85 protein-coding genes, 2 tRNA genes and 2 pseudogenes (1 of these 89 only partly in view) are annotated in these 97,536 nt (G+C 61.1%); 42 read left to right on the forward strand and 47 right to left on the reverse strand.

The window, feature by feature from the left end; all coding sequences use genetic code 11:
• Positions 1 to 185 precede the first annotated feature (185 nt).
• Positions 186 to 395: a hypothetical protein gene (locus AC07T0_RS15080; protein WP_495001940.1), complete on the forward strand. Its 210-nt coding sequence runs from the start codon at positions 186 to 188 to the stop codon at positions 393 to 395.
• A 12-nt stretch (positions 396 to 407) separates the two neighbouring features.
• Here the strand turns inward: AC07T0_RS15080 and AC07T0_RS15085 are convergent, their stop codons facing one another.
• Complete coding sequence (locus AC07T0_RS15085; RefSeq protein ID WP_495001941.1) at positions 408 to 1,592, reverse strand: sugar transporter; 1,185 nt, start codon at positions 1,590 to 1,592, stop codon at positions 408 to 410.
• Between the two features lie 320 nt (positions 1,593 to 1,912).
• Positions 1,913 to 3,433 carry an acetaldehyde dehydrogenase ExaC gene (gene exaC / locus AC07T0_RS15090; protein ID WP_495001942.1) on the reverse strand — a complete coding sequence of 507 codons (1,521 nt, stop codon included), beginning with the start codon at positions 3,431 to 3,433 and terminating at the stop codon, positions 1,913 to 1,915.
• 338 nt (positions 3,434 to 3,771) lie between these two features.
• Here exaC and AC07T0_RS15095 point away from each other — a divergent pair, with 338 nt between their 5' ends.
• Positions 3,772 to 4,437 (forward strand): response regulator, encoded by a 666-nt coding sequence (locus AC07T0_RS15095; protein ID WP_495001943.1) that lies wholly within the window; start codon positions 3,772 to 3,774, stop codon positions 4,435 to 4,437.
• A 17-nt stretch (positions 4,438 to 4,454) separates the two neighbouring features.
• Here the strand turns inward: AC07T0_RS15095 and nahK are convergent, their stop codons facing one another.
• Together nahK and nosP are read right to left on the reverse strand one after the other, a co-directional pair.
• Complete coding sequence (gene nahK, locus AC07T0_RS15100) at positions 4,455 to 7,085, reverse strand: hybrid sensor histidine kinase/response regulator NahK/ErcS' (protein WP_495001944.1); 2,631 nt, start codon at positions 7,083 to 7,085, stop codon at positions 4,455 to 4,457.
• Positions 7,015 to 8,178, reverse strand: a complete 1,164-nt coding sequence (gene nosP, locus AC07T0_RS15105) for a nitric oxide-sensing protein NosP (protein ID WP_495001945.1) — start codon at positions 8,176 to 8,178, stop codon at positions 7,015 to 7,017. The genes nahK and nosP overlap by 71 nt, the downstream gene beginning before the upstream one ends.
• Before the next feature lie 247 nt (positions 8,179 to 8,425).
• Between nosP and yiaY the strand changes: the two genes are divergently transcribed.
• The gene (yiaY, locus tag AC07T0_RS15110) at positions 8,426 to 9,574 is read left to right on the forward strand and encodes an L-threonine dehydrogenase (protein ID WP_495001946.1); all 1,149 of its coding nucleotides are present in this window, start codon (positions 8,426 to 8,428) and stop codon (positions 9,572 to 9,574) included.
• Between the two features lie 134 nt (positions 9,575 to 9,708).
• Here the strand turns inward: yiaY and AC07T0_RS15115 are convergent, their stop codons facing one another.
• From AC07T0_RS15115 to AC07T0_RS15135, 5 genes are all read right to left on the reverse strand, one after another.
• A complete protein-coding gene (locus AC07T0_RS15115) occupies positions 9,709 to 12,645 on the reverse strand; it encodes a sensor domain-containing phosphodiesterase (RefSeq protein ID WP_495001947.1) in 2,937 nt (978 codons plus the stop codon).
• A gap of 155 nt (positions 12,646 to 12,800) precedes the next feature.
• Positions 12,801 to 12,977, reverse strand: a complete 177-nt coding sequence (locus tag AC07T0_RS15120; RefSeq protein WP_495001948.1) for a DUF2474 domain-containing protein — start codon at positions 12,975 to 12,977, stop codon at positions 12,801 to 12,803.
• Positions 12,964 to 13,980, reverse strand: coding sequence for a cytochrome d ubiquinol oxidase subunit II (cydB, locus tag AC07T0_RS15125; protein ID WP_495001949.1), 1,017 nt, complete (start codon positions 13,978 to 13,980; stop codon positions 12,964 to 12,966). Before cydB ends, AC07T0_RS15120 begins: the two co-directional genes overlap by 14 nt.
• Before the next feature lie 15 nt (positions 13,981 to 13,995).
• A complete protein-coding gene (locus AC07T0_RS15130; protein ID WP_495001950.1) occupies positions 13,996 to 15,417 on the reverse strand; it encodes a cytochrome ubiquinol oxidase subunit I in 1,422 nt (473 codons plus the stop codon).
• A gap of 93 nt (positions 15,418 to 15,510) precedes the next feature.
• Positions 15,511 to 17,835 (reverse strand): FdhF/YdeP family oxidoreductase, encoded by a 2,325-nt coding sequence (locus AC07T0_RS15135; RefSeq protein WP_495001951.1) that lies wholly within the window; start codon positions 17,833 to 17,835, stop codon positions 15,511 to 15,513.
• A 414-nt stretch (positions 17,836 to 18,249) separates the two neighbouring features.
• Between AC07T0_RS15135 and moaA the strand changes: the two genes are divergently transcribed.
• The 3 genes and pseudogenes from moaA to AC07T0_RS15150 all read left to right on the forward strand — a co-directional run.
• Positions 18,250 to 19,248: a GTP 3',8-cyclase MoaA gene (moaA, locus tag AC07T0_RS15140; RefSeq protein ID WP_495001952.1), complete on the forward strand. Its 999-nt coding sequence runs from the start codon at positions 18,250 to 18,252 to the stop codon at positions 19,246 to 19,248.
• Positions 19,249 to 19,286: 38 nt separating this feature from the next.
• A complete protein-coding gene (locus AC07T0_RS15145; RefSeq protein WP_495001953.1) occupies positions 19,287 to 20,186 on the forward strand; it encodes a bestrophin family protein in 900 nt (299 codons plus the stop codon).
• Between the two features lie 110 nt (positions 20,187 to 20,296).
• Positions 20,297 to 20,371: pseudogene (locus tag AC07T0_RS15150) on the forward strand (cyclic pyranopterin monophosphate synthase MoaC); the annotation flags it as partial.
• Here the strand turns inward: AC07T0_RS15150 and moaB are convergent.
• Positions 20,365 to 20,898: pseudogene (moaB, locus tag AC07T0_RS15155) on the reverse strand (molybdenum cofactor biosynthesis protein B); the annotation flags it as partial. The pseudogenes AC07T0_RS15150 and moaB overlap by 7 nt on opposite strands.
• Positions 20,899 to 21,323: 425 nt before the next feature.
• On the opposite strand from moaB, the gene AC07T0_RS15160 reads away from it, so the two are divergent.
• The 10 genes from AC07T0_RS15160 to AC07T0_RS15205 all read left to right on the forward strand — a co-directional run bounded on the left by AC07T0_RS15160 (position 21,324) and on the right by AC07T0_RS15205 (position 34,106).
• Positions 21,324 to 22,220 (forward strand): LysR family transcriptional regulator, encoded by an 897-nt coding sequence (locus AC07T0_RS15160; RefSeq protein WP_495001954.1) that lies wholly within the window; start codon positions 21,324 to 21,326, stop codon positions 22,218 to 22,220.
• A gap of 430 nt (positions 22,221 to 22,650) precedes the next feature.
• Entirely contained in the window at positions 22,651 to 24,129 is a 1,479-nt protein-coding gene (locus AC07T0_RS15165; RefSeq protein WP_495001955.1) for a 3-dehydroquinate synthase, read from the forward strand.
• Positions 24,126 to 25,016 carry a UbiA family prenyltransferase gene (locus AC07T0_RS15170; protein WP_495001956.1) on the forward strand — a complete coding sequence of 297 codons (891 nt, stop codon included), beginning with the start codon at positions 24,126 to 24,128 and terminating at the stop codon, positions 25,014 to 25,016. The genes AC07T0_RS15165 and AC07T0_RS15170 overlap by 4 nt, the downstream gene beginning before the upstream one ends.
• Positions 25,013 to 25,795: an EboA domain-containing protein gene (locus AC07T0_RS15175; protein ID WP_495001957.1), complete on the forward strand. Its 783-nt coding sequence runs from the start codon at positions 25,013 to 25,015 to the stop codon at positions 25,793 to 25,795. Before AC07T0_RS15170 ends, AC07T0_RS15175 begins: the two co-directional genes overlap by 4 nt.
• A 38-nt stretch (positions 25,796 to 25,833) precedes the next feature.
• Complete coding sequence (locus tag AC07T0_RS15180) at positions 25,834 to 26,718, forward strand: TatD family hydrolase (RefSeq protein ID WP_495001958.1); 885 nt, start codon at positions 25,834 to 25,836, stop codon at positions 26,716 to 26,718.
• Entirely contained in the window at positions 26,715 to 27,947 is a 1,233-nt protein-coding gene (gene eboE / locus AC07T0_RS15185; protein WP_495001959.1) for a metabolite traffic protein EboE, read from the forward strand. Before AC07T0_RS15180 ends, eboE begins: the two co-directional genes overlap by 4 nt.
• Positions 27,937 to 29,382: an alkaline phosphatase family protein gene (locus AC07T0_RS15190; protein WP_495001960.1), complete on the forward strand. Its 1,446-nt coding sequence runs from the start codon at positions 27,937 to 27,939 to the stop codon at positions 29,380 to 29,382. The genes eboE and AC07T0_RS15190 overlap by 11 nt, the downstream gene beginning before the upstream one ends.
• Complete coding sequence (locus tag AC07T0_RS15195; protein ID WP_495001961.1) at positions 29,361 to 30,497, forward strand: hypothetical protein; 1,137 nt, start codon at positions 29,361 to 29,363, stop codon at positions 30,495 to 30,497. Before AC07T0_RS15190 ends, AC07T0_RS15195 begins: the two co-directional genes overlap by 22 nt.
• A 10-nt stretch (positions 30,498 to 30,507) precedes the next feature.
• Complete coding sequence (locus tag AC07T0_RS15200; protein ID WP_495001962.1) at positions 30,508 to 32,880, forward strand: hypothetical protein; 2,373 nt, start codon at positions 30,508 to 30,510, stop codon at positions 32,878 to 32,880.
• 152 nt (positions 32,881 to 33,032) lie between these two features.
• The gene (locus tag AC07T0_RS15205) at positions 33,033 to 34,106 is read left to right on the forward strand and encodes a hypothetical protein (RefSeq protein WP_495001963.1); all 1,074 of its coding nucleotides are present in this window, start codon (positions 33,033 to 33,035) and stop codon (positions 34,104 to 34,106) included.
• 46 nt (positions 34,107 to 34,152) lie between these two features.
• Here AC07T0_RS15205 and AC07T0_RS15210 read toward each other — a convergent pair whose 3' ends face one another.
• A complete protein-coding gene (locus AC07T0_RS15210; RefSeq protein WP_495001964.1) occupies positions 34,153 to 34,902 on the reverse strand; it encodes a substrate-binding periplasmic protein in 750 nt (249 codons plus the stop codon).
• A 214-nt stretch (positions 34,903 to 35,116) separates the two neighbouring features.
• Here AC07T0_RS15210 and AC07T0_RS15215 point away from each other — a divergent pair, with 214 nt between their 5' ends.
• Positions 35,117 to 36,739: an alkaline phosphatase family protein gene (locus tag AC07T0_RS15215; RefSeq protein ID WP_495001965.1), complete on the forward strand. Its 1,623-nt coding sequence runs from the start codon at positions 35,117 to 35,119 to the stop codon at positions 36,737 to 36,739.
• 64 nt (positions 36,740 to 36,803) lie between these two features.
• Here the strand turns inward: AC07T0_RS15215 and AC07T0_RS15220 are convergent, their stop codons facing one another.
• Positions 36,804 to 37,502 carry a pirin family protein gene (locus AC07T0_RS15220; RefSeq protein ID WP_495001966.1) on the reverse strand — a complete coding sequence of 233 codons (699 nt, stop codon included), beginning with the start codon at positions 37,500 to 37,502 and terminating at the stop codon, positions 36,804 to 36,806.
• Positions 37,503 to 37,631: 129 nt separating this feature from the next.
• On the opposite strand from AC07T0_RS15220, the gene AC07T0_RS15225 reads away from it, so the two are divergent.
• A complete protein-coding gene (locus AC07T0_RS15225) occupies positions 37,632 to 38,528 on the forward strand; it encodes a LysR substrate-binding domain-containing protein (RefSeq protein ID WP_495001967.1) in 897 nt (298 codons plus the stop codon).
• Between the two features lie 3 nt (positions 38,529 to 38,531).
• Here the strand turns inward: AC07T0_RS15225 and AC07T0_RS15230 are convergent, their stop codons facing one another.
• The 5 genes from AC07T0_RS15230 to AC07T0_RS15250 form a co-directional block, all read right to left on the reverse strand.
• Positions 38,532 to 39,317, reverse strand: coding sequence for a sulfite exporter TauE/SafE family protein (locus AC07T0_RS15230; RefSeq protein WP_495001968.1), 786 nt, complete (start codon positions 39,315 to 39,317; stop codon positions 38,532 to 38,534).
• Between the two features lie 160 nt (positions 39,318 to 39,477).
• Entirely contained in the window at positions 39,478 to 39,873 is a 396-nt protein-coding gene (locus tag AC07T0_RS15235) for a GFA family protein (RefSeq protein ID WP_495001969.1), read from the reverse strand.
• A 71-nt stretch (positions 39,874 to 39,944) separates the two neighbouring features.
• The gene (locus AC07T0_RS15240) at positions 39,945 to 40,715 is read right to left on the reverse strand and encodes a class I SAM-dependent methyltransferase (protein ID WP_495001970.1); all 771 of its coding nucleotides are present in this window, start codon (positions 40,713 to 40,715) and stop codon (positions 39,945 to 39,947) included.
• Between the two features lie 44 nt (positions 40,716 to 40,759).
• On the reverse strand, positions 40,760 to 41,311 hold the full coding sequence (locus tag AC07T0_RS15245; protein ID WP_495001971.1) for a DUF4174 domain-containing protein: 552 nt from the start codon (positions 41,309 to 41,311) through the stop codon (positions 40,760 to 40,762).
• A 69-nt stretch (positions 41,312 to 41,380) separates the two neighbouring features.
• Positions 41,381 to 42,283 (reverse strand): LysR family transcriptional regulator, encoded by a 903-nt coding sequence (locus AC07T0_RS15250; protein ID WP_495001972.1) that lies wholly within the window; start codon positions 42,281 to 42,283, stop codon positions 41,381 to 41,383.
• Positions 42,284 to 42,424: 141 nt separating this feature from the next.
• Here AC07T0_RS15250 and AC07T0_RS15255 point away from each other — a divergent pair, with 141 nt between their 5' ends.
• The 4 genes from AC07T0_RS15255 (at position 42,425) to AC07T0_RS15270 (ending at position 46,159) form a co-directional block, all read left to right on the forward strand.
• Complete coding sequence (locus AC07T0_RS15255; protein ID WP_121139145.1) at positions 42,425 to 43,123, forward strand: CoA transferase subunit A; 699 nt, start codon at positions 42,425 to 42,427, stop codon at positions 43,121 to 43,123.
• A gap of 37 nt (positions 43,124 to 43,160) precedes the next feature.
• Complete coding sequence (locus AC07T0_RS15260) at positions 43,161 to 43,820, forward strand: CoA transferase subunit B (protein WP_100943506.1); 660 nt, start codon at positions 43,161 to 43,163, stop codon at positions 43,818 to 43,820.
• 14 nt (positions 43,821 to 43,834) lie between these two features.
• Complete coding sequence (locus AC07T0_RS15265) at positions 43,835 to 45,013, forward strand: acetyl-CoA C-acetyltransferase (RefSeq protein WP_495001973.1); 1,179 nt, start codon at positions 43,835 to 43,837, stop codon at positions 45,011 to 45,013.
• Between the two features lie 387 nt (positions 45,014 to 45,400).
• Entirely contained in the window at positions 45,401 to 46,159 is a 759-nt protein-coding gene (locus AC07T0_RS15270; RefSeq protein ID WP_495001974.1) for a DJ-1/PfpI family protein, read from the forward strand.
• 338 nt (positions 46,160 to 46,497) lie between these two features.
• Here the strand turns inward: AC07T0_RS15270 and AC07T0_RS15275 are convergent, their stop codons facing one another.
• Positions 46,498 to 47,532: an ABC transporter substrate-binding protein gene (locus AC07T0_RS15275; protein WP_495001975.1), complete on the reverse strand. Its 1,035-nt coding sequence runs from the start codon at positions 47,530 to 47,532 to the stop codon at positions 46,498 to 46,500.
• 138 nt (positions 47,533 to 47,670) lie between these two features.
• On the reverse strand, positions 47,671 to 48,444 hold the full coding sequence (locus tag AC07T0_RS15280) for a class II aldolase/adducin family protein (protein WP_495001976.1): 774 nt from the start codon (positions 48,442 to 48,444) through the stop codon (positions 47,671 to 47,673).
• A gap of 174 nt (positions 48,445 to 48,618) precedes the next feature.
• Here AC07T0_RS15280 and AC07T0_RS15285 point away from each other — a divergent pair, with 174 nt between their 5' ends.
• Entirely contained in the window at positions 48,619 to 50,034 is a 1,416-nt protein-coding gene (locus tag AC07T0_RS15285; protein ID WP_495001977.1) for an aminotransferase-like domain-containing protein, read from the forward strand.
• 102 nt (positions 50,035 to 50,136) lie between these two features.
• On the opposite strand, the gene AC07T0_RS15290 is transcribed toward AC07T0_RS15285, so the two are convergent.
• The gene (locus tag AC07T0_RS15290; RefSeq protein ID WP_495001978.1) at positions 50,137 to 50,535 is read right to left on the reverse strand and encodes a carboxymuconolactone decarboxylase family protein; all 399 of its coding nucleotides are present in this window, start codon (positions 50,533 to 50,535) and stop codon (positions 50,137 to 50,139) included.
• Positions 50,536 to 50,606: 71 nt separating this feature from the next.
• A complete protein-coding gene (locus AC07T0_RS15295; protein ID WP_495001979.1) occupies positions 50,607 to 51,617 on the reverse strand; it encodes an AraC family transcriptional regulator in 1,011 nt (336 codons plus the stop codon).
• 160 nt (positions 51,618 to 51,777) lie between these two features.
• On the opposite strand from AC07T0_RS15295, the gene AC07T0_RS15300 reads away from it, so the two are divergent.
• From AC07T0_RS15300 to AC07T0_RS15310, 3 genes are read left to right on the forward strand one after another with little or no spacing between them, the layout of a single operon-like run.
• Positions 51,778 to 52,959 carry an acetyl-CoA C-acyltransferase family protein gene (locus AC07T0_RS15300; RefSeq protein ID WP_495001980.1) on the forward strand — a complete coding sequence of 394 codons (1,182 nt, stop codon included), beginning with the start codon at positions 51,778 to 51,780 and terminating at the stop codon, positions 52,957 to 52,959.
• Positions 52,960 to 52,971: 12 nt separating this feature from the next.
• Complete coding sequence (locus AC07T0_RS15305; protein ID WP_495001981.1) at positions 52,972 to 53,826, forward strand: 3-hydroxybutyryl-CoA dehydrogenase; 855 nt, start codon at positions 52,972 to 52,974, stop codon at positions 53,824 to 53,826.
• 5 nt (positions 53,827 to 53,831) lie between these two features.
• Positions 53,832 to 54,458 (forward strand): TetR/AcrR family transcriptional regulator, encoded by a 627-nt coding sequence (locus AC07T0_RS15310; RefSeq protein ID WP_495001982.1) that lies wholly within the window; start codon positions 53,832 to 53,834, stop codon positions 54,456 to 54,458.
• 108 nt (positions 54,459 to 54,566) lie between these two features.
• Here the strand turns inward: AC07T0_RS15310 and AC07T0_RS15315 are convergent, their stop codons facing one another.
• The 6 genes from AC07T0_RS15315 to AC07T0_RS15340 form a co-directional block, all read right to left on the reverse strand.
• Positions 54,567 to 54,917 carry a hypothetical protein gene (locus tag AC07T0_RS15315; protein ID WP_495001983.1) on the reverse strand — a complete coding sequence of 117 codons (351 nt, stop codon included), beginning with the start codon at positions 54,915 to 54,917 and terminating at the stop codon, positions 54,567 to 54,569.
• Positions 54,918 to 54,998: 81 nt separating this feature from the next.
• Entirely contained in the window at positions 54,999 to 56,609 is a 1,611-nt protein-coding gene (locus AC07T0_RS15320) for a GMC family oxidoreductase (protein WP_495001984.1), read from the reverse strand.
• 56 nt (positions 56,610 to 56,665) lie between these two features.
• Positions 56,666 to 57,883, reverse strand: coding sequence for a mandelate racemase/muconate lactonizing enzyme family protein (locus AC07T0_RS15325; RefSeq protein ID WP_495001985.1), 1,218 nt, complete (start codon positions 57,881 to 57,883; stop codon positions 56,666 to 56,668).
• Between the two features lies 1 nt (position 57,884).
• Positions 57,885 to 59,183, reverse strand: a complete 1,299-nt coding sequence (locus AC07T0_RS15330; RefSeq protein ID WP_495001986.1) for an MFS transporter — start codon at positions 59,181 to 59,183, stop codon at positions 57,885 to 57,887.
• An 89-nt stretch (positions 59,184 to 59,272) separates the two neighbouring features.
• A complete protein-coding gene (gene aldA / locus AC07T0_RS15335; protein ID WP_495001987.1) occupies positions 59,273 to 60,697 on the reverse strand; it encodes an aldehyde dehydrogenase in 1,425 nt (474 codons plus the stop codon).
• A gap of 232 nt (positions 60,698 to 60,929) precedes the next feature.
• Positions 60,930 to 61,877 carry a LysR substrate-binding domain-containing protein gene (locus AC07T0_RS15340; RefSeq protein WP_495001988.1) on the reverse strand — a complete coding sequence of 316 codons (948 nt, stop codon included), beginning with the start codon at positions 61,875 to 61,877 and terminating at the stop codon, positions 60,930 to 60,932.
• Between the two features lie 447 nt (positions 61,878 to 62,324).
• Between AC07T0_RS15340 and AC07T0_RS15345 the strand changes: the two genes are divergently transcribed.
• Positions 62,325 to 63,560: an MFS transporter gene (locus AC07T0_RS15345; protein ID WP_495001989.1), complete on the forward strand. Its 1,236-nt coding sequence runs from the start codon at positions 62,325 to 62,327 to the stop codon at positions 63,558 to 63,560.
• Here AC07T0_RS15345 and AC07T0_RS15350 read toward each other — a convergent pair.
• A complete protein-coding gene (locus AC07T0_RS15350; protein WP_495001990.1) occupies positions 63,501 to 64,412 on the reverse strand; it encodes a LysR substrate-binding domain-containing protein in 912 nt (303 codons plus the stop codon). The two genes, AC07T0_RS15345 and AC07T0_RS15350, sit on opposite strands and share 60 nt — an antisense overlap.
• A gap of 139 nt (positions 64,413 to 64,551) precedes the next feature.
• On the opposite strand from AC07T0_RS15350, the gene AC07T0_RS15355 reads away from it, so the two are divergent.
• The 8 genes from AC07T0_RS15355 (at position 64,552) to AC07T0_RS15390 (ending at position 74,997) form a co-directional block, all read left to right on the forward strand.
• The gene (locus AC07T0_RS15355; RefSeq protein ID WP_495001991.1) at positions 64,552 to 65,433 is read left to right on the forward strand and encodes a HalD/BesD family halogenase; all 882 of its coding nucleotides are present in this window, start codon (positions 64,552 to 64,554) and stop codon (positions 65,431 to 65,433) included.
• 182 nt (positions 65,434 to 65,615) lie between these two features.
• Positions 65,616 to 66,842 (forward strand): M24 family metallopeptidase, encoded by a 1,227-nt coding sequence (locus tag AC07T0_RS15360; RefSeq protein WP_495001992.1) that lies wholly within the window; start codon positions 65,616 to 65,618, stop codon positions 66,840 to 66,842.
• 471 nt (positions 66,843 to 67,313) lie between these two features.
• Positions 67,314 to 68,948 (forward strand): ABC transporter substrate-binding protein, encoded by a 1,635-nt coding sequence (locus AC07T0_RS15365; RefSeq protein ID WP_495001993.1) that lies wholly within the window; start codon positions 67,314 to 67,316, stop codon positions 68,946 to 68,948.
• 74 nt (positions 68,949 to 69,022) lie between these two features.
• On the forward strand, positions 69,023 to 69,976 hold the full coding sequence (locus AC07T0_RS15370; RefSeq protein WP_495001994.1) for an ABC transporter permease: 954 nt from the start codon (positions 69,023 to 69,025) through the stop codon (positions 69,974 to 69,976).
• A complete protein-coding gene (locus AC07T0_RS15375) occupies positions 69,973 to 70,809 on the forward strand; it encodes an ABC transporter permease (protein WP_152737538.1) in 837 nt (278 codons plus the stop codon). Before AC07T0_RS15370 ends, AC07T0_RS15375 begins: the two co-directional genes overlap by 4 nt.
• A gap of 2 nt (positions 70,810 to 70,811) precedes the next feature.
• Entirely contained in the window at positions 70,812 to 72,452 is a 1,641-nt protein-coding gene (locus AC07T0_RS15380) for a dipeptide ABC transporter ATP-binding protein (protein ID WP_495001995.1), read from the forward strand.
• A 139-nt stretch (positions 72,453 to 72,591) separates the two neighbouring features.
• Positions 72,592 to 73,773 (forward strand): porin family protein, encoded by a 1,182-nt coding sequence (locus AC07T0_RS15385; protein WP_495001996.1) that lies wholly within the window; start codon positions 72,592 to 72,594, stop codon positions 73,771 to 73,773.
• Between the two features lie 348 nt (positions 73,774 to 74,121).
• Positions 74,122 to 74,997 carry a LysR substrate-binding domain-containing protein gene (locus AC07T0_RS15390; RefSeq protein WP_495001997.1) on the forward strand — a complete coding sequence of 292 codons (876 nt, stop codon included), beginning with the start codon at positions 74,122 to 74,124 and terminating at the stop codon, positions 74,995 to 74,997.
• Positions 74,998 to 75,138: 141 nt separating this feature from the next.
• Here AC07T0_RS15390 and AC07T0_RS15395 read toward each other — a convergent pair whose 3' ends face one another.
• The 3 genes from AC07T0_RS15395 to fae are packed head-to-tail and all read right to left on the reverse strand — an operon-like array spanning position 75,139 to position 78,126.
• Positions 75,139 to 76,572, reverse strand: coding sequence for an NAD-dependent succinate-semialdehyde dehydrogenase (locus AC07T0_RS15395; protein WP_495001998.1), 1,434 nt, complete (start codon positions 76,570 to 76,572; stop codon positions 75,139 to 75,141).
• Positions 76,569 to 77,603 carry an aldo/keto reductase gene (locus tag AC07T0_RS15400; RefSeq protein ID WP_495001999.1) on the reverse strand — a complete coding sequence of 345 codons (1,035 nt, stop codon included), beginning with the start codon at positions 77,601 to 77,603 and terminating at the stop codon, positions 76,569 to 76,571. The genes AC07T0_RS15395 and AC07T0_RS15400 overlap by 4 nt, the downstream gene beginning before the upstream one ends.
• Positions 77,604 to 77,613: 10 nt before the next feature.
• Positions 77,614 to 78,126, reverse strand: a complete 513-nt coding sequence (gene fae, locus AC07T0_RS15405) for a formaldehyde-activating enzyme (RefSeq protein WP_495002000.1) — start codon at positions 78,124 to 78,126, stop codon at positions 77,614 to 77,616.
• Between the two features lie 408 nt (positions 78,127 to 78,534).
• Between fae and AC07T0_RS15410 the strand changes: the two genes are divergently transcribed.
• From AC07T0_RS15410 to AC07T0_RS15435, 6 genes are all read left to right on the forward strand, one after another.
• Positions 78,535 to 78,753, forward strand: a complete 219-nt coding sequence (locus tag AC07T0_RS15410) for a hypothetical protein (protein ID WP_495002001.1) — start codon at positions 78,535 to 78,537, stop codon at positions 78,751 to 78,753.
• A gap of 415 nt (positions 78,754 to 79,168) precedes the next feature.
• Positions 79,169 to 79,516, forward strand: coding sequence for a hypothetical protein (locus AC07T0_RS15415; protein ID WP_040069550.1), 348 nt, complete (start codon positions 79,169 to 79,171; stop codon positions 79,514 to 79,516).
• Between the two features lie 298 nt (positions 79,517 to 79,814).
• Complete coding sequence (locus AC07T0_RS15420; protein ID WP_495002002.1) at positions 79,815 to 80,096, forward strand: DUF2790 domain-containing protein; 282 nt, start codon at positions 79,815 to 79,817, stop codon at positions 80,094 to 80,096.
• A gap of 276 nt (positions 80,097 to 80,372) precedes the next feature.
• Entirely contained in the window at positions 80,373 to 80,906 is a 534-nt protein-coding gene (locus AC07T0_RS15425; RefSeq protein ID WP_495002003.1) for a winged helix-turn-helix transcriptional regulator, read from the forward strand.
• Positions 80,907 to 80,913: 7 nt separating this feature from the next.
• Complete coding sequence (locus AC07T0_RS15430; protein ID WP_495002004.1) at positions 80,914 to 82,062, forward strand: HlyD family secretion protein; 1,149 nt, start codon at positions 80,914 to 80,916, stop codon at positions 82,060 to 82,062.
• Entirely contained in the window at positions 82,059 to 83,651 is a 1,593-nt protein-coding gene (locus AC07T0_RS15435) for a DHA2 family efflux MFS transporter permease subunit (protein WP_495002005.1), read from the forward strand. Before AC07T0_RS15430 ends, AC07T0_RS15435 begins: the two co-directional genes overlap by 4 nt.
• A gap of 162 nt (positions 83,652 to 83,813) precedes the next feature.
• Here AC07T0_RS15435 and AC07T0_RS15440 read toward each other — a convergent pair whose 3' ends face one another.
• The 4 genes from AC07T0_RS15440 to AC07T0_RS15455 form a co-directional block, all read right to left on the reverse strand.
• The gene (locus AC07T0_RS15440) at positions 83,814 to 85,652 is read right to left on the reverse strand and encodes an amidohydrolase (protein ID WP_495002101.1); all 1,839 of its coding nucleotides are present in this window, start codon (positions 85,650 to 85,652) and stop codon (positions 83,814 to 83,816) included.
• 50 nt (positions 85,653 to 85,702) lie between these two features.
• The gene (locus tag AC07T0_RS15445) at positions 85,703 to 86,278 is read right to left on the reverse strand and encodes an antibiotic biosynthesis monooxygenase (RefSeq protein WP_495002006.1); all 576 of its coding nucleotides are present in this window, start codon (positions 86,276 to 86,278) and stop codon (positions 85,703 to 85,705) included.
• Positions 86,275 to 86,709 (reverse strand): DoxX family protein, encoded by a 435-nt coding sequence (locus AC07T0_RS15450; RefSeq protein WP_495002007.1) that lies wholly within the window; start codon positions 86,707 to 86,709, stop codon positions 86,275 to 86,277. Before AC07T0_RS15450 ends, AC07T0_RS15445 begins: the two co-directional genes overlap by 4 nt.
• Positions 86,710 to 86,778: 69 nt before the next feature.
• The gene (locus AC07T0_RS15455) at positions 86,779 to 87,423 is read right to left on the reverse strand and encodes a hydrolase (RefSeq protein WP_495002008.1); all 645 of its coding nucleotides are present in this window, start codon (positions 87,421 to 87,423) and stop codon (positions 86,779 to 86,781) included.
• Positions 87,424 to 87,734: 311 nt separating this feature from the next.
• Here AC07T0_RS15455 and AC07T0_RS15460 point away from each other — a divergent pair, with 311 nt between their 5' ends.
• Positions 87,735 to 89,681, forward strand: coding sequence for a DNA topoisomerase III (locus tag AC07T0_RS15460; RefSeq protein ID WP_495002009.1), 1,947 nt, complete (start codon positions 87,735 to 87,737; stop codon positions 89,679 to 89,681).
• Positions 89,682 to 89,700: 19 nt separating this feature from the next.
• On the opposite strand, the gene AC07T0_RS15465 is transcribed toward AC07T0_RS15460, so the two are convergent.
• The 12 genes from AC07T0_RS15465 to AC07T0_RS15520 all read right to left on the reverse strand — a co-directional run.
• Positions 89,701 to 90,594 (reverse strand): agmatinase family protein, encoded by an 894-nt coding sequence (locus AC07T0_RS15465; protein WP_495002010.1) that lies wholly within the window; start codon positions 90,592 to 90,594, stop codon positions 89,701 to 89,703.
• Positions 90,595 to 90,637: 43 nt separating this feature from the next.
• Entirely contained in the window at positions 90,638 to 91,330 is a 693-nt protein-coding gene (locus AC07T0_RS15470; RefSeq protein ID WP_495002011.1) for an ABC transporter permease, read from the reverse strand.
• The gene (locus tag AC07T0_RS15475; RefSeq protein ID WP_495002012.1) at positions 91,327 to 92,016 is read right to left on the reverse strand and encodes an ABC transporter permease; all 690 of its coding nucleotides are present in this window, start codon (positions 92,014 to 92,016) and stop codon (positions 91,327 to 91,329) included. The genes AC07T0_RS15470 and AC07T0_RS15475 overlap by 4 nt, the downstream gene beginning before the upstream one ends.
• A 5-nt stretch (positions 92,017 to 92,021) precedes the next feature.
• Entirely contained in the window at positions 92,022 to 92,783 is a 762-nt protein-coding gene (locus AC07T0_RS15480) for a transporter substrate-binding domain-containing protein (RefSeq protein ID WP_495002013.1), read from the reverse strand.
• A 202-nt stretch (positions 92,784 to 92,985) separates the two neighbouring features.
• Positions 92,986 to 93,489, reverse strand: coding sequence for an Lrp/AsnC family transcriptional regulator (locus AC07T0_RS15485; protein ID WP_495002014.1), 504 nt, complete (start codon positions 93,487 to 93,489; stop codon positions 92,986 to 92,988).
• Between the two features lie 9 nt (positions 93,490 to 93,498).
• Positions 93,499 to 94,269: an ABC transporter ATP-binding protein gene (locus tag AC07T0_RS15490; RefSeq protein ID WP_495002015.1), complete on the reverse strand. Its 771-nt coding sequence runs from the start codon at positions 94,267 to 94,269 to the stop codon at positions 93,499 to 93,501.
• Positions 94,270 to 94,311: 42 nt separating this feature from the next.
• On the reverse strand, positions 94,312 to 94,920 hold the full coding sequence (locus tag AC07T0_RS15495; protein WP_495002016.1) for a helix-turn-helix domain-containing protein: 609 nt from the start codon (positions 94,918 to 94,920) through the stop codon (positions 94,312 to 94,314).
• A 502-nt stretch (positions 94,921 to 95,422) separates the two neighbouring features.
• Entirely contained in the window at positions 95,423 to 95,875 is a 453-nt protein-coding gene (locus tag AC07T0_RS15500) for an SRPBCC family protein (protein ID WP_495002017.1), read from the reverse strand.
• Positions 95,876 to 96,070: 195 nt separating this feature from the next.
• Positions 96,071 to 96,670: an NADPH-dependent FMN reductase gene (locus AC07T0_RS15505; protein ID WP_495002018.1), complete on the reverse strand. Its 600-nt coding sequence runs from the start codon at positions 96,668 to 96,670 to the stop codon at positions 96,071 to 96,073.
• Between the two features lie 69 nt (positions 96,671 to 96,739).
• Positions 96,740 to 97,006: a hypothetical protein gene (locus AC07T0_RS15510; protein ID WP_495002019.1), complete on the reverse strand. Its 267-nt coding sequence runs from the start codon at positions 97,004 to 97,006 to the stop codon at positions 96,740 to 96,742.
• A 240-nt stretch (positions 97,007 to 97,246) separates the two neighbouring features.
• Positions 97,247 to 97,323, reverse strand: a tRNA-Val gene (locus AC07T0_RS15515).
• A gap of 160 nt (positions 97,324 to 97,483) precedes the next feature.
• Positions 97,484 to 97,536 (reverse strand) — tRNA-Val (locus AC07T0_RS15520) (it continues 124 nt past the right edge of the window).

Here is a 97,536-nt window from a genome sequence, read left to right on the forward strand (position 1 = left end):
GTACACAAAAATCAGGTACGACTCAACCCCCCCTTGTGGGAGCGGAGCTTGCCCGCGAAGAGGCCCTCAAGATCGCCAACAGCTCCATGTACTAGCCAAGGCCCCCTTTTCCCTGAAAATAAATCCCCCCCCCTTCTCCCTGTCGTGATAAATAAACTCAACCCCTGACAGTTGAAGCTCTGAAAATGCCAAAGATCAAACCGGCGGCTACCGCGACAACAACCGCCGCGGATATCGAAAGATCGATCCAGGCCCTGAACAAAATGGCTGAACGCCTTTGGGGGGATGGCAGGGAAGCCGAGGCAAAAGCACTCCTCGATGCCCTCGACGCGTTAAACCGGGCGCTGGACAGAATCCGGATCGGCGAGGGTCGCAGGGTTGTGACGCTCCATTAAAGCAGCCAGGAATCAGCTCCCCGCCCCGACCCGGCCAGCGCGATAAACCGAGAGGCCGTAGAAGGCCAACGCCAGGCCCGCCAACACGCCTCCCACCACGCCGACATAGGCAAACCCGAGTTGCCGCCCCACCCAACTGCCCACCAGTGCCCCACCCCCGATACCGATGTTGTAGATCCCCGAGAACAGCGCCATCGCCACATCGGTTGCGTCCGGTGCCAGCACCAGCACCTTCGACTGCAGCGACAGTCCGAAGCACATGATCGCCATGCCCCAGAACACGCTGAGCGCCCCCAGCGTCGAAACCTCGCCGCTCAACGGCAACAGCAAAGCCAGGCACACCACCAGCAACGACGTGGCAACCAGCAGAAAGCGCTGTGGGTATTGCCGATTGAATCGACTGAACAGCAGCGAGCCGAAAATCCCCGCGCCACCGAACAACAGCAGGATAAGGGTCACCACCTCGCCGCTCATGCCGGCCACGGTTTTGATAAACGGCTCGATATAGCTATAGGCCGTGAACTGAGCCGTGATCACCGCAGCTGTCAGGCCGTAGACCGCCACCAGCGCGGGGCGCTTGAACAGCACCGGCAGGCTTCTCAGGGAGCCCGAGTTCTGGCTCGGCAGCAGTGGCAGGGTTCTGCCAAGCCAAAGCAGCAGCGCGCTCGCCATCAAGGCAATCACCAGAAAGGTAATGCGCCAGCCCATGGCTTCGCCGAGCAATCGGCCCAGCGGAATCCCCAGCACCAAGGCCATGGACGTCCCGGTCGCCAGCAGGCCCAACGCCTGCACCTGCTTGCCCACCGGCGCCACCCGCACCGCGAGGGATGCGGTGATGGACCAGAACAGCGCATGGGACAAGGCGATGCCGATCCGGCTCACCAGCAGGACACCAAAGCTTGCGGCCAGACTGGACAACACATGGCTGACAATGAACAGGCCGAACAGCACCATCAACAGCTTGCGGCGCTCGATGTTTCGGGTGAGCAGCATCACCGGCAGCGACGTCAGGGATACCACCCAGGCATAGATCGTCAACATCAACCCGACCTGTGCGCTCGACAGGTCGAAGCTGTCGCCGATGGCGCTCAACAGGCCGACCGGCACGAACTCAGTGGTATTGAAGACAAAAGCGGCCAACGCCAGCGCAATGACCGGTTGCCAGTTGTCGGTGTTTTCAGTTGCCGGGGTACTCATTTAACAATCCGTTATGCGCTATCAAAGACTAACTGGCTGGTGATTCTGGGCCAGACAGCCGGAAGAAAAGCTGGGCGAGGTGAAATGGATGCTGAAGTTGATCCAATATCAGACAAGCACATCTTACTATTCCAGAAGCAAAACCGGGCGCGGCTCGATTGCGGTCTCCAGCACCTCCAGCAAAGGCGGGGACGGGAACGAAGCACAAGGTCAGGGCTAAAACGCGACGAATTGAGTGAATGGAAAAAACGAACGGTAGGAACGAGCGGGATGCCCGGTTCCTACCGTTTCAAACGTTTGCCGGTGAAGCGCTCACAGTATCAAAAGAAACCCAGCGGATTGATGTCGTAGCTGACCAGCAGGTTTTTGGTCTGCTGGTAGTGGTCGAGCATCATCTTGTGGTTTTCACGGCCGACACCGGACTTTTTGTAGCCACCGAACGCGGCATGCGCCGGGTACAGGTGATAGCAGTTGGTCCACACACGACCGGCCTTGATCGCCCGCCCCATGCGGTAGGCACGGTTGATGTCCCGGGTCCAGAGACCCGCGCCCAGGCCAAACTCGCTGTCGTTGGCAATCGCCAGGGCTTCAGCTTCGTCCTTGAAGGTGGTCACGCCCACGACCGGACCGAAGATCTCCTCCTGGAACACGCGCATTTTGTTGTTGCCTTTGAGCAGCGTCGGCTGAATGTAGTAGCCGCTGGACAGGTCGCCTTCCAGGCGCTCCGCCGCGCCGCCGGTCAACAGCACCGCCCCCTCCGCCTGCGCAATCTTCAGGTACGAAAGAATCTTGTCGTATTGCTGCTCCGAGGCCTGGGCACCGACCATGGTCTCTGTGTCCAGAGGATCGCCACGCTTGATCTGGCTGATCTTCTGCATCACGACCGCCATGAACGCGTCGTAGATCGATTCCTGGATCAAGGCACGCGATGGGCAGGTGCAGACTTCGCCCTGGTTGAAAAACGCCAGCACCAGGCCCTCAGCGGCCTTTTCAATAAACTGTGGCTCGGCCTGCATGATGTCTTCGAAGAAGATATTCGGCGACTTGCCACCCAGCTCCACCGTACTTGGAATGATGTTCTCGGCCGCGCATTTCATGATGTGCGCGCCCACCGGAGTGGAGCCGGTAAAAGCGATCTTGGCGATACGCTTACTGGTGGCCAGGGCCTCACCGGCTTCACGGCCAAAGCCCTGCACAATATTCAAAACCCCCGGCGGCAGCAGGTCGTTGATCAGCTCTGCGAAGATCATGATCGACAGCGGCGTTTGCTCGGCCGGCTTGAGCACCACGCAGTTGCCCGCGGCCAGCGCAGGCGCCAGTTTCCAGGCCGCCATCAGCAGCGGGAAGTTCCACGGGATGATCTGCCCCACCACGCCCAGCGGTTCATGAAAATGGTAAGCCGTGGTCAGCTCGTTGATCTCCGCGGCGCCGCCTTCCTGGGCACGGATGCAACCGGCGAAATAACGGAAATGGTCGGCCGCCAGCGGAACGTCGGCATTCAGGGTTTCGCGCACGGCCTTGCCGTTGTCCCAGGTCTCGGTAACGGCCAGCACTTCAAGATTCTGTTCAATGCGATCGGCAATGTTCAACAGGACCCGCGAACGATCCTGTGCCGAGGTCTTGCCCCAGGCATCAGCCGCCCCATGCGCGGCGTCCAGTGCGAGTTCGATATCAGCGGCAGTGGAACGAGGGAACTGGGCAATTACGTCACCGTTGATCGGTGAGGTATTGGTGAAGTATTCGCCATAGACCGGCGCGATGAACTCACCGCCGATGTAATTGCCGTAGCGCGACTTGAAAGAAACGACAGCGCCTGGGGTTCCGGGGGGTGCGTAAATCATGATTGAGGCCTCTTTTCGGGTCGTTGTCTGTGGGTCGCACACGCGATGAACAGATGTTAGAGAGCCTGCGCCGCCAAACGAATGCGCCCTTGGCAGGGGTCACCTTGTCATTTAGTCGTAATTTGGACCCGCCTGAAAAACCGCAACCGCACAGCGCCTCGTACTTTGGTACGGGTTTACCTGACTATCGTCGCATTCACAAAGCCTGGGCAGTGGCATGTAATGCCGTCATGACAAGAAAGGAAGCGCCCCTGATGCGGCATACCCTGCCGCCTGTCCCTGGACAACAGATACGCCACGCCGCCACACCGCAATCAAAAATAAATAGGTGAAAGGCCATGTACAAAATTCTAATTGCCGATGATCACCCGCTGTTTCGTGAAGCCATCGCCAATGTGATCAGCGACGGTTTTCCGGGCAGCGAAGTGATGGAAACAGCTGACCTGGAGAGCGCGCTGGCGCTGACTCAGAGCCATGACGACCTCGACCTGATTCTGCTCGATCTGAATATGCCTGGCATGCACGGCCTCAATGGCCTGATCAATCTGCGCAACGAGGCGCCCACTATCCCGGTGGTGATTGTCTCCGCCGAACAGGACAAACAGATTGTGCTGCAAGCCATTATGTATGGTGCGGTGGGCTTTATTACCAAGTCTTCGCCACGGGCGCAGATGACCGAAGCCATTGAGCAGATCCTTAACGGCAATGTCTATCTGCCTTCGGACATCATCCACGCACAAAAGACCGCTACCCGGCGCAGCATGAACAGCGCGCCGAGCTTTGCGCCTGAGTTACTGCAGGCCCTGACCCGCAAGCAATTGCTGGTCCTGGAACGGATGACCAAGGGCGACTCGAACAAGCAGATCGCCTACACCCTGGAAATCGCCGAAACCACCGTCAAGGCTCATGTCTCGGCCATCCTGCGTAAACTCAACGTGCATAACCGGGTCCAGGCCATTCTCAGCGCCGGGGATATCGATTTCACCGCCTACCTGCGGCGCTGATTTGCTCAACCTGCCGACTATTTACCCAGCAGATGGCTGATCGCGGTTTTGAGTTTCATCGGCCGCACCGGTTTGTGCATCAGGGTGTGGCCCAGCTCACGCATTTGCAGCTTCAGTTCATTGCTGTAGTTGGCCGTGATCATCAGCGCTGGCAAGGGTAAGCCTCGTCGGGCGTTGATCGCCGCCACGGCATCGACACCGTTCTGCTCATGGTCCAGGTGATAATCGGCAATCAACAGGTCGGCGTCGCAATGATAGTTCTCCACCTGTCGCGCCAAGTCCTGCTCAGACAGCGCGGTGACAACCTGACACCCCCAGCTTTCCAGCAGCGTGCGCATCCCCGCGCAAATCGTTGCATCATTGTCCAGCACCCAGATCCGTGCCCCACGCAACCGTTCGAGCATTGGCTCAGTCATGGGTAACTGGATCTGCGGTTTGGGCGCGCTGAGGGTCAGCGGCACTTCGACAGCGAACATCGAGCCTTTGCCGAGGGTCGAGCGGACCCTGATCTTATGCCCAAGTATTCCGGCGATTTTTTCGACAATTGCCAACCCGAGACCCAACCCGCGATCCTGATGCGGCCGTTGCACGTCGCCACGTTTGAACTCCTGAAAAATTTCCTCCAGCTTGTTTTCGGCAATCCCGATGCCGGTATCCCAGACCTCGATCGACAGGCGCTGGCGATGCCGACGACAACCCAGTACCACGCGGCCAGTGGTGGTGTATCGGATGGCGTTGCTCAGCAGATTGCGCAGAATCCGCGCGAGCAACTGGATATCGCTACGGACCAGCGCCGAGCACGGCACGAACGCCAGGCGCAAGCCCTCGCTGGTGGCCGCTTGCGTGAACTCGACCGCCAGGTTTTCCAGCAGTTCGCTCAGGGCAAACGGCGCGATATCAGCCTTGATCACCCCGGCATCAAGCTTGGAGATGTCGACCAGTGTCCCGAGCAAATTCTCCACGTCTTCCAGCGAGTTACTGACATTACGCACCAGGATTGCGTTGGCCTCCGGTTCGCGACGCTCCAACAAGGCACTGGTAAACAGGCGTGCGGCGTTGAGCGGCTGAAGCAGATCATGGCTCACGGCGGCCAGAAACTTGGTTTTCGACAGGTTGGCCTGCTCGGCTTCGAGCTTGGCTTCACGCAGACGCGACTCTACCCGACTGCGCTCGTCGATCTCGCGCAGCAGTTGGCTGTTCAGGGTGGTCAGCTCGGTGGTGCGTTCACGGACTCGCTGTTCAAGGTTCTGATAAGCCTGGTGCAGCGCTTCAGCGGTACGGCGCCGCTCGGTGATATCGCGGATCAACACAAAAATACCGATCACTTCACCATTGGCCAGGCGATTGGGCACATAGGAGCGCAGCATGTAGCACTGCTGATTGTTGATATTGATTTCGGGGCATTCGAAGGTCACGCTTTCCCCCGCCAGGGCGCGTTCGACATAGCTTTCCAGCCGCTGGTAGTGCTCTTCGCTATGGACCTCGCGCAGACTCTGTCCGAGCATCACGCCACGTGGCCAGCAGTACCACTGTTCGTAGACCTTGTTGGTGAACTCATAGACCAGATCAGCGTTCAGGTAAGCAATCAGCGCTGGGACATGGTCGGTGATCAAGCGAATCCAGCGCTCGCTCTCGCTGAGGGCTTCAGCATGCTGGTAGCGTTCGGTGATGTCCGTGAAGGTGTTGACAAAGCCGCCGGTGGGTAATGGATGCGTGCGAATTTCCAGCACCCGACCGTCGTATAGCCGCTGCTCCCGCTCATGGATCACTCGGCCGTTGGCGTCGCGGCTGGCCGGCGTCAACAGAGCCAATTCGCTGTCAGCGATCACCTCTGAAAAAAGCCTGTGCGCGGCAACCGGAGCCAACCCGCTCAGTTCCAGAAACCGACGATTCCACAGCTCCAGGATACCTTCGGCGTTGACCATCGCGACCCCCTGGGACAGGTTGTCGACGGCCCGTTGCAGCAGGTGCGACTTCTGCGCAACGGCCTGCTCGCGGCGCATGGTTTCGCTGAGTTTGACTTCGGTGATGTCGGTAAACAGGATCACCCGGCCACCCTCGCGAGTCGGCCGCTCGCTGACCTGCAACCAGCGGCCATCATTCAGACGATACAGCAGGTGTTCGTCGGCGCTGTGACGTGGCTCTTCAATAAACAGCCCGGTACTGACCATCAACCGCTTGACCTCCTTCAAGCGCATGCCGCCGATGATCCTTACCCGGCTGTTGGCCCAAAACGCTTTGAAACGGCTGTTGAACAGCACGATGCGCTGGTCCTCATCGAACAGCACGAAGGCATCGGAAATGCTTTCAATGGCATCGACCAGATGTTGATGGGCCGTTTCCGCCCGCAGGCGTGCATCGCTGAGCAGATTATTGCTGGCCTTGAGCTCAGCCATGGCCTGGTTCAACGCATCGGTACGCTCCCTGACCTGCTCGGCCAGGACCACCGAGTGCTGAAAGGCCGCATAGGAGTCATTGCCACACGCGCTACCGGACTCGACCCGCTCAATCAGCGCCGTATTGATCCGCCGCAGCTTTTGATTATCCCGCTGCAGTTGTTCGATCTGCTCAAGCAGCTCAGTGGGAGATGGCGGCACGATTCCGTCCAATGGCGACGCCGGTGAAGGTCTGGTTGATGTGCATGCCATTGAACTGTTCTCCGTAGGTGTTGAAACCTATCACCCGATGCTCGCGCAGGAAGCTGCCGATCTGCTGGACACTGCCATCGTCTTCCAGCTCCAGGCGCCGCAGGAAACAGTCGCAGCCGATAGTCAGCAACAACGAACCCAAGCGCTCCTGCAAGCCGTCGAACAGCGTCTGCAGGTTGGGCAGCAAGGGGCCAGGCGTCATGGCCGTGAGGACGATGCCGTTCTCCACCGCACAGTAAAAGCTCAAGCTCAAGTCAGGATTGACCTGTTGAATGGCTCTGACGTAGTACTGGTCGTTGATACGGACAGCTAACGGGTGGGCGGCAAAAACCTGGTGATTGAGCTCCGCCACGGGTACCCCGATGATCTGCGCGTACTCCGCGGCCGCGGGCTCGGCATTGAGTTCGTAAACCCGGCGCATGCCACTGTCGACACGAGTGACCACCAGCTTTTCCGCACGCGGCAAAATGTGGTGCGTGGTGAACACTTCGAAGTCCAGCCAGGTATTGATCAACAGCACCACGGCCGCGCCGCTGTGGAATTCGCCGCCGAAGTACACATGGGTATGGGTCAGGTAGTTATCGTCTCCGGCAGAACCGCCAAAGTGCGGGATATCGCCCAAGGCTGCGCTCAGCGCCCCCAGGACCATTTCCTCGCGGCTGGACAGGCCGTCGAGTAGCGTCAGGGCGAAACTGTTGCCCTTGATCGGCGCCAGGGTGTTGCTGCGACAACCGCCGACCAGTCGCTCGACCATTTGCTGGGCGTCGATCAGGCTGAAACGCTCCAATTCGTCGATCAGCTCGGCGGCAATGGAGAAATGCCGATGATCAAAACCCACGGCGGTCACGCAGCCCCGGCCATAGCCCTCAGGGGTGATTTCCCCGGCGCTGGTACAGCCCACCACGCGAATTCCGCCAAAGCTCTGCTGCAATGCCGAGCCCAAGGCTCGCAAATCGTATTCGACCGAACAAAAGAACAGCACAAAACCCAAGTGCGGGTGCAATAGCTGCCGCGCCAGCTCCTGTGCCACCTCTTGCGCCTCGGTTGCCATCGACATCGCGCTGACTACGCCATCGGTTTGGGTGTGTTGCATGGCCGCCTCCCGCAAAGTGCGCTGTCTGATTGCTCAGTCTACGAAGACTGGACCCGGGTCCGTATGCTACTTGGGTAGGGGGTAACCGCGCCGATAGGATGAAACCGTGTGCCACTACGACTAAAGACCCCCATCGCGCGGACTAAAGGACCATTTAACCGTCACGCCCTCGCTCCTAGGATGAGTCCATCTTGATGAGTGCACCACCGGCCGTTCGGGCCAATAATCACAATAACGAGGGCTAGTCATGAGCAGCACGTTCTTCATTCCGTCCGTAAACATGATGGGCATCGGCAGTCTCGATGAAGCCATGGTCGCCATTCGCAAATATGGCTTGCGTCACGCCCTTATCGTGACCGACGCCGGGCTGGCAAAGGCCGGAGTCGCCGACAAGGTCGCCCAGCTGCTGGCGGCGCAGGACATCCAGGCGACAGTATTCGATGGGGCCAAGCCGAATCCGACCGTGAGCAACGTCGAAAACGGTCTGGAGCAACTCAAGCTCAGCGGTGCCGATTTCATCATCTCCCTCGGCGGCGGCTCGCCCCATGACTGCGCCAAGGGCATTGCCTTGTGTGCCACCAATGGCGGGCATATCAGTGACTACGAAGGCGTCGATCAGTCCGCCAAGCCACAAATGCCGCTGATTGCCATCAATACCACGGCGGGCACCGCCAGCGAGATGACCCGTTTCTGCATCATCACCGACGAAACCCGCCACGTAAAAATGGCCATCGTCGACCGTAACGTGACGCCACTGCTGTCGGTCAACGATCCCTCATTGATGGCCGCCATGCCCAAAGGCCTGACCGCCGCCACCGGCATGGACGCTTTGACCCACGCCATCGAAGCCTACGTTTCAACCGCGGCCACGCCGATCACCGATGCCTGCGCGCTCAAGGCCGTGGAATTGATCTCCGCCAACCTGCGCAACGCGGTCGCCAACGGCGGCGACATGCCGGCGCGGGAAAATATGGCCTATGCACAGTTCCTCGCCGGGATGGCGTTCAACAACGCCTCCCTGGGCTACGTGCACGCCATGGCCCACCAACTGGGTGGTTTCTATGACCTGCCACACGGTGTCTGCAACGCGATACTGCTGCCGCACGTCGAGAGCTTCAACGCCAGCGTCTGCCCGGCTCGCCTGAGCGACATCGCCAGGGCGATGGGCCTGGATACCCAACATCTTGACCCCGAACAAGGCGCGGCGGCGGCCATTGCCGGCATCCGTAAATTGTCTTTGGATGTCGGTATTCCAGGCGGTCTGGCCGAATTGGCGGTCAAGGTAGAGGACATTCCAACACTGGCAGCCAACGCCATGAAAGATGCCTGCGGCTTCACCAACCCCCGGACTGCGGAACAGGCGCAAATCGAAGAGATTTTCCACGCCGCAATGTGATTGCAAGGCGATGAACGCCAGGCGCCCGAACGGGTTCCTGGCGTTCGAGTTCGACTCCGAGTTCTTTCGAAGACAAGCGTTGGCACCTGGCCGCTGCAAGCCTGTCCTTGTAAAACATGCCAAACATCGACGCGCTAGCGAACGGGTGTAGCCCCCCTGCCCCAGCCAGGAACCGACCCGTCGCCAGAGAAACACCCCATCAACGCCTCCAACCCCATCGGCCTGGCAAAATAATACCCCTGGGCCTGCCCCGCGCCCATTTCGCGCAGCAACTCAAGCGTCGCGGCGTCCTCGACCCCTTCGGCCACCACGCTCAGGTCCAGGGACTCGGCCATCCGCACAATCGCCCGGACAATCGCGCGGCTGCGGGCACTGCTGGTCAGTTCGAGGATGAACGACTTGTCGATCTTCAAGCCGCTGAAACGGTATTGATGCACGTAGCTCAGGGATGAAAACCCCGCACCGAAGTCATCGAGCACCACCGACATGCCGTTGTCGGCCAGTTGCTGCATGGTTCGTCGAGCCATCGCCGGCTCAGCCACCAGGGCACCTTCGGTCAGTTCCAGGCAGATCCGCGACGGCGAGACCTGGTGCCGCGCCAGCAATGCAAGCACATCGCTGGCGAAGTCCGGGCGCGTCATGCTGTAGCTGGAGCAATTGACGTGCACCGGCGGCCAGTTGGCGTGCTGCGGTTGGGCCAGGATCACGGCAATGCTGGTCAGCATGTACAGGTCCAGTCGACCGATCAGGCGCAAGCCCTCGAAGTCCGGCAGGAACTCGCCCGGCGCGATCACCCGGCCGCCCGGCTGATGCCAGCGGACCAGCGCTTCCAGGGCCAGCAGTTCGCCGCTTTCGACGCTGACAATCGGCTGGAAATACGGTAGCAGTTCGTCGCTGCGCTTGAGGGCGTTGCGCAAGGCCCCTTCACGCTCGACCTGGTCCGAAACTTCGCGGCGCACTTCCTGGTTGAACACCGCGTAGCTGTCGCGCCCGGCGCTCTTGACCCGGTACATCGCCGCATCGGCATCGCGCAGCAGGTCGGCCGGCTCGTGATGGAACTGGCTGTCGGCGCTGACAATACCGATGCTGCAGGACGAAAAAACTTCATGGCCATTGATGAAGAACGGCAGGTCAAACGCCACCAGGATCCGCTCGGCAATGTCGATCACCACGTCCGGTGGTGCCTCGGGAGCGAGCACCGAAAACTCATCGCCGCCCAGACGCGCCAGCATGTCGGTGTCGCGCAGGCAACCGCGCAAACGGTCGGCGGCCTGCATCAGCAGCAGGTCGCCAAAATGATGGCCGAGGCTGTCATTGACCATCTTGAAGCGGTCGAGGTCGATGAACATCACCGCCAGGTGCCCGCTTTCGCTCTCGAATCGCGACCAGGCCTGGTTGAGGCGCTGTTGCAGGCAGGTACGGTTCGCTAGCCCGGTCAGCGTATCGTGGGAGTTTTCGTGTTGCAGCTTGGCATTGGCATGATCGAGTTCGCGGGTGCGGTTCTGCACCCGGGCTTCCAGCATAAGGTTGGCGGCGTGGATCGCTTCGGCGGCCGTGCGGCGCGACAGCGCTGTGTCGATGTGCCGCGACACGAACGTCAGCAGTTCCTGGTCACGCAGGGTGTAGCACACCTGCGAGGTGTAGCTTTGCACGGCAAGCACGCCCCGCACCACATCGCCATCGAACAAGGGAATGCCCAGCCAGGAATAGCATCGGACAGACTCATGGGCCCCTTCGGTTTCGCCGCTCGCCGACAATCGCTCGGACTCAGTGCCGTCGATCAGGCACGCTCGACGCTGGCGGATAACGTACTCGGTCAAGCCCCGGCGCCCGCGCCGTGCCGTCGGGCAGGTGGTCTGTCGCTCATCGACATAGTACGGAAAGGTCACTTCGCCGCTGGCATCGTCAAACAGCGCAATGTAGAAGTTCCGCGCGAACAACAGTTCGCCGACGATGCCATGCAGGGTTTGAAACAACTCGGCCATGTCGCCAGGCTGGCTCGACAGTTCGGCAATCTGGAACAACGCGCTCTGCAGATGTTCGGCACGCTCCCGGTCGAGCACCTCCTGCCTCAAGGCATCGTTGAGTGCCGAAAGCTCCAGGGTACGACGCAGCACCGTCTCTTCCAGGCCCGCCCGGTGCAGGATCCGGTCCAACGCCATGGCCACGTGGCGGGCCACCACCAGAAACAGCGCACGGTCTTCAGCGCTGTAGATACGGGCAACGTCGTAGACCTGCATCGCCAGCATGCCAAACACCTCATCCGAGGCATTTTTCAACGGGGCGCCCATCCAGAACTCGGGACGCTCACCCACGCAGTGGAAACTGCCCCAGGCCTGGGCCGCGAGAATGCCGGCGGCGTCGATCAGCAGCGGCTGGCCGGAGGTCAACACCTGGCCGGTCAAGGATAGGTGCGCGGGGTCGAGGTATTCGTAGTTCTCGGCCTCGAGGGCATCCACGTCGATAATGTCGACGTAGTACGGGTAGTCGATCTTGCCACTGAGCGGGTCATACAGCGCGAGGTAGAAGTTCTCGGCGTCGATCAGACTGGCCAGCAGCTGGTGAACCCCCACCAGAAACACCGAGCGGTCGCGGGTCGAACTGGCCAGGTAGGTAATCTCATACAGCACACGCTGAGTGATCTGCGCACGGGCCAGGGTATTGGTCTGTACCTCAATGCCCAGGCACTGGGCAAACTCGGCGAGCGCCGGTTCCTCGGCATCCTTGACGGGCGCGAGCAGCCAACCCAGCACGCTTTCGCCTTTGCCGGTCGGCCAGCGATGCAATTGGTGGGTCAGGCAAAAGGCGTCAAACGCCTCATGGGCAACGCTTGCGGGCCACTGCAGCAACGGGTCGCCCTGCCCGACCCGATGCATCTGTTCTCCGGCGCGGTAAACCACCCAGGCGCGGGTATGGGCCCAGTTGCGCGCTGAGTCCAGCAAGTGTTCGATCCTGTCCTCGTTGCCAACGTAGGCCATGCCAACCGTATCCGCTGTCCCTTGCAGTTGAGAGACGGCAACATCGCAATCGTTCGATTGCCGCGGGGAGTCGCTCAATGGACGAACACTCATCAGCGCTCCCTGGGCCAGAAATTGAAGATACTCAATGACTGATTACTAGCAATGTGCCTCCTAAGTAAAGCCTATAACGTTTTTTTCAAACATTTATTCGGCTTTACGTCATCCAACGGATTTTCCATCCTCCCGTTGCCGGCGTACCAAGCCAATCAATGATTGGTCATTCCGGCCAGGTGCATCATGAATCGGAACAGGCTGGCCACCACTCCCAGGGCAAGCACGCTGCCGAACCAAATGGCGATCAACCAAAGCACCCGTCGAGACCAAGGGGCTGCTTCGTTTTCCGCGGCCGAAACTTCAGTGTTTTCGCTATCAATGGTAGCCATCGCCGATCCTCACTTTGCCGCGGAACACGTAGTAGCTCCAGCAGGTGTACATCAGGATGATCGGCAGGATGAACAGTGTGCCAATCAAGATGAACAACTGGCTTGTAGGGGGCGAAGCCGCCTCCCACAGGCTGATGGACGGTGGAACGATGTTCGGCCAGATACTGAACGCCAATCCGATGTAGCCCAGGAACACCAGCACCAGGGTGCACACAAAGGGCCAATGAGAATGATACTGGCGTAACGTGCGAAGCAAGCCGAACAGCGCCAGCACACCCAGGACCAACAACCCGCCAAACACCACGATATGCGCGTGGGTAAACCAACGTGTCGCAATCTCGGGATGCAGCCATGGCGTCCACACGCAGAGCACTGCGACGATCGCCGTCAGCACGAACGCCAGCGGCCGTGTGTAGTGACGCATGCGTGACTCCAGCATCCCTTCGGTCTTGACCAGCAACCAGGTACTGCCGAGCAATGCGTAAGCGACAATCAGCCCAACCCCACAGAACAGCGGGAACGGTGCCAGCCAATCCAGGGTGCCACCGGCGAACTGCCGATTGACTACTGGAATCCCCGCGATGTACGCGCCGATCACGATGCCTTGGGAAAATGTCGCCAGCACAGAGCCGCCGATAAAGGCCATGTCCCAGATATGACGTTTTTCAGGACTGGCCTTGAACCGGAACTCAAACGCCACACCGCGAAAGATCAACCCGGCCAGCATGAAAATCAGCGGCAGGTACAACGCCTCCAGAATCACCGAGTAAGCCAGTGGAAACGCGCCGTAAAGCGCCGCCCCACCGAGGATCAGCCAGGTTTCATTACCGTCCCATACTGGCGCGACGGTGTTCATCATCACATCGCGCTCCTGCGCATCCGGAATCAGCGGAAACAGGATGCCCAACCCCAGGTCAAACCCATCCATGATCACGTACATCATCACCCCGAAGGCAATGATGACGCCCCAGATCAACGACAAATCGATGCCTTGAATACCCATGTTCAATCCCCTTGTTCAGTTGACGTGATCGCTGGACGCGAGCGTCTCGGCGACGGCGGACAAGGGGCGGCGTGGCGTGCGCTCCTGGCCAGGACCACCTTGCGGTGAGTGCTCGTGATGCGGTTGGGGGCCCTTGCGTACCAGTTTCATCATGTAACCGATGCCCACCGCGAACACCGAGAAGTAGATCAACACAAACAACGCCAGCGAAATGCTCAGTTGCGTGACGGTGTGATTGGATGCCGCATCGGCAGTGCGCAACAGCCCGTAGACCACCCACGGCTGACGACCCACTTCGGTAGTGATCCAACCGGCCAGCATCGCGATCAGACCGGTCGGGCCCATGAACAACACCAGGCGCAGGAACATCCGATTGCGGTACAGCGCGCCATGACGGCGTAACGCGAGACCCAACACCCCTGTGAGGATCATCAACATGCCCAGCCCGGCCATGATCCGGAAGCTGAAGAAAATGATCGTCGCGTTGGGACGGTCCTCCTTGGAGAAACTCTTGAGCGCAGGGATCTGCTTATCCAGGCTGTGGGTCAGGATCAGGCTGCCCAGGTAAGGGATTTCGATGGCGTAGCGAGTCTTCTCGGCCTCCATGTCCGGGATCCCAAACAACACCAGCGGCGTCGGCTCGTTACCGATGTTTTCCCAGTGCCCTTCCATGGCGGCTATTTTTGCCGGTTGATGCTCCAGGGTGTTCAGGCCATGGGCATCACCGACCACCGCCTGGATCGGCGCCACGATCAACGCCATCCACAACGCCATCGAGAGCATCTTGCGTACGTGTGGCGTGTCGTTTTTACGCAGCAGATGCCAGGCCGCCGACGACCCGACAAAGAACGCCGTGGCCACAAACGCGGCGATAGCCATGTGTGCCAGGCGGAACGGGAATGACGGATTGAAGACGATGGCCAGCCAGTCCATCGGCATGATCCGCCCATCGACGATCGAGAACCCCTGTGGCGTCTGCATCCAGCTGTTGGACGCCAGGATCCAGAAGGTCGAGATCAACGTACCGAAGGCGACCATCACCGTGGCAAAGAAATGCAGCCCTCGCCCTACCCGGTTCCAGCCGAACAGCATGACCCCGAGAAAGCCAGCTTCAAGGAAGAATGCCGTCAACACCTCATACGTGAGCAACGGCCCGGTGATACTCCCGGCGAAGTCAGAGAAACGGCTCCAATTAGTGCCGAACTCGTAGGCCATGACCAGCCCGGAGACCACGCCCATGCCGAAGTTGACGGCAAAAATCTTCGACCAGAAGTGATACAGGTCCTTGTACACCGCGTTGTTGCTTTTCAGCCACAGGCCTTCGAGCACCGCCAGGAAACTGGCCAGCCCGATGGTGATGGCGGGAAATATGATGTGAAACGAGACCGTAAACGCGAATTGAATGCGCGCCAGGTCCAGTGCCCCCGAATTTAACATGCCGATACCCTCAGAGTGTTGCGCGGCTCGCAGCGAACAGATGCCCAATGATCAGAAAAAAACCAGGCGACGATCACGCCGCCCCGGCCCGGTTCAAGCACCAAAGGACTGGATCAGGTTGCTGACCGGTGCCGGTTCAAGGCGAATCGCGATGAACTTCGAGGTCGGCGTAAAGGTACGGTCGCCGTAGCTTTCCAGCGGTACGAGTGGGTTGGTTTCCGGGTAATAGGCCGCGGCCTGGCCCGCTGGAATGTCGTAGGCAATCAAGGTAAAACCACTGACTCGGCGCTCGCGGCCATCGCCCCACAGCGAAACCATGTCGACCTTTTGCCCCGGCTCGTAACCGAGTTTGCGAATGTCCAGCTCATTGACGAACACCACCTCGCGCATGCCGTAGACACCGCGATAACGGTCATCAAGCCCATACAACGTGGTGTTGTACTGATCGTGGGAGCGCATGGTTTGCAGGATCAGGTCCGGTTTCACGTCCAGGTTGCGCACGCCTTCACTGACCAGGTGTGCCGGCAACACGCTCGGGGCAAATTGCGCTTTGCCGGTGCTGGTTTTCCAGATGCGCTGGGCAGCGTTGTTGCCCAGGTGAAAGCCGCCGGGGTGCAGCAGTTTTTTATTGAAGTCCTTGAAGCCGGGAATGGTGTCGGCAATCAGGTCGCGGATGCGACTGTAATCGGCAACCGCCCACAACCAGTCGATCGGGTGTTTGCCCAGCGTTGCGTTGGCAATCCCGGCAATGATCGCCGGCTCCGAACGCATCAACGGCGATTTGGGTTTCAGTTGGCCGTGGGAAATGTGCACCATGCTGAAGGTGTCTTCCACCGTCACACCTTGTGGCCCTTGTTCCTGCATATCGATGTCGGTACGCCCCAGGCACGGCAAAATCAGGGCCTCACGACCGGTGACCAAATGGCTGCGATTGAGCTTGGTGGCGATGTGCACGGTCAGCTCGCAGTTGCGCAAGGCGTCGTGGGTACGCGGACTGTCGGGCGTCGCTTGGGCGAAGTTACCACCCAGGCCGATGAACACTTTCGAACGCCCTTCTTCCATCGCCGCAATCGCCATCACCGTGTTGTGGCCGTGACGACGCGAAAGCTTGAAGTTAAAGCGCGCTTCCAGTGCGTCAATCAACTCCGCCGGAGCCAGTTCGTTGATGCCCATGGTGCGGTCGCCCTGCACGTTACTGTGCCCGCGCACCGGTGACAGCCCTGCCCCCGGCCGGCCGATATTGCCGCGCAATAGCTGCACGTTGATGATTTCCTGCACGGTCACGACGGAGTGAGTGTGCTGGGTCACGCCCATCGCCCAACACATGATTACCCGCTTGGCGCGACGGTACATCCGCGCGGCGAGTTCGATGTCCTCCAGCGTCAGGCCAGACTGTTCAACGATGTGCTCCCACGACGTGGCATCAAGCTCCGCCAGGTAAGCGTCCAGGCCTGAGGTGTGCTCGGCGATAAACGCGCGGTCGAACACGGCCTCGCCATTGTTCAGCAGCGCTTCACGCTCCCACTGCAACAGAAACTTGGCGATGCCGCGAAACGCCGCCATGTCGCCGCCCAGCGCCGGACGAAAGTAGGCAGACGAGGTCGGCTCAGACCCATTGGTAAGCATTTCCAGCGGATGCTGCGGGTGCTGGAAGCGCTCCAGGCCTCGCTCTTTCAGGGGGTTGAAACAGATCACCTGCGCGCCCCGCTTCACCGCTTCGCGCAGTGGCTCAAGCATCCGCGGGTGGTTGGTGCCAGGGTTCTGGCCGATGACAAAAATTGCGTCGGCTTCTTCCAGGTCATCGAACGTCACCGTGCCTTTGCCGACGCCAACGCTGTCGTCCATGCCCAGGCCACTCGCTTCGTGGCACATGTTCGAGCAGTCAGGGAAGTTATTGGTGCCGTAGGCGCGAACAAACAGCTGATAAAGGTAAGCGGCTTCGTTGCTGGCCCGACCGGAGGTATAGAACTCGGCCTGATCGGGCGAGGTCAGTCTGTTCAGGTGTTTGGCGATCAAGGCAAAGGCATCGTCCCAACTGGTTTCGACATAACGATCAAGCGCAGCGTCATAGCGCATCGGATGAGTCAGGCGCCCTTGGTATTCAAGCCAATAGTCACTTTGCGCCGCAAGCGACGACACGGTGTATTTGTTGAAAAACGCCGGGTTGACCAGCCGTCCGGTGGCTTCCCAGTTGACCGCTTTGGCGCCGTTCTCGCAGAACTTGACCATGCCGCTTTCCGGCGACTCGCCCCAGGCACAACCCGGGCAGTCAAAACCGCCATTCTGGTTGGTCTTGAGCATCGCTCGAATATTCTTGAGCGCGTTTTCACTGCCCAGCCAGTTCCTGGTGACCGCAATCAGCGCCCCCCAGCCGGCGGCCGCCCCCTTGTACGGTTTATAACGTTCAACTTCATTCATGGTACTTCTCCAAGACTTTGCACGCAGGCGACGGCCTGACTTAACGTCATTGTTAACAGCTGTATGGAGGCGTCTATCAATGCGTCGGTATTTAACGTCAGCGCCAAACTTATTTAGGCCGAGCCACTGAATGGGCCCAATTCAAGATTACGAACCCAGCCTATTAGGTGCATGGCACACCTGTCCAATCACTCTTAACGACTGACTCATCGAACCCCTCTATCAAAACAAAAAACCCATAAAATCAATAAAATACTGATTTACAACCCTCTTAAAAAAAGCGAATTACGGCTCAATAGATTTGCTCGATCAGCCGGTTGTTAATAGTGATTAGACGACGACTAAAAACAACTTTAGCCTTGATTCAATAAGGCCCTTATATAACAGTGGACCTGCCCGCCGCTGGAGGCTGTGATGACCGATCGTATATTGATGGACCGTTTTTCTCGCCGGGTCGACTACCTCAGAATGTCGGTCACCGACCGGTGCGATTTCCGTTGTGTTTATTGCATGGCCGAAGACATGGAGTTCTTGCCGCGCCAACGCATCCTGACGCTGGAAGAGCTCTATCAATTGGCTGAGCGCTTTGTCGCCCTGGGCACTCGAAAGATCCGTCTGACCGGTGGCGAGCCGTTGATTCGCCCAGGCGTGGTCGACCTTTGCAAGCGCATCGCGGCGCTGCCAGGTCTACGCGAGTTATGCATGACCACCAACGGTTCGCAGCTCGGCAAATTGGCGGTACCGCTGTTTGATGCGGGGCTCAAGCGCCTGAATATCAGCCTCGACAGCCTCGACGCCGAGCGTTTCCGCGAACTGACGCGCAGCGGTGATCTGGTCAAGGTCATCGCCGGCATCGACGCCGCCAATGCCGCCGGTTTTCAACACACCAAACTCAACTGCGTCGTCATGAAAGACCGCAACGATCATGAGATTAACGACCTCGTGGCATTCGCAATTGATCGCGGCTTGGACATTGCCTTCATCGAAGAGATGCCGCTGGGTGTCATCCGCGAGCACAGCCGTGCTGAAACGTTCTATTCCAGCGCGCAAGTGCGTGAACGAATTGCCGAACGCTACACCCTTATCGACTCCGCGGAATCGACCCAGGGCCCTTCGCGCTATTGGCGCCTGGCGGAGGCGCCACACATTCGCCTGGGATTCATCTCGCCCCATAGCCATAACTTCTGCGGGACATGCAATCGCGTTCGGCTGACCGTTGAGGGCCGCCTCCTGCTGTGCCTGGGCAATGAGCATTCCCTCGACTTGAAGGACGTGCTTCGCCGCTACCCAGGCGAGCCGCAGCGGTTGGAGCAGGCGATTACCGAAGCGATGAAAATCAAGCCGTACCGACACAACTTCGAACTCAATGACGAGGTGCAAGTTGTCCGTTTCATGAACATGACCGGCGGATAACCTGCCCGGTCTCATTATTATGCATAAGGTTGTTTTCCATGATCGTCAGAGCCAAACCCAACCTGATCAATGTGTTGATTTCACTCAAGGGTTCTGTGGCCAAACGGATTGCGTTGCGAAGCCTGCTGGTGACACTACTGGCCTCGGCGATTGTGCTGGTCGAAACCCTCCACCCGGCGTACTTCTCGAAGGTCAATGCCACGCCCTTCACGCTGCTGGGCTTGTCGCTCTCGATCTTCATGAGTTTTCGCAACAACGCCTGTTACGACCGCTGGTACGAAGGGCGCAAGGCGCTCGGGGCGATGGTGATGGATATACGCGGGATGATTCGGGAAACCCAAGTCATCAAGGACCCCCGACAACGCAGCAAGATCTTGCGCAACCTCTGCGGATTCGCCCATGCGCTTAATGCCAAGCTTCGCCAAGAAGACGAACTGAGCGTGGCCGAGCCCTGGCTGGACCGTTTGCCCTCTTTCAACGCACCGAATATCCCGGAAAGTATTCTGCGCCGAGTCAGCCAACAGTGCTCGACACTCGCCGAATCAGCCGACCTCAGTGAATGGCGTTATATGTTGATGGCCAAACACTTGAGCAACCTGACCACCACACAGACGATTTGCGAGCGAATCAAAAGCACGCCGCTGCCCTTCCCCTACACACTCTTGTTGCACCGAACGAGTTACATGTTCTGCATCTTGCTGCCCTTCGCAATGGCCGAGCCACTGGGTTGGCTGACACCCGTTTTCACCGCGATCGTGAGTTACACGTTTTTCGGCTTGGACGCGATTGGCGACGAACTGGAGGACCCTTTTGGCCACGACGAAAACGACCTGCCGACCAATGCCATCGTGCGCAACATCGAACGTGAAGTACTGGATGCCACCGGCGCCACAGAACTGCCTCCTGTACTCCAGCCCGTCGACTTTGTACTGAACTGATCCGAGGACCACCATGAACGCATTCGAACAACCCTGACGCACCTGGACGCCGAAGGCGGGGCCAACATGGTCGACGTCACGGATAAAGACCCGAGCAACCGTGAGAACTGGCGGCGAGCGTGGCAGCGCTGACGATCTATGACATGTGCAAAGCCGTCGACCGGGGAATGATCATTGAGCGCGTCCCGCAGAGGGGTACCGACTTGAGGTGTGGCACGAAATTGCACGGCCTGTGGCGCGCATCCAGTTGCTCGGCGAGGATGCCTTCCCACGCGGTCCGGCAGGCACCGGTCGAACCTGGCAAGCAGCACACCAGCGTACCGTTGGCCAGCCCGGCCAAGGCACGACTCTGTACCGTGGACGTGCCGATATCGAGAATGGAAATCGCCCGGAACAACTCACCAAAACCATCGATTTGCTTATCCAGCAAACAGCTCACCGCCTCGGGCGTGCTGTCGCGACCTGTGAAGCCGGTGCCCCCGGTAATCAACACCACCTGAATCTGCTCGTCGGCGATCCAGGCCGCGACCTGGGCGCGGATTTTATACAGATCATCTTTGAGCAGGTTGCGCTCACCCAGGCTGTGCCCCGCTTCCAGCAACCGACTGACGAGCAATTGCCCAGAGCTGTCGTTGGCATATTCCCGGGTATCACTGACGGTCAATACTGCAATATTCAAGGGTACAAACAATGCATCCGATTTCACGCTCATGTCATTCTCCGGCAGGCCATCATCAAAACAATTGCCAGAGGCTAAGGCGCCCAAACGATGACTGTCTAATCGTTACGGCTGACCGGGTTATCGAGTGCCTCTATCAATGATTTTTCCTCCCCCCATTGCTCCGCTGATTGAGTCAATCGATCACCCATTCAACGCTTGTGATTGGACACACAGAGCGGACAATGAGATCGTCTGTTCACCCCATTCACCGCGCTTTAATCATGACACTGGCCTGCTCATCTGACATTTCATCCAGCCCCTGCTCGGTACTTCCACGGGCAGACCGGCCATCGGCGTCCATCGAATAGCGCCCACGGCGTTGCTTCAAAGGCTCGGACCAGGATTGCCAAAACAATCCACGTGCTCGGGACACCGGTGTCAATACTGACCTCTTTCACTCCTCAGCAGGTGCCATCGTGGACATCAAGCAACTCAAATTCCTGATCGCGCTGGAGCAGACTCGACACTTCGGGCAGGCTGCCGCGCGCTGCCACATTACCCAGCCGACGCTGTCCATGCGCTTGCGCAATCTTGAGGATGAACTGGGCCTGGAACTGGTCACTCGAGGCCAGCGCTTCGAAGGGTTCACCCAGGCCGGTGAACGCGTGCTGGCCTGGGCCAGAACCTTGCTCGCCGCCCATGACGGATTATTCGCCGAAGCCGCTGCCTGTCGCGGTCAGTTGGTCGGCAACTTGCGCCTGGGCCTGGTGCCGCTCAGCGGCTTCAATCCGATCAGCTACATCCAGGGCCTGTCCCAGACCTTCCCGGAACTCAAGTTCAGTTTGTCCTCCATGAGTTCGGACCAGATCATCGAAGCATTGGGCACTAATCGACTGGACCTGGGCGTGTGTTATCTCGACCACGTAAACCCCAATTACCTGGAGTTTTTCGAACTGGGCGAGACCCGCGTCGGCCTGCTTTACGACACCCGCCACTTCCATTTCGAAGGCACGGAAATGAGTTGGGAAGACGCCGCCGAACTGCCCTTGGGGATGATCAGCAATGGCATGCACTACCGAAAGTCCATTGACCTGAGCTTCCGCAGTCGCGGCCTCGACCCCCAGCCAATACTCGAAAGCGATTCGACGTATCAATTGTTCCAGGCGATCCACGAAGGTTTTTGCTGTTCGATCATGCCGCTGGACAGTGGTCTGGAGAACCCGATCGAAAACCTGGCTTTTATCAACCTGCCGGATGCCAGCGTACTTGCGCCCCTGGGCCTGGTGATGCGCAAAACCGAACCGCGCTCAGCCATCGCCGAAAAGTGTTTTGCTGAAGCCAAAAAACTGTATGCCGCCAAGAGCTCGATCTAACGGGGTGCAGGTTTGTTCATGAATTGCCGAGTCGAACAATTCAGAACGTTTTCACCCAGTTTAGTTTGAAAGCGCCTCCTGGTGGAGGCGCCTTGAACCACGTCTCCGGCTTTGGAAAGTGCGTCTCAAAGCCCTGATGCTGCTCCGAGCCACTTTGGCAACTATCAAACCCCATATAACCAGACGCAATAATCCAAATAACGAAGATCGTGCATCCGATTGTCCAAGCCACTCTCTCCTTCTCTTATCATCACGTCATCTTGCAAAAACACCGTGTCCGTCTAGGCTCACAACGGGCTCTTAAAGCATGATTAACCACGCATAAAAACCCGTCACTTTCGATGGAGGCATTCTATTTAATTACAACAAGCCAGCCGCTGTTTTTGATTACTGACACGGATTCAGTCATTACAATCAAGAGGGATGCTTGATGAAGCGCAGCCATGGGTATTATGCGTTCTTGCAAAGAGGGCCAACTAAAAATTTTTGGCTGTCACTGCTTTGCTTCTCGGGCCTGGTGATCGCCAGCCTCCTGTTGTTCGGACAACTGTTCCAGGACTTCCTGACGCCTCTCGCCCCGTACCTGCCTTCGACGCCCATCCAGAAACTCAACCTGGGGCTTCTGCTGATTGCACTGCTAGTGACTCTCCTCGCCAGCATGGTCTTGCCGAGCTTGTTTATCGCTCGCCGCCTGTCCAGGAGCGACCGTCAACAAGACACGGAGCAGCCCCTGCGCGGGCGCTTCAAGGTGAGCTACGACTACCCGGTGGTGTTCACCGATCACCTGTTCGATCCGAAAAATCCCTGCCTGCACCGGCAACTGACAACACAGCACAGCGCTGCGGTGAGCGTGTTGGTGTTCGCTGATGAACAACTGTTGCAAAGCGCTCCACAGCTGCTGAAACAGATCGATGCCTACTTTGCCTGCCACGCTGCCGATCTGCATTTGCTGGCCGCGCCGATTGCAGTTCCAGCCGGCGAACTGAGCAAGGATCCACAGGTGCTGCAGCAGGTGTACGCCGACATGCTGCACCATGGATTGGACCGGCATTGCTATGTGCTGGCCCTGGGCGGCGGCGCGGTGCTGGACGCGGTGGGTTATGCCTGCGCGACTTTCCACCGCGGCATTCGCCTGATCCGCATCCCGAGCACGGTACTGGCACAGAACGATGCGGGTATTGGTGTGAAAAACGGCATCAATGCTTTCGGCCAAAAGAACCTGTTGGGAGCCTTTTACCCCGCCACCGCGGTGCTCAACGATTTCCAACTGCTGACCAGCCTGACCCGTCGCGATCAGATTGCCGGGCTGGCCGAGGCGGTCAAGGTGGCGCTGATCAAGGACCGGGCGTTTTTCCAATGGATAGAGCAGCAGGCCGACGCCCTGGCCCGCTTCGAGCACCCCGCCAGCCGCTATGCCATTCGCCGCTGCGCCGAACTGCACCTGGAGCACATCACCGGTGCCGGCGACCCATTCGAACGCGGTAACGGACGGCCACTGGATTACGGGCACTGGGCCGCACACAAACTGGAAAATCTCAGTCGCCACAGACTGCGCCACGGCGAAGCCGTGGCGGTGGGCATGGCCCTGGACGGACTCTATGCCAACGCCAAGGGCCTGTTGAGCCATGCCGACACCGACCGAGTACTTCGCCTGCTGCTCAAGCTCGGTTTCTGCCTGTGCCCGCCGGAACTGATGTTGAAAGATACACAGGGGCGTTCACAGGTCATGCTTGGACTGGAGGAGTTCCGCCAGCACCTGGGCGGGCAACTCTCTATCCCCATGCTCAAGCGGATCGGCGAATCGATGGATCTGCATGAAATAGATAGCGCCCTGATGGAGCAGGCACTGCTGCGCCTGTCGAGCCACTCCGACCCGCTGCCCGGGTTGAGCGAGGGTTGCGCGCCATGAACCCCACATTGCCAAACCTGAAAACCTGGATGACCCTGGGCCGGGTGTCAAACCTGCCCACGGTGTGGACCAATACCCTGGCCGCCGCCCTGCTGTCCAGCAGTGCCGAGGCCCTGGCGCCGCCCTCGGCGCTGATGTGGATCCTGCTGCTGGCGACGCTGTCGGCGCTGTACCTGGCCGGTATGCTGTTGAACGACCTGTTGGACGCCGACTGGGACCTGCAACACCACAACCCTCGCCCCATCACCCTGGGACTGGTCAGCCGCCAACAGGTGGGGCTGGCCACGGCGCTGCTGCTGACGCTGGCCGCCGCCGCGGTGCTCGGCCTGAGTCGGCTGATCGACCAGCCGCACTGGCTGCTGGTCAGCGCGACCCTGCTGGTGAGCTGCATCCTCGGCTACAACCTGCTGCACAAGAAATACGCCCACAGCGTCTGGCTGATGGGGGCCTGCCGCTCGGCCCTCTACCTTACCGCGGCGGCCAGCCTGGCGGTGCCACCGGAACCGATCTGGCTGTGCGCAATCTTGCTGGGCGTCTATATCAGCGGCCTGACCTACCTGGCCCGGCAGGAGCATCGCAACCAGTTGCTCAGCCGTCTCCCGCTGATCCTCATGCTGAGCCCGCTGGCCCTGGCAGTCTATGCCGATAACGACTGGTTCTGGCCGGTGCTGCTGCTCTGGCTCGGCTGGCTCGGCTGGCACTACTGGCAACACCTGGCCAACCCGCGGCAACGGCAGGTCCGCGCCTTTATCGGTGCTGGCCTGGCGGCCCTGCCGCTGTTCGATGCGCTGGTTCTGGCCGTGGCCAACCAACCACTGGGCAGCCTGTTATGCGTCCTGGTGTTTTTCCTGCTTCCACACTTCCAGCGCTGGGTCAAACCGACATGAACATGGACGTCACCGCAGCACTATCGGCAGCCCTTGTCATGAGGCACGACCGCCTCGCCGAACAACGCCAGGCCTTCACCCAACAGCTCGATCACACCGAGCAGCAGTGGTGGCGCCTGGCACAAGAGAGGCTCGCCCAACACCCGGATGCCCATACTTCGGCGCTCTTGAGCAGCCAGTGCAAGCGCAGCCTCAACGAGCAGGCAACGTCCGGCAGTGCCGGTTGGAGCAAGATCCAGCTGGCGCGGGCGTTGCTGCTGGCTCAGGTAGTGGAGCAACAACCCGCCGCCGGGCAACGGCCTTTGCTACGCCAGCTGTTTCTGTGGGGCGACGACCAGGAAAAGATCGCCACCTTGAAAGCCCTGGACTGGCTCGATAGCCGCGGACTCTGCGTTGACCTGGCGTTGCAGGCCGGACGTACCAGCAACAGCCAGGTGTTTGCCGCCCTCGCCCTGGACACCCACTACCCGGCACGCCATTACCACGAACGGGCGTTCCACCAGCTAGTGCTGAAAGCATTGGGCATGGGACTCGACATCCGGCGCCTGGTCGGTCTGACACAACGCCACAGCGTGCCCCTCAACCAGTTGGCACTGGACCTGCTCGACGAACAGCTGGCGGCCGAACGGACAGTGTCCGCCGGGCTGCCCCAAGTGATTGCCTTCGACCTGCTCAGCCCGACGCAATACCAGCGTCTGGTCGACCTGAGCCAGGCGCAACGCTTGCCACCGGAATGGTATGCGCACCTGCCCACGCCCGCCAGCCCCTCACCGAACTGATGCTCAACGGCTCCCCCTCCCCTCGACGAGGAATCACCATGCTCAAGTACTTCGACCCGCACATTCATATGGTCAGCCGAACCACCGATGACTACCAGAACATGGCGGCCGCCGGTATCACCGGGGTCATCGAGCCGGCGTTCTGGCAAGGCCAGGCCAGAACCAGCGTCGGCAGCTTCATTGATTACTTCGACACCCTGCTGGGCTGGGAGCGTTTTCGCGCCAGCATGTTCGGTATCCATCACTTCTGCACCATCGGCCTCAACCCCAAAGAGGCCAATGACCTGTCGGTGGCCAATGAGGTGCTGGAGATTCTGCCGCGCTATCTGGTGAAAGACGGCGTCGTCGCGGTCGGCGAGATCGGCTACGACGATATCACCCCGGAAGAAGACCGTTTCCTCGCCGCTCAGCTGGAATTGGCCAAACAATTCAATCTGCCGGTACTGGTGCACACCCCGCACCGCGACAAGATCGGTGGCACCAAACGCACCCTGGCCGTGATTCGCGAAGTCGGCATCGCTGAGCACCTGGTGATCATCGATCACCTCAACGAGCTGACCCTGCCCCTGGTGCTGGATAGCGACTGCTGGCGTGGTCACTCCATCTATCCCAACACCAAAATGTCGGAACAGCGCATGGTCGCCCTGTTGCAGGAGTACGGCACCGAGAAGATGGTGGTCAACAGCGCCGCCGACTGGGGCATCAGCGATCCGCTCAAGGTGCCGAAAACCGGTCAGGCGATGCTGGCAGCCGGCTTCAGCGAAGCGCAGGTCGAACAGGTGCTGTTCCACAACCCGGTGAATTTCTTCGCCCAGAGCGGGCAATTGGACAAGACGCTGGTCAGCACCCCGCTACCCATCGATCAGCGTCGCCAATGGCAGGAGAACTCGGCCCTGCGCGGTCAGGAACCGGTGGTCAAATGAGCCAGCTCAGGGAATGGACGCCCAGCCAGATCGGCTATTGCAGCAACGTGCACCCCACCCCCGAGCTGGCCGGATTGTGCGCCTCGATCGAGACGCACTTCCAGGGCGTGCGCCAGTTGCGCGGACTCAACGAGCAGGACAGCGGATTGTGGATCAGCGCCAAGGCGGCGGCCCAATTGCAGCAGGTAACGGCACGCCAGGCATTCCTCAAGTGCTTGCAACGCAGTGGCTTGCGCCTGACCTCGCTCAACGGTTTTCCCTACGGCCAGTTCCATGAGGGCGCGGTCAAAGCCGAGGTCTATCACCCTCACTGGGCCGACCCACAACGTCTGGAATACAGCCTGCAACTGGCACAACTGTTAGCGGCCGCGCTGCCGCCGGACTCTGCCCAGGGAGTGATTTCCAGCGTACCGCTAGGCTACGCCGCGCATTGGAGTCCGGCACTGCAGCACGTCGCGGAGCGGCAGCTGCGCCAACTGACCCGGTCCCTGGCCAGGCTGCATCAGGAAACCGGCAAGAAGATCGTGTTATGCCTGGAGATGGAGCCGGACTGTGTACTGGAAAACACTGACCAGGCCATCGCTTTTTTCCAGCACTGGCAAGGTACGGACCCGCACCATGAACATCTGGCGCTGTGCTTCGATGTCTGCCATCAGGCCGTGATGTTCGAAGATTGCTATCAGTCGCTGGACAGGCTGCATCAGGCGCGAGTACCCGTCGGCAAGATTCAGCTGTCCAACGCCTTGATTTGTCGCCTGCCCTCTCAAGACGACAACCGGCGCGAACACGTCCTCCAGACATTGAGCGACTTTGCCGAAACCACCTACCTGCATCAAGTGAAAGCTCGTGATGCGCAGGATCGGTTATGGGCTTGGGCGGACCTTCCCGACGCCCTCGACGATTGCGCAAAGAGCCCGGGGCAAATCCCCGAACTGAGGATTCATTTCCACATTCCGCTGTTCAGCGAACATTTGCTGTTGCCCGAACTCAGCGGCAGTCAGATCGCCCTGGCGCAGACCTTCGACTTTCTGGCAGACCATGCGGATTTCCGCCCCGTGCTGGAAGTGGAAACCTACAGTTGGGGCGTCCTGCCCGCCCAACTGCGGCCCACCACCGAGCACGCCCAACTCCAGGGAATCGCCGCGGAACTGCACTGGGTCGAAGAGCAACTGCGGCAGCGGCATTTGCTGAGTCCGCAAACACGCGAGGCGTACGCCGATGCCCTCTGATCACCCGCGTCAACCGCTGTTGCTGATCAACGTGGTGGGGCTGACACCGGCGCTGCTGGGAGCGGCGACGCCGCACATCAATGCCCTGTTGAAAACAGCGAAAATGGCCAGCCTGCAACCGGTGTTTCCGGCCGTCACCTCGACGGTGCAGGCCTCGATCCTCACCGGTCTACCACCGTCGGAGCACGGCATCGTCGGCAATGGCTGGTACTTTCGCGATCAGGCCGAAGTCCGTTTCTGGCTGCAACCCAACGCACTGATCCAGGGTGAAAAAGTCTGGCAGGCACTCAAGCGCCAGCTCCCCGGGTTTCGCTGCAGCCAATTGTTCTGGTGGTACAACATGTATGCGGACGTGGATGCCGCCATCACCCCACGCCCTCACTATCCGGCCGATGGCCGCAAAATGTTCGGTCTGTATTCGGCACCGGCATCGTTGCACGAGCGTATCGAGCAGCAGATAGGCAAGTTCCCCTTTCCGAGCTTCTGGGGCCCGGCGGCCGGTATCGCCTCGAGCCGCTGGATCGTCGACTGCGCCATGGCCGAGTTCCAGCTCGATCGGCCCGACCTGCAGTTGGTCTACCTGCCCCATCTCGACTACAGCCTGCAGCGCCTGGGCCCCGATCATCCGTCGATTGCCGACGAGGTACGGGCCATCGACAGTGAAGTGGGGCGTCTGCTGACCTTTGCCCAAGCGCAAGGCGCGGCGGTGATGCTGCTGTCCGAATACGGGATCGAAGCCGTTCAGCAATCTGTATCCATCAACCGCTTATTGCGCTCGGAAGGTTGGTTGCAGGTGCGCCAATCGCTGACCTGGGAATTACTCGATCCCGGTGCCAGTGCGGCCTTTGCCGTGGTCGATCATCAGATCGCGCATGTCTACGTGAAGCAGGTGCAAGACATACCTCGGGTCAAAGCGCTGTTGCAGCGCCAGCCCGGCATCGAGCAGGTGCTGGATAAAGCAGAACAACGGGCCTGGCAACTGGATCATCCCCGCAGCGGCGAACTGGTGACCGTGGCCGCAACAGGTCACTGGTTCGATTACTACTACTGGTTCGACGACCGCAAGGCCCCCGACTTTGCCCGCACCGTGGATATCCATCGCAAGCCCGGCTACGACCCGCTGGAGCTGTTCATCGACCCGGCCATCCGTTTCCCCACATTGAAAGTGGCGCGCCGCCTGCTGCAAAAAAAGCTCGGCTTTCGCTACTACATGGACCTGATTCCGCTGGATACCCGCCTGGTCCGCGGCAGCCATGGCCGACTGCCCGAAAGCGAAAACACCGGCCCGCTACTCATCACCAATTGCGATCTGCCGTTGCCTCAGCGTCTTGCGGCCACGGAAGTGAAGCAACTGCTCCTGGAACACTTCCTGGGGCACCCACACACCGACCCGGCCAATGCCAAGGAGCTTCCATGCGGCGAGCCATTTCTATAACAGTTCTGAGTGCCTTGGCCGGTTTGGCCCAGGCCGAGAACGCCAACAACTTCGACTGTAGCAACTTCCTGAAATTTGGAGGAGACATCGACAAGACCCGGGCAGCATTCAACCAGAGTCCCGAGACCATGGCCTGGAACTGGTTCGTCTGTTTGAACCAGCCCAGCACCGTGAAGAGCAGCAATCTGATGTGGGAGACAATGAAGCCCTCAGACCAGGTCTACCTGGCCAATGGCGCCCCACCTGCCCCCTATGACAGCCGCGTGATACCGCCGGGCGTGCTCCAGCAAGCCAAGGTGCAGGGAATGGACCCGTCCCGAGCATTCCATGACCTCAACGCCACCCAGCAGGTCGATGGCTTGATCCTGCAAATGGGCGGTGCCGTGCCCGCGTCTCAAAAAGGCAATCCCGTACGGTTTCAACTGCTGATGGGCAAGGACACCTTCGATTACATCGTGCAACGCCAGGTCTACAGCATGAATGGCCAGGCCTCCCTGCCGGACAACCTGGTGTTCCCGTCCACCGCCTGGGAGTTGAAAGCCTCCTGGCTATGGATTGGCACAGACACGGCCTACAAGCAGACGCTGGAAAAAGACGGCTACTACATTGCCCAGGCCTATTACCCGCAAGACGGTCAATACAAGGTCGGCTATGCCGCATTGAGCGGCTTGCATGTCGTCAACAAGCTGAGCGACCACTGGGTCTGGACCAGCTTCGAAAACATCAACAACCGCAAGTACACCGTGAGCAATGCCGTACCGGCCACGCCGATGACCAACACCACGGGACCGACACCGGCCGCCCAACCGATCAATACCCGCTTCCAGGCCACTTATCCCGCCCTGTCGAAGTACGAACTGGTCGGGGTCGAATTCCAACCGATCACCCAGGTACTGGCCAACTCCCAGCTGGAATCGGCCTTCCAGAACACGTCGTCGTGCCTGGCCTGCCATGGCACCGCCGCCTACTCGAACAACAAGGGTTACTTCAATTTCGCCCAGGGAGGAAATGGCGGCATTCTCTACCCCACAACCCCGCTGCCGGACTCGGCTTTCGCCGGTTACAAAAAACTGGATTTTGTCTGGTCGTTGAAACGCGCCCAGTGGCAACGCTAAGGAGCATGACATGAGCGTATTGAACTTCCCTCGCATCTACCTCAACGGCCATATGTTCTGGAACCCTCCGACGGCCAACAACAACGATATTTTTCCACTTTATGACGCGGTCAACATGGACATCAACTGGCCGTTCATGAGCCATTTCGACATCACGTCCACGAACGCCCCCACCCAACTGATGCCCTGGATCATCGCGCCCCTGGCGATGCAGGATCTACCAGCTTATGTGCTGCAGGTACCGAGTAATGGCAACCCGGGAAACTACCCGTACATGCCCGCCGAATGGGATCTGTTCGGCGACAATGCCTGCGGCACCGTGAGCCATGGGGATACCCGCTCCGTGATCATTGGCGGCGAGCTGCAGGCCAATACCTACATCGACCAGGATCCGCTGATCGGCAAGAACTACCAGTTGCTCGGCAATCCCTTTGGCAGCGCCGGCCCCACTGCCGCGCGTTTCGTCGATATCAGCCCGTGGCAGAACACTTTCACCGCGTTGTATTTCGACAAGCTGATGCTGGGGGATCCGACATGCGGCCTGACCCTCAATCGCCAGTACCGGATGATGGACCGTTTCCTGAATTTCAATTGGGGGGCCTTCGGTGGCATCGTGTATGTCACCACCACCTGGCAGACCTGCTTTCCCCAGGAAAACCTGGAATGGGTTATCGGCAACTCATCCCTGTTGCGCAACCTTCAGCAGCAGATGAAGCAGCAAGGGGCGCAGGGCCTGATGTTCAGGTTCTCCACCTACCTGACCTGCTACGACAGGAACGGTGTTTTCAACGACTTCCCGCAGCGGCTCAACACCCGTTCCCATGACCCCAAGGACATGGCGAATGTGCAAGAGCTGTACAAACTGGGCCTGGACAACGTCGCCGAAATTTTCTTCAACCCCGCCTATAGCCGCACCGCCGCGACCCTGGGCCTCTGGTTCGCCGACGAATACCCCACCGCCCCCGCCGGCCGACGCCTGGTACCCGACCAGCCCGTGTCCCTCTCTAAAAAAGGCGTGGCCGCCAAAAGCACTCAGTTGGGCGTGATCTCGGCGCAGATTACCGACAACACCTTGTCGCTGGATCTGACCAATACTTTTCCGTTCTATCCGATAGTCCCCGACGCCCCCATCCTGACCGCCGAGAAATTCGAGGCGGGCAACTACCAACTGGGCGTACGCCAGGATGGGCAATTCACCCCAGTGGTCAACTTCGGCTTCGAGCAGTATCAACAAGCCGCCTTCGACAAACGCTCCGGCCTGCTGGACTTCCCCCTCAGCGACGCGGCCAAGACGACGCTGCAGTCAGGGCCGCTGGAGCTGCAACAGCAGGCCCCGGGCGCCCCCGTGATCGCCGCCACCCAGCAGACATGGACCGCCGAGGTGATAGAAAGCGGCACTTTCATCGACGTGGGTGACCACAAGACGCTGAACATCATGGTGCAGAAAAATGGCCAGCCAGCCGTCGGCACCCGACTGTGGGTGGCGGAGTATGGCAACCCCTACATGGTGACCACCAGCGACTACTACCTGGCATTCAGTAACGCGGCCAACTTCACGCTGTTCTACGACGACCCGGCAGACCGCAACAAGAACCAGCCCAATCTGCCGCAATTCACTGACACGCCCCCCGTGTCGAACTACCGGAGCACAGGCAGCGGCCGTCGGCTGACCGCTCTGCAAAACGCTCAGCCGGTTGGAAACCCGATCGGTTATCAGCAGTTCCTGCATGGCCCGAGTAAACCGATCGCGGTCGACCTGAGCCCCTGCCTGGCATTCGATGCGGCCATCTATGTCAGCGGAACACTGGACGACGACCAGGCCAGTCAGGTGGATTATTCCTATGTCACCACCACCACCGACGCCAACGGCATTGCCCAGTTGAGCTTCAGGGCCCTGGCTCCGGGCTTCCCGACATTGCGTTTTTTCGTCCAGGAAGACAACACGGCCCCAGTCATCCCCTTCAGCTTCCCGCTCCCCGAAGCCTATACCGACTTCCTCGCCCCGATACGGGTCCTGCCGGTGGACCTGAAGCTGCAACAGGACTTTATCAACACCTGGAACGCCATCCGCATGGACAAGGACGCCCCAGCGCAGTTGTGGGACCACTTCATCTACCCGCGCGTCCTGCAGTCCTTCTATTACCTGTACCCGATCATGAACAAGTTCATGCCACTCAACTCCCAGAAGCGCGTCGAAGGCGCCATCGACCAACTGATTGTGCTGATCAGCAAGAAGTACCAGGAGGAAAGTACGCTATCGATGCCCATCACCCGCGACATGTCGCAAAGCCGCCGCGCCGTGCTCGAACTCTGGGCGCAGTTCCTGGTGAAGCGCAATTACCCACCCCTGCCGCTCAGCATGAGTGACTACGACCACCTCTGAACCACAACACACCTCCAGCAGGACGCCGGGTGGCAACTCGTCACCCGGCGCTGCACAGGAGAGTCAAATTTTCGAATCAGTGACTGCCAAGCCGGCTACCCAGACCACCAAGCCGTGATTGCTCAGCGCCTGTTTGAACATGGAGAGTGCCTATGTCAGTTGCCATTCCTATCCCCGCCCACCCCCTCGAAACCCTGCGTCCCAGCACCCTTGTCGCCGAGGGCCTGCTGAACCCTCGCGGCCTGTGTGTCGAGGCCGATGGCAGCCTGCTGCTGGTTGAAGCCGGCTCCGGTCTGCCGGATCAGGCCTTCAGCGGTCGTATCAGTCGGCGGCGCCCCGATCCGCAACAACCCGGGAGCTACCAGCCCCCCGACATTCTGGCGCAGGGCTTTCGCTCAATGAACCTGCAGGCGCGCATGCTGCGTGATGAAATCATGGGTCTTTCGGACATTGCCTGCGGTGAAGGGCGCTACCTGGTCAGCCAGACGGATTATGTCGAGGGCTCGAAAATACTGGATCTGCAGTATTCTCCGCCCGAGCCGGTCTTCAGCAGCCGCGGCAATTTGAATGCACTGTGTTACCACCCGACGCGACGCAGCTGGTTGGCGGTCAAGCCCGACACCAACCAACTCGTTGAGTTCTCCGCCGAACAGGGTGAACGGGTCCTGGCCCAACTGCCCAACCTGGAGCAAGACCAGGACGCCGTGCCCGTGACCCTGGTGTACGAACCCGCGACCGAGGCCGTGCTGATCAGCCTGTTCTCCGGCGAGTTGCACCGCTCCCCAACCCGCAAGGGCATCGACTTTGCCGACAAGGCGGGCCAGGTCATACGGGTCTGGCCAGGCACCGGGCAAATCGACATTGTGCTTCGCGGCCTGCAACTCCCCACGGGCTTGGCACTGTGCCCAGACGGCAATCTGTTGGTGCTGGAACTCTGCGATCGGCTGTTACAGCCACTGTCAGCTGACTGGGCGGGAGAGCCCTTGCATGGTGGCTTTGCGCGTTTCAGTGGTCGACTGCTCAGCTGCAACCTGCAAACAGCGCAAGTCAGCGTCCTTGCCCGCGGCCTGGATACACCTTCGAACCTGTGTCTGATCCCCGGTGCCGTGCTGGTGAGCGAAGGCATGGGGTTAGCCGGTCGCCTACTGCCCACCGCGGAGAATGGCATCGCGGCCCTGACCGGCCGACTGCGCCGGATACAGCTCACAACGGCAGAGGAGAATTGACTGCGCTGCCCCAAACGCCGTCGATCTGGGTCGTGATCGCACCCGTTCATTGCCCGATGGGCTGATTGTAGCGATCCTGGATGCGCTTCAGTTCACCTGAGTGGCGCAGTTGCTCCAGGGCGCTGGCCCAGGCGGCGACCAGTTTGTCGTCACAGTCGCGGCTGAAGGCAATGTACAGCGATGAGCGATAGAGCTCGATGGGAATCTGTCGTAACGTGCCGGGGGCGATGTTCAACTGGCGACTGTAGTAAGCCACCCCCGCAGCAGTGTCGCCGACGATGATCTCGGTGCGCCCGGCGAGCAGCATGCGATAGAGCTGCAGGCTCTCGGTTGCAACTTTTTCGAGGTTGTTGAAGCCCCGCGCTTGCAGAACATCAGGTATCAAGCCTGCCTGTCTCGTCGTGATCCGCAGGGCGTGCCGTAGCTGCTCCAAGGCGTTCACCGGCTGCAGCGCATTGGCGAGCTGATAGGGGTAGATGGACTCTTCCACGATCGGTCCGACCCACTTGTATAACGGTTCGCGCTCCGCCGTGCGGAATAGGGAATACATGATGGTCTTGGGCCGGGTCTTCAACGTGCGGATGCTTCGCATGCTGGGCAGCAGCAGCACCTCGAAGTTATCCCCGGTCAGCGCCATTATGCCCCGAACGATCTCCGTGGCCATTCCAGTGAGCTGATTGTGCTCCTGGTAGTTGTACGGTGCCCACTCCTCAGTAACGACCTGATACTGCTCGGCTCTGACCACAGTGCCGAGCAATAGACAGAACAGCACTGCAGTCAGTGTCGAATATTTCACGTGTTCTGCCTGGTGGACTGTGCAGTGATCAAGGGAGGCTCTAGGATTAAAAGGACAAAATCAGTATAGACCCTGACACACGTCTAACGCCTGACGCTGCCTCGTAAACCGTCAACACGGCGGTTGAAATCTACCTCGGCAAGCGATTCAGGATAATAAACAGCCGCTATCCGTTCGAAATCGGGACTATTCAAAAACGGCCTAATGTGCCGTGATGATTGACTGGACGAGCCGACTTTCGTTGCTAGTGTTACTCGTGGAGATACCCTCCAAGGTGCTTGTTGTACCTTTTATTATTCTCTTGGCGGTGGCGTACGCAGCGGCAGCGGTGCGGGCAAGTAATTATCTCACGCAACACTGTCCGCCCGCGCTTCAAGTTGCCTGCATCTATAAACTTGGCAGTCCACTGCCGGTCAGTTCACTGGCGCTGAAAACCATGAATCAAATTGAACATGTCGTCGTTGTCATGCTGGAAAACCGCTCACTGGATACGATGCTTGGCTGGCTCTATCCGCATGACAGCCCACCACCACATGTCTTGCCAGTGACCAGTTCCCCTCAATTTGACGGCCTGCGCCCCGGTATGTTCAACCCGCGCTCGGACGCCACACCGGCGCGTCAGGTTGCAGTGACGCAGAATGCCAGCGGTTTTCAGGTTCCCGACCCCGATCCGCAAGAAACCTTTGCCAACGTCACCTACCAGTTATTCAGAGACGGTTCAGTCAGCCCCGGCAATACGCCCCCCATGGGTTTTGTCGACAACTACGCCACCACGGAAACCGCCAACCCCGATCAGATCATGCAGTGTTACAGCCCGGCGCAGCTGCCTGTGTTGGCCAAGTTGGCCCGAGCCTATGCGGTTTCCGATGCGTGGTTCGCCTCCGTTCCCAGCCAGACCTGGCCTAACCGCGCCTTTGCGCACACCGGGACGTCCAATGGCAATGTGGACAACGGCACGCCTCCCGATCCATTCGCCTGGGATGTCCGCACCATCTTCAACGTCCTGGGATCGATCGGATGCAGTTGGGGCGTTTACAGCAATACCATCCTGACTCCCTCGCTGACCCGGACGATGTTCCCCAAATTATGGGACCCCATGCTGAGCCCCCACTTCAGAGGTTTTTCCGCGTTTCTGGATGCGTGTCAAACCAACTCGTTACCACGCTATTCGTTTATCGAGCCGAGCTTTCTGGTCGACCCTAACGACCAGCATCCCCCTCATGATGTTCAAGCGGGTGAAGCCTTTCTGTATTCAATCTGGAACGCCGTCAGTACGTCGGCGGGTTGGAACCAGACCTTGCTGATCATCACCTACGACGAGCACGGCGGTTGTTTCGATCATGTCACCCCGCCCTTCAACGCCGTTCCACCTGACCAGGCCCGTCCGCTCGATGGTAGCGGCTTCGATTTCACTCGCTTTGGCGTACGTGTGCCAGCAGTAGTGATCTCACCCTACATTCAGGCTGGCACGGTTTTCAGATCGGACAACCCACACGCCCCCTACGATCACACCAGTATTCTGGCGACCTTGCGCGACTGGATCGGCATCCCGGCGCAGGACATGCTCACCAGCAAGCGGATTGCAAATGCGCCGACGCTCAATCAGTTACTCACCCTGAGCACACCTCGCGTCGATTTACCCTCTATACCGGCGCCGACGGCAACCACCTTCGCGCAGCCATCGCCGACTGCGGCGCTCAACGATCTTCAAAAAAGCCTGGTCACAGGTTCGGCAAAACGCTTCGGGCTCGACCCGGCAGCGACACTACAGACGGTGGGGACTCGGCAACATGCCGTTGATTTCTTCACCAGGCGGATCACTCACGCACACGCTTAGAGCAACCAACGGAGCAGATAGTGGCCAACGGGGTTCCCGCCAGTCTTGATGATCGTCTTCATGCTCAAAACACCTCGACCAGTACGACTTCGGTATCGTCGATAGCCTCGACAACGAGCATCGACTCCTCGCTCAAGGCGACCCCGTCCCCCGCCTCGACCCGTTCGCCGTTGACGTTCACCGCGCCGAGCACCGGCACCAGATAGCCCTGGCCAGTGCGCGAACAAGATTGGCTCAGACTCTGGCCGGCTTTGAGCGTCGCCCCGAGCACACGGGCGTTGGCGCGGATCGGCAGAGCGCTTTCATCGTCAGGCATTCCACTGGCCAACACGACCCATTGACCGGCCCGATCGGACTTGGGAAAAGGCCGCATGCCCCAGTTGGGCAACCCACCGTTTTCCCGCGGTCGCAACCAGATCTGGAACAGCCTTAACGGCACGATCCCCTCGTTGCGCTCTGCATGTCGAATGCCAGTCCCGGCACTCATCACCTGCACGTCACCGGCCTCGGTACGGCCTTGCCCGCCCTGACTGTCGCGATGACTCACCGCGCCTTCCAGCACGTAGGAAACGATCTCCATGCTTTCATGACCATGCATCGGGAAACCGCTACCCGGCGCAATCTCGTCGTCGTTCCAGACCACCAGCGCCCCTAGCGGACGGTGCGCGGGGTTGCCGTCGGCCGTTACCTTGAAATGATGACGGGCCTTGAGCCAGCCATAGTCGCCGCCACCGAGATCGGCCTTGAATCGATGCTCTAACATTTCAGCTCCTGAAAAAGCGGCCGATTGCCGCGTAAAAGAGCATAAATTTGAAACGAACAAAGAAGAACCGCTGTAAAAGCAACGCTACCTTGTAGAAAATAGAACGATAAGGCCAACGCGAGACCGGCAATGGACCATTTGACCGATTTGAACAATATGTACCTGTTCGCCAAGGTGGTGGATCACGGTGGGTTTACCGCGGCGGCGAAAGTACTGGGGCTGCAAACCTCAAAGCTCAGCCGTCGCGTCAGTGCACTCGAAGCGGAATTGGGCGTGCGCCTGCTCAATCGCAATTCGCGCCGAGTCTCCCTGACCGACGCCGGCCGCCTGTTTCACCAGCACTGCGTGGCCCTGGTGGAGGAAGCCCGGGCGGCGAAAACGGCCATCGACCAGACGCGAGCATCGCCGCAGGGCGTGGTGCGGATCAGTTGTCCATTGGGTGTCTTGCAGATGGGTGCCAGGGCCATCCTGGCCCAGTACCTGGTGGACAATCCGGCGGTGAGGCTCATGCTCGACGCGACCAACCGGCGCGTCGATGTCATCGAGGAAGGACTGGACATCGCCCTGCGCGTACGCCTGCTGCCACTGGAGGACTCCGAGCTGACCTTGCTACCCCTGCAGAGCGCCCAGCGAATCCTGGTCGCGAGCCCGGCGCTGTTGGCACAGCATGCAACACTTACTCAGTTGGAAGACCTGGCGCTGATGCCAACATTGGCCATGGCTAACACCAACGATAAATATCAGTGGCATTTCCAGGCACCGCACCCCGTGGTGCTGACCCACCAGCCAAGGTTGGCCACCGATGACCTGGAGACGCTACTGGAAGCAACCTTGAAGGGAATAGGTGTCGCGCAGTTACCGACAAGCCTGGTTCAGGACGATCTGCTGCAGGGCCGCCTGGTGCAAATCCTGCCCGACTGCCCATCACCCAGCGGCAGCCTGCACGCGATCTACCCCTCCAGGCGAGGCATGGTCCCCGCCGTGCGCAGCGTGCTGGACGCCCTGCTGGCCGGGTTCAACCGGTAGTACTCAGAACACCAACTTGTAGCCGATGGAAAACAGCATGACCGCCAGGAAAGGCCGCAAGATGCCATCCGGCACTCGCCCGGCCAGGTGGCTGCCGATGTAGATCCCCGGCAGCGAGCCCATCAGCAGGAAACCCAGCAGTTCCCAGTTCATATTGCCCATGCTCGCATGCCCCAGGCCCGCGACCAGGGTCAGCGGCACCGCATGGGCGATCTCCGTCCCCACCAGACGCCGGGTCGGCAGGAACGGGTAAAGGATAAACAAGGCCACCGTGCCCAGGGCACCGGCCCCGATGGAGGTCAAGGCGACCATGGCGCCGAGGGTCAGGCCGGTCACTACCGTCAGCCCGTTCAACTTCGAGTCGCTGATCTGCGAGTGATCGACACCGCGCCGATGAGCAAACGCCAGCAACTTGTTCTTGAACAACACCGCCAGTGCCGTCAGCAACAACACAAAACCCAGCGACTGCTTGATGACGCTGTTCAAGGCTTCGGGAGCGGTGTGCAGGCTGCTCAGGAACCACAAGGTCAACAACACCGCCGGCACGCTGCCCAGGGTCAGCCAACCGGTAATTTTCCAGTCGATATTGTCGTTTTTCCTGTGAACCAGAACGCCACCGGACTTGGTGATCGCGGCGTAGAGCAGGTCCGTGCCCACGGCCGTGGCCGGGTTGATACCGAACCACAGCAGAATCGGCGTCATCAACGAGCCGCCACCGACGCCGGTCATCCCGACAATAAAACCGACCACCAAGCCGGCAACGACAAAACCGAAATTACCGACATCCATTAGCAAGCCCTGGAGAATCTAGCGAGACGATATAAAAATCTGGCGGGAAGCATAGCGTCTAACGTTATGACTCTTTATATAAATATAATCTAACGTTATAACTATCATGACCTGCGAACGGTGCGGATCACACTGTGCCGATTGACGCAGAGCCCTTCTGTCAGCGTCCCGGCTGCCACTCCGGATGCTCGACCACCCCCTCATAGCGCAGCCACGGCACGTCATGGGATACCCAGATGTGATGCTCGGCCAGCGCGCCCGGATCGTCATCCAGGGTCGCGACACGCACAATCACCACGGGCAGCTGTAGCCTTTCGGCCATCAGATGCGAGCCGCACCGCGAACAGAAATAGCGTAGCTTGCCCGGCGAGGATTCATAGGCCGTTAGTGTTTCCTGGCCCTTGAGCCAGCGGAAATGCTCGCGCTTGACCTCGGCGGTGCTCACAAACGCCGCCGCATGCGTCTTGCGACAGGTGTGACAATGACAATGCCCGATCGGCATATCGATGCCGTCGAGTTCATACGCGACGGCCCCACAAGCACAGCTGCCCTTCATACCCGCTCCCTGACCATGCCCCACGACAAGGCACGATCCTAACCAGCGAGCATCAAGCTGGCCAGCCGATATCAGTCCAGGCGAATGCAGCGATACGCTTCGGTCCGGTAAGGAAAGGCGATGGTCTCTTTGCCGCGCAGGGCCGGATGGGTTTGAATCAAGCTCTGGAGTTGCTCGACCACCTCGGCTTTTTCGGCCGCAGGCAATGCCGCAATAAAGCTGACCGACAGAAAACGGTCGATGATGACTTCCTCGGGCGTGCCCACATGGGTGTACTCAAAACAACTCAGCTCCGGCGCCGAGAAGTAATGACCGTTGAATGGCTTGCGCCAGGCCCCCGTGTGAAAGCGCGGGGTATCGCCCTCGTAAGGGGTGATGATCCGAGTAATCGCCGCGACCCAGTCAACCGACTCATCACGCACGTTCCACACCAGTCCGAGCCGCCCACCTGGCTTGAGCACCCGGTGAATCTCGGCGAGCGCCGCTTCATGGGCAAACCAGTGAAACGCCTGGGCACACAGCAGCGCGTCACCCACTTGGGATTCCAACGGTATCGCCTCGGCAGTTCCCGAGAGTGCCCGGACCGCCGGCAGACGTGCGACCAGTTCGGCCCGCATCGCCTCGATCGGCTCGATGGCCGTCACCGTGGCGCCGGTCGTCGCCAGCAGCCGGGTGAACTTGCCAGTGCCGGCACCCAGATCGATAGCCTGCGCACCGGGCACGATACCCAGGCTATCGCGCAGCCACGACAGCAGCTCGGCAGGATAGTCAGGACGCCCGTGGGCATAGGTTTTGGCTTCAGCGCTGAAACCGACTTGTGCTGCCTTGTGAACGCCCGACATGGCCATGGCCTCTATGGATTGATCCCGATAAATACTGTCCCGCGTCAGTCATCCAGATCCTTGGGCGGTGCTGCCGGTTTGCCGGCCTTGGCACCTTTCGCACCTTTCACCGGTTTGGCTTCCGGCGCCGCCGGTGGCGTGGGCGCGACAGCGGCCTTCTCCGAGGCCGGCAACGCATCCACGGCACTGAACACGTCCTTGAGCGCAATCGGCCCATCGTGTTCGAGGATCTTCTGCTCGCCATCCTTGCCCACCAGGATCACCGTCGACTTGCCCTCCGGCGTGACCCCCAGCTTGAGCCCGCGAATCAGCGCCATGGTGCTCGGCTGTTCCATCCATTTGCCCGCACGCTTGCCAACGGTCTGGGCCACTTCGTAGAGCACCAGTTGACGCTCGTCGATTTCCTTCTTGTTGGCCGGATCATCGATCGCCTTCTTCAGGCTGACCAATGTGGGATCCGCCGTACTCGGCGCAATCACGATCAACGGGCGGCTTTTCCCCAGATCCTGGGCCAGCGGAGACGCCTCATCGGCCGCCCAGACGGGACTTGCAGCAACGACGGACAGCACAGCAAGGGTCAAAGACCGGATGAACATACACACCTCCTTCGGATATTCATGGGGTAATGATTGCGCATCGTAGGAAAAGGTCCACACGCAACGCAGTTATTTTTCAAAATTCAAGTAACTTAATCTTTCCTCCTGCAAGACATCGAACAGCGCCTGGGCCGCCGCCGACAGCTCATGGCCGGGTTTGGTCAGCACCCCGATGGCCCGTTCGACCACCGGATCACACAAGGTGATGCAGCGCGCACCCAGCTCGCGCATCTGTCCGACACACAACGCCGGCACCGCACTCACCCCCAGTCCGCTGGCGACCATCCGCCCCACCGTGGCCAGTTGATGGCTCTCGAATTCCACCGGCAAGCTCATGTCCCGCGCCCGCAGATGCTCTTCCAGCATCACCCGCACCGTGGACGGGCGCTGCAAGGTAATGAAGGGTTGCGTGAGCAAGGTCGGCCAATCGATCTGTGCCTGATCGACCCAGGGCGAATCCGCCGGCACCACGGCGACGAAACGGTCGATATACAGCGGCGTGAAGGCCAGCGACGAGCCTTGCTGCGGTTCGAAGGCCACGCCCAGTTCCACCTGGCCGTCACGCACCATCTCCAGGACCTGCTCGTTGATCACGTCGTTGACCGTGACATTGACCTGGGGATAGCGTGCACGAAAGGTCTTGAGGATCGGTGGTAGCAGGTTACCGGCGAATGACGGCATCGCGGCCAGGGTCACGCGACCGCGCTGCAAGGTGAAACGCTGACGCAGTTCGTCCTCGGCATTGTCCCAATCAGCGATCAGGCGCCGGGCCAGGGGCACCAGGACCTCACCTTCCGGGGTCAGCGCGACGTTGCGCGTGTTGCGGCTGAACAGCCGACCGCCCAGGCCTTCTTCAAGGGCCTTGATCGTCAGGCTCAGGGCCGATTGCGACAAATACAGACGCTCGCCCGCCACGGCAAAGCTCAGGCTCTGGGCAACGGCAAGAAAGGCCCTAAGCTGTTTAACGGTCATGAACAAGGTCTCTACTGAAGAAAAGGGCATTCTTGAGCTTTATCAATCAATCGACCCTAAAAATCAACTTAACAAATATATCTCCCGGAGCAACACTCACCTCCAACGGCGAGTCCGACAAACAACAAGAGGATGGTGCATATGGCAGGTTTCGATAAACGCGTGTCTTCCTATGAAGAAGCCCTGGCCGGGCTCGAGGATGGCATGACGGTCCTGAGTGGCGGCTTCGGCCTGTGCGGTATCCCCGAGAACCTGATCGCCGAGATCAAGCGCAAGGGCACCCGCGACCTGACCGTGGTCTCCAACAACTGCGGCGTTGACGGTTTCGGCCTCGGCGTACTGCTGGAAGACCGGCAGATCCGCAAGGTGGTCGCCTCCTATGTTGGCGAAAACGCCCTCTTCGAAAAACAGCTGCTCAGCGGTGAAATCGAGGTGGTGCTGACCCCGCAAGGCACCCTGGCCGAGAAAATGCGCGCCGGCGGCGCCGGTATCCCGGCCTTCTTCACCGCCACCGGGGTCGGCACCCCGGTCGCCGACGGCAAGGAAACCCGTGAGTTCAACGGCCGTCCGTACCTGATGGAAGAGTCCATCACCGGTGATTTCGCCATCGTCAAAGGCTGGAAAGCCGACCACTTCGGCAACGTCATCTACCGCCACACCGCCCAGAACTTCAACCCGCTGGCCGCCACCGCCGGCAAGATCACCGTGGTCGAAGTCGAGGAAATCGTCGAACCCGGCGAGCTGGACCCGGCGCAGATCCACACCCCTGGCATCTACGTCGACCGGGTCATCTGCGGCACGTTCGAGAAACGCATCGAACAGCGCACCGTGCGCAAGTGACCACCAGCCTATCCCTCGACTAACGGAGAACAAGAACATGGCACTTTCCCGCGAACAAATGGCCCAGCGCGTGGCCCGCGAAATGCAGGACGGCTACTACGTGAACCTGGGCATCGGTATTCCGACCCTGGTCGCCAACTACATCCCCGCCGGCATGGAAGTCATGCTGCAATCGGAAAACGGCCTGCTCGGCATGGGCGCCTTTCCTACCGATGACGAAGTCGATGCCGACATGATCAACGCTGGCAAACAGACAGTTACCGCCCGTATCGGCGCGTCGATCTTTTCCTCCGCCGAGTCCTTCGCGATGATTCGCGGCGGCCATATCGACCTCACCGTGCTCGGCGCCTTTGAAGTCGACGTAGAGGGCAACATTGCCTCCTGGATGATCCCCGGCAAATTGGTCAAGGGCATGGGCGGCGCCATGGACCTGGTGGCCGGCGCGGATAACATCATCGTCACCATGACCCATGCGTCCAAGGATGGCGAGTCGAAACTGCTGTCACGTTGCAGCCTGCCGCTGACCGGCGCGCGCTGTATCAAGCGTGTGTTGACCGACCTGGCCTACCTGGAAATCGAAAACGGCGCGTTCATTCTCAAGGAGCGCGCGCCTGGCGTCAGCGTCGAAGAGATTGTCAGCAAGACCGCGGGTAAACTGATCGTTCCCGACCACGTGCCTGAAATGCAGTTTTCCTGATGAGGAATGAAGCGATGCAAGATGTAGTGATTGTGGCCGCCACTCGCACGGCGGTAGGCAGTTTCCAGGGTTCGCTGGCGAACATCTCCGCCGTGGACCTGGGCGCCGCGGTGATCCGTCAGTTGCTGGCACAGACCGGCCTGGACGGCGCGCAGGTTGATGAAGTGATCATGGGCCAGGTGCTCACCGCCGGTGCCGGGCAGAACCCCGCGCGCCAGGCCGCGATCAAGGCCGGCCTGCCCCACGCGGTACCGGCCATGACCCTGAACAAGGTCTGCGGCTCGGGCCTCAAGGCCCTGCACCTGGCGACCCAGGCGATTCGCTGCGGCGATGCCGAGGTGATCATCGCCGGTGGCCAGGAGAACATGAGCCTGTCCAACTACGTGATGCCTGGCGCCCGTACCGGCCTGCGCATGGGCCACGCCCAGATCGTCGACACCATGATCAGCGACGGCCTGTGGGATGCGTTCAACGATTACCACATGGGCATCACCGCCGAGAACCTGGCGACCAAGTACGCTATCAGCCGTGAAGCGCAGGATGCTTTCGCCGCCGCGTCCCAGCAGAAAGCCGTCGCGGCGATTGAAGCCGGGCGTTTCGTCGATGAGATCACCCCGATCCTGATTCCCCAGCGCAAGGGCGACCCGCTGGCCTTCGCCACCGATGAGCAACCACGCGCCGGGACCACCGCCGAGTCGCTGGGCAAGCTCAAGCCGGCGTTCAAGAAAGACGGCACGGTCACCGCCGGTAACGCCTCGTCGCTGAACGACGGTGCCGCCGCGGTGATCCTGATGAGTGCCGCCAAGGCCAAGGCCCTTGGCCTGCCGGTGCTGGCGAAGATCGCCGCCTATGCCAACGCGGGTGTTGACCCGGCAATCATGGGTATCGGTCCGGTCAGTGCCACCCGTCGTTGCCTGGACAAGGCCGGCTGGTCCCTTGACCAGTTGGACCTGATCGAAGCCAACGAAGCCTTTGCCGCCCAGGCGTTGTCGGTGGGCAAGGAGCTGGGTTGGGACGCGGCCAAGGTCAACGTCAATGGCGGTGCGATTGCCCTGGGTCACCCGATTGGTGCTTCGGGTTGCCGGGTGCTGGTGACGCTGTTGCATGAAATGCTCAAGCGCGATGCGAAAAAAGGCCTGGCGACCTTGTGCATCGGTGGCGGGCAAGGCGTGGCGCTGGCGATCGAGCGCTAGTTCCCGACGGGCCTCGACAGGGCGAACAATACCCGCCCTACGACGGGCCCCGATCCTGTAGATACCGGCTTGCTGGTGATCCAGGCGACGCGGTTTGGCAGGACACCGCGTCGATAGCATCGCCAGCAAGCTGGCTCCCACAGTAGCCTGCGTCAAACACAAAATTTGCGTATGACAACAATCCTGTGGGAGCTGACTTGCCAGCGATGAGGCCAGCAAGTCTTGCATAGATGTCCGACCGCCATCGCCGGCAAGCCGGCTCCTACAGGTCGGCGTACGCTGTTGCTGTGCTATCGCCTACAGGTTTCATGGCGTTATCCGGCACGGCCAGGTAACGATCCTGCTGCTATCCTCGATCTCTACCCCGTAGAAATCGAGCCCACCTGCATGATCCTTATCCTGCTCCCCCACTCCGACTACGACCCCACCGAAAGCAGCGTGCCCTGGCAGGCCATGCGCCGGGCCGGGATCGAGGTGCGCTTTGCCACCCCGCTGGGTGCCCCGGCCTACGCCGATCCGCGTCTGGTGGAGCATGGCTTCGGCCTGCTGAATCCCATGCTGATGACCCGCGACAGCGATCTGCAAAGCTACAACACGATGATCGCTGACGAGTCTTTCCGTCAGCCGCTGGCCTACGCCGATGTCGACCCCGTGCAGTTCGAAGGGCTGTTCGTGCCGGGCGGACATGCCGAGGGCATGCGCAGCCTGCTGGAGTCGGATGTGGCCCAGCGCATCGTCCTGCACTTCTTCAAAACCGGAAAACCGGTCGCTTCGGTGTGCCATGGCCCGTTGCTGCTGGCCCGTACCCTCGACCCCGACAGCGGCCGCTCGGTGCTCCACGGACGCAAGGTCACCGCATTGCTGTCCACCACCATGGAACTGGCCGCCTGGCTGATCACCGCACCGTGGCTCGGGCGTTACTACCGAACCTATCCGCAAACCGTCGAGTCCGAGATCAAGGCCGCGCTGGCCAGTCCAAAAGACTTTTCCCAGGGCCCACCGGCGCTGCTACGCGATTCCGCCGCCAAGCCGGGCCGCGGCTTCGTGGTGCGTGACGGCAACCTGCTGACCGCGCGCTGGCCGGGAGATTGCCATCGTCTATCTGCTGAATGGATCAAGCTGCTAAGACCCGCGCAGGCCGCGTAGGAGCGCCAACCGGCTGGGCCACACGGCCTGCCGCCGTGAAGCAAAGCTGAAGGCCAGGGCGCGGCCAGTGACGACGTTGTCCGAGGTGGTGTTGTTAATGCTGTACTGGACAGCGGAATGCCGGCCTGGCTGATGCGTTTGAGCGCTGCTTTGGGCCGCCAGGAACACTGCGCTAGCCCTCGAAAACACCTCAAAACCTGTGGGAGCCGGCTTGCCGGCGATAGCGATGTCACGTTCATCACCGCCATCGCTGGCAAGCCAGCGCCTACAGGTAAGGTGTTCCAGCGCAGAATATCGTCAACCCCAGACACCGGCATACAGCTCTGAGAAACCCGATCTCAGTGGGTCTTCGCCACCCAGGCATTGAACCGCTGCTCCAGCTCTTCGCCATGATCGACCCAGAAGCCATTGTCCATCGGCATTGCCTGGGCCAGGTTATCCGGCGCGGTATTCAGCCGGGCCGCCAATGCTGGGGCGAGCAACGGCTGGATCTTCAGGTTGGTCGAGCCGTAGCCGAGTTTCTCCGTATGCAACTTCTGGTTCTCCGGCTGCAGGGAAAAACCGATAAACCGCTCCGCCAGCGCCTTGTTCGGACTGCCCTTGGGAATCGCCCAGGCATCAATCGCATAAATGCTGCCATTCCATACCAGCTTCACGTTCGCCCCCGACTCCTGGGCCGAGAACACCCGACCGTTGAACGCCGTGCTCATCACCACATCGCCGCTGGCGAGGAACTGCATCGGCTGGGCGCCCGCCTCCCACCACTGCAGACTGCCCTTGATCTGGTCCAGCTTGCGGAACGCCCGGTCCACCCCGGCCGGCGTGGCCAGTACCTTGTAGACATCGGCCAGCGGCACGCCGTCCGCCATCAGGGCGATTTCCAGGGTGTACTTGGCCCCCTTGCGCAGGCTGCGTTTGCCCGGGTACTTGTTGACGTCCCAGAAATCGCCCCAACCAGTGGGCGCCACACTCAACTTGTCAGCGTTGTAGGCCATGGCCATGGACCAGACCAGCAACCCCGCGCCACACTCGGACAAGGTTCCCGGAACAAAGTCCGCCGGTTTGCCGATGGCACTCATGTCCAGGTGTTCGAACAGCCCTTCCTCACAGCCACGAATCAATTCCGGCCCCTCAACCTGCACCACATCCCAGTTGACGCTGTGGGTATCGACCATCGCCTTGATCCGCCCCATTTCGCCGTTGTACTCCCCCGCCACCACCTTGCTGCCGGAGGCCTTCTCGAACGGTTTGTAGAACGCTTGCGTTTGCACATCCTTGCTCACGCCGCCAAAGGAAATCACGGTGATCTCGCTGGCCATGGCGGTCGACGCCACCAGGGTCAGGGCCAGTGCGCCGATTGCTTTGTTCTTCATGTCTACCTCTAGGATTATTGGTTTTGGCAGAGTGGGCTTTCGTAGCGTTGTTGAAGCATGCCTTGCAGGGCGTGCGATGGGGACTTTGCCCCGTTGGCCTGGCTGCTCGGGCCAGTCGCACGGTCGAACGCTGTTGCTTCAGGTGCGGTAGTCGCGTGGATCGCCGGCAATCAAGCGCAAGGCCGAGGCCCAGGCCAGCTTCGGATGATCCTCGTCCAGCTCGTTGTCGGACTGCTGCGCGGTCAACTCGCAGACCGCCGGGGACGGGAAGCGCAGTTGCCGTCCGCCGGCCATCGCCTGGACCTGGGCCTGACAGGCACGCTCAAGGAAATAGATCTGGTTGAACGCCTCGGCCACCGAACGCCCCACCGCCAGCAAGCCGTGGTTCCGAAGAATCATCGCGTTGTGACAACCCAGGTCACGAACCAGCCGCGCACGCTCATCGGGGTTCAGGGCAATGCCTTCATAGTCGTGGTAGGCCAGGCGCCGATAGAACTTCAGCGCATGTTGGCTGATGGGCAACAGCCCCTCTTCCTGGGCCGCTACCGCGATACCCGCCGAAGTGTGGGTGTGCACCACGCAGGCAACATCGGTGCGAGCGGCATGGATCGCCGAGTGGATGATAAAGCCCGCGCGGTTGACGTTGTGCTCGCCCGGCCGCGCATCCACCACCGCACCGTCATGGTCGATCTTGACCAGGTCCGAAGCGCACATTTCATGGAACAGCACGCCATAGCGATTGATCAGGAAGTGCCCCTCTTCGCCGGGGACCCGCAGCGAGATATGGGTGTCGATCAGGTCGGTCATGCGAAAGTGCGCGATCAGTCGGTAGAGCGCGGCCAGCTCGCAACGGGCCTCCCACTCATCGGTGGAAATCCGGTTGCGATCAATCGGCAAGTGGCTGTCGTACATAGGGCATCCTGGTTCGTGGTATGTTTTGGCCAACAACAGTGATCGGCGATGAACCGATCTTGCAGCACCGGTCTACCGGCGACCATGCACAGAACAGGCGACGTGCACGCAGCACTGTGATGGTCTTTTTACCAGTACACCTGCCGCTCACCCCCTGCCTGGATGAACGTTCCCATGATGTTCCTCGACCCCGGATCGCAGGCCCCGCTGGTCAGCCAGATCGTCACCGGCATCAGCCAGGCGATCAAGGATCAGCGCCTGCGCCCCGGCAGCAAGCTGCCGTCGATCCGCAAGTTCTCGCAAACCCACAAGGTCAGTCACTTCACCGCCGTCGAGGCCTACGACCGGCTGGTCGCCCTGGGCTATCTGACACCGGTGCGCAATGCCGGTTTTTATGTGCGCGACCTCGCGGGCGCGCTCAGCAGCGAACCCCAGCCACCGCTGGCCGACGACGACAACGAGTTCGATTTCGACGCCTATCTGCTGTTGCAAAAGGTCTTCCAGGGCATGGACATGGACCTGCGTCCGGGCATCGGCCTGCTACCCGAATCCTGGTCCGACCGCGACGGCCTGCAACGCAGTCTGCGAGCCTTGGCCCGCAGTGAACCGGACGGTTTCTGCGGCTACGGCAACGCCAAGGGCAACCCGAAACTGCGCGCCCGCCTTGCAGAAAAGCTCGCCGATACACGGATCGCCGCCCATCCGGAACAGATCCTGCTCACCAGCGGTGGCAGTCACGCCCTGGACCTGATGGTGCGCTACCTGGTGCAACGCGGCGACACGGTGCTGGTGGACGAGCCGGGTTATCACAACCTGTTTCTCAACCTGCGCTTGCAGGGCGCGCGGTTGATCGGTGTGCCGCGAACCCGCGACGGTATCGACCTGCTGGCCCTGGAGGCGCTGCTGCAACTGCACAAGCCCAAGGTGTTCTTCACCAACACCCGCCTGCAATGCCCGACGGGTACCAGCCTGTCCCTGGCCGTGGCCCATCGCCTGTTGCAACTGGCGGAGAAACACGACTTCCTGATTGTCGAAAACGATATCTACGCCGACCTCGACCCCAGCGGCCAGCAGGCCCTGGCCGGCATGGACCAGCTGTCGCGGGTGGTCTATATCGGCAGTTTTTCCAAGACCATAGCGCCGGCCTTGCGGGTCGGGTTTATTGCCGCCCATGCGGAACTGATCGAAGAGCTGGTGCCACTCAAGCTGGTCAGTGGCCTGACCTCATCGCAAGTGGCCGAGGAACTGGTATTGGATGTGCTGCTGCAAGGCCGGCATCGCAAGCACGTCAAGCAGTTGCAGGAGCAGTTGGCCCAGGCGCACGAATCGGTGGCCCGGCGGCTGGAAGGCGTGGGTATGGAGCTCTTTGCCGAACCCCGCGCCGGCCTGTTTCTCTGGGCGCGACACCCGGCGCGGGAGGACTCGACGACACTGGCGATGCAGGCCCGGGAAGAACGCATCCTGCTCGCACCGGGCCAGTTGTTCATGCCCGATGCGCGAGTGGTGCCCTGGTTGCGCTTCAACGTGGCGCACTCGGAGGATGAGCGGATCTATCGGTTTCTCGAACGCGGCACAACGGCCCACGCCTGACCCTCGTGGGAGCTGGCTTGCCGGCGATAGCGTCCTTACGGGCCCCATCGCCAGCAAGCTGGCTCCCACAGGATGCTGACAAGCCTTCCTTGGGTGGCAGCCTCAGTCCAGCTTGAAGGCCTCATCCAGCGGAATGCGATAACCGTTGGCCAGGCGATTGGTTTCGTTGGCCATGCCGACCACCGCCTGCAACTCGCCGAACATCTCGTCGCTCATGCCCGCCTTGCGCGCGGCGGCGGTGTGGGAGGCGATGCAGTACGGGCAGTTATTGGTGACGCTGACCGCGACGTAGATCAGTTCCTTGGTCAGCGGGTCCAGCGCACCGGGGGCCATGATCTCCTTGAGGCTCTCCCAGGTCCGGCGCAAGGTCGGCGGATGCGCGGCCAGGCATTTCCAGAAGTTGTTGACCTGCTCGACCTTACGGGTGTGCATGATGTCGTCGTAGACGGCGCGAACTTCCGGGTTGGCGTCTTCGTATTCGGTCAGATGCTGGGACGGCATGAACGGCTCCTCGGGTTGATGAACGGCGATGATGGAAGCAAAGGTTATAGCTGAATCCGTCAGCGCTGTGCTTATCCCTGTGACCCACGCAAACGAAAACTCCCAGGGCTCTCTCCCGTCCACTGCTTGAACGCGCGATGGAAGGCGCTGGGCTCGCGAAAGCCGACTTCCTGGGCGATATCGGCAATGCTCATGCTGGTGCTGCGCAGCCGCTCGAAGGCGATGGCCCGACGCACCTCGTCCTTGATTTCCTGATAGGAAAAGCCCTCGCGCTGCAACGCCCGGCGCAGGCTGGCCTGGTGGATATCGAACTCCAGCGCCAGTTGCTCCAGGGTCGGCCAATGGTCATAGCCACAGGCACGCAAACGCTGGTGGACCCGGGCGCTGAAACCCTCGCGATTACGGAAGCGGATAAACACCGACTGCGGCGCATCCCGCAGAAAGGTGTAGAGCGACTTGCGGTCCTGCAACACCGGCAAGCGCAGGTATTCGCGCTCGAATTCGATCTCGGTCACCGTCGCGTTGAATTCCACATAGGCGCCCCACAGCAGGTGTTCATCACCATGGGCCGGACGGGCATGGGCGAAACGGGCACGGCTGATGGGAATACGTCGCCCGGCCAGCCAGCACATCAAGCCGACGATCAGGATCAGGAAGGTTTCGGTGATCACCGCTTGCAGATAAGGGTCCGCGGTCTCGGTACGCATCACCACGACCACCCGCTTGCCACGAACCTGCACCTGGGCATCGATATCGCGCAGGAACAGCGCGAAATATTCCAGCGACAGGCCCAGGGCCTTGCCCACGGTCGGCGCCTGGATCAGCCCCCGGCAGATCAGGGCAAAGCTGCCAATGGGCATGCCATGGGAGTCGAAACCGAAGAACTCGTCACCCAGCTCGCGAATCACCGTCAACCAGAGTTGCGCCAGCAGCTTCGGCGCGACCCGCTCGCCCAGTTCATCCAGGGATCGCTCGGCAAAGCCCGCCGCCTGCAACAGCTCGGCAATGCGCTGCGGCCGGTCGCGAAAGCGCACCAGCAAGGCCTTGATGAAATAGGACGACACCGAATGTTTTTCTTTCATGAATCCCAAGCTGCGTATGGCAAAAAATCACAGGTTTACTGAGCAGTTTCGGCATAGGCCGAGTGGATGGCCACGTCCTAGACTTGCAGTACAGGAGGCACTGCCTGCATCCCTACAAGGATCAAGCAGGCTGATCCCCACAATAATCAGGACTGCTCCCATGTCAAAGCCCGAAGTGTATATCGTCAGCGCCGCCCGTACTGCCATTGGTACTTTCGGCGGCGCGCTGAAAGACGTTCCCTTGAGCGAACTGGCCACCACCGCCGTCAAGGCTGCCCTGCAACGCAGCGACGTGGACCCGGCGCGGGTCGGCCATGTGGTGATGGGCAACGTGATCCCCACCGACACCCAGGACGCCTACCTGTCCCGGGTCGCAGCCATCAATGCCGGCATTCCCAAGGAAACCCCGGCCTACAACGTCAACCGCCTCTGCGGTTCGGGCTTGCAGGCGATTGTCTCGGCGGCACAGACCCTGTTGCTCGGCGACGCTGACATCGCCATTGGTGCCGGCGCCGAATCCATGAGCCGCGGCCCCTACCTGCTGCCCTCGGCCCGTTGGGGCGCGCGCATGGGTAATGTCCAGGCCATCGACTACATGCTGGGTATTCTCCATGACCCGTTCCACGGCATCCATATGGGCATCACCGCCGAGAACATCGCCGAGCGCAATGGCATCACCCGGCAGATGCAGGACGCTCTCGCCCTGGAAGAACAACAGCGCGCCAGCCGCGCTATCGAGGAAGGCCGTTTCACTTCGCAGATCGTCCCGGTGGAGGTCCGCAGCCGCAAGGGCCCGCAACTGTTCAGCGTCGACGAGCACCCACGGGCCACCTCGCTGGAACAGCTTGGACAAATGCGCACCGCCTTCAAGAAGGACGGTACCGTCACCGCCGGCAACGCTTCGGGCCTGAATGACGGCGCCGCCGCCCTGCTACTGGCCACCGGTGCGGCGTTGCAGAGCGACGGCCTGAAACCCCTGGCCCGCCTGGTGGCCTACGCCCATGCCGGGCTCGAACCGGAATTGATGGGCCTGGGTCCGATCCCGGCCACGCGCCTGGCGCTCAAGCGCGCCGGCCTGACGGTGGCCGATCTGGACGTGATCGAAGCCAACGTTGCCTTCGCCGCCCAGGCCTGCGCCGTCAGCCAGGAGCTGGACTTCGATCCGGCCAAGGTCAACCCCAACGGCTCCGGCATTGCCCTGGGCCACCCGGTGGGCGCCACCGGCGCGATCATCGCCACCAAGCTGATTCACGAACTGCATCGCACCGGCGGCCGCTACGGCCTGGCAACCATGTGCATCGGCGGCGGGCAAGGCATCGCCGTTATCTTCGAACGGGTTTAAGGACAACAGAACATGAGCATTCAACGTATCGCCGTGATTGGCGCCGGCATCATGGGCAACGGAATTGCCCAGGTCTGTGCGGTGGCGGGCCTTGACGTGTCGCTGATCGACGTCTCGCAGCAGGCGCTGGACAAAGGCCTGGCGACCCTGACCGGCAACCTCGACCGGCAAGTGCGCAAAGCGGTGCTTTCAGACGACGACAAGCAGGCCGCCCTCGGCCGCATCAGCCTGAGCACCGACTACGCCGTGCTGGCCCAGGCCGAACTGGTGATCGAGGCGGCGACGGAAAACCTCGAACTGAAAAAGCGCATTCTCAAACAGGTCGCCGAAGTGGCCAGCGCCGAGTGCATTATCGCCACCAACACCTCGTCGCTGTCGATCACCGAACTGGCCGCCGCCATCGACAAGCCCGGACGTTTTATCGGCCTGCACTTCTTCAACCCGGTGCCGATGATGGGCCTGCTGGAAGTCATCCGTGGCCTGCAGACCAGCGATGCCAGCCATGCCCAGGCCATGGCCCTGGCCGAGCGGATCGGCAAGACCGCGGTCACCGCCCGCAACCGCCCGGGCTTCGTGGTCAACCGCATCCTCTGCCCGATGATCAACGAAGCCATCTTCGTACTCCAGGAGGACCTGGCCAGCGCCGAGGATATCGACGCCGGCATGCAGTTGGGCTGCAACCAGCCGATCGGCCCGCTGGCCCTGGCCGACCTGATCGGCCTGGACACCCTGCTGGCGATCATGGAAAGCCTGCACTCGGGCTTCGACGAACCCAAGTACCGGCCGGCGCAGTTGCTCAAGGAAATGGTGGCCGCCGGTTATCTGGGCCGTAAAAGCGGTCGCGGCTTCCATACCTACGAGCGCTGATCGCCATGCCCCGCAGCGCCCTCGCCGCCGTGCCTGAAGCCGAGCTTCAGGCCAGGACCTCGCGCCATCTGCAAACCCGCGAAAAGGCCGTGGCGCTGTTTGCTCGGCGCGGGTTCGCCCAAGTCGGCCTGCGCGAACTGGCCGGGCACCTGGGCATCCAGGCGGGCTCGATCTACAACCATATCGAGAGCAAGCAGGCCTTGCTCTTCGAACTGATCGAGAGCCTGCATCTGGAGCTGTTGGGGATTGTCACGCAGCCAGTGCGTAGCGCACGGTCGGCGGAGAAGCGCCTGAACGAGCTGATCGCCGCGCACCTGGACCTGCATCGTGCCAAGGGGGATTTCTTCCGGGTCGCCGAGCATGAGTTCCATTGCCTGGAAGCGGCGCAGCAGGCGGCAATTCTGGTCCTGCGCAGGCGTTATGAAACTCATCTGGTCAAGTTGCTGGGCCCCTTGGGCCTGTCAACCGACACCACCCTGGCCCTGACCACCGTGCGCACCTTTCTCTGCCTGCTGAACAACCTGCCGGCCTGGACCGAGGAAGCCGGGCTGGATGCGGCAGCTTACCAGGCGTTGATGCACAATATCGCGCTGGGGGCAGTCAAGGGCGCGCTGAGCAAACCGCCTTTGTAGGAGCCAGCTTGCTGGCGATGAGGCCGCTAAGACTTGCATCGACTATTCGGCCGCCATCGCCAGCAAGCTGGCTCCTACAGGGGTTGTGGTGTTCTCAAGACCGGGGCGTTACAGGCAGGTGGCCACCGCTGCCAGCCTTCTCGCGCCAATCGGCTTGCTGTTGGTGGCGTAGTAGTCGACCACGGTGTTCGTACCTTCGTGACGGACATCGGCAAAAAACTCCGAACCCCGGGTATAGACAGTCGAGCCACCCTTGTAGCCGGGCTGCAGATAGGCCGCTGCGTCCACGCCGAATACCGCCTCTTCCTGCCAGGAGAACTGGATGCACTCGGCAACGACATTCTCGGCCTTGCTCGACGTGAAGCTCTTGGTCGGCCCGGTGGTGCGGGTCTGGTTCATGGCCGGCCCCATGCAGCCCGCCAATGCCACTACCGCCAATGCCCCGATTAACATCCGCATGACCGTTCCCCGCCGAAAAAAAGAAGCGACTTTAGCATTGTGACGGCTCAATACGAATCACTACTCGTGCAAGGCAGTCGTTCAGGCCTCCTCGAGAATCAGATCAGCCCCCTTCTCCGCCACCATCAGCACCGCCGCGTGGGTATTGCCCGAAGTCACATTGGGGAAGATCGACGCATCGACAATCCGCAACCCCTTCATCCCATGCACCTTCAGGCGCTTGTCGACCACCGACACCTGCGGGTCCGCCCCCATCGCGCAAGAACCGCACAGGTGATAGATCGAGCCGCTGTTCTCGCGGAAATACTCCAGCATCGCCGCGTCGTCGTTCACTGCCTTGCCCGGCAACACTTCATCGACAGTAATCGCCCGCAACGCCGGCGCCTGCATGATTTTGCGAATCAGCCGACTGCCCTGCAACACTTCGTCGATGTCCTTCTCGGTGCTCAGGTAGTTCGGGTCGATCAGCGCCGCATCCGCCGGATTCTTCGAGGCGATCCGCACGCTGCCGCGACTGGTCGGCCGGCACGGATTGAAGCACAGCAGGAAGCCCGAATACGGCTCCGGCTTGAGGCTCGCCTTGTTGTTCTTCGGAATCTGGTACGACAAGGGGTTGAAGTACATCTGCAGGTTCGGATGCGCCTGCTCTTCATTGCCACGGAAGAACCCGCCGGCCTGGTTGACGCTCATGGCCAGCGCGCCCTTGCGGGTCAGCAGGTATTGCAGGCCCAGCTTGAGCTGGCCGAACAGCGAGCTCAGCTCATCGTTCAAGGTCGGGATATTGGCCTTGTAGTAGTAGCTCACGCACAGGTGGTCCTGCAGGTTCTGCCCCACCGCGGGCAGGTGCTTGACCACCGGCACCCGATGCTCGCTCAACAGTGTCTGGTCGCCGACCCCGGACAGTTGCAGGATCTTCGGCGTGTCCACCGCACCGGCACACAGGATCACTTCCTTATTGGCCTTGAACGAACGCGCCACGCCGTGCTGGCTGATGGAAATGCCGATGGCCCGCAGGTCGTTGTCGAACAATACCCGGTCCACCAGCGCATGGTGCTCCACGGTGAGGTTCGGTCGGCTCAGGGCCGGATGCAGGTGGGCGAAGCTGCTGGAGCTGCGCTGGCCGTTGCGGGTGTTGACGTCATAGATCCCCGCGCCTTCGAACTTCGGTCCGTTGAAGTCGTCGCTGCGCTGATAACCCAGCTGCTCACAGCCGTCGAGAAACACATCGCAGATCGGGTGCGTATGCCCCTGCATCGGCGTGATGCTGATCGGCCCGCTACCGCCGTGATACTCGGTATCGCCCAGCGGGTGATTTTCCAGTTTGCGGAAATACGGCAGCACGTCCTTGAACGCCCAGCCGTCATTGCCGTTGGCCGCCCAGTCATCGAAATCATGGGCCTGGCCACGCACGTAGACCATGGCGTTGATCGAGCCCGAACCGCCCTGGACCTTGCCCCTGGGTGCATAGATTTCCCGGTTATGCAGTTGCTTCTGCGGCTGGCTGTAGTACATCCAGTTGAAGGTCGGGTTGTAATACATCTTGGCGAAACCGACCGGGATCTTGAACCAGAACGAGGCGTCCTTGCCGCCCGCTTCCAGCAACAGGACCGTGTATTTCCCCGAAGCCGACAAGCGGTTGGCGAGGATGCAACCGGCGGCGCCCGCGCCGGCGATGATGTAGTCGTATGTCATGCAGGTTACCGCTGATTCGTTGAAAACGCCGCCCTGTCCCAGGACGGCAGGATGGCTCAGCCCCTGGCCGGCGACGTGTCTTTCACATCGGCGGGGGTCGGCGCCATTTGCAGGTGCAGCCGCTGGCCGGTGTAGGGCGTGTGCTTGCGCACCACGTCCATGTTCAGCTCAACCCCCAGGCCCGGCTCGGTCGACGGGATGATGTAGCCGTCCTCCCATTGCAGCGGCTTGGTCAGCACTTCGGCGTGGAAACCGCCCCAGGTCATGATGCTTTCCTGGATCAGGAAGTTCGGCGTGCAGGTCGCCAGCTGGAAACTGGCCGCCGCGCCGATCGGGCCGTTGTACAGGTGCGGGGCGATCTGCGCGTAGTAGGCCTCGGCCATGCTGGCGATCTTCTTGGCTTCCAGCAGGCCGCCACAGCGCGCCACGTTCATCTGCAGGATCGACGCACCGCCGGCCTGCAACAGCTTGAAGAACTCGTACTTGGTGGTCAGCCGCTCGCCAGTGGCAATCGGGATCGTGGTCTTGGCCGCCACTTGCGCCATGGCCTCTTCCTGGCCTGGCGGTACCGGCTCTTCGAACCACAGCGGGTCGTACTTCTCCAGGCGCTTGGCCAGGCGAATCGCCGACGACGGCACCATCTGCCCGTGGGTGCCGAACAGCAGGTCGCACTTGTCGCCCACCGCTTCGCGGATCTTGCGGCAGAAGGTTTCGCAGCGTTCCAGCACTTCCAGGGAAATCTGGTGACCGGAATAGGCGGTGTAAGGCCCGGCCGGGTCGAACTTCACGGCGGTGAAGCCCAGCTTCATGTTCTCCACCGCGCATTCGGCGGCCAGGTCCGGGTCATCGTAGTCGTACTCGCCACGGCTATTGACCGGGTACAGGTAGGTGTAGGAGCGCAAACGCTCGTTGACCTTGCCGCCCAGCAGTTCATAGACCGGTTTGTTTGCCGCCTTGCCGATGATGTCCCAACAGGCCATCTCCAGGCCGCTGACCACGCCCATCATGGTCAGGTCCGGCCGCTGGGTGAAGCCGCTGGAATAGGCCTGGCGGAAGAAGCGCTCGATGTGGTGCGGGTCCTGGTCCTGCAGATAGCGCTCGAACACGTCTTCGATGATCGGCACCATGGCCTTGGGGCCGAAGGTAGCGGCATAGATCTCGCCGACACCTTCGATGCCGCAGTCGGTCTTGAGCTTGACGAACAGCCAGTACATGCCACCGATATGCGGCGGCGGTACGGCGACGATATGGGTTTCCAGGGAGACAATTTTCATATCAGGCACCTGCCTTTTTATTGACCAACGCACGCAGCGCCAGGGCCGCCAGGGTTCCAAGCCCGCCGATAAAGGCGATGTAACCGAAATAGAGCTGGTAACCGAGGGCGCCAGGGAAGTTTTCCGTGAGATAACCGTTGATCAACGGGATAAAGGTGTCCGGCAGGTAGCCGACCACCGAGACAATGCCAATGGCCAGGCCCGTGATCCGCAGCGGGATCTTGCAGGTGTCGAGGATCGCCCAGTACAAGCCGCGAATGGCGTAGGTCATCAGGCCGATAAAGATCACCGTGGCCACCAGCAGGCCGATACTGCCCAGCGCCGGGAAGACGATCAGCCCGAGGATGCCGAGGGTCGCCAGCAGCAACGCGACGATCAGCACTGAAACATTGGAGAACTTGTCGCCCAGATAGCCGCCACCGAGGCCACCGATAGGCCGCATCCACAATTTGATGGTGGTGATGGTGCCAGCCATGACCGCGGTCATGCCGCTGCCTTGCAGGTAGTCGGAGAAGCTGTAGGTGGCCCAGAAGATGTGGTAACCGCAGAACACGATGGCCGTCACCAGCCACAACTCGGGGATCTTCACCAGGAAGGTCAGGTCGCCGAGCAGATTGTGCGCGGCCTTCTCTTCCTGGGTTTCAATGGCCGCCACGGACTTGGGGTCCTTGAGCGACACCAGCACGCAACCGATGGCGATACAGGTAAAGGAGTACAGGTAGACCACCTGCTTGAAGCCTTCGGCCGCCGACTCGCCGCGGGTCTCGGTGGCATAGGCGAACAGCCCCAGCGCCACGGTGGCGAGCATCGCCTCCACCAGACCGCGACCGCCGTCGAGGATGCCGAAGAAACGCCCTTGCTCGGACGGCTCGGCGATCATCTTGACCCGCTTGAGCACCGAGGCCCAGAAGGTCAGGCCGGTGGTCAGGCCCCAGCAACCGAAGATGATCATCAGGCCGCTCATGGAAGGCGCGGTGGAATACCAGATCCCCAGCAGGCCGGTGGCGACCAGCGAGAAGAAGATCAGGAAGCGCGGTGCCAGGCGATCCGCCAGCCAGCCGCTGGGCAGGTAGCTGAGCAGGAAGATAGTCCCGAGCATCGAGTACAGGTAACCCAGCTCGCTGTGATTGATATGAAACACCGCGAGCATGGTGGTCTGGTAGACCTGACGCAGGTAGAGGATCGGATAGATCGCACCGGCGGCCAGCACCAGCAACATCAGTTGGAAATAACGGCTGCCCTTGTCGCTTTGCGCGGACGTGGCGGCGGCGTGAACCTGAACAGCAGCAGGCTTGGACATGTACTGGGACCTCGGGCGATCCGGCAGTGCACGGTCGCCCTTCTCTATCGATTGTTGTTATTGGAATAGCGTGTCGCGTAAAGCCTGTCTCAGTACTTCATGACCACCAGTCGGGTCTGGGTGAACTCGAGCATGCCATGCTTGCCGTCATCGCCGCCCAGGCCGGAACGTTTCCAGCCGGCGTGGAAACCCTGGTAGGGATCGGCCGGGGTGCGGTTGACGTAGAGCTCGCCGGACTCGATGGCATTCGCCACTTTCATCGCGGTGCGGTAGTTCTCGGTATAGAGCACCGACGACAGGCCGAACTGATGATCGTTGGCCATGGCCAGCGCCTCGTCGATATCACGGTACTTGAGCACCGGCAGGACCGGGCCGAAGATTTCTTCCTGGACGATTTCCATATCCTGGCGGCAGCCGCTGAGCAGGGTCGGCGGGTAGAAATGCCCCGCGCCTTCGGGGATCACACCACCGGTTTCCAGCACCGCGCCGGCGGCCACGGCACGCTCGACCATGGCGTGGATATTGCGCCGTGAGCTGGCATTGACCAGCGGCCCCATCAGGCTGGCGTCCGCGGCACGGTCGCCAAACCGTACCGCGCTGATTTTCTCTTTCAGCAGCGCGAGGAAACGGTCGTGCACGCTTTCGTGGACATAGACCCGCTCCACCGCCGTGCACAGCTGGCCACAGTGGGTGGTCTTGGAGGCGACGATGGCGCTGGCGGCCTGTTCCAGGTCGGCATCGGCCTCGATGATCGCCGGGGTCTTGCCGCCCAGCTCCAGGGAGGGCTTGGCGATATTGGCCTTGCAGTAGTCAAGCACGATGCGCCCGGCGTTGACGCTGCCGGTCAGGGTGATCAGGCCGACAGCCTTGTGGGTGCAGACGCTGGCGGCGGTGTCATGGTCCATGGTGAGAATATTCACCACCCCGGCGGGCAGGCTGGATTGCTGCACGGCCCGGGCGATTTCAAATGCCGAGATCGGCGTGTTGTTGCTCGGACGCACCACCACGGTATTACCGGCGATCAGCGCCGGGGCAATCTTGCGCAGCAGGGTGTAGACCGGGTAGTTGAACGGAATCAGACAAGCAACGACGCCGATCGGCTCACGCTGCAGAAACAGGTTTTCATCCGGGGTATCGCTGGGAATGATCTCGCCTTCGATGCGCCGCGCCCATTCGGCGTGGTAGCGGGTGATCTGCGCGGCATAACGGGCTTCGTTGCTGGCGTCGGCGACGCTCTTGCCAGACTCCGCCGCCAGGGCCTGGCCGATGTCTTCGGCGCAGGCTTCCAGGGCGCTGGCAAAGCTGCGCAGATGCTCGGCGCGTTCGATGCTGGTGAGTTTTCCCCAGCGTTTCTGGGCGGCGGCGGCGGCCTCGACGGCCTCGACCGCTTCGCCGGAGGTGGCGGCCGGCACGTGGTCGATCAAGGCTTCGGTGGCCGGGTTGTAGACCGCGATCCGGGCTGTACCGGCGGGTTCGACGAACTGGCCGTTAACAAAATTGCGCTGGGTGGACATGTACTGGTTCTCGTACTTTTCTTATCTGAGAGCCAGCAGTCTTGTCATCCGGCGCGGGATGAACAAACGATTAATTCAAGCGGTAAACATTCAAAAAATGCAGGTTACCGCCAGACAGCACCTCGACCTGTGGAAGCCGGCTTGCTGGCGATGAACGATAACGCGGGGTAACTGATGCACCGCGGCGCCTGCATCGCCAGCAAGCCGGCGCCTACAAGGTCCGTGTACACCTTCAGATAACGGGCATCGGCGCCGCCGTCGACGGTTCAAGATGCCGTCGTGCCAGCTCCAGTTCTTCCTGCAACCACTGGCTGAAAATCTGCAACTGAGGGATCTGCGTCTGTTGCTGCCGCGTCACCAGCCAGTAGGACTGGTGGCCATCCACATGCACGTTGAGCACCTGGGTCAACTGCCCGCAGGCCAGTTCGCCGGCCACCATGTGCCAGTCGGCGATGGTGATGCCCAAACCGTCGATAGCCGCACGAATCGCCAGGTCCAGCAGGTCGAATTCATAGCCGCTCAAGGTATCGACGCCGCTGATCCGCGCCGCGTCCAGCCAGTGTTTCCAGGTCAGGTAGCGCTGGTCCTCCTTGGCCAGCACATGTAGCAGGGTCAGGCGATTCAGGTCGATCTCTTCCTGCCCGCTCAACTCGCGGGCATACAGGCTCGGCGAGCAGACGGCGATATGCCGCTCGTGCATCAGCAACGAGCTGTCCAGGCCATCCCATTCGCCATCGCCGAAACGGATCGCGCAGTCCAGGGTGCTGGTCTCGGCCAGGCTGTCCTGCAGACGCGTGGTGATGCTCAGCTCCAGCCCCGGATGCTGCTGGCGCAGGCGCCCCAGCCGCGGCAGCAGCCAGCGGCTGGTAAAAGTCGGCGGCGCATTGATGCGCAGGCGGTTGGCGTGGTTCTTCTCCTGGATGCCGCGCACGGTCATCTCGATCTTGTCGAAGGACTGATGCAGCGCGCGCAGCAACACCCGCCCGGCACTGGTCAATTCGAGATGGTGATGACGGCGCTCCAGCAGGCTTTCGCCCAGTTGCTCCTCGAGCTGACGCACCTGGCGGCTGACGGCGCTCTGGGTCACGTTCAGCAGCTCGGCGGCGCGGGTAAAGCTGCCGGTGCTGCCAGCCACTTCGAAGGCTTTGAGCGCATTGAGCGCGGGCATTTTGCGTTTCAAGAAAAGACACTCACCAAGGGTCGGACAGCCACAAGCATCGCATGGGGCCGGGGTGGGTAACATTCCTTTTTGTCTATCGTCCTACAAAAAACACCACCTCCCCGCCAGCAATCCTGTAGGAGCGAGCTTGCTCGCGATGAGCCCGAAGGCGCCGCGATATAGCCAATACCCCGCGTCATCGTTGACGACCATCGCGAGCAAGCTCGCTCCTACAGGTTGATCGGTTCAAGGTCGCTTTTGCAAGAAAACTGTCGCCGATAGATAAATAGCACGAGTATTTCGCACACGCCCCATGAGTATTCAGCACTGGTTCTTTTCAACTTATAAACGCTACCCTGCCCTACAACTTTAAATAGAAAGTTTCCACGCACTTACATTGGGCGCCATTCCCACTTTCGCCCCACTGTGTTGCACCCCTCCCAACAACTTATTTTTTCGGGCCGCGCAATGGCAATCAGTAAAAACTTTCCCACCAGAACTACTGGCCTGCTCGCTTTTATATTTACCTGCTGCAATGCCAGCACCCACGGTTTCAGTATTTTCCTTTATTCCGCCTTGTTACCCGAGATCCGCCAGCACTTCTCCCTGAGTTACAGCCAGGCCGCCTCCATCGCCGCCTTGCTGCAACTCTTCTATATGGGGGCCTCGATTGCCAGCGGGATCGCCGCCGCCTGGATCAGCCCCTTGAACATGGTGCGCCTGACCATGCTGCTCAGCCCGCTGCTACTGGCGCTGGCGGTGGCCACGCCCTGGGTCCTGCCCTTTGCCTTATGCCTGGCGCTGGTCTCAGCCTGCGCGGTGTCCAACTGGAACGCGATTGCCGCCCTGGCCGGCGAGGTGATTCCCCCGTCGCACCGCAGTCGGGTGCTGGGCCTGGCGTCTTCCGGGGCAGCCTTTGCCATCTGCCTGAATGGCATCCTGATCGCCCTGCTCCAGGGTATTTCCCTGGGCGCATTCTGGCTGATCTGCGCCGGACTCACATTGATCGTCACCCTGCTGACCTTCTGGGCCCTGGCCCCCCTTGGCCACCACCCGGATACCCGCCCCATGACGGCCATCTCGCTGAGCCGGGTACTCAGGCACTGGCTGCGCTTATGCCTGGAACAACCCATCGCCGTGCATATCCTGCTGCTCAGTGGGTTTATCGGCAGTATCAGTGGCCCATTCCTCAACTTCCTCTCGGCCTTCGTCACTGAACGCCTGGGTGCCGGCCCGCAGGTCACCGGTTCGCTCTGGACCTTGATCGGCGCCTGTGGCGCACTGGGCGGGATATCGCTGGGGTCACTGGCTGACCGCTGGGGGGCGTTGCGGGTGATGGCCATCAGCATCGGCGCCTTCGGCCTGGCCATGCTCGGCCTGCTGTTGCACCCCGGTCTGCTACTGACCTGGCTGGCCGCCGGGCTGTTCGCGCTGTTCTACTTTCCGGTCTGGGGCCTGATGGCCGCCTACCTCAGCGCGCGCCTGACACCCGTGCAAAGCCTGCAAGTGGTGAGCCTGAGCATGGTCGGCTACGGTCTGGGCAGCGCCAGCGCGAACTGGCTCAACGGCCTGTTGCTGCAAGCCAGCGGCTCGTTCGCCATCATCCATGCCTGGATCGCCGGCGGGGTCCTCGCCAGCCTGCTGTTACTGCAGGTCATGGCCCGCCACCAGCGCCGTCGGCCGCTGCTCCAAGAGCCGGTCTGAACGTCGCAACTGGCGCCCGAGCATCTCCACCATCGCATCGAGCCCCGGCTCCTGGCAGGCCGACGAACGCCAGAGCATCAGGCGGGCTGGCTCGATAGCTGGAAAACCGTCCCGCTCATCGAGAATCCGCCAGCCTTCCGGCACCAAGCGGCGGGCGGTCACTCCCACAGTGTCACCGCCTTCGATGGCCACGCCGATCCCTCGTGGGCTCTGGCTGGTGTAGACCACGTGCCACGCCCGACCGGCCTCGGCCAGGGCGTCGATGGCATTGGCGCGAAAAGCACAGCCCTCGGCATACACCGCCAGCGGCACCGACGGGTCATCAGCCCAGGCGCGGTCGTCAGCGGTCACCCAGACCAGCGGTTCGTCGCAGAGAAACTCGCCCTGTTGCAAGTTGGCATGTTGCACGCCGAGTACCAGGTCCAGCTCACCACGCTGCAAGCGCCCGACCAGGGCCACCGAGGCCTCACAGCAAACGTCCGGACGGACCTTGGGAAAGTGTTCGCGAAAATCGCGCAAGACCCCGGCCAGGCAGTATTGCGCGTAGTCCTCGGGCATCCCGACATGGATGCAGGCGAAGTCATTGGGCAGATGGGCGGCATTGATCGCCTCGTTGTGCAACTTGAGGATGCGCCGCGCATAGATCAGAAAGGTCTCGCCGCTGGGGGTCAGGCTGATGCTGCGGCTGGTGCGGTAGATCAGCGGCGTGCCCACCACCTCTTCCAGCCGTTGCAGACTCTGACTGATGGTCGACTGGGTTTTATGCAGGCGCTCGGCGGCCGCCGAAAAACCCTGGCATTCAATAATCGCCACAAACACCTTGAGCAATGATCCGTCCAGATGACCTGACATAACTATCGCTCCCGCCGATGGATTCGATCGTAACTCATCATTTCTATTACTCCTGTTTTTAAGTAACTATCGATTCAACGCCGAGACAACTTCGAACCTTGCACTGGCGACTAATGATCGTTAACTTCAGGAGCCCGAAATGAGCCTTCAACTTGCCGATGCCGAAGTCGGTGATATCCGCGATATCGTCAACACCGAACGTTATCCCATTCATGATTCGGGCCATGTCCAATTACAGGCACTGATCAATCACGCCCGTGCCGAACTGGCCGTCGACGGTTGCTGCCTGCTGAAAAACTTCCTGCGCCCTGAAGTACTGGAACAGGCCCGTCTCGAAGGCCAGGCGCTCTCGGGCAAGACGTTTTATTCAGTGCGCAAGGTCAACGCCTACTTCACCGAAGACGATCCCTCCCTGTCGGCGGAAGACCCGCGCCGCACCTTCATGGAGCGCACCAGCGGCTTTGTGACCCGCGACATGATCGCCCCGGACGCGATCATTCACCGGCTCTACGTCTCGCCGATGATGAAACGTTTCATCAGTGCCTGCCTGGGGGAACCTGAGATTTTCGAATATGCCGACCCCTTTGCCGGCCTGGTGATCAATGTGATGCCGGAGGGCTCCCAGCAGCCTTGGCACTTCGACACCAACGAATTCATCGTCAGCATGATGACCCAGAAGCCCGAGGCCGGCGGTCTGTTCGAATACGCGCCGATGATCCGCTCGCGCACGGCGGAAAACCTCGGCGCGGTGGGCCAGGTGGTACGGGGTGAGGATCGCAGCCGGGTGAAGTACCTGGAGCTCAATCCCGGCGACCTGCAGATCTTCAAGGGGCGCTTTTCGGTGCACCGGGTGACCCGCGTCGAGGGCGCGGTCGAGCGCAATACCGCGATCTTCGCCTACTCGGAAAAGCCCGGAATCATCGGCCGCGCCGAGCGTACCAAGCAGCTCTACGGACGACTCTCCGAAGCCCATCTGCAAGCCGAACGCAGCCGGGTGCGTAGCGACCAACTGCTTGACTGACCGCCCCAGCACCGCCCCTGTAGGTGCGAGCTTGCTCGCGATGGTCGTGAACGATAACGCGGGGCGCCTGACAGCCAGCGGCGCCCTTGCGGCCATCGCGAGCAAGCTCGCTCCTACACAGAACATGCGATTCCTATAAGAACGAATTTCCATCACCGACCGGTATTAGCGAGGAACACTCCATGAGTCTTTTCGGCCCCAACCGCAACCCCGCCGACTGCGAACCCACCTACGCCGAGATCCAGCAGATCCAGCTGGACCGCCTGCAACGAGTACGCAACGAGCTGAAAAAACGCGACTACGCCGCCTGCGTGCTGTTCGACCCGACCCATATGCGCTACGCCACCGGCTCGCGCAACATGCAGGTGTACTCGGCGCGTAACCCGGCGCGTTATGCCTTTATTCCCGCCGAAGGCCCGGTGGTGGTCTTCGAATTCGGCGGTTGCCTGCACCTGGCCGCGTCATTGAATACCGTCGATGAAGTGCGGCCAGCCAAGGCGATTTCCTACTACTTCTGCGACAGTTTCCTGAGCAATGTCACCGCCGACTGGGCCGCCGAAATCGACGACCTGGTGCGCAAATGCGGTGGTGGCAAACGCATTGCCATCGAGAGCGCCACCTCGGCGGCGGCCTTCGAGCTGCAAAAGCTCGGCTACCAGGTCTTCGATGCCCAGGAGCCGCTGGAACGCGCGCGCTGCATCAAGGTGCCGAACGAGCTGAAGATGATCCGCGCCAGCCTGCGCGCCACCGAAGCCGGCGTGAAGCTGATGGAAAGCAAGCTCCAGCCCGGTATCAGCGAAAACGAACTCTGGTCGCACCTGCACCAGCATGTGATCGCTACTGACGGCGACTACGTGGAAACCCGTCTGCTCTCCTCCGGCCCACGCACCAATCCCTGGTTCCAGGAATGCAGCACGCGCCCCATCGAAGCCGGCGATCTGGTGGCGCTGGACACCGATGTGGTCGGTCGTTTCGGCTACTACGCGGACTTCTCACGAACCTTTCTCTGCGGCGAACAGGCCGCCACGCGCAAGCAGCAGGAGCTGTACAAGCTGGCCTATGAACAGGTGCAGACCAATATGGAAATGCTCAAGGCCGGGCGCAGCTTCAAGGAGTATGCGGAGCTGGCCTGGAAGATCCCCGACCACTACAAGGCCAACCGTTATTTCGCCCTGGCCCATGGGGTTGGCATGACCGGTGAATACCCCTACGTGGTGCACCGCGAGGACATCGATGCACTGGGCTATGACGGGGTGTTCGAGGCGGGCATGACCATCTGCGTGGAAAGCTATATCGGGCATGACGAAGGCGGTGAAGGGGTCAAGCTCGAAGAACAGATCTATATCCACGAACACGGTATCGAGCTGCTCTCGGACTATCCGTTCGACCCGCGCCTGATGCCGAGTTGAACCCTGCGGCATGGGTTCGTGAAACCACCGCATGACCTGTAGGAGCCGGCTTGCCGGCGATGGCCGCAAGGGCACCGCTGGCCATCAGACACCCCGCGTTATCGTTCACGACCATCGCGAGCAAGCTCGCTCCTACACAAGTCAGGAGAACAGGGGAGGGCCATCAGGAGCGTGTCTGGCGCGGGAGGACAATCAGTAATGTGCGTTTTAGGAATTTTCCTACGCTGAATTTATCGTTTGTTCATCCGGAGCCAGATGACAAAACTGCGAGCATCTCAAATAAAAACAACACGAGAGCCGCACCATGTCCAACCTCACGTCCCGCCTCCTGAATGCTCCGCGCTTTGATCTGCCGTTGACGTTTTGCCTGACCGATCACGGGTCCCCCCTGGATCGCCAGCGCTAGCTGCCAACCCTCTGTTCGCAGTGGCACCCAAAAGACGCACTTACGCCCCAGTATCGGAGAGGCTCATGAAAGACCTGACTACCCTGGACGGCTCCGCGCCGCATCCAGCCATGGACGACCTGTGCACCCAAGCCAAGCGCGGCCAGATCAGCCGCCGGCAATTCCTCCACACCGCCACCCTGCTCGGCATCACCGCCGCCAGCGCCGGCAGTTTCCTCGGCCCGGTGCTGTTCAGCGACTCGGCCCAGGCCGCTGAGGCCGGGCCGCCACGCAATGGCGGCAGCCTACGCTTTGCCTGCGCCATCCAGGAAATCCAGGACCCGATGCTTATCACCTGGATCGAAGCCTCGAACCTGATGCGCAACAGCCTGGAATACCTGACCTGGGTCGATGCGCAGAACATCACCCATCCGTACCTGGCCGAAAGCTGGAAGCCCTCGGACGATCTCAAGGAGTGGGTCTTCAACCTGCGCCAGGACGTCAAGTGGAGCAACGGCGACGCCTTCAACGCCGACGACATCGAGCACAACTTCCAACGCTGGACCGGCGCCGAGTCCAAGTCGGTCAACCGCACCGCGTTCCAGGACATCGCCGCCTTCGAAAAACTCGGGCCTTACCAGTTCAAACTGGTGCTCAAGCGGCCGATCCTGGCGATCCCGGAAATGCTCAACGCCTTCACCTGTGCCATCGTCCATCGCAGCTTCAAGGCCGGTGACGACTGGTCGAAAAACCCGCTCGGCACCGGTCCTTTCAAGCTCACCTCGTTCGCCGTGAACAAGCAGGCCACCTTCGCCAAGCGCGCCGATTACTGGGGCAAGCCGGCCTATCTCGACGAGTTGCGTTATGTCGACATGGGCACCGACGTGTCCACCCAACTGGCCGCTCTGCAAGCCGGGCAAGTCGACGTGCTGTACCGGGTCACCGTGGCCGAACTGGACCTGGCCAAGCGCCTGCCCAACGCCAAGCTGCTGACCTGCAAATCAGCGCAGACCGTGGTGATGCGCATGGCCGTGGACCAGAAGCCGTTCGACGACCTGCGCATCCGCAAGGCCGTGGCGCTCTGCGCCGACAACGCGCAAATGCTCAAGATCGCCTATCGCGGCATGGGCACCCTGGGCGAGGACCACCATGTGGCGCCGTCGCACCCGGAATACTTTCCGCTGCCCAAGCGTACCCGCGACGTGGCCCAGGCCAAGGCGCTGCTGGCCGAGGCAGGACACCCCAAGGGCATCGACATCGACCTGATCGTCGGCAACACCCAGGGTCGCTACGAGCAGGACACCGCGCAGATCCTCCAGCAGAACTGCCTGGAGGCCGGTATCCGCATCAACCTCAAGGTGATTCCCGCCACTCAGTACTGGCCGATCTGGGACAAGGCCGCCTTCAGCCTCACCTACTGGGCCCATCGCCCGCTGGGGGTGATGTCCCTGGAGCTGGCCTACCGCGGCGGCGGTGCCTGGAACGAAAGCCATTACCACGACCCGGCCTTCGACGCCGCCCTGGACAAAGCCATGGGCATCGTCGATCCGAAACAGCGCGCCCTGGCGATGCAAAGCGTGGAGCAGATCCTCCAGGACGCCTGCGTCATGATCCAGCCGTTCTGGGCCGACAAGTTCACCGCCACGTCGCAAAAGGTCCAAGGCTTCCAGGTCCACCCATCGGACTTCTACCCGATGAACGAAACCTGGCTCAGCGCCTGATCCGACCTCTGAAACAATGAGCTCGCCCACCCCGGTGCGGCGAGCCGGCAACTGTATAGCCGGAGCATGCAAACATGGCTGATTTTCTGTGGCGCAAGCTACTGGCCCTGGCAGCGACTTTATTGTCGGTGTCACTGATCGTTTTTTTCGCCCTGGAGCTGAATATCGAGGACGTTGCGATCAACGTCCTGGGTCCCTACTCCGCCGCCGACCAACGCGCCGCCTGGCTCACCGAGCATGGCTACGACCAACCGTTCCTGTGGCGTTACCTGGTGTGGCTGAAGGACTTCGTCAGCGGCCACTGGGGCACCTCGGTGCACTTTCGCGAGCCGGTGATGGACCTGCTGCTGCCCAATCTGGGACAGACGCTGATGCTCGCCGGTCTCGCGCTGCTGATCATGGTCCCCGTGGCGCTGACCCTCGGCGTGCTGGCCGGGATTCGCCAGGGCTCGCCGCTGGACCGCCTGGTGTCGTTCCTGTCCATCGTCACCACCTCGATCCCGGACTTTGCCAGCGCGGTGTTCGTCTCGGCGATCTTCGTCTTCTGGCTCAACTGGCTGCCGGGTGTGAGCAGCATGAGCGACGGTTTCAGCGCCCTGCAGCTGGCGATGCCACTGATGGTTCTGTGCCTGTTCGGCGTCGGCTACCTGGCGCGGATCACCCGGGCTTCGATGGTCGAAGTGATGCAGGCACCGTACATCCGCACCGCCCGCCTCAAGGGCGCCTCGACCGCGCGCATCGTGCTGCGCCATGCGCTGCGCAATGTGCTGATCGCACCGATCACGGTGATCATGCTGTACATCCCGTGGCTGCTGTCCAACGTCATCGTGGTTGAGGTGTTCTTTGCCTACAAGGGCTTCGGCTCGCTGCTCTACACCGCCTCGCTGAACCATGACGTCTACCTGATCGAGGCCTGCGCCATGATCAGTGCGCTGGTGGTGGGCACGACCAAGATCTTCTCCGACCTGGCCTATACCTGGCTCAACCCGCGCATCACCTTGCGCAGCCTCGGCGGGAGCGCCCGATGAATCTTCTGCATGCTTTCAAAAACCCCTTGGCGGCCCTGGGTCTGTGCCTGGTGGGCGGCTGGGTGATCCTCGGGATCTTCGCCCCCTGGTTGGCGCCCCATGACCCGCTGGAAAGCTTCACCCCGCTGCTGACCCCGTTCAGCGACGACGGCAGCGGCCAGACCTTCCTGCTGGGCACCGATGTGCTCGGCCGCGATATTCTCTCGCGGCTGATCTGGGGCACCCGCACGGTGTTGCTCTGGTCAACCCTGGCGACCCTTACCGCGTTCGCCTTTGGCATCGCCATGGGCCTGTGCGCCGGCTACTTCAATGGCTGGGTCGACTCGGTGCTGTCCTATATCGCCGACACCGTGCTGTCGTTCCCGGTGCTGGTGCTGTACATCGTGATCATCATCGCCCTCGGCGCCTCGGCGCTGAATATCCTGATCGCGGTGACCTTCACCAGCGCCCCGGCGATCTTCCGGATCATGCGCGCCCTGACCATGGACCTGCGTTCCCGCGACTACGTGCTCAGCGCAATCACCCAGGGCGAAGGCGCGCTACGGATCATGACCGTGGAAATCCTGCCCAACTGCGGCGGCCCGCTGATCGTCGATTTCTGCCTGCGTATCGGCTACACCGCGATCATGATCGGCGCTCTCGGCTTCCTCGGTCTCGGCCTGCCACCGCCCACCCCGGACTGGGGCGGCATGATCAACGAAGGCCGCAGCATGGCCATCGCTTTCCCGCATCTGGTGATCTTCCCGTGCATTGCCATCTCCACCCTGATGCTTGGCCTCAGCCTGCTGGCGGACGGCCTGGACGAACACGCCCAGAAAGGCACAAGGAGTTGAGTATGAGCAGCCAACAAGTATTGCGCGTCGAGGGGTTGTCCATTGAACTGCCGCCGGGCGCCGACCGCAGCCATGCAGTGCAGAAAATCGACCTGGACGTGCGCAAGGGTGAAATCCTCTGCGTGATCGGCGAATCCGGCTCGGGCAAATCGGTGCTGTCCGGGGCCATCATGGGCGACTACGCCAAGGGCCTGCGGCACAGCGAAGGACGGATCGATTTCCTCGGCGAGGACATCTGCAGCATGGCCGAAGCGCAGTTGCGCGGCCTGCGTGGCAACCGCATTGCGATGATTTTCCAGGAGCCCATGGCGGCCCTCAACCCGGCGATCCGTATCGGTCGGCAAGTGGAGGAAATCTTCGAGATCCACGCTCCGCAGATGGGCGCGGCAGAACGGCGCGAACGCATGCTCGCCTTGCTGGAATCGACCCAGTTGCCGGAGCCAGCACGGATCGCCAACAGCTTTCCCCATCAGCTTTCCGGCGGCCAATGCCAGCGGGTGGTCATCGCCATGGCCCTGGCCATGAATCCGGACCTGCTGATCGCCGATGAACCGACCACCGCCCTGGATGTCACCACCCAGGCCCAGGTCCTCAAGCTGATCCGCGAACTGCGCGGGCGCGGCCAGCACGGCATCCTGTTCATCACCCATGACTTTGGCGTAGTGGCGGAAATCGCCGACCGCATTGCGGTGATGGAAGGCGGTCGACTGGTGGAAATCGGCGAGCGCGACCAGGTCTTGCAAGCGCCCCGCCATCCTTACACACGCAAGCTGATTGCCGCGGTCCCGGCCCTGAACCCGGAACTGCATGTGCCCTGCGCCGACGGTGAGATGGCGCTGCGGATCGAACACCTGAACAAAACCTACCACGTCGAAGGACGCCAGGTCTGTGCACTCAAGGATGTCTCGCTGCAACTGCCACGGGGCAAGACCCTGGCGATTGTCGGCGAGTCCGGCTCGGGCAAGAGCACCCTGGTCAAGGCGGCGATTCGCCTGGTGGACAGCGACAGCGGGCATGTCTGGCTCGGCGACAGCGACTTCCTCGCACTCAAGGGCGCGGCGCTGACCCGGGGTCGGCGGCAAATCCAGATGATTTTCCAGGACCCCTACGGCTCGCTCAATCCGCGCCATCGGGTCGGCGACATCATCGCCCGCGCCGCGCAACTGCGAGGCCTGTCGGCCAAGGACGCCTGGACCGAAGCCGGTGACCTGCTGGAGCAGGTCGGCCTCAAGCGCGACGCGCTGAAACGCAAGCCCCGACAGTTCTCCGGCGGCCAACGCCAGCGCATCGGCATCGCCCGTGCCCTGGCCATGCGCCCGCAGGTCCTGATTGCCGATGAAAGCGTTTCGGCATTGGATGTCTCGGTGCAGAAACAGGTGCTGGAGTTGCTCGCCGAACTCCAGCAACGGCTGAACCTGAGCATCCTGTTCATCACCCACGACCTGCGCGTGGCGGCGCAGATCAGCGATCACATCGCGGTGATGCGCCAGGGCGAAGTGGTCGAGTACGGCACCGCCGAGCAGGTGCTGTTGCAGCCTCGGCATAGCTATACCCAGACCCTGCTGGCCGCCGCGCCCGGAGCTTCGATACGACCGCCAACCCAGGCGGGACCGGCACCGGGCCTGAGTGCCGCCGGCGCCTGACCCTCATGGCCCGCTAGCGCCTGGACGCTGTTCACAGCCTCCGTCGTAGCGGGCCCTACCCCTTTCATCCAGACCGCGCTTTTGCCGTGGCCGGGATGGCTGTTGCCAACAATAAACCTAGAGAAGAGACGGAGCGACCATGAACTTGAACACCACCCGGGCCTTGCGCTCATTAACCCCGCTGGCGCTGCTGGGCGCCCTTTCCAGCCCCGCGATGGCGATCCAGGTCACCGACAACCTGGACATCGGCGGCGCCGTCCGCTACCGCTGGGACTATGCGCCGGATCGCGATATCCAGAAGTTCGACTTCGACACCGCGTTCCTCACCGCCAAGTACAACTCCGACACCTGGATCGCCGCCGCCAAGTACCGCTTCTACGGGCGCTCCTACCCTTACCAGTACACCGATCGCATCGGCGCGGTGCAGTTCGCCGAGACCGCCTGGGTTGGCTACAAATTCAACCCGGACCAGCAGGTGCAGGTCGGCCTGAACCAGATTCCGTTCGGCCTGCAACCCTACTTCGGCAGTACCTTCTATGAAACCCTGGGCAACGTGGTCGGCCTGGAAGATGTGGAACAGGTCGGCGCCAAGTACATCCAGCAGAGTGGCGACTGGAACCTGCAAGCCGGCTTCTACCTGCGCCCGGCCCTGCAAGGGCGCGGCACCAGCAACGGCGATACCTACTCCACCGTGGTTTCCCGGGCCGACAGCTATGTGACCAATGGCAGCGACAACCAGGAGCGCAACACCGCCGTGGTGCGCCTGGCCAAGGCCATGCAACTGGGTAACTGGAAGTCCGAGGTCGGGCTTTCGGGCCTGACCTCGACCCTGGAGAACCGCGACACTCGTGAAGACGGCCGCCGCAATGCCGTGGCCATCCACTACCTGGGCAAGGACGGCCCGTGGGGTGTGCAATTGCAGGCGGCGCGCCAGCAGATGTCGCCACGCAATCCGGGCAGCAACGAGGTGGTGACCTTCGGCGGCTATGACGGCACCTTCAACGTCGCCAGCCGCGGTAATCTCTATGTCGCCGATCTGAGCTACGACGTCGACGGCAAATACCTGCTCGACCAGATCAGCGGGATCAAGCTGTACGCCAACTACAGCGCGTTCGACAAATCGGCGGACGACTTCAAGACCTCGCAACGGTTGATCCTCGGCACCTCGTTTTCGGTGAGCAAATTCTGGGTCGCCACCGAATGGCTGATCGGCAAGAACGATCCTTATATCGGTGGCAGCAGCTATACCCAGAGCCTCGCGGCCGGCGGTACCGATCTCTGGAAAAACCAGCTATATGTGAACATCGGCTACTACTTCTGATTGCTCTGCCTGATGTGGGAGCTGGCTTGCCAGCGATGAGGCCCTTGAGCCTTGCGGTGTCCATCCGGACGCCATCGCCGGCAAGCCGGCTCCCACATATGATCTGCTCATTTCATTGCGCATCTTTGTGGGAGAGCACCTGGGCTCTCCCACCTTTTTCCACTCCCGCCGACTATTTCATGCAACAGCCGCAAGCAATGCTTGCATCGTCCCGCCGCTGATAGTCAGATACCTCCTACGAAAAAAGCACTTCAAAGAACAACAATAAACCGACTCCACACAGGTCGACCCCGTGCTTCAACACGGTGTTTTTCAGGTGTATGTCAGCCGGTCTGGAGTATCCATTTCATGCGTCAACTGCCCTCGCTGAACATGCTGCGCGTGTTCGAGGAAGTCGCCCGGCATCGCAGCTTCAGCCAGGCTGCCGCGTCCCTGAACGTGACCCAGGGCGCGGTCAGCCGACAGATCAAGCAGCTCGAGGATTACCTTGGCGTGGCCTTGTTCGTGCGCACGCCCCGGGGCTTGTCGCTGACCGAATCGGGAACGGCGCTGTCGCCGCAGCTGGGCGATGCCTTCGATCATATCGAACGTGCCCTGCAAGCCGTGCGAGTACCCAACCTGCGCCAGCGCCTGCGCATTCTCGCGCCGCCGACCTGGGCCACCCGCTGGTTGTCGGCGCACTTGCGGGCGTTCTGCCAGCGCTACCCGGATATCAGCCTCAGCGTGACCAACCAGGCCAGTCATGACAGCCTGGCCGAGGTCGACTGCCAGATCCGTTTCGGCCTGGAGGCGGCCGCGCATTGCGGCAGCCAGCTGCTGGTGATGGAGCGGCATATCGCCGTGGCGAGCCCGGAGCTGTTCGAGCGGGGCGAGGCGCCGGACCTGCACCACTCGCCCCTGCTGCATATCCTGCACGATGGCAAGCGTCTCAAGGTCTGGGAGAACTGGCTGGCGGCCATGGGTCGTGAGGACGTGGATGCCCGGCAAGGGCTGGAATTCAGCACCCTGGACCAGGTGATCAACACCGCGCTGGCCGGCGGTGGGTTGGCGGTGATCGATCGACAGATGATCGTCAAGGAACTGGCCAATGGCAGCCTGCTGCCCATCACTCCGGTGGAGGTGGTCGGGCCGTATGGCTATTGGCTGGATGTGGCGAACGACAAGCAGGGGCTGTCGAAAGTGCGACTGTTTACCGAGTGGTTGAGCCTGGTGAGCAATCCCTGACTCAAGTCCCGATGCAATCCCCGGTCGTGTTCAGAGGCAACGCAAAAAAGGAGAACTGAAACCCGATACCGCGCCCGCCCCACGCCCCCCTGTAGGAGCGAGCAAGCTCGCTCCTACAGGGGGGCGTGGGGCGGCGGTGCCTTAGAGGCCGCCCATCAACAGGTATTTGATTTCCAGGTAATCGTCCAGACCGTAATGCGAGCCTTCACGTCCCAGGCCCGATTCCTTGATACCGCCAAACGGCGCCACTTCGGTGGAGATGATCCCTTCGTTGATCCCCACCATCCCGGCCTCCAGACCTTCGGCCATGCGCCAGACGCGGCCGATATCGCGGCTGTAGAAATACGCCGAGAGACCGAATGGCGTGTCATTGGCCCGGCGCAGCACCTCGGCCTCGTCCTTGAAGCGGAAGCACGCTGCCACCGGACCGAAGGTCTCTTCCTGGGCGATCAGCATGCCGTCGCCAACGTCGGTGAGGATGGTCGGTTCGAAAAAGGTCCCGCCGAGGGCATGCCGACGACCGCCACACAACAGCCTGGCGCCCTTCTCCAACGCATCGCCGACATGCTGCTCGACCTTGCTCAAGGCGGCGCTGTTGATCAGCGGCCCCTGCTCGGTCTCGCCGTCCAGCGCATTGCCGACCCGCAGGGCCTTGACCGCCTCCGCCAGCTTGGTGGTAAAGGCCTCGTAGACACCGTCCTGGATGAAAAAGCGGTTCACACAGACACAGGTCTGCCCGGTGTTGCGGAACTTCGAAGCCATCGCGCCCTTCACCGCCGCGTCCAGGTCGGCGTCGTCGAACACGATAAACGGCGCGTTGCCGCCCAGTTCCAACGAGACCTTTTTCAAGGTGTCGGCGGCCTGACGCATCAGCAGCTTGCCGGTACGGGTCGAGCCGGTGAAAGACAGCTTGCGCACCACCGATGAGGCTTGCAGCGCACCACCGATGGCCACCGCGTCGCCGGAGACGATATTGAACACCCCGGCCGGAATCCCCGCCTGTTCCGCCAGTACCGCCAGGGCAAAGGCCGACAGCGGCGTCTCTTCCGAAGGTTTGAGGATCATCGTGCAACCGGCGGCCAGGGCCGGGCCGACCTTGCGGGTGACCATCGCCAGCGGGAAGTTCCACGGGGTGATGGCGGCGACTACGCCGATGGCTTCCTTGGTGACGATGATCCGCGCATCGGCCTTGTGGCTCGGGATCACATCGCCATAGGCACGCTTGGCCTCTTCACCGAACCACTCGAGGAAACTGGCGGCATAGACCACCTCGCCCATGGCTTCGGCCAGCGGCTTGCCCTGCTCGCGGCTGAGCAAGGTGGCGAGCTCGTGCTGGTTGCTCAGCATCAACTCGCTCCAGCGCTTGAGACGCACGCTGCGCTCCTTGGCGGTCAGCTTGCGCCAGGCCGGCAAGGCGCGCTCGGCGGCGGCAATGGCCAGGTTGGTTTCTTCAGCGCCCGCGCGTTGGACCTGGACGATCAACTCGCCATTGGCCGGGTTCAGCACCGGGTAGCTGGCACCGCCGCTGGACCATTGACCATCGATGTAGTTACCGGTACGGATCAACTCGCTCATGCCACGGCCTCGGTCAGGGTGAAAGCGTCCTGGGCCGGACGGGCCGAGCGCAGGATACGTTTGCCGGCGGTGTAATCGTTGATCACATCGCACGGGGTGTAGTTGCGTTCCAGCTCGTACAGCTCGTCGGCGTCCAGGTGGGTCTCCAGGGCCGCCAGGGCGCTGTCGAACTGCTCGGTGGTGTCGGCGCCCACCAGCATGCAATCCACGCCCGGGTGATTGACCACCCAGGCCTGGGCGATCTGCGCATTGGAGACACCGCGACGGCGGGCGACACGCTGCACCGAATGGGCGATTTCGAAGGAGGCTTCGTCGCTGTACATCTGCTGAGTGAAGAAGTCGGTCTGGTTGCGGGTCGACTGCGCGTCGCCAGTCAACAGGCCGCGCGCCAGCGGGCTGAACACCGAGACACCAAGGCCCTGGTCACGGCAGAACGGCAGCATCTCGCGTTCTTCTTCGCGGTAGGCGCAGTTCAGTTGCAGCTGCATATTGATCGGCTTGACCCAGCCGTTGCGCTCGCAGGCCATGAGGATCTTCGCCAACTGCCCGGTGAGCATGGTCGAGACGCCGATATAACGAGCTTTGCCGGAGCGCACGATGTCGTTCATGGCGCTCATGGTTTCCTCGACCGGGGTGTTCACATCGAAGTAATGCAGCATAAAGACATCGACATAGTCCATGTCCAGGCGTTTGAGGGAAGCGTCGATGCTGTCCATGATGTGCTTGCGTGAATGACCGCTGGCGTTGATCCCGCTGCGGGTGCCGTAACCGACCTTGGTGGTCACCACGATATCTTCGCGACGGGTCAGGCGCTTGAGGATGCGCCCCAGCACTTCCTCGCCAACGCCGGCGGAATAGAAGTCCGCCAGGTCGATGAAGTTCACCCCGTTGTCCAGCGCGTGCTTGACGATCGGTTCGCTTTTCTTCTCATCGAAGATCCACGGTTTCCAGTCCGGCGTGCCCATGTTCATGGTGCCGAGGCACAGTTTGGAAACCTGCAGGCCGGAATTGCCCAGACGAATATATTGCATGGCGCGGACCTCAGGCTTTCGGGGTGTAGAAAGGGTTGGCGATGTGCTCGAGCACATCGGCGAGCTGGGCACGTACCGGCAACCCGGTCAGAGCGGCGCGGATCGCGGTGCGGCAGGCGTTGTAGTTGTTCAGGTAGACGGCATCGAGGTCATCGCAGGAAGGGTTGACCCAGTTGGCGGTGACGATGGCCCACTCGTCTTCGGCCTCGGCCGGCAGGGTGCCGTCGAGCAGGGCTTCGAGCACGGCCTTGGCGATTCCGGCCTGGGACGCGCCCCAGGTGGCATTGCCGTGGAAGTCGCTGCCGATGGCGGCCTTGTTGACATAGAGGGTCATCGGCTTGACCGGGATATTCGGCTGGGCGATCACCATGAACGGGCAATGCCCCTGGCTCGGCGAAGCCAGGCTGTTGGCGAAGGCCTGGCCGGCCGGACCGTTGCGCGGACCGAGCAGGATATTGATATGGGCGGCGTTCACGCCGGGGCCTTCGAAACCTTCGCCGATGTACAGGTCTTGTTCTTTCATGGGGTTTATCTCGCGGACGCAGGGAATTGAGGGTGATCAGAAACGCGCACGGGCCTTGGGGCACGAACGGTCAAAGTCGGGAAACGCAGAGCGCAGCAGGAAGCTGGCGAGGACGCGGCAGTGGGGCTGGGTCATGGTGCAAACGCTCTTTGTTTTTATGAGTGAGCTGGTGTTTGCGCTTTTTTATCACTGGGGTTGGCGGGGGCTGTAACCATTAAAAGTCATGGGGGTATGAGGTTTTATCATACCCCTGGCGTCACTCGGCCAATACCCTGGGGAAGCTGTCCTAACGGGGTAGGAAGGTGACCCCAGGGTCGTCAGACTGGCGGCTGGTAGTCGATAGAAATATGATTTCCGGGATGGTCCTCACAGGGAGCGACCATAGGACAACATCCAAAAAGGAATCCCATGAAAGACTTCGTCATCGGCGTCAACAATATCGTCCTGTATATCGCCTTGGCCTGCATCTGGATCATCAGCCTGGTCATCATGCTCAGCAGCAGCATCCTCGTAGGCCTGGGCGGATTGGTCGGCGGCACACTGGTGTGGTGCATCATTTCCGGCTTCTGGTTCGTCCAGTCGGCGACCTATGAGGAACTGCGCAAACTGAACTCGAAAAACACCTGACGCCCAAGCCGACGCAATACCCACGCCCTGCTCGGAGGCGACGTTCGTTTCAGCCGTTCCAGGCCCTTGGAACACCGTGAGTTGACATCAACTGACAAACTCCAGGCAAAAAAAAGCCCAAGCGGCTGATGGACGCTTGGGGCTCAAAAATGCATAAACCGTGGTAGGTGAACGCCGGACCATATTAACCCACTGCGACAATCTGTAACAAGGTGTTTTTCAGATTCCTATTGACATAACCCCTTCAATAACCACAAGTTTTTCATGGTTTGATGTGAACCATATTGGGGCACAAACAGTGTTTTTTATCCCTGAAACAATCCGTCGGATAGTTTGATATCACCGACAACAGTATTTGCTTCGCCAACCGGGGGCGGCGACAATTGCCGTTCCATTTTCCTTCGAGGTTTGCAACATGCGTAAAGCACTTACCGTCCTGGCCCTGAGCGCCCTGTTTGCCCAAGGCGCCATGGCGGCAGGCGGCACACAGGCCGCGGTCGGCGGTGGTCTGGGCGGCGCCCTGGGCAACGTCTTGGGCCAGAAGATGGGCGGCAGCACCGGCGCGGCAGTCGGCGCGGGCCTGGGCGGCGCGGCCGGTGGCGCGGTGGCGGCCAAGAAAGGCAAGAAAACCAAGGCCGCCATTGGCGGTGGCCTCGGCGCAGCCGGTGGTTCGCTGCTGGGCAACCAGTTGGGCGGCAAGACCGGAGCGGCCATCGGTGCCGGCCTCGGCGGCGCGGCCGGTGGCGCCCTGGGCGGCAAGTAAGGCTACGCACTCCTTGTAGGAGCCGGCTTGCTGGCGATAGCGGTGTTGCAGGCGACAGCGATGTCGAACAACAGATCGCCTCGCCAGCAAGCCGGCGCCTACAAGGTTGTCGACGATTTCAGGACCTGCCGTGTACACCGCCCATCACAGGACCCAAGGCGTAACACAGCTTCAGTATCGATCACGCTGATATCCGCTATTGGCAAGGATCCGTTCTATTGGCGCCGGTGCCGTTCGTAAAATGGCCACCACTGCCTCACTACCGTCAGGTGAGGGGGATGTCTTTCCGGAGACCGCCATGAAATACCTTCTGTTTGTCCTGCTGTCGCTGTTCAGCCTGGTTGCAACCGCCCAAGGCGATGCGAGCGCTACTCCCCAAGGCCAGGGTGCAACCGCCAGCGCCAACGCCGAACCCTATGACTATTCCGAAGACCTCGATATCGCCAAGGCCGTGCGCGCCGACAGTGCCGCCGCGGCCGACTGTGGTCCGGTGCAGGGGCACGTGATCTATGTCGATGGCCAGGGTGTGCGCCACGAAATGAACTTCATCCGCCTGGGCAATGCCTGCCAGCACGGTTGACCAGCAGCCCATTGTGGAAGCCGGCTTGCTGGCGATGAGGCCTGCAAGTTCTGCGTCGACTATCCGACCGTCATCGCCGGCAAGCCGGCTCCCACAAGGTTCAGTGGCGCTCTCAAGGTCCCATGTCACCGTGTGATCCCTTCCAGCACGAATCCCCCCCCTCATCCCCCGCCTGAAAATACTTGCAAAGAGTGACTTGCAAATTGAAAGTCGCTCAAATATATTACAGACATAATATTACATGCGTAATACCATTCGCATTCCGAGGCCCCGACGATGAAGAAGACCCGCTTGGCCCACTTGCACTGTCCCGTGGCACGCAGCCTGGAACAGGTCGGACAATGGTGGAACATCCTGATCCTGCGGGACGCTTTCTACGGTCTCAGCCGTTTCGATCAGTTCCAGGAAAGCCTCGGAATTGCTCCCAGTATTCTGACCCGCCGCCTCAATGACCTGGTGGAACGCGGGTTGCTCGAACGCAAAGCCTACAGCGATACCCCTCCGCGCTTCGACTACCTGCTGACCGCTCGCGGCCGGGACTTCAGGCCGGTGCTGCTGACCCTGATGGACTGGGGCAATACCCACCTCTCGCCCGAAGGCCTCGCCACTCAGCTCGTCGATGACGCCAGCGGCGAACCCGTCGAACTGGCCCTGATCGACACGCGCACCGGCCTGGCCATCAGCCGGCGACACAAGGTCGTGGCCGGCCCGGCGGCCGACGAGCCCATGCGTCGGCGCTTTGAAAAACGTCGCCAACTGGCGACGCTGCAAAACCCTGCTATCGCTCCCCCCCTCCCTGCCAACCGGTAACTCCGCCATGACCAACCTGTCCTCGGCCGCTGCTCCTGAACTGGCCGCTCAGAAAAAACCGGTGCTGCTCAAGCGCCTTCTACTGCTGACGGTGGTCACTGGCGCCCTGGTATTCGCCGGTTTCTACGCCCGACACTGGTGGACCGCCGGGCGCTTTATCGAAAGCACCGACGATGCCTATATCGGCGCCGATGTGACGGTTATCGGGCCCAAGGTGCCGGGCTATATCGCCGAGCTCAAGGTCACCGATAACCAGTTCGTGCACGCTGGCGACCTGCTGGTGAAGATCGACGACCGCGACTACCTCGCCGCCCTGCAAAAGGCCGAAGGCGCAGTAGCAGCCCAACAGGCGCTGCTGGCCAACCTGGATGCCACCGAACAGTTACAACACGCGGTGATCAGCCAGGCCAGGGCCGGAATCGATGCGGCCAATGCGGAAACGGTGCGCTCGCGCAACGACCATGCCCGTTATGAAAGCCTGGTGGGTCGCTCGGCGGTGTCGGTGGAAAGCGCCCAGCGGGTCGACGCCACCTTCAAGACCGCCCAAGCCAATGGCGCCAAGGCGCAAGCCACATTGTTGGCCAATCAACGCCAAGTGGACGTGATCGAGACTCAGAAGCTGCAAGCCAAGGCCGCGCTGATGCAAGCGGTCGCCGAACGCGATATGGCCCGTCTGAACCTCTCCTACACCGAGTTGCGGGCGCCGCTGGACGGCGTGATCGGCAACCGCCGGGCCCGGGTCGGTGCCTTTGCCGCGGCCGGCTCGCAGTTGCTTTCCGTGGTACCGCAACAGGGCCTCTGGGTTGACGCCAATTTCAAGGAAGACCAACTGAGCCACATGCTCCCCGGCCAGGCCGTGACCATCCGTGCCGATGTGCTGCCCGGCAAGGTGTTCCACGGCCATCTGGACAGCCTGGCTCCAGCCACCGGCGCGCAGTTCAGCGTGCTGCCCGCGGAAAACGCCACCGGCAACTTCACCAAGATCGTCCAGCGGGTGCCGGTCCGGGTCATGCTCGACCAGGCCGACGGCGTGCTCGGGCAACTGCGTCCTGGCCTTTCGGTCATCGCCGAAGTCGATACCCTGCACAGCGCCAGCGGCGTCGCCAGTCGTCCCGCCGATGAACGCGCCGCCAGCCAACTGGTCAGCACACCATGAGCACCCGCACCCCGGCCAAGCCTTTCGATGCGGCGTCGATGAGCACCTCGGTCAAGGTATTCGCCTTTGCCACCCTCTGCGTGGGCATGTTCATCGCCCTGCTGGATATCCAGATCGTCTCCGCCTCGTTGCGCGATATCGGCGGTGGGCTGTCGGCCGGTACCGATGAAACCGCCTGGGTGCAGACCAGCTACCTGATCGCCGAAATCATCGTGATCCCACTGTCGGGCTGGCTGTCGCGGGTGTTTTCCACGCGCTGGCTGTTCTGCGCCTCGGCGGTGGGGTTCACCCTGGCCAGCCTGCTCTGCGGCGCGGCCTGGAACATTCAGAGCATGATCGTGTTTCGTGCCTTGCAGGGTTTCCTCGGTGGCTCGATGATCCCGCTGGTCTTTACCTCGGCGTTCATGTTCTTCAGCGGCAAGCAGCGGGTCATCGCCGCCTCGACCATCGGCGCCATCGCCTCCCTGGCCCCGACCCTCGGCCCGGTGATCGGCGGTTGGATCACCGATATTTCCTCCTGGCACTGGCTGTTCTACATCAACCTGGTGCCCGGCGTATTCGTCGCCGTGGTGGTGCCGATGCTGGTGCGGATCGACGAGCCGGACCTGCGCCTGATCAAGGGCGCCGACTACCTGAGCATGCTGCTGATGGCGGTGTTTCTCGGCTGCCTGGAATACACCCTGGAAGAAGGCCCGCGCTGGAACTGGTTCAGTGACAGCACCATCCTGGCGACCGCATGGATTTCCGGCCTGGCCGGGCTGGCCTTTGTCAGCCGTAGCCTGATGGTGGCCAATCCGGTGGTCGACCTGCGTGCGCTCAAGGAGCGCAATTTCGCCCTGGGTTGCTTCTTTTCCTTCGTCACCGGCATCGGGCTGTTCGCGACCATTTACCTGACCCCGCTGTTTCTCGGCCGGGTGCGCGGCTACAGCGCGCTGGACATTGGCCTGGCGGTGTTCTCCACCGGCCTGTTCCAGCTGGCGGCGATTCCGCTGTACGCGTTCTTTGCCAACCGGGTCGACCTGCGCTGGCTGATGATGCTGGGATTGGGCCTGTTTGCCGTGTCGATGTGGGACTTCTCGCCGCTGACCCATGACTGGGGCGGCAAGGAGTTGATGCTGCCCCAGGCACTGCGGGGCATGGCCCAGCAATTCGCCGTGCCACCCACCGTGACCTTGACCCTCGGCGCCCTGGCACCGGCACGACTGAAGCAGGCTTCGGGCCTGTTCAACCTGATGCGCAACCTGGGCGGCGCCATTGGGATCGCGGCCTGTGCGACGATCCTCAACGATCGGACCAACCTGCATTTCAATCGGTTGGCCGAGCACCTGAACAGCACCAACGAAGCGCTGAACCAGTGGATGAGCACGGTCGGCGGCAACTTCGCGAGCCTCGGCCAGACTGGCAGCGAGGGCCTTACCGCCAGCCTGCGGCAGCTCTGGCAACTGGCCTACCGCGAGGCGCAGACTCAGAGTTATGCCGATACCTTCCTGGTGATCATGGTCTGTTTCATCATTGCCACGGCCTTGGTCCCACTGATGCATAAGGTGAAGCCACCGCCTGCCGCGGCAGCCTCGCCAGATGCACATTAAGGGTACAACAGTGCCCTGTAGCCGCTGGCTTGCCGGCGATGCGATTTTCCAGGCGACAGTGATGTCGACTATAAGACCGCATCGCCGGCAAGCCGGCTGCTACACGGACTGCGTTGCGAGTCCCGGGATCAATACAAGATCTGCGCGCCGTCTGTTTGTGATTCAGAACGCGAAACACGAACAACCAAAGGCACCCCAGAAACCCTGGAAGTCACTGACCGGTACACTCGACATCCGCGCCCGCTCGTGACCATGGGCATGCACCCCGCAAGGACCGCTGCACTGGTGCACCTGGGCCTGCAACGGTGAATTCGGCCGCCAGTGTCCCGGCACCTTGACCACCGGTGACCAGTCGGGAGTCACCGGCAGCGTCGGCGGTGCGAGTTTGTCGAAATCACCCGCCGCATGCACCACCTTGCCGTCGACCACCGTCAACACCGATTCAATCCATTTGATGGCCTCGGCCTCGACGCTGAAATAGTCCGCCGACAGCGCCACCAGGTCCGCCAGTTGCCCGACCTTGATCTGGCCTTTCTTGCCCTGCTCCGAGGAAAACCAGGCACTGCCATGGGTGTACAACTCCAGCGCGGTTTCCCGTGACAGCCCCTCGGGATAGAGTTCAAGCCCACCGACGGTGCGCCCGCTGACCATCCAGTACAACGAAGTCCAGGGGTTGTAGCTCGACACCCGCGTGGCATCGGTGCCCGCGCCCACCGGCACGCCTTCGGCCAGCATGCGCTTGATCGGCGGCGTGGCCTCGGCAGCCTTGGCGCCATAACGTTCGACGAAATATTCGCCCTGGAAGGCCATGCGATCCTGAATGGCGATACCGCCGCCCAGCGCCCGCACCCGCTCGATGTTTTTCGGCGTAATGGTTTCGCAATGATCGAAAAACCACGGCAGGCCATTGAACGGAATATCCCGATTGACCTTCTCGAAGACATCCAGCATTCGCGAAATGGATTCGTCATAGGTGGCGTGCAGACGGAACGGCCAGCGCTGCTCCACCAGATGGCGGACCACCGGCTCCAGTTCCTGTTCCATGGTCTGCGGCAGGTCGGGGCGCGGTTCGAGGAAATCCTCGAAATCCGCCGCCGAGAACACCAGCATCTCACCTGCCCCGTTGTGCCGCAGGAAGTCGTCGCCCTGGCCGTAAGTCACCTTGCTGGTCCAGTTCTTGAAATCCGCGAGCTCTTCCTTGGGCTTCTGGGTAAACAGGTTGTAGGCGATCCGTACAGTCAGTTGCTGCTTGGCCGCGAGTTCGTTGATGACTTCGTAATCATCCGGATAATTCTGGAAACCACCGCCGGCATCGATGGCGCTGGTGACACCCAGGCGATTGAGCTCACGCATGAACTGGCGGGTCGAGTTGACCTGATACTCCAGTGGCAGCTTCGGTCCCTTGGCCAGGGTCGAGTAGAGGATCATCGCGTTGGGTCGGGCAATCAACATACCGGTCGGCTCGCCCTTGGCATCGCGGACGATCTCGCCACCCGGCGGGTTAGGCGTGTCGCGGTTGTAGCCGACCACCCGCAGCGCCGCCCGGTTGAGCAAGGCACGGTCATACAGGTGCAGGACAAACACCGGTGTGTCCGGCGCCGCCTTGTTCAGTTCTTCCAGAGTCGGCATACGCTTTTCGGCGAACTGGAATTCGTTCCAGCCCCCCACCACCCGCACCCATTGCGGCGCCGGGGTGCGTTCGGCCTGATCCTTGAGCAGGCGCAGTGCGTCCACCAGCGAGGGCACGCCTTCCCAGCGCAGTTCCAGGTTGTAGTTCAGGCCACCACGGATCAGGTGCAGGTGCGAGTCGTTGAGGCCGGGGATCACGGTGCGGCCCTTGAGGTCGATCACCTTCGTGGCGCTGCCGCGCAAGGCCATGGCCTCGCCGTCGTTACCCACGGCGATAAAGCGACCGTCCTTGATCGCCACCGCCGTGGCCTCGGGTTGGGCGCGGTCGACCGTGTGCAGGCGGCCGTTGTGCAGAATCAGGTCAGCGATCACATTGCTCATATCAGTTCTCCTTGCTTGACGGAATGTACCGGTCGGCGAAATCAGTTGCTTGCCGGTTGCAGCCAGCGGCTGAACAGGCGGGTCACACGAGGCATGAACACATAGACCACCAACAACACGATGCTCAGGGTGATCAGCACATTGGCTTGCACGTAGCCGCCCAGCCAGGGTAGTTGGACGAACAGCGGGCGCCACAACATCGGTACCAGGAAACTCAGCGGCAGAATCACCAGGAAGGTCACGCAGGCCTGCTTCCAGCGCGGCACCGGACTGGGCGAACCGACTTCGGCTGGCGTGAACCAGAACTCGCGGTCCGCGTTGATTTCGGTCTGGTCGCCGTCGGCCAGCATGGGCTGGGCCTCTTCCACCAACTCACGACGGTCACTGGAGTCCAGCCAGTGTTGCAATTGTTCGGTTGAGGCGAAACGCAGCACGCTGGTAAACAGCGTTTGCCCGTGACTGTGCCCACGTACCACATCGACCCCCAGATGTCCCGGATAACCGCGGGCCGTGGTGACGATGCGCCGCAACCAGGTTTCATAGGCCTGGTCCTGGCCTTTCTTGATCCGATGGCGGACCAGCAGGGTCACCACGCCGTCCAGCATTTCAATGTTCATGGGCGAAGGCTCCCCAGGCGGGTGAACGCGGTGAAACGCCGGTCCAGGGCGATAGTCCCGGAGCCGCCGATCAGCAAGGCGACGAAGACGATCAGCAGCAACCAGGCGAATTGCCCTTCAGCCAGACTCCACTGCGGGTGCACCCACACCAGTGAAACCAGCAGCAGAAACAACACTGGCAGCGTGGCCAGGCGGGTCAGCAGGCCAAGGATGATCAGCAACGGGCACAACACCTCGGCGAAAATCGCCAGACTCAGGGTCAGGTGCGCGCCGAGGCCGAAAGGGTCTTCGATCAATGTCAGTTGATGCTGGAAGTCCATCAGCTTGGGCAGGCCATGGACCCGCAACAGCAAGGCCGAACCGGACAGGCGCAACCAGAGCAGTGCCCAGTCAGCGCAAGTGCGAGAGGTCAACAAGGAGCGAGTGAGCATGTCAGGTCTCCCGGTGAAGGCGCGATGAAATGAGGCGTCGGGCGCGGCGAGCGCGCCCGACTCACTTCACTACTTGGCTTGGCGCTGCGGTGCGTTGTGCACCATGGTGTAGGCGTAGTCCACGCCCATGCCGTAGGCGCCGCTGTGCTCGCGCACCAGGTCCATCACCGCGTCGTAGGTTTCCTTGTGCGCCCAGTCACGCTGGAACTCCAGCAACACCTGTTGCCAGGTCACCGGTACGGCGCCGGCCTGAATCATCCGTTGCACGGACATGTCATGGGCTTCCTGGGTGGTGCCGCCGGAAGCGTCGGTGACGATGTACACCTCGAAGCCTTCGGCCAGGGCCTCCAGGGCCGGGAAGTTCAGGCACACCTCGGTCCACAACGCGGCCATGATCAATTTCTTGCGACCGGTGGCCTTTACCGCCTCGACGAATTTCTTGTCTTCCCAGGAGTTCATCGAGGTGCGCTCGATGGGCTGCTGGTCCGGGTGCACCGCCAGCAGCTCCGGCCAGATGTAGCCGCTGAAGCTTTTGGTTTCCACCGAGGTGAAAATCGTCGGGACATTGAAGATCTTCGCCGCCTTGGCCAGGCCCACGGTGTTGTTCTTCAGGGTCTGGCGATCGATCGATTGCACGCCGAAGGACATCTGCGGCTGGTGGTCGATCAGGATCAGGGTGGAGTTGGTTGGGTTGAGCAGTTCACGGATAGACATGGCGCGTTCCTTTTGATGTCGGGTAGTGGTGCGTTCGTCGTTTGTCAGCCGGGCCTGGCGCTCTCCGGTATGAGGACTGTGCTGCCTGGCTTGGATGTCACTTTATGCGCAGGACAAAATCGAGACAATTACCATAAAAAGAGAATCATTGATTCCGTATAAGGGACAATTGAGAGTTGCCTAACCATCTGCGCACATGGACTATAGTTGGTGAAATAAAGCTGTATATTTATACAGATAATGATTGCCCGAACGCTCGACACTAAGCATGCTGTGCAACTTCAAGACCCCGCGCTGAAATGAGAGTGGTTATGCGGTTGTTCCTCTGTGAGAAGCCCTCCCAGGCCAAAGACATTGCCGCCGTGCTCGGTGCGACCCGCCGTGGCGACGGCTGCTGGGTGGGGCCGAATGCCACCGTCACCTGGTGCATCGGCCACCTGCTGGAAACCGCCCCGCCGGATGCCTACGACGCCCGCTACAAACGCTGGGTGCTGGCCGACCTGCCGATCGTTCCGGAAAAATGGAAGATGCAGGTCAAGCCCAAGACCGCCAGCCAGTACAAGGCGGTCAAGCGCCTGCTGGGCGAGGCCACGGAACTGGTGATTGCCACCGACGCCGACCGCGAAGGGGAAATGATCGCCCGTGAGCTGGTGGAGCATTGTCGCTATCGCGGGCCGATCCAGCGGCTCTGGCTGTCGGCGCTGGACGACGCGTCGATCCGCAAGGCGCTGGCGGCGCTCAAGCCCGGTGGTGAAACCTTCTCGCTCTATCATTCGGCCCTGGGCCGTTCGCGGGCCGACTGGCTGATCGGTATGAACATGAGTCGCCTGTTCACCTTGCTCGGCCGCCAGTCCGGTTACCAGGGCGTGCTGCCGGTGGGGCGCGTGCAAACCCCGACCCTGCGCCTGGTGGTGGACCGCGACCGCAGCATCGCCGACTTCGTGCCGGTGGCGTTCTGGGCGATCGACGTGCACCTGCGGCACGACGACCAGCCCTTTATCGCACAGTGGCGAGCGCCGCAGGACGCCTGCGACGACCAGGACCGTTGCCTCAACCAGGCCCTTGCCCAGCAGGCCGCGAGCGCCATGGGCGCGGCGACCAGCGCCAGGGTGGTGAAGCTCAAGACCGAGCGGATTCGCGAGGCCGCCCCCCTGCCCTTTGATCTCGGCACCTTGCAGGAAGTGTGTTCAAAAAGACTGGGACTGGGTGCCCAGGAGACACTGGATATTGCCCAGGCGTTGTACGAAACCCATAAAATCATCACCTACCCGCGCAGCGATTGCGGCTTCCTGCCCCTGAGTCAGCACGGCGATGCCGGCCGGGTCCTCGCGGCCCTGGAACGGGCTGATCCGAGCCTGGGTAAACTGGCGCCCTATCTTGATCCGACGCGCCGTTCGCGAGCCTGGAACGATGCCAAGGTCACCGCCCACCACGGCATTATCCCGACGGGCAGCGGCGCCAGCCTCGAACGCTTGCAGGGCAAGCCGCGCGCCGTCTACAGCCTGATTCGCGCCCGTTACCTGGCGCAGTTCCTGCCCCATCACGAATATGACCGGACCCAGGCCGATTTCGACTGCGCGGCCGAGGCGTTGCGGGCCGTGGGCAAACAGATCGTCGAACCCGGCTGGAAACGCGCCCTGCCTGAAGCACTGGCACCGGCCAAGGGCCGCGAAGCCCCCGAACCGCAGGCCTTGCCGGCGTTGCGCGAAGGCACCGAGTGCGCGCTGAGCCGGGTCGACCTCAAGGACCTCTGGACCCAACCGCCAAAACCTTTCACCGAAGGCGACCTGATCAAGGCGATGAAAAACGTCGCCAAGTATGTGGAGGACCCGCGCCTCAAGCAGAAACTCAAGGACACCACCGGCATCGGCACCGAAGCCACCCGCGCCGGCATCATCCAGGGCTTGCTCGATCGAAGTTACCTGGTCAAGCACGGCAAAAGCCTGTCAGCGACCCCGGCGGCCTTCAGCCTGATCGATGCGGTACCGCGGGCGATTGCCGACCCGGGCACCACGGCGATCTGGGAACAGGCACTGGACATGGTGCAAAGCGGCGAGATGAGCCTGGAAGAGTTTGTCGCCAAGCAGGCGGCCTGGATGAGCAAGCAGGTGGGACGCTGTGTCGAATTGAAGTTGCAGATCACGATGCCGGCCGGGATGGCGGGACAAGCCGCGGCGCCCTGGAAGAAGAAACGCAAGGCGACGGGAGCCAAGACAGGAAAGAGCCGACGTACGCCAAAGTCGGCGGTCGGCTCCTGATTGATCGAGCCGATGAATTTCAGCCCCGCGCCTGGCTGCCGTACACCGCAAAGGAGAACGCCAGATAGGCCGCCAGGGTCGAAGTCATGTCACCGACGTCAGTGGTCGGGTTGACCTCGGTAATGGCCATTGCCGCACAGTGCGGGGCGAGCAACTCGACCATCTCCAGCGCTTCGGCCGAACTGATGCCACCTGGCTCGTGGGCGCCGGCACCAGGCGCGAAGGCCGGATCGATGGCATCGATATCGAACGACAGGAACAGATGATCGGCACCCTTGACCCGTTCGAGGATCCGTTCAACCGTAGCTTGCGGGCCGAGCCGCAATACCTCGCGGGCACTCAGGTGAACCAGGTCGTTGTCATGTTTGAAACGGCCCGAGGCGGGAAAGTTGAAGTGCCGTTCGCAGACCTGGATGCAGTCCACCGCATGGATCTGCTCCAGTTCCAGCGCGCGACGCATGCCGCTCGATTGGCTGAAGCGGCCTTGCTTGACGCTGTCGTCCATCAGGTCCAGGTGCGCATCGAAATGGATCACGCCGACACGCCCTGGCAGGGCCTGGCAAACGCCCTGGGCCACTGGAAACAGCAGGCTGTCGTCGCCGCCGATAACCACCGGCACCCGGCCGGCCTCGATCGATTGGCGCACTGCCTGGCGGGTGGCGAGGAAGGTCTTCTGGGTGTCATGGGGGACCACCGCAACATCGCCGCGATCCACCAGCAGATGCTCACCGACCTCCATGAAGCTGTCGGTCTCCAGGCAATAGACCTGGCCATCCTGGATCCGCATATTGATCCACTTGGCGCTTTCACGCACCCGCGCCGGGGCGAAGCGCGAGCCCGGCCAGCCCAGGGTCGACTCACCGTCGAAAGGGACGCCCAGCAGATCGAATTGACGCTTGTCGCGAGTACTCATGGCAGATGTCTCCTGATAGTTGGACAAAGAAGGGAACGACCGCTCAACCGCGACGCGGTTGCAGGTAGCTGGCCCAGCGCTGTTGCGCGAAACGGAAGGCCACTACCAGCACCATCGTCAGACCCAGGTACAGGGCGCCGGCGGTGACATAGGGTTCGAACTGGATGTAGTGATTGAGGGTGATGTTGCGCGCCACCCCGGTGATTTCCATCAGGGTGACCGTGCTCGCCAGAGAGGTGGCATGCAGCATCATGATGGTCTCGTTGCCGTACAACGACAGGGTCCGGGTCAGCATCGCCGGGAGCATGATGCGTCGCAGCAGGGTCCACGGAGTCATGCCGTAGGCCCGCGCCGCCTCGACCTCTCCGGGCGGTAAGTGACGCAGGCCACCGGCGAAGATTTCCGTGGTGTAGGCCGTGGTGTTGAGGATAAAAGCCAGTAATACGCAGAACAGTGGATTGGACAGCCAGACCCACAACACGCTGCCGCGCAGCAGGTCGAACTGGGCCAGCCCGTAGTAGATCAAGAACAGCTGAATCAGCAGCGGTGTGCCGCGAAACACCAGGGTGTAGGCCGCCACACTATGCCGCAGCCACGGGTTGGCCGCGTTGCGCGCCACCGCCAGCGCCAGGGCGAGAAAGAAGCTGGTGCCCAGCGCAACCACCGTCAGCAGCAAGGTCAGCTGCAGCCCCTGGGAGTAGAGGTCCAGATTGTCGTAGATCACATCCCAATTCATCGCGCCAACTCCCGAACGCCCTGCGAGTAACGTTTGCCCAGCCAGCCGACCAGGGTCAGCGACAACACCGCGATCAGCAGGTAGAAACCGCCCGCCAACAGATAGAAGGTGAAGGGCTTGCCGGTGGCTTCGGCGGCGCCCTTGGCCCGGAACATGATGTCTTGCAGGCCAATCAGCGACACCAGCGCGGTGGCCTTGACCAGCACCAGCCAGTTATTGGTGAAGCCGGGCAAGGCCAGGCGCACCATCTGCGGCAGGATGATGCTGCGCAAGGTCTTCACCCGCCCCAGGCCATAGGCTTGCGCCGCCTCCAGCTGGCCCTGCGGAATGCCTTCCAGCGCGCCGCGAAAGGTCTCGGTCATATAGGCCCCGAAGATCAGCCCCAGGGTCAGCGCCCCGGACAGAAACGGGCTCGGATCGACGTTGTAGCGGCCACCCGCCGCGCCGATCCATTGGTTGAGCAAGGCCGGCAGGCTGTAGAACATCAGCAGCATCAGCACCAGGTCGGGAATGCCGCGCACCAGGGTGGTATAGATCTCGGCGAGCACCCGCAACGCCCGCTGCTCCGAGCGTTTGCACAGCGCCCCGGCCAAGCCCAGGACTACCGCCAGGGCCAGGGACGTCAGGGCCAACTGGAAGGTGATCCAGCCAGCGCTCAAGACACTGCTGATGTAGTCGCTCAACATGGGCGTTACTGCGCGTCGAAGTATTTGCGGTTGAGGGCATCGAGCTTGCCGCTGTCACGCACTTCGCCGAGGCCTTCGTTGATCTGCTTGAGCAACGCGGCGTTCTTCTGGTTGATGGCAATGGCCACGCCTTCACCGAACTCGGGGGCGTCCTTGCCGATAAAGAGCGGACCGACCAGTTCGAAATCCTTGCCGCTGTCGCCCTTCAGGAAGCTGTGGGTGATTTGCGCCTGATAGCTCATGTGCACGTCGGCACGCCCGCTGCTCAGTTCAAGATAAGGCGCGCTGCCGCTGTCGTAGCGCTTGATGGTGCTCTGGGTGTAGTTCTTGGTGACGTAGGCATCCATCGGCGTGCCGGTCTGTACGGCAATCACCTTACCCTTGAGGCCTTCGGGCGAGATCGTCAGGTTGGCGCCCTTGTGCGCGACAAAGCGAAACACCGGATGATCGTAGATATCGCTGAAAGCGAGGATCTTGCGCCGGGCCTGGGTGACGGTGAGTTGCGAAATCAGCGCGTCGTACTTGTTGCTGATCAGGCCGGGAATCATGCCGTCCCAGGCCGCGTTGATAATCTTGCAATCGAGCTTGGCCGCATCACAGACGGCCTGGGCCAGTTCGACGTCGTAGCCGACCAGCTTGCCGGAACCGTCCACCGATTCGAACGGCGGGAACGTCGCGTCGGTGGCGATGGTGATCGGCTCTGCCAGCGCGCCGGTAGCGACGGCCATTGAGAGGGTGGCGAACAACAGCTTGGAGATACGGTTCATAAGTGCGTCCTAGGGTTGGGTCGTAGGTTCGGCAGTGTTGAACAGCGGCAACGCAGCGCCGTTGAAACAGCGTCTTTTCAGGGTTACAGGCTAACGTCGAGGCCTTGGATTTATCCGTCGTAAACGCCGTTTGTCGCACGCGATACGGCTGTTTTCCCGAACCGGGCGCAGCGGCTTCGGCTGGGTCTTTTCAGGCTCCGGCTCAAGGCAGAAAAGCACTGGCCGGCACGACCGACTGCTTCACGCAGGCCAGGGTCGGATGGCTGACCAGCCGATCGATATGCAGCTCGACATCGTTGAACCATTGCTCGGTCAGCACCCGGTAATGCTCCAGGTCGCGACAGTGCATGCGCAGGCAGTAATCGAAGGCGCCGCCAACCAGTTGGCATTCGATCACCTCACGGCTTTCGCACATCTTCGACTCGAAAGCGCGTTGCGCCACACGGCCGTTCTGGTTGGAGAGCGCCACCATCACCAGCAGCGAAACACCGGACGACAACCGTGGCAGGTCGATAATCGCGCCGTAGCCCCGGATAACCCCGAGCTTCTCCAGCTTGCGCACACGCTCAAGGCAAGGCCGTGGCGTCAGGTGCACGCGCTCGGAAAGTTCCTGGTAGGTGATACGACCCTCATCACGAAGGATGTCGAGAATCGCGACATCGATACGATCCAGGGCCAGCGGTATATCGTTCATGACTCGCGACATGGCGGCGTCCTACTTCAAACGACCGGAAAGGAACTGTTGCAAGCGCTCGCTGCGCGGCTGCTCGAACAACTGCGCCGGCGTGCCCTGCTCTTCGATTCGGCCCTGGTGCAGGAACAACGCCTGGGTTGACAGATGCCGGGCAAAACCCATCTCGTGGGTCACCACCACCATGGTCCGGCCCTCCTCAGCCAGGGTCTGCATGACCTTGAGCACTTCACCGACCAATTCGGGATCGAGCGCGGAAGTCGGCTCGTCGAACAACATCACCTCGGGCTCCATGCACAGGGCCCGGGCAATGGCCACGCGTTGTTGCTGGCCACCGGACAGTTGCGCGGGGTACTGGCCATGACAGGAGGGCTTCAGGCCGACCTTGTGCAGATAGGCCTCACCACGCTCGCGGGCCTCGGCCTTGCTCAGGCCATGCACATACATCGGCGCTTCCATGACGTTTTCCAGCACGGTCATGTGCGACCACAGGCAGAAGTTCTGAAAGACCATGGCCAGGCGTCCACGCATGCGCTGCAACTGTGCCGGGTCCTGGGCCCGCAGCGAACCGCTGCGCCGATCACGGCAGGTATTGAGCAACTCGCCGTTGACCTGGATGGTCCCGGCACTGGGGTGCTCCAGCAGATTGATACAGCGCAGGAAGGTGCTTTTACCCGAACCGCTGGAGCCGATGATGCTCACCACGTCGCCGGAGCGGGCGGCGAGACTGACGCCCTTGATCACCTGATGATCGCCGTAGCTTTTATGCAGATCGGTCACTGCCAGCTTGTACATCGACTCGCTCCTCATGCCAGTGGGAAAGAAAGATCAGCGAGGTCAGGCCGGCGGCGGCACGATGACCCACAACGCCGTGCACACTTCATCCTTCGACGGATTGACCCAGGTGTGTGGATCGCTGGGGGCGAAGGTCAGGGTATCGCCGGCGCGCAACAGGTAGGTTTCCTCGGCGACGCGCATCTCCAGGCAACCGCTCTGGACGTGCACCAGGTCGGCGGCGGCCTTGATCGTGTAAGGCTCGGTGCCGGAACCGCCGCCCGGCTCGATCACCGAATAGAGCGCCATCATGTGTTCGTTGCCGGCACCGCAGATCAGGTACTCGCGCATGCCCTCGCCGCCCAGGCTGATGGGCGCGCCTTGCCCGGCCGCGACGAAGCGGGTCGACGGTGGCTCGAACAGTTCGCCGGGCTTGATGCCGATGGCTTCGCAGATCCGCAGCAAGGTCGCCACCGAGGCCTGCACCGTGTCGCGCTCGAAGCGGCTGATGAAGGACTTGCTGACGCCGACCTTCTGCGCCACCTCATCGATCAACATGCCCTTGGCCTGACGCAGCGCCCGCAAGCGACTGCCGACGTTGAACGGGTCGGTGCTGCCCGATGACCCGGTCACGGTTTCGGCCGCAGGCATTTCGATTTTTTTGCTCGGCATTGGACGATCCTTGAGTTTCCAATTAGACAACCTGATTTTCACCTAGCAAATACAAGGCCACAAATACAAAATCTAAACAAACATGGGTAAAACCATCCATATTTTTCATTAAGGTACGTCACAAAGAGGAAATTAAATGTGAATGGAGCAACTTGTAAAACCTAAAAGTTTCCTATTTGGAAACCCCATATCAGACAGATCGAGCCCTGAGACAGGGAGAAAAAAAGCCGGACGATTGAACGGTTTTGGGGCGCCATGAGTTTTTCTGGTGCATGCGCAGATTCAAAGCGGGAGGGAATCGGGAGGGAAAATGGGCGGGCTCGGCACTGTTACAGGCAGTGACCTTCACCCCACCGAAAAACAAAGGGGGCGTTTCGATTACACCCAGGACTCAGAGCAAATGATGCAGGCGCAGCGCCACACACCGAAAATCGACGCACGGGTCAACCGCGACCGTCAGAGTGGCTTCAGTTGCTTGAGGTGCCCGCCACTCGAATGACAATCATGCGATATCCAGCAACTGCCGCATATTCCGATGGCGCGCGTCAAAGATGCGTCTCATGTACGCATCGACAAACAGCCACTCCAGCGCTGCGCCACCGATAGCCCGATAGGTGACCCGATCGGTGTAGAGCGTCCCACCCTCGGCGACCTCGACCCGATGCTCATGGCGAAACGCATTGAGCGGCCCTCTGACCATCTCATCGATAAAGTACTGATTATCTTTGACCTCACGAATACGCACGGTCCAGTTGGCCGGGATAAAACCGAACATCCAGTGCCGGAAGCGGAACTCGCGCCCCTGCTCGATACGCAGATCGGCGATGTCGATCTTGCCCAGCGGCGTGACACGCTCCGGAAAAATCTTCGGGAAGTTGGCGCCGTCCAGGCAGAACTCGAACACTTCGGCGCAACCGCGCCCTTTGATCAACGTGGTCTTTTCCAATACGGGCATGCGCGCACTCTTGAGATGGGTTTGACAACCGAATGGAAACGCTCGATACGACAGCGCCCGACCGATAAACCCGAACACCCAGACAAAGGCATCGCTCGAGAGAATCGCGTCCTGCGATAGAGCCCTCACATGTTCGCGGTGGACCGTCAAGGATGAAGGGCACCGCAGCGTCCTCAGCCCATCGAGCGGCGACGCCTACAGGACCTGGGCCTCCCCATCGATCCAGCCCTTGAATGCCTCCAGGGCTGAAACGATTTGTCGGCGAAGCTGCGGGTCCGCTGCAATGCCCACTTCATCCATCTCTTTGGCTAGCAGATTCACGGTAATCGATGCCGGTTCGACGATAATGGCTGACATTGTTTCCAGCACCAGCCTGAGCGCCGCCTGTGCATGACTCGCCCGTGACGATGCATTGAACAGTGCCACCGGCTTACCGGGAAATTCGTGGCTGGCGACAAGCCAATCCAGCGCATTCTTGAACGAGCCCGGAATGCCGCGCGCATACTCGGGGCACGAAATCAGGATGCCATCCGCCTGACCGATCAGCTCACGCAGTGCCACAACGATCACTGGAGGATTGTCGGCCAGGTCCGGGTCGAAATGCGGTAACTGCCCCACTTCCAGATAATGCTGGATCGCCACTCCTTGCGGACTGAGCCTCTCGGCGGCGCGCAGCAGCGAGGCATTTGAAGAAGCCGCCCGAAGGCTCCCGGAGACCGCCAGTAACCGAACCATTGATACCCCGACGCAACCGAAAAACACCCTGGAAAGAAAAGCCCACTCAATGGCGAGCACTTGGAAGCTCAACACTCATGAACGCATTGTCCGGGAGCCTAGGAATTTCGACCAGCGCCGGAACAGAGGCTAGAGCTTCGTCGCCAAAGCATGTAACTTCAAGCCTGCACTTCCGGAGCTTCCCGAGCCCACTTCCTGCCTTTCTTCAATTTTTCTGCCGAGATAGCTGACCTCCGCCCGGAGCGCCTGCAACTCGGTAATCGCTCGATCCAGCAGTTCACGATCAGATGGGCGAGGACCCGCACCAGAAGCTGCCTGCTTGCGGCCACGATAAATGGCGACAGCCATCAGCAGAACGATACCGGTCAGCCTAAGGAGAACAATTGTAGCCTTCACTGCCCCACCTCCTGTATTGCACACACATAAGAGAAGACAAAACAAAGAAGGCTGGCGACGAACAGCGTGACACTCAACAACACCCTTTCGGGAGTTGCGTTTCACCCCTCAAGCGGTCGCGGACGCCGACCTGAAAGGCACTAGTCCGATACGCAAGAAGATTCGTCAAACGCAAGGCGCAAAAAAAGGGCCAACCTTTCGGTTGACCCCTCTAGACCGCCCAGCAGAGCGGATTTTGTTTGGTAGGCGCGATTGGACTCGAACCAACGACCCCCACCATGTCAAGGTGGTGCTCTAACCAACTGAGCTACGTGCCTGCTGTGAGGCGGCATTCTACGGAATTTCGAAAGTGTGTCAACCCCTTTTCTTTCCGCTAAGCCTATGAATATGCGTATTTTTTAGTGAGTACCCAAAAAACCAAAAAGGGCCAACCTCTCGGTTGACCCTTTCTGACCGCCCAGCAGAGCGGATTTTGTTTGGTAGGCGCGATTGGACTCGAACCAACGACCCCCACCATGTCAAGGTGGTGC

This window comes from Pseudomonas sp. GW821-FHT04D07 (assembly GCF_059420225.1).

What these genes read in the sequence shown, in the direction of transcription:
- fae (WP_495002000.1), bottom strand. Translation starts at nt 78,126, where the DNA reads ATGAAAGAACAAGACCTGTACATCGGCGAAGGTTTCGAAGGCCCCGGC.
- AC07T0_RS15240 (WP_495001970.1), bottom strand. Translation starts at nt 40,715, where the DNA reads ATGTCGGGCGTTCACAAGGCAGCACAAGTCGGTTTCAGCGCTGAAGCC.
- AC07T0_RS15390 (WP_495001997.1), top strand. Translation starts at nt 74,122, where the DNA reads ATGCGTCAACTGCCCTCGCTGAACATGCTGCGCGTGTTCGAGGAAGTC.
- AC07T0_RS15275 (WP_495001975.1), bottom strand. Translation starts at nt 47,532, where the DNA reads ATGAAGAACAAAGCAATCGGCGCACTGGCCCTGACCCTGGTGGCGTCG.
- AC07T0_RS15190 (WP_495001960.1), top strand. Translation starts at nt 27,937, where the DNA reads ATGCCCTCTGATCACCCGCGTCAACCGCTGTTGCTGATCAACGTGGTG.
- AC07T0_RS15445 (WP_495002006.1), bottom strand. Translation starts at nt 86,278, where the DNA reads ATGAACATTGAAATGCTGGACGGCGTGGTGACCCTGCTGGTCCGCCAT.
- AC07T0_RS15480 (WP_495002013.1), bottom strand. Translation starts at nt 92,783, where the DNA reads ATGAACCGTATCTCCAAGCTGTTGTTCGCCACCCTCTCAATGGCCGTC.
- yiaY (WP_495001946.1), top strand. Translation starts at nt 8,426, where the DNA reads ATGAGCAGCACGTTCTTCATTCCGTCCGTAAACATGATGGGCATCGGC.
- AC07T0_RS15235 (WP_495001969.1), bottom strand. Translation starts at nt 39,873, where the DNA reads ATGAAGGGCAGCTGTGCTTGTGGGGCCGTCGCGTATGAACTCGACGGC.
- AC07T0_RS15355 (WP_495001991.1), top strand. Translation starts at nt 64,552, where the DNA reads ATGAGCCTTCAACTTGCCGATGCCGAAGTCGGTGATATCCGCGATATC.
- AC07T0_RS15095 (WP_495001943.1), top strand. Translation starts at nt 3,772, where the DNA reads ATGTACAAAATTCTAATTGCCGATGATCACCCGCTGTTTCGTGAAGCC.
- AC07T0_RS15170 (WP_495001956.1), top strand. Translation starts at nt 24,126, where the DNA reads ATGAACCCCACATTGCCAAACCTGAAAACCTGGATGACCCTGGGCCGG.
- AC07T0_RS15120 (WP_495001948.1), bottom strand. Translation starts at nt 12,977, where the DNA reads ATGGCTACCATTGATAGCGAAAACACTGAAGTTTCGGCCGCGGAAAAC.
- AC07T0_RS15490 (WP_495002015.1), bottom strand. Translation starts at nt 94,269, where the DNA reads ATGTACAAGCTGGCAGTGACCGATCTGCATAAAAGCTACGGCGATCAT.
- AC07T0_RS15305 (WP_495001981.1), top strand. Translation starts at nt 52,972, where the DNA reads ATGAGCATTCAACGTATCGCCGTGATTGGCGCCGGCATCATGGGCAAC.
- AC07T0_RS15455 (WP_495002008.1), bottom strand. Translation starts at nt 87,423, where the DNA reads ATGTCTATCCGTGAACTGCTCAACCCAACCAACTCCACCCTGATCCTG.
- AC07T0_RS15195 (WP_495001961.1), top strand. Translation starts at nt 29,361, where the DNA reads ATGCGGCGAGCCATTTCTATAACAGTTCTGAGTGCCTTGGCCGGTTTG.
- AC07T0_RS15225 (WP_495001967.1), top strand. Translation starts at nt 37,632, where the DNA reads ATGGACCATTTGACCGATTTGAACAATATGTACCTGTTCGCCAAGGTG.
- aldA (WP_495001987.1), bottom strand. Translation starts at nt 60,697, where the DNA reads ATGTCCACCCAGCGCAATTTTGTTAACGGCCAGTTCGTCGAACCCGCC.
- AC07T0_RS15145 (WP_495001953.1), top strand. Translation starts at nt 19,287, where the DNA reads ATGATCGTCAGAGCCAAACCCAACCTGATCAATGTGTTGATTTCACTC.
- AC07T0_RS15085 (WP_495001941.1), bottom strand. Translation starts at nt 1,592, where the DNA reads ATGAGTACCCCGGCAACTGAAAACACCGACAACTGGCAACCGGTCATT.
- AC07T0_RS15395 (WP_495001998.1), bottom strand. Translation starts at nt 76,572, where the DNA reads ATGAGCGAGTTGATCCGTACCGGTAACTACATCGATGGTCAATGGTCC.
- AC07T0_RS15180 (WP_495001958.1), top strand. Translation starts at nt 25,834, where the DNA reads ATGCTCAAGTACTTCGACCCGCACATTCATATGGTCAGCCGAACCACC.
- moaA (WP_495001952.1), top strand. Translation starts at nt 18,250, where the DNA reads ATGACCGATCGTATATTGATGGACCGTTTTTCTCGCCGGGTCGACTAC.
- AC07T0_RS15420 (WP_495002002.1), top strand. Translation starts at nt 79,815, where the DNA reads ATGAAATACCTTCTGTTTGTCCTGCTGTCGCTGTTCAGCCTGGTTGCA.
- AC07T0_RS15290 (WP_495001978.1), bottom strand. Translation starts at nt 50,535, where the DNA reads ATGCCGTCCCAGCATCTGACCGAATACGAAGACGCCAACCCGGAAGTT.
- AC07T0_RS15360 (WP_495001992.1), top strand. Translation starts at nt 65,616, where the DNA reads ATGAGTCTTTTCGGCCCCAACCGCAACCCCGCCGACTGCGAACCCACC.
- AC07T0_RS15230 (WP_495001968.1), bottom strand. Translation starts at nt 39,317, where the DNA reads ATGGATGTCGGTAATTTCGGTTTTGTCGTTGCCGGCTTGGTGGTCGGT.
- AC07T0_RS15295 (WP_495001979.1), bottom strand. Translation starts at nt 51,617, where the DNA reads ATGAAAGAAAAACATTCGGTGTCGTCCTATTTCATCAAGGCCTTGCTG.
- AC07T0_RS15135 (WP_495001951.1), bottom strand. Translation starts at nt 17,835, where the DNA reads ATGAATGAAGTTGAACGTTATAAACCGTACAAGGGGGCGGCCGCCGGC.
- AC07T0_RS15165 (WP_495001955.1), top strand. Translation starts at nt 22,651, where the DNA reads ATGAAGCGCAGCCATGGGTATTATGCGTTCTTGCAAAGAGGGCCAACT.
- AC07T0_RS15255 (WP_121139145.1), top strand. Translation starts at nt 42,425, where the DNA reads ATGGCAGGTTTCGATAAACGCGTGTCTTCCTATGAAGAAGCCCTGGCC.
- AC07T0_RS15115 (WP_495001947.1), bottom strand. Translation starts at nt 12,645, where the DNA reads ATGAGTGTTCGTCCATTGAGCGACTCCCCGCGGCAATCGAACGATTGC.
- AC07T0_RS15500 (WP_495002017.1), bottom strand. Translation starts at nt 95,875, where the DNA reads ATGCCCGTATTGGAAAAGACCACGTTGATCAAAGGGCGCGGTTGCGCC.
- AC07T0_RS15245 (WP_495001971.1), bottom strand. Translation starts at nt 41,311, where the DNA reads ATGTTCATCCGGTCTTTGACCCTTGCTGTGCTGTCCGTCGTTGCTGCA.
- AC07T0_RS15350 (WP_495001990.1), bottom strand. Translation starts at nt 64,412, where the DNA reads ATGTCAGGTCATCTGGACGGATCATTGCTCAAGGTGTTTGTGGCGATT.
- AC07T0_RS15425 (WP_495002003.1), top strand. Translation starts at nt 80,373, where the DNA reads ATGAAGAAGACCCGCTTGGCCCACTTGCACTGTCCCGTGGCACGCAGC.
- AC07T0_RS15375 (WP_152737538.1), top strand. Translation starts at nt 69,973, where the DNA reads ATGAATCTTCTGCATGCTTTCAAAAACCCCTTGGCGGCCCTGGGTCTG.
- eboE (WP_495001959.1), top strand. Translation starts at nt 26,715, where the DNA reads ATGAGCCAGCTCAGGGAATGGACGCCCAGCCAGATCGGCTATTGCAGC.
- AC07T0_RS15345 (WP_495001989.1), top strand. Translation starts at nt 62,325, where the DNA reads ATGGCAATCAGTAAAAACTTTCCCACCAGAACTACTGGCCTGCTCGCT.
- AC07T0_RS15365 (WP_495001993.1), top strand. Translation starts at nt 67,314, where the DNA reads ATGAAAGACCTGACTACCCTGGACGGCTCCGCGCCGCATCCAGCCATG.
- AC07T0_RS15485 (WP_495002014.1), bottom strand. Translation starts at nt 93,489, where the DNA reads ATGTCGCGAGTCATGAACGATATACCGCTGGCCCTGGATCGTATCGAT.
- AC07T0_RS15470 (WP_495002011.1), bottom strand. Translation starts at nt 91,330, where the DNA reads ATGAATTGGGATGTGATCTACGACAATCTGGACCTCTACTCCCAGGGG.
- AC07T0_RS15315 (WP_495001983.1), bottom strand. Translation starts at nt 54,917, where the DNA reads ATGCGGATGTTAATCGGGGCATTGGCGGTAGTGGCATTGGCGGGCTGC.
- AC07T0_RS15080 (WP_495001940.1), top strand. Translation starts at nt 186, where the DNA reads ATGCCAAAGATCAAACCGGCGGCTACCGCGACAACAACCGCCGCGGAT.
- AC07T0_RS15260 (WP_100943506.1), top strand. Translation starts at nt 43,161, where the DNA reads ATGGCACTTTCCCGCGAACAAATGGCCCAGCGCGTGGCCCGCGAAATG.
- nahK (WP_495001944.1), bottom strand. Translation starts at nt 7,085, where the DNA reads ATGGCATGCACATCAACCAGACCTTCACCGGCGTCGCCATTGGACGGA.
- AC07T0_RS15385 (WP_495001996.1), top strand. Translation starts at nt 72,592, where the DNA reads ATGAACTTGAACACCACCCGGGCCTTGCGCTCATTAACCCCGCTGGCG.
- exaC (WP_495001942.1), bottom strand. Translation starts at nt 3,433, where the DNA reads ATGATTTACGCACCCCCCGGAACCCCAGGCGCTGTCGTTTCTTTCAAG.
- AC07T0_RS15200 (WP_495001962.1), top strand. Translation starts at nt 30,508, where the DNA reads ATGAGCGTATTGAACTTCCCTCGCATCTACCTCAACGGCCATATGTTC.
- AC07T0_RS15175 (WP_495001957.1), top strand. Translation starts at nt 25,013, where the DNA reads ATGAACATGGACGTCACCGCAGCACTATCGGCAGCCCTTGTCATGAGG.
- AC07T0_RS15325 (WP_495001985.1), bottom strand. Translation starts at nt 57,883, where the DNA reads ATGAAAATTGTCTCCCTGGAAACCCATATCGTCGCCGTACCGCCGCCG.
- AC07T0_RS15435 (WP_495002005.1), top strand. Translation starts at nt 82,059, where the DNA reads ATGAGCACCCGCACCCCGGCCAAGCCTTTCGATGCGGCGTCGATGAGC.
- AC07T0_RS15400 (WP_495001999.1), bottom strand. Translation starts at nt 77,603, where the DNA reads ATGCAATATATTCGTCTGGGCAATTCCGGCCTGCAGGTTTCCAAACTG.
- AC07T0_RS15410 (WP_495002001.1), top strand. Translation starts at nt 78,535, where the DNA reads ATGAAAGACTTCGTCATCGGCGTCAACAATATCGTCCTGTATATCGCC.
- AC07T0_RS15465 (WP_495002010.1), bottom strand. Translation starts at nt 90,594, where the DNA reads ATGAGTACTCGCGACAAGCGTCAATTCGATCTGCTGGGCGTCCCTTTC.
- AC07T0_RS15310 (WP_495001982.1), top strand. Translation starts at nt 53,832, where the DNA reads ATGCCCCGCAGCGCCCTCGCCGCCGTGCCTGAAGCCGAGCTTCAGGCC.
- AC07T0_RS15475 (WP_495002012.1), bottom strand. Translation starts at nt 92,016, where the DNA reads ATGTTGAGCGACTACATCAGCAGTGTCTTGAGCGCTGGCTGGATCACC.
- AC07T0_RS15460 (WP_495002009.1), top strand. Translation starts at nt 87,735, where the DNA reads ATGCGGTTGTTCCTCTGTGAGAAGCCCTCCCAGGCCAAAGACATTGCC.
- AC07T0_RS15215 (WP_495001965.1), top strand. Translation starts at nt 35,117, where the DNA reads ATGATTGACTGGACGAGCCGACTTTCGTTGCTAGTGTTACTCGTGGAG.
- AC07T0_RS15320 (WP_495001984.1), bottom strand. Translation starts at nt 56,609, where the DNA reads ATGACATACGACTACATCATCGCCGGCGCGGGCGCCGCCGGTTGCATC.
- AC07T0_RS15250 (WP_495001972.1), bottom strand. Translation starts at nt 42,283, where the DNA reads ATGACCGTTAAACAGCTTAGGGCCTTTCTTGCCGTTGCCCAGAGCCTG.
- AC07T0_RS15430 (WP_495002004.1), top strand. Translation starts at nt 80,914, where the DNA reads ATGACCAACCTGTCCTCGGCCGCTGCTCCTGAACTGGCCGCTCAGAAA.
- AC07T0_RS15495 (WP_495002016.1), bottom strand. Translation starts at nt 94,920, where the DNA reads ATGCCGAGCAAAAAAATCGAAATGCCTGCGGCCGAAACCGTGACCGGG.
- AC07T0_RS15300 (WP_495001980.1), top strand. Translation starts at nt 51,778, where the DNA reads ATGTCAAAGCCCGAAGTGTATATCGTCAGCGCCGCCCGTACTGCCATT.
- AC07T0_RS15130 (WP_495001950.1), bottom strand. Translation starts at nt 15,417, where the DNA reads ATGTTAAATTCGGGGGCACTGGACCTGGCGCGCATTCAATTCGCGTTT.
- AC07T0_RS15220 (WP_495001966.1), bottom strand. Translation starts at nt 37,502, where the DNA reads ATGTTAGAGCATCGATTCAAGGCCGATCTCGGTGGCGGCGACTATGGC.
- cydB (WP_495001949.1), bottom strand. Translation starts at nt 13,980, where the DNA reads ATGGGTATTCAAGGCATCGATTTGTCGTTGATCTGGGGCGTCATCATT.
- AC07T0_RS15380 (WP_495001995.1), top strand. Translation starts at nt 70,812, where the DNA reads ATGAGCAGCCAACAAGTATTGCGCGTCGAGGGGTTGTCCATTGAACTG.
- AC07T0_RS15450 (WP_495002007.1), bottom strand. Translation starts at nt 86,709, where the DNA reads ATGCTCACTCGCTCCTTGTTGACCTCTCGCACTTGCGCTGACTGGGCA.
- AC07T0_RS15280 (WP_495001976.1), bottom strand. Translation starts at nt 48,444, where the DNA reads ATGTACGACAGCCACTTGCCGATTGATCGCAACCGGATTTCCACCGAT.
- AC07T0_RS15205 (WP_495001963.1), top strand. Translation starts at nt 33,033, where the DNA reads ATGTCAGTTGCCATTCCTATCCCCGCCCACCCCCTCGAAACCCTGCGT.
- AC07T0_RS15270 (WP_495001974.1), top strand. Translation starts at nt 45,401, where the DNA reads ATGATCCTTATCCTGCTCCCCCACTCCGACTACGACCCCACCGAAAGC.
- AC07T0_RS15285 (WP_495001977.1), top strand. Translation starts at nt 48,619, where the DNA reads ATGATGTTCCTCGACCCCGGATCGCAGGCCCCGCTGGTCAGCCAGATC.
- AC07T0_RS15330 (WP_495001986.1), bottom strand. Translation starts at nt 59,183, where the DNA reads ATGTCCAAGCCTGCTGCTGTTCAGGTTCACGCCGCCGCCACGTCCGCG.
- AC07T0_RS15370 (WP_495001994.1), top strand. Translation starts at nt 69,023, where the DNA reads ATGGCTGATTTTCTGTGGCGCAAGCTACTGGCCCTGGCAGCGACTTTA.
- nosP (WP_495001945.1), bottom strand. Translation starts at nt 8,178, where the DNA reads ATGCAACACACCCAAACCGATGGCGTAGTCAGCGCGATGTCGATGGCA.
- AC07T0_RS15415 (WP_040069550.1), top strand. Translation starts at nt 79,169, where the DNA reads ATGCGTAAAGCACTTACCGTCCTGGCCCTGAGCGCCCTGTTTGCCCAA.
- AC07T0_RS15265 (WP_495001973.1), top strand. Translation starts at nt 43,835, where the DNA reads ATGCAAGATGTAGTGATTGTGGCCGCCACTCGCACGGCGGTAGGCAGT.